Raw genomic sequence first — 101,140 nt, 5'->3', positions numbered from 1 at the left:
GTTCGACCGGAAACGGCGGTGGTGCTTTCTGCTTTTTAGGCTTCTTGGTGGTCATTGCGTCGGTCATGGAACATCCCTTTCGGTATTATTTCATGACCCCGCTTTACACAGAAATCCTGACAGGCTCTCGACGTACCATTCTTGGTCATTGACAAGCGTGCAATCTGACGAGTTAGGTCGATATCATCCCATGTAAGGCTAAGAAGTTCACCGCGACGCATCGCTGTTTCAAGGGCGAACTGGACCAGCGGCTTCAGCCAAGTGTTTTGCATACCTGAAAATGTCCCATCCAGATTTCGTGGCGTGATTGTCAACTCGTTCAGCAACAGTCTCTCTTCGTCCGGCTCAAGTCTCCTATCTCGTCCTTGATTTGAAGGTGGTCGTTTGATTGCTGTCACAGGGTTCTGGGGGAGGGCGATGTTCCACTCTCGCATTGCGACATTGATTACCGCCGAAATGATATTTAGCTCTCGGTTGACTGTTGAACCTGACACTTTTTTCAATCGACTATCGCGCCATCGTGCGATCACCGCTGAGGTGAGTGCCACCATACTGTACTGTCCGAGCGTTGATTTGATGAGGGTATCAATACGAATCGCCTCCGCCGTCATACCTCGCTTCTGAGGTGTTACTCCGTTCTTGTAGCGCAACAGAATATCAGCGAACAAAGTTCGTTCCGCTTCCGTACGGTCAATAAATAATCCACGTTCGACTTCGCTCTCAACTAATCGCGCCCATTTTTCAGCTTCCAGACGGGTCAGGAACGTTTTTTCAATTGCTGGCAATCCTTTGCGGCGTACACGTGCTTGCCATTTGTCGTTACGCTGTCTTATCGAGGCCATGTCCACTCCTTTGGGTCAGGAGTGGGTCCGAAATATAGAAATCTTGTACGTAGATGGTCGCGAACCCGCATGAGTCCTCGCCTCCCGGACAGTTAGCTCAGGGGTAGAGCACCGCCTTCACACGGCGGGGGTCACTGGTTCAATCCCAGTACTGTCCACCAGAATTCAAGACGACATCTCACCGGAAGTTCCTTGCGGAGATGACTCAAACAAAGGCCTGCATTTGCAGGCCTTTTGCTTTTCCGGCTTCAGGTGGAATTGCTTTCATCAACAGATGTCCGCAATGTTCACGAAGACACCGTTCACTCAGCCTGCATCTCCATCGCCTGGCAAAGCTTCTCGCTGAAGCCGCGCCATTCCAGAGGCTTCACGATATAGCTGCTGATGCCAAGCGCTTCCGCTGCCTGCATGTCTTTTTCTTCCGACGATGCGGAGAGCACGATCACCGGAATGGACATGAGATGAGGCGTCCGCCGTATTTTCTGCAGCACTTCCAGACCATTCACTTTGGGCAATTTCAGGTCGAGCAGAATCACCGCCGGATTCTTTCGGGGCCGGGAGGTGCGCGCGCCCGAGGCCAACAGGAAGTCGATCGCTTCTTCTCCGTCGCGGGCGATGGCCAGTTCATGCACGAACTCGCATCTTTCGATGGCGATCCGGACGAGTTCGATATCAAGCGGGTCGTCTTCGACGACAAGGATGAGATGAGACATGGAAAAATTTTAACGAAATATCCGCTGTTTCTCCTCAGGCATCATTTGAGGCGACTCAGCGGGTGCGCAGATTTTTTAGCACTCCCGCTCGGTCGCGTTTGGCGTGATTCGAATTTCCAGATTCCAATCGAACGACTCCAAACCCGGGAGCGGAAATGCGCCATCGAGACCGTTTGGATCATGCTTCACTCCAGCGGAGCCCGTGAACGGCAAGTCTGAAATCCTGACTAAGCATCAGGAGGCGATGAACCTATGAACAGTAATGAGCGCATGCCGTTCCAGAAGTTGAAATTTTTTCTACTCCATGTTTGGCGGCTCGCCATTCCGTTCTGGAAATTCAGGGATGCAGGGCGCGGCAGTGTCGAACAGCGAATCGCAAATTATCGATACAACCGGCAACAGCGCAATGTATTGCCGTTTTACATGTGGAAATGGGTAGGCATCGCAATCTGCATGATGCAGTTGATGCGGGTGCTGTCGGATGTGATGATTGGCATGCCGGCGCACAGCAGCAATTACCTGTACGCGGCCTTGTTCTGCATGAGCGCTGGCATCGGGTTTGCCTTTGCGTGCATCGTGCTGATGCTGCTGATGGCAAGTTACCTGTATCTCAGTTACGTGGAGAGGTAACTAGGCGGGGAGTGAAGGACGGGAAGACGTCCTTCATCTGGACGAATGAATGGACCGTTCTCAGAACAGCCACTGAACCGCCGCGTAGATCATGCCGATACTGACTACGGCCGACGATGCCATGCACAGTACGGCTTGCAGCTTGTTGTAGTTGAAGCTTTTTTCCGGCTGAATGACAACTGCGTCTTGATGTACGTGGTTCATGCTGTCTCCGTTGAGCTAAAGCAATCGATTGCTTTGGATCATTGTATAGATCAGCTTCTTTGAATCAATAGTCTGTTAGGCAACTTTTTAAAATATTTGATTGAGAATACGCAAATAGAGTTGACTTGCAAAAATAATTGCAAATGTGCTAATGGAAATTCGATGCTTTCTTTGCAAGAAAACGTGTTCGATGGATTTCTGTTGCATCTTTAACGATAGTCATTTCCTGCCTGTTTTGGGCGCCATACCGAATTTCCCAGCCCGGTTGCCGGAAGGTTTGGGTTTGCGATCAGGTGACACCGACATGGATGTGCCCGGCTTTCTGGCCGGGTTGAAATTTCTCGATACGGTCCTCGCAGCAGGTTTACCGCCTGAACCAACGGCCGGCGGGTTGTAACGAGGAACAAGATGTCGGTCGCTGTTGCCGATCAGGTCGGCGCGGCCCATCCGCTGCAGTGCCTCACGCAGCATCGGCCAGTTCTCCGGATCGTGATAGCGCAGGAAGGCCTTGTGCAGGCGGCGGATCTTGCCGGTGCGTACCGTCTCCACCGTTTCCGAATCTGCCGAAATCTTGTGCAGGGGGTTCTTGCGTCCGTGGTACATCGCCGTTGCCATGGCCATCGGCGTCGGCAGGAAAGTCTGTACCTGGTCGAGCTGGAAGTTGTTCTGCTTCAGCCAGAGCGCCAGCCTGAGCATGTCTTCGTCGGTCGTGCCGGGATGCGCGGCGATGAAGTAGGGGATCAGGTACTGTTCCTTGCCGGCTTCCTTCGAGAAGCGCTCGAACATTTCCTTGAACGCATAATATGAGCCCATGCCCGGCTTCATCATCTTGGAAAGCGGGCCATCCTCGGAATGCTCCGGGGCGATCTTCAGCAGGCCGCCGACATGGTGGGTCACCAGTTCCTTCACGTATTCCGGTGAACGAACGGCCAAGTCGTAGCGAAGTCCCGAGCTGACCAGGATCTTCTTGATGCCCGGGATCGCGCGCGCCTTGCGGTAGAGCTGAACCAGCTTGCTGTGATCGGTGTTGAGATTGACGCAGATGCTGGGATACACGCAGGACAGGCGCCGGCACGACTCCTCGATCTTCTTGTCCTTGCAGGCCAGACGGTACATGTTCGCCGTCGGTCCGCCCAGGTCCGAAATGGTGCCGGTAAAGCCCTTGGTCTTGTCGCGGATGAGTTCGATTTCACGCAGGATCGATGGCTCGGAGCGGCTCTGGATGATGCGGCCTTCATGCTCGGTGATCGAGCAGAAGGTGCAGCCGCCGAAGCAGCCGCGCATGATGTTGACCGAGAAGCGGATCATTTCCCATGCGGGGATGCGGGCCTTGCCATAGGAAGGATGCGGCGCGCGCGCATAGGTGAGGTCGTAGACGCCGTCCATCTCGTCCATGGCCAGCGGCAGCGGCGGCGGATTCAGCCAGACGTCGCGTTCGCCGTGAGCCTGCACCAGCGCACGCGCATTGCCTGGATTGGATTCGAGATGAAGGATGCGGGAGGTGTGCGCATAAAGCACGGGATCGTCCTTCACCGCCTCATAGGCAGGCAGCCGGACGACAGTCTTGTTGCGCTGTTCCTTGAGCGCCGCCTGCCGTTCTTCGCGGCTGAGGATCAGTACCGGCTTTTCCACTGGAGCAGACGGAGCAGCTGCATCAGTCGCGCAGCTTGACGGCTCCTTCGTCTTCATTTCATACGGATCGGCGTGCGGTTCGACGCGGCCGGGCGTGTCGTAGCGCGTCGAGTTCGCCTCGCTCCAGTCAGGAGCAGGCTTCCAGTCGCGCGACACCATGAATGCCGTGCCGCGCAGATCACGGATGGACTTGATCGGTTCGCCGGCGGCAAGGCGGTGCGTCAGTTCGACCAGCGCCCGCTCGGCATTGCCGTAGAGCAAGATATCCGCCTTGGAATCGGGAAGCACCGAGCGCCGCACCTTGTCCGACCAGTAATCGTAATGCGCAATCCGGCGCAGGCTGGCCTCAATGCTGCCAATGACGATATTGGCATCCGGAAAGGCTTCACGCGCGCGCTGCGCGTAGACGGTCACTGCGCGGTCGGGGCGCTTGTTCGGATCGCCGTTGGCGGTATAGGCGTCTTCCGAGCGGATCTTGCGGTCGGAGGTGTAGCGGTTGATCATCGAATCCATATTGCCGGCGGTGACGCCGAAATACAGATTGGGCTTGCCGAGTGCCCGGAACGCATCTGCCGACTGCCAGTCAGGCTGGCTGATGATGCCGACCCGGAATCCCTGTTTTTCCAGCAGCCGGCCGATCAGCGCCATGCCGAAACTGGGATGATCGATGTAGGCATCTCCCGTGACCAGGATGACGTCGCAGCTGTCCCAGCCGAGCATGTCCATCTCGGCGCGGGACATCGGCAGGAAGTGCGCCGGATTCGTGTAATCGGGCCGGAAACGGGGGTAGGAAAACAGGTTCTTCGGGGTATTCATGTTGGGGCGGATTGTACCGGAAATGCATGGACGCAGCGCTTCAGGCAAGCAGGCGAGGGCGGCGGGACGAACGGACTATGACCGGCATGCGGCGCACGAGTTGCAGCCACGAGCCGAGGCTGCATTCTATTTTCAGCGTATCGGCGGTGAGTTGGCAGGCCTTTCGGAATAGCCGTTGAAAAACTGGCCCATGATGCCGCCGCCGGACGGAATTCGATGGCCGTTCGCATACATGCATTGCTGATAGCTGATGTCATAGCGCTGCTGCAGCCGGCCGGCCGTGGTTTGCGCGGCATTGACTCCGGACAGTCCGCCCAGCGCGAAACCGCCGCCGGCGCCGGCTGCCGCGCCGCGCCCGCCATTGATTGCGGCACCGGCCGCCGCGCCGAGTGCCGTGCCCAGTGCGGTCGAGCCGATGCCGCTGGCACTGATCGCGTTTTCGCCGCCGGCGTTGTTCAGCTGCTCGGATGCGAACTGCCGGCAAAGCTCATTATCGGCGCGGAATTGCTGGAAGTCTTTTCCGCTTCCGGGAAGGACCATCACGCTGGGTGCATTGGGAGGAGGGGTGGTACAGGCGCTCGTCAGCAATGCCAGGCAGATCAATGCAGTCGAGGTCGCAAAGTCGGGTTTCATGATTCATCTCAGTTCCGGATACAGGCTGACGACTTCCCATCCGCCGGGGCAGTCCTGCGCATAGGGAAAGTAGGCCTGGCCGCTGCGGCAGTAGAAATGCCAGTTGTTCTGCTGCATTTCCCTTGCGTTCTGCTCCAGATAAGCCTTCGGAATGACCGGCACCGTCGTGACGGGAGGGTAAGTATAAATTCTAGGAGAAGGATAGCTGTAATGCCATGCGTTGGGTCCTGAAGTTACGGATTGAATTCCCGACGGCATGGAGGAGACAGTCTTCCAATGCGGATCATGAGCCCACGCAAGTTCGGTAAAAAGAAGACCGAGCATCATGACGACGAGGAAACGCGGACGCAGGTAGCTCATGATTGTCTCCAGCAATTGAACAGGACGTTACAGTGGTTTTGTCATGGTGACGAAGAGTGTCGAAATTTTGACAAATTGTCATCTATTGAGTTCTTTCAGGCCGACGCAAATTGCGTAGCGAAGAGCGATGGCCAGCGCTCCTTGCAAGCCCGGACTTGCTCCAATGCCATTGGAACTCGGACGGAGGGGGCTTATCCAACTAGGCCTTGTCTTAGACAATCTTCATTGAAAGGAGACGCACCATGATGCAGACCAACGAACTGCGGCAACGGTTGAGCCAAGTGGAAAGCACCATTCACGATGCCGCCCGGCGTTGCGAATCGACCAACGGTGTTCCGATGGCGGTAAAGGACAGCATGCAGCTGCTGGACCAGCGGATCATGCAGTCCAATGACATGATGCAGTCACAGGATGAAAGCCGCATCCGTCAATATATCGATGACCTGGAGCAGATCGGGGATCGGGCGAAGGACGCATGCGAGCATGCGCCGGAAGAAATGGACAGCGGCCTGCGGGATGTCGTGATGCAGGCGCATCGCGAGCTTTCCGATCTGAAGCATCAGCTGCATTGATGAGGGGGCTCGCTGGACTTCCGGCCCGCTTGGCGGTCCGGATGCCCGGCAGTGTGCCTTGCAATGCAGTAAGTCACTGCCTGACCGGTCCTGGAAGCAGGCTAGTCAGGCAGTGCCCATATTCAAAGTCACGTCGTCTTAATTGGCTGGAGGAGCATCCGGCAGCACGACGTTTACATCGAGCACTTCCAGGTTGCCCTGGCGATCGAGAGAAATCTTGATGTCGTCGGCGTTGACCTTCGCATACTTCGAGATCACCTGGATCAATTCCTTGTGCAGGGCCGGCAGGAAGTCAGGGCCGTCGCGGCCATTGCGCTCGCGCGCGATGATGACCTGCAGACGTTCCTTGGCAGCGCTCGCGGTCTTGGGCTTGCTGTTGAAGAGGAATGAGAGCAGCGCCATGTTCACCTACCTTTGAAAAGTCTCTGGAACAGGCCGGGTTTTTCGTATGCGGTGAATCGCAGCGGCACTTCATGTCCAAGGAAGCGTGCGACCACGTCCTGGTAAGCCTCGGAGACATCCGAGCCGGTTATGTGGATCGCCGGATTGCCCTGGTTGGAGGCGTGCAGCACCGATTCCGACTCGGGGATGATGCCGATCAGCGGAATGCGCAGGATTTCCTGCACGTCTGTGTAGGAGAGCATTTCGCCCGCCTCGACGCGCTTGGGCACGTAACGCGTGATCAGCAGATGCTCCTTGACCGGTTCGCCGCCCTTGAGCGCGCGGCGCGACTTGGCCTGGATGATGCCGAGGATGCGGTCCGAATCGCGCACCGACGAGACTTCGGGATTGGTCACCACGATGGCTTCGTCGGCGAAGGTCAGCGCCATCACGGCACCATGCTCGATGCCGGCGGGCGAGTCGCAGACGATGTACTCGAAATCCATCTTCGCCAGTTCGTTGAGGACGCGTTCGACGCCTGCTTCGGTCAGTGCTTCCTTGTCGCGCGTCTGGGACGCGGGCAGGACGAACAGGTTGTCGCAGTGCTTGTCCTTGATCAGCGCCTGGTTCAGCGTGGCTTCATTGTTGATCACGTTGATCAGGTCATACACGACGCGGCGTTCGCAGCCCATGATGAGATCCAGGTTGCGCAGGCCGACGTCGAAATCGATCACTGCGGTCTTGTGTCCGCGCAAGGCGAGCCCGGATGCAAAGCTGGCGCTGGAGGTGGTTTTTCCGACGCCTCCCTTGCCGGACGTTACAACAACGATTTTGGCCACAAAAAACTCCTTAATAGACAAATGACTAAGCGCGAATGGACAGAATGTCTATCCGGTCGCCTTCAAGACGGACCTGAGCCGGCTGTTTCGCCAGATCCTTGGATAAGCCGCCGTCGAACGTGCGATAAACACCTGCAATGGAAACCAGCTCGGCTTCCATGCTCAAGGTGAAAATCCGGGCACCGGCATTGCCGCTGGCACCGGCCAGCGCGCGTCCGCGCAGCGGCGCATAGACATGGATGCTGCCGTCGGCGATCAGCTCGGCGCCATTGTTGACGATGGCATTGACGATCAGGTCGCAGCCGCGGGCATAGATGCGCTGCCCGGCGCGGACCGGCACATCGACGATCATCGCCGGCATGGCGGTCGGCACTTCGACACGCTCCACGACGGGAGCCACCGTCGCGGCAGGAGCCGGGGGCGTCGGTTGCGCAACCGGTGCAGCGGGCGAGGCCGCTTCATGGATCGTGACCGCTTCAGCCTCCCGCGCTTCCTGGCGCGGCTGGGCGAGGGTATCGATGCTCAAGCCGTGAGCGACGATCTGCGGCTGCAGTTCCGAAGGTGCACCGCGAACGGCGACGAGATTGAGTTGGTAACTGCGAAAGAGCGAGGTCAGGGCAGGCCAGTCGAGAGCGCCGATGTCTTGTCCGCAGCCGCTGACGTCGACTACAACCAGGTCATGATCAAAATAATCCGGGGCGCCGCCTGTGGCCTGCTTCAACGCCGCGTCGATTGCGGCCAGCTCGGTCGTGCGCAGGATCGCCGACACGGCGACGACCGTTGAAATCTTGAGTTCGAAAGGCTTGCTGCCTTGGTTCTTTGACATAGGTGCGTATCGGTAATGGCGAAACCTGCATGAGCAAAATAGAACGTCCGGTCCGCCAAATGAATCGGGCCGCGTCGAAAGCGGCCCGAACATGAGGGGGAAAGCGAACTTCTCTGCAGCGCATTGAACAATTGCTCACCACTCGCTCTGTGCTTTGCGGCATATTATACCTGTTGCAGCCGCGCTATCCTCCTGATTTTCAATATGTTTCCATTGCTGTTCCTGCCATTGCGGCGCATGCCGCGGGCCGGGATTCGAACTACAGAGCGGTGCGCAGCGCGAAGAGTTCGGGGAAGAGAACGACTTCCAGCATTTTCTTCAGATAGCTGGCGCCTGCGGTTCCGCCGGTGCCCGTCTTGAAGCCGATGATGCGCTCGACGGTGGTCACGTGGCGGAAGCGCCAGTAGCGGAATGCGGTTTCCAAGTCGACCAGCTTTTCGGCCAGTTCATACAGCGCCCAATGCTTGGACGGATTGCGATACACCTCCAGCCAGGCGGCCTTGACCGACTCGTCGGCGGCTGTCGGCCTGGTCCAGTCGGCATTCAATCTGGCTTCGTCGATCGGCAGGCCGGCACGCGCCATGACCAGGATCGCTTCGTCGTAAATGGACGGCGCGCGCAGGGCGGCATCGAGCCGTGCATGGGCTTCCGGCGAGGTCGAGTGCACGTTAAGCATGGCCGGATTCTTGTTCCCGAGGATGAATTCGATCTCGCGGTACTGGAACGACTGGAAGCCGGAGGACTGGCCGAGGTAAGGACGGATCGCCGTGTATTCGGGCGGCGTCATGGTAGCCAGCACATCCCAGGCATGCACCAGCTGATCCATGATGCGCGCCACCCGCGCGAGCATCTTGAATGCCGGCGGCAAATCGCCCTGATGCATCTGGCGCCGCGCGCCCTGCAGTTCATGCAGCATCAGCTTCATCCACAGTTCGCTCGTCTGGTGCTGAACGATGAACAGCATCTCGTTGTGGTCCGGTGAGCGCGGATGCTGGGCGGAGAGAATCTGGTCAAGGCCGAGATAGTCGCCGTAGCTCATCGTGGTGCTGAAATCCATTCTGGCGCCGTGCCAGGATGCGGAATCCTTGTCTTTTTCCTTTTCCATTCCTGTCTCCATCAAGTGACCGCGTCGCGCTTGGCGTGCAGGTCGTATTGTTCGCGGTCGAGGATGTCGGCAAGCGTGTCGACCGCATCCCAGACATCGGCAAAGCTGGTGTAGAGGGGCGTGAAGCCGAAGCGCATGATATGCGGTTCGCGATAGTCGCCGATGACGCCGCGTTCGATCAGCGCCTGCATGACTGCATAGCCGTGCGGATGCGCGATACTGACCTGGCTGCCGCGCTGCGCATGGTCTCGTGGTGTGACCAGCTCCAGCGGGTGGCGGCTGCAGCGCGTCTCGACCAGTTCGATGAACAGGTCGGTGAGCGCCAGCGACTTCGTGCGGATCGCTCCCATTGAAGTCTGCATGAAGATCTCGAGGCCGCATTCGACCATTGCAAGCGAGACGATGGGCTGGGTGCCGCACAGTGCGCGCCGTATTCCTTCGATCGGCTCGAACGTGGACTGCATCGTGAACGGACTCGCATGTGACCACCATCCGGAGAGAGGCTGGCGGAATGCTTCCTGATGGCGTGCAGGCACCCAGATGAATGCCGGTGCGCCGGGGCCGCCGTTGAGGTATTTGTAGGTGCAGCCGACTGCAAAGTCGGCATCGGCCCCGTTCAGGTCAACAGGGACAGCGCCGGCCGAGTGCGCGAGGTCCCACAGCATCAGCGCGCCGCGCGCATGGGCCAATGCCGTGACTTCCCGCATGTCGTGCATGCGCCCGGTACGGTAATTGACATGGGTGAGCATGACGACAGCGGTTGTCTCGTCGATTGCCTGCGGCAGCTGCTCATGCGAATCGATCAGTTTGATTTCGTAGCCGCGGTCCAGCCACGAGGTAAGGCCCTGAGCGATATAGACATCGGTCGGGAAGTTGGCGCGCTCGGTAACGATGACTCTGCGTTTGTCCTGCGGACGCAATTCCTCCTGCCGATGCAGCGCCGCGGCGAGTGCCTTGAAGAGGTTAACGGAAGTGGAATCGGTCACCACCACCTCATCCGGCTTGGCGCCGATCAGCGGAGCAAGCTTCGCTCCCAGGCGCGCGGGCAGGTCGAACCATCCTGCCTTGTTCCAGCTGCGAATCAGGTCATTGCCCCATTCCGCTTCTACCACCTGCCTTGCGCGGTCGAGCGCGCTTTTCGGGCGCGCGCCCAGCGAATTGCCGTCGAGGTAGATGACGCCGGACGGCAAGGCAAACCGGTCGCGCAGGGCGCGCAGCGGGTCGCCGGCATCCATGGCGGTACAGTCGGAACGCAACATCATTCGAAATCTCCTTTCAAGCGCCTTAACACGGCGCGTACCGGGCTGGCATCCAGGCCGGCAAGTTTCAGGGGCAAGGCAATCAGTTCATAGTCGCCGGGCGCAACGTCATCCAGCACGATGCCTTCGAGTATGGCGATGCGGGCGGCGCGGACAGCGTGGTGGGCATCCATGGTTTTCGATTCCTGGGGGTCCAGCGAAGGCGTGTCTATGCCCACCAGCACCGCGGCATGGCGGGCGAGCAGTGCAATGGTCTCGGAAGCAACGCCGGCGAACCCGGAGTCCCAGCGGTCCTGCGGTGCCTTGGCGTAGGTGCGCAGCAGCACACGCGGTGGACAGTTCTCCAGAGCCCGCTCCACATGATGCGGCTCGACGCGCTTCACACCGATGCAGTCGATCACGCGGCAGGGGCCGAGATAGGGGTCCAGCGCCACCGCGTCGATGGCTTCGCCTGCCGGGTCGTAGTGGGACGGCGCATCGCAATGGGAGCCGGTATGGGTCGACATGGTGATCCGGCTGACATGGACCGGGCAGCCATGCTCGATCTTCCAGGTCGGCTCGGCGCTGTAGGCCGTATCGCCCGGCCAGACCGGTATCGCCGTGGAAAGCGTGGGACTGATGTCCCATAGCAAGGTGGAGGTGGGCATTTGCATGTTCTCGGTAGATGGTCTGTGCATTTTATGACGCTGCGAACCGATTTTTTCTTCAAAATCGACGAAGCTTTTGCTTCAAGATAGAATTAAATTTCACCAAAATAGAAATTTATGAAGAGATATTCGAATGACTCTGGACGCCATTGACATCAAGCTTCTCAATCTGCTGCAGACCGATGGGCGGATGAGCAATCTTGAGCTTGCCGAGAAGGTCTTTCTGTCGCCGTCCTCATGTTTGCGCAGGGTACGTCTGCTGGAGGAAGCAGGCATGATCAGCCGTTACAGTGCGATCCTGAATCCGGCTGCGCTGGGCTTGGAAGTCGATGCCTTTGTTCAGGTCACCATGCGCCGCGACGTCGAGCACTGGCATGAGAATTTTTCTGCATCACTGCAGGCATGGCCGGAAGTCGTCGGTTCCTTCATCATTACCGGCGAAGCCAATTACCTGCTCAGGGTGAGGGCGCGCAGCCTCAAGCATTTTTCGGCATTCGTGCTCGAAAAGCTGTACAGGACGAGCGGGGTGCTGGACATCCGGTCCAACATCGTGCTGCAGACCCTGAAGGACACGCAGACGATCGCTCCCGAACTTCTCGGCGATTAGAGTGCAAGCTGCCGAACCGAAGAGGGCGGCATGATCGGTGCGAAACCAAACACAGGACCGTCAATCCAACCTGTCTGCAAACTCTTCCGATGCAAGCCCGGCTTCGTCCGGTTTCCGATCGATCGGACCGGATCTGTCTCGTCCGGTTGACAGGTGCTGCGAGCGATGTGCGCATAACTGCACACATGCACACGGGAACGGCAAGCTGGAAGCATCGACAACACCTATACGAATGCAAGGAGACGCCATGGATACCAAGCGCGTAGCAGTTGTCACAGGTGGCATGGGCGGACTGGGAGAAGCGATCTGCAAGAAGCTTGACCGGTCCGGTTTTCAGGTGGTCGCTACCTACTCACCCTCCAATACCGACGCCAAGGCGTGGCTGAGCGAACGCAAGGGCGAAGGCTACGATTTTGCCGCGGCCTGCCTCGACGTTTCCGACATGTCTTCCTGCGAAGCCGGCGTCATGCAGATCTTGCGGGACGTTGGACGGATCGATGTTCTTGTCAACAATGCCGGTATTACACGCGATGCGACCCTGCGAAAACTGTCGCACGAGGATTGGCTCGCCGTTCGCAGGACCAATCTGGACAGCGTCTTCAACATGAGCAAGCTCGTGATGCATGGCATGCTGGAAAACCAGTGGGGCCGCATCATCAATATTGCGTCGGTCAATGCGCAGAAGGGTGCTTTCGGCCAGACCAATTATTCCGCAGCCAAGGCCGGCGTGCATGGATTCACCAAGGCGCTGGCGCTGGAAGTCGCCAACAAGGGCATTACGGTCAATACCGTTTCTCCGGGGTATCTGAGTACCAAGATGGTGATGCAGATTCCGAACGAGATCCTCCAGGAAAAAATTCTTCCGCAGATTCCTGTCGGACGCTTGGGCAAGCCGGAAGAAGTGGCCGGCCTTGTCGCTTACCTGTGTTCGGAAGAGGCCGGTTTCCTGACCGGAGCGAATATCGCGATCAACGGCGGACAGCACATGTACTGACGTATGCGGAAGCCGGCAGCCGAGCGCGAAAAGGCATCGACATGCGATTGACGTGGCTCAAGCACGGTGCATGGCCAAGTCCGTCGGCTGCGGAATCCACAGAGAATAGCGCTGACCGTAAAGGTTCTCCTTTTCTTGCTTATCTCAGGAACGACAAATGCAAAACATGGCAAATCCCTTCTTGGGCATGTATCAGACTCAAATCGAAGCTTCACGACGCTTTCTCGACACGATTTTTTCGAGCACCGAGAAGATTGACCAGGTTGTCAGAGGCGCAGCACAGCGCGCCGTCAATGAGCAACTCAATTTTGCCGAGGCATTTACCCAGGCCAAGGACCCTGCCTCGATCGGCGCGGCTTGGCAGTCCGGCATGGCGGCGCGCAACTCCGACCAGGCCGTCAATTACCAGCGCGAACTGGTCCGCATTGTCGTGGAAATGCAAAGCGAGCTTGGCAAGGGCGTGCAGGATTATGTCGAGCAAATGCGCAGTCAGACGACAAGCGGCTTCAAATCTCAGGCCGATACTTCCGTAACGCAGCCTGCTGGCGACACTGCTTTCAATCCGAATCCGGTGACGAGCCTGTTTTCGGTTTGGCAGAATGCGTTCAAGGAAGCCAGTTCTCTCGCTCAGCGTAACCTGTCGACATTCAACGATGCCGTCGGCTCGGCCGCGCAGCAGACTTCACGCTATGTCAATGGGACTGCCGGCGCTGCTCGCAATATTGCGGAAAGCGCTGAAAGCGGCATCGCATCGGCGGCCGACGCCGGTGTGAGCGCTGCCGCGCAGGCAGGTGAATCTGCGGCCGAGGCATTCGCATCGAATGCCGAGCGCAAACACGGGACAGCCCCGGGCGGCAAGAAAAAGTAAGCAGCAATTCGACCTGAAGGCCGGATTGTCCGGGCAGGGCAGTCTCCCGTGAGTGAACGAGTTCTGTATCTGCCGACAGGCAATCGTTTCTGATCCATCCGAAGCAAAAAAGCCCGTCGCAAGACGGGCTTTTTACTTTGCGGCCTGGATGCGGCGGGAAGATCAGGCGCTGGCCAACTGGGTACCCCAATCCGGATCGGACTGGTCGTTTTGCTGAGTGGCGGCTTTGGACTTCTTTGCAGCAACCTGCTTTGCCCTCGAACTCGAAGGGGGCAAACGGCGCAAGGTGCGCAATGCCTCGACATCCTTGATGCCAATGGAACGCTGGTCGACTGTGATCAGGCCGATCTCGTTGAATGCGGACAGTGTGCGGCTCACCGTTTCCAGGGTCAGGCCGAGATAACTGCCGATTTCATGGCGGGTCATGCGGAGATTGAACAGCTTGCTGGAATAGCCCATGTCGGCATAGCGCTCGGACAGATTGACGAGGAAACGCGCCACCCTGGCTTCGGCGCTGAGCGCACCGAGCATGCTGACCATTGCCTGCTCGCGCACCAGTTCGCGGCTCATGACGCTGTACATCGCGTGTTCGAACTCCACATGTGCGCGTCCAAGTGCTGTCAGCTTCTTGAACGGCAAGAGGATCAGGTCGCAATTGGACAGGGCGACGGCCTCGGAAGCATAACGCTTGGTATGGATGCCATCCACGCCGAACAGGTCGCCTTTCATCGGGAAACTCAGCACCTGCTCATTGCCGAACTCATCGATCAGCACGGTTTTCAGGAAGCCGGAATGAACGATATACAGTGTGTCGAACGGTTGGCCGATGGTGTGAATACGCTGGCCGGTCTTGAACTGTACATGCTGAAACAGCAGTTCCTCATCGGTATGAATGGCCGCAGAGGGAATGCGCAACACATCACACAGTTCCTTCAAGTTGGACCAAAGCTTGCCCTGGCGTTGCCAACCCGCTTCGACGGAAGACGAATGTAGTGCTGACGTTGTTGAGTCGGTGCGGACATCGGATGCTTGAGTTGACAACATAGCCATCTCCTAATTCAGTGATTCAGTGAATGCATGCAATACGGACAGGCATGCATAAGGTAGTCGCCGCCAATTTGTTCAATCCTTGCAATCAAGAGTTTTGATCTAGAACATCGGACCTGCGTCGATTGCTTGTTGCATTTCATATGAGGTAGCCAGTATCGCAACTGCAACAGGACTTTGGCTATCGGGAGGGGCTGAATTGAAATGTAGGAGAGATATGCCTCTTGTAGGATTATGCCTACAAATCAGCGTAACATTTTCTGAGCGGAAGCTTGACTCAAGCAAGAACCGATATGGCGATATTGATCATGCGCAGGCACATACTTGCTGTTTCACACAGCCAGGATGCAGGACGGGAACGCAAGTGTCATTGAAGACTTGGCTTGCAGAGTGGCAGGAAGGGTTATGGAAAGCTGCGTGAAGAGGCGATGTGAAAGGACCGCAAAAGCCTTCCGGAGTAAGTTTGGCCTAGTTTTTCAAGGGACCGAGAAGACGATGCTGAACGGCGTATTGGACCATCTCCGCCAACGAATTCATGTTCATCTTGGTGAGGATGCGTGTCTTGTGGGTACTGACGGTTTTTGCGCTCAAGTGAAGGAAGTCCGCGATCTCGGTAATCGACTTGCCGCTGACCAGCAGGGTAAACACCTCGAACTCACGGTTGGACAGTTGCTTGTGAGGCAAGTCCTCATTGGCAGGCATGACATCCATTGCCAGCTGCTCCGCCACCTCCAGGCTGATATAGGGACGTCCGGACGCGACTTTGCGGATTGCGCTCACCAGCTGGGTGCCGGCGCTTTCTTTCGTCAGATAGCCGCGTGCACCGGCGCGGATTGCGCGCACTGCATATTGCTCTTCTTCGTGCATCGTCAAGATCAGGATGGGAAGCTTCGGGACTTCGTCCTTGATTTGACGAATCAGCTCGACACCGCTACGGCCCGGCATGGATAGGTCCAGCATGAGCAGGTCGAATCCGCCTTTGCGTACATGTGCCAATGCTTCGAAACCGTCTACGGCTTCACCGACAACCTCAATGTCGTCAGCTCCATCGAGAATGCGTTTCAAGCCTTCACGCATAATAGTATGGTCGTCGGCGATTACGATACGAATCATAGGCTGCTTGTCGGTGGTATAGATGTCTGTTCTATGGGAAAAATAGGTTCAACAGGTATTGAAACTTGAATAATTACCCCATGTGGATCGGCATTACGTATGCTGATTGTACCTCCCAACACGAAGATTCGTTCCTGCATCGCAATCAGGCCGTAGCAACCCGGCTTATGTTCGTTTCCAGGCCTCATGCCGATACCATCATCCTGAATCATAACATCGAGTTGACAGTCTGTATGTGAAAAAGCAATTTTTGCTGTTCCTGCATGAGAATGCCTTTCAATATTCGACAGGCTTTCCTGAATCACGCGAAACAATGCGGATTCGATGGCGTCATCTAGCTTTTGCGGGCGACCCGAAGTTTCGATGATGCAATTAATACCGCTGCGCTTCTGAAAGCTGTCGACCATCCATTCCACCGCGGCGAGCAGGCCGAAATCATCCAGCAGAGGAGGGCGCAGAGCCGACGCCATGCTTTTTGTCATGGTGATCACGTTGTCCAGCAGCCCTTGCATCTGTGCAACCCGCGCCGGCAGACCGTCGTCCGTTGCAGGAAGGCTGTTCTCCAGCCAATCCAGATCGAGTTTGAGCACGCTTAGCCGTTGGCCGATGTCATCGTAGAGCTTTTTCGAAAAGCGGCGTTTTTCGACCTCCGTGGCCTGTTGGGTCGAGGCTGCCCACTTCCTCAGGTCGGCCGGTCTGACGGGACGCTGATTGAGTTCGCGAGACGGTTTCCCTGTGGCCGCGTCATGGAGAATCAGAGCAAGGTAAAGTTCGCCGTGCACGGCGACGCGGGCAATGCTGGTACTCATGACGAGCTGGTCGCCGTTGGCATGCATGCCCTTGAGTTCCACTTTGGTCCGGCGGGCAGTGAATCTCGCGGTGGAAAGGCGATCCAGCCGTCGCCGCTGTTCACCGCCGAGCCGGTGCGGCAGCAGGATGTCGAGGGATTTGTCCATCAGGCTGTCGGCACTGTATCCAAAAATGCGTTCCGCCTTTTGATTCACCAATACGATATGACGCTGGGCATCTACAACGATAACGCCGTCCATCGCCGATTCGATAATGGACAATAGCGATGGACCTACTTTGTTTGCGGGAAAGCGGGCGAGTGTGGTAATGAAATTCGGTAGTTGCCCGGTATCGGATTCCAAGTAAGTTGTCATCACAATTTCTCTATTGCCTGGTAGATGTTTGCCTAATTTCGAAGGCTGTCTGTATGCCACGCGAAATCCCTGACGACGGAAGCTGGGTGTAGCCTGTTCGACGCTTCAAAGGACCGATGCTTCTGCATAAGTTATGGCACGACAAATCGGAATATCTTTTCTGAACATGCAAGCCGATCATATCGAGCAGAAGAATCAAAGGGTTTGATGAAAACAATATCCTTGAACAGTGGTGCCTAGGATATGTCATGGTCGGACCGCGAAAAAATCGGATCGACTGATGAAAATCACATGAGATTGAGAATGCACAATTCCGCGATTGCTATATAGTAAGCGCCGCCTTCCAACGGTTCCGTGAGGTACTAAACGATTTGCGCTCGCTCAAGCACGCCCGACTGCGCGATCTCCGCCGGCACCATTTTCTCGACCAATACTATGAATATGGATATCCAGCTCGGAGAGATCAGCCACATCATTCAACTGGCTATTGCACCTGTGTTCCTTTTGACGGGGGTAGGGACGAAGCTAACCGTGCTGACGAATCGACTGGCGCGCATCATCGATCGATCAAGAATTCTCGAAGACCGAATCAACGCCACTACTGCAGCAGACCATACAGATGCTTATCTGGAACTCGAGTATCTTTACCGCCGGGCGCACCTGATCAATCGCGCCATTACCCTAAGCACTTCTTGCGGATTGCTCGTTTGTATTGTTGTCGCTTCGCTGTTTATCGGCGATGCGCTTAACCTTGGCCTGGCCGGATTTATCGGGTTTTGCTTCGTCCTGGGAATGTTTGCTCTTATCGGCAGTTTCGTTTATTTATTGCGTGAAATCTTCGTGGCAACCAAAACCATATCCATCCGAAATCCTCATATTGCAAGGCAGATTGCAGCGAAGAAGCGATCGGATACGACAAGCCGTCATTAAATCTGATGGTGCCGTTGAACCAGTGGCATACATTTGCCCCTGCTAGCCTTTCCGGGCGGGGGAGACCAGCTGCTTGAGTTCGGCAATCCAGGCAGAGCGTACATTGTAGCGCTGCGTATCCTGCAGGCATTCATCAATGGCCTCGCGCCATACTCGCGTGAGCCGGGCAAGCTTGGAGGAAGAGTCGCTCTGCAGCTCAATCCTCAACGCGCTAACCTTGATGGCTGCCAGTTGCGGAAGGACATTCAATGCATTCCATTCGTGAGAATGATCATGCTGGTATAGGTGATCGTTTATTGCCTCTTCGGGCAATGCGCAATGTCCAACGGCATCATGGAAAAGCGTGTCGGAGAGCAGTAATTCACCGAACATGTCTTCGGGCGCGGGCTGATACGGCCTGATTTGCGCAGCATCTGAATCACCTCGGGAGGTGGTAATGGCGCAGCCTTTGCCGAATCCCGCAAGTTCTACGCCGATGCCAGGGATTCTGCATACTTCCCTGATTTGAGCCGCCGAGACGACGCGCGGCAAGATGAGCCGCTTGAATGGAATAGCCTGCCTCAACCGCTTGATCGAATCTGCTTCGACTGCCGATTGCGGCATTGCATAATGAATGTCGAGACTCGGAAAGTGGGACGCCGTGTACAGCATCAGCGCCCGATCGGAAAGGGTGATCGCATCGATTCCCAAGTTCGATGCATCTCGAATCATTGCGGTCAGGTTTGACCAAGATGCAGCATTCCCATTTGATTGAGGCAAGGAAATTGCGATTTGTGCGTTGTGTTCGTGAGCATAACGGACGCCTTTTCTTAATGCGGCATCCCGAGCAAGTGCAGATTCCAAACGGGTGGACGTGTCTATAGATCGGTAAGCGATATGAATACTGTTCGCCCCATTATCAACAGCAGCTCTCAGGCCCGCCAAATTGTAGACTGGGCAGGCAAGCGTCAGGCATTGCGTTGCTGGTACGGGCGCTTTTCGGATTGAAAGCACTTGTGCAGAAGCCTTGACCATAATCTGCTCCTCTTGGGGCGTCATGTCGCAAGAGGCGCGGAGTCACCTTCGAGGCGCCTTCTGTGCGACGGGAGTAGTTCCCTGGACACCCAATCCCGTTCTGATTAGGTGTCATGCTCAAAGACGTCATGGATGCCTGACTGGCAAATAGTGCACTGCATTAACAAAAGAAAGCACCGATGAGCCATACCAAGAAGAGGCATCCAGACTTTCCTAATTGCAATGAACTCAATGTAGCAGGCGATTCTTTGCGGAAATTGATTTTGCGCAAAGAATATTGCGCGTAGGAATTATTGCAACACAGGCAAATCAGGAACTGGGAGGCATGAGGAGAATTAACGATTATGCGGAAAGCGAGCGGTCGCTTTTGATCCTGAAATTTCGGCGGGGAAGCTGATGTTTTAGTTTGAGCCGAAAAAGAAAAGGGCCACTTGACGTGGCCCTTGGAATTCTCTGGCTCCCCGACCTGGACTCGAACCAGGGACCTGCGGATTAACAGTCCGTCGCTCTACCGACTGAGCTATCAGGGAATAGATGGCTATTATAGGCCGAAATTTCTGCGGCTGTCAAAGCCTAGAGCGGGCATCCATGGCACCGGAGTCGTTAGGCTCCGAGCATTTCCACCCGCGGGTCATGCAAAATTATTACAGAACCTTTGCAATCGCATCGACAACAGCATCAATGTTTTTCGAATTGAGGGCAGCCACGCAGATGCGTCCGGTGTCTACCGCATAAATCGAATGCTCTTCACGCAAGCGTCCCACCTGTTCCTTGGTCAGGCCGGAATAGGAAAACATGCCGCGCTGCTTGATGACGAAATCGAAATCATGGCCGGGCGCCTTGCTTTTCAGCTTGTCGACCAGTGCCTGACGCATTTCACGGATACGCACGCGCATGCCGGCGAGTTCGTCTTCCCAGAGCTTGCGCAATTCGGAGCTCGACAGGGTGGATGCAACTACCTGGCCGCCATGGATGGGCGGATTGGAGTAGTTCGTCCGGACGACGCGCTTCAGCTGGGACAGAACGCGGCTGGCTTCTTCGGCGCTGACGGCGGCGATGCTCAGCGCACCGACGCGTTCCCCGTAGAGTGAGAACGACTTGGAGAAGGAGTTGGACACGAACAGCGGGCCGCCTGTTTCGGCGAAGCGGCGAACCACCTTGCCGTCTTCCTCAATGCCGTCGCCGAAGCCTTGGTATGCCATGTCGAGGAAAGGAATGAGGCCGCGCTGGGACACGACATTGATGACTTCCGTCCATTGCTCTTGTGTCAAGTCGGCGCCGGTCGGGTTGTGGCAGCATGCGTGCAGCAGCACGATGGAGCCGGAAGGCATTTCCTTGAGCGTATTGAGCATGCCGCTGAAGTTCACGCCGCGAGTGGCCGGATCATAGTAGGGATAGTTGTTGACGACGAAGCCGGCAGCCTCGAACAGCGCGCGGTGATTCTCCCAGCTCGGATCGCTGATCCAGACCTGGGAATCCGGCGAGAAGCGCTTGAGGAAATCGGCGCCGATTTTCAGCGCGCCAGTGCCGCCGAGCGCCTGCACGGTGACTGCACGTTTTTCTTGAACAACCGCGCTATCGGCCCCAAATACAAGTTCTTGCACCGCCTTGTCATAGGCGGCAAGACCGTCGATCGGCAGATAGCTGCGCGGCGTCGGTTTTTCCATCTGTTGCGCCTCTGCCTTGCGAACGCATTCGAGCAGGGGAACCTTGCCGTTGTCGTCGTAATAAACACCGACGCCAAGGTTCACCTTGTTCGGGTTCTTGTCAGCGTTGAAAGCTTCTGTAATGCCGAGAATCGGGTCGCGCGGCGCCATTACGATAGCGCTGAACAGGGAGGCGGGATGGGATTGGCTCATCGTGGTAACATGAAAAATTGGCTGCAGAAGAAAGATGATGCAGCCGGGTTGTGGTCAGTTCGGGCTTAGGCCTCGAAGCAGGGTGCAACTTATTATTCTACCAAAGGTCGAATTGAGATGGCAGATTTATCCCAGGTCCAAAGCCCGATCGACGAATCGAAAATCGTCACTTTCCCGGATTCGCCTTACAGGCTTTTTCAGCCATTTCCCCCGGCGGGCGATCAGCCAGGGGCCATCGACAAGCTGGTGGAGGGCATCGAGGACGGCCTGTCGTTTCAGACACTGCTGGGCGTGACCGGTTCTGGGAAAACCTACACGATGGCAAATACGATCGCGCGGCTTGGGCGGCCCGCCATCATCTTCGCACCCAACAAGACCCTCGCAGCGCAGCTGTACAGCGAATTCCGCGAATTCTTTCCGCAGAATGCGGTGGAATATTTCGTCAGCTATTACGATTACTATCAGCCGGAAGCCTACGTCCCGCAGCGAGACTTGTTCATCGAGAAGGATTCCTCGATCAACGAGCACATCGAGCAGATGCGATTGTCGTGCACGAAATCGCTGATGGAGCGCCGCGATGTCGTGATCGTGGCGACCGTGTCCGCAATCTACGGTATCGGTAATCCGAACGAATACCACAAGATGATTCTGACCTTGCGCGCCAAGGACAAGGTCAGCCAGCGCGATGTGATCGCACGCCTGATCCAGATGCAATATACCCGCAATGAAGTCGATTTCGGCCGCGGCACCTTCCGCGTGCGCGGCGATACGATCGATGTCTTCCCGGCCGAGCATGCCGAGCTGGCCCTGCGCATCGAAACCTTCGACGACGAGATCGACAGCCTGCAATTGTTCGATCCCCTTACCGGGCGCGTCAGGCAGAAGATTCCGCGCTTCACCATCTATCCCGGATCGCATTACGTGACGCCTCGCTCGACTGTCCTGCGCGCGATCGAAAGCATCAAGGAAGAACTCCGGGAGCGCCTCGAATTCTTCCGCAAGGAAAACAAGCTGATCGAAGAGCAGCGGCTTGAGCAGCGCACCCGCTTCGATCTGGAGATGATGCAGGAAATCGGTTTCACGAAGGGCATTGAAAATTATTCGCGTCACTTGAGCGGCGCCAAGCCCGGCGAGCCGCCGCCAACGCTGGTGGATTACCTGCCTCAGGATGCGCTCATGTTCCTCGACGAGTCTCACGTGCTGCTCGGCCAGCTGAACGGCATGTACAACGGTGACCGCGCCCGCAAGACAAATCTGGTCGACTATGGCTTCCGCCTGCCGTCCGCGCTCGACAACCGTCCGCTCAAGTTCCAGGAGTTTGAGGCGAAGATGCGCCAGACGGTCTTCGTGTCGGCGACCCCGGCAGAATATGAAGGCCAGCATTCCGGGCAGGTCGTCGAGCAGGTGGTACGGCCGACCGGTCTGGTCGATCCGCAGATTTCAGTGCGTCCTGCAAGTACCCAGGTCGACGACCTGATGTCCGAGATTTCGGATCGCATCAAGAAGAACGAACGTGTGCTGGTCACCACGCTGACCAAGCGGATGGCCGAACAGCTGACCGAATTCCTAGGGGATAACGGCGTCAAGGTTCGCTACCTGCACAGCGACATCGATACGGTCGAGCGGGTCGAGATCATCCGCGATCTGCGCCTGGGTACCTTCGATGTCCTGGTCGGCATCAATCTTCTGCGAGAAGGCCTAGATATTCCCGAAGTATCGCTGGTTGCCATTCTCGATGCGGACAAGGAAGGCTTCCTGCGTTCGGAGCGCAGCCTGATTCAGACCATCGGACGCGCAGCGCGGAACCTGAACGGCATGGCGATCCTGTACGGCGACAAGGTCACGGACTCCATGCGGCGAGCCATCGATGAAACGGAGCGCCGCCGGGCCAAGCAGATGGCCTTCAATACCGCGAACAACATCACGCCCGCCGGCGTTAAGAAGGAAATTCGCGACCTCATCGACGGCGTCTACAGCCCGCAGGAGGCACGCGGCGAGCTGCTGGTGGCGCAGGAGCAGGCCAAGTACGAATCCATGAGCGAGAAGCAGGTCAGCAAGGAAATCAAGCGGCTTGAAAAACTCATGGTGGAGCATGCCAAGAATCTGGAGTTTGAAAAGGCGGCTAGAATTCGGGATCAGCTGCATTTATTGAAAGAGCAGCTGTTTGGCGCGCCCGGCCTGGACAATGTCGTGCCGTTGATCAGCAAGTAAGGGCAAGCCTTGCATAGGCTTGTGGGGCAGCGGCATTTGCCGCTGCCTTTTCATTTTCGGAAACTGCCCGAGTTGCTGGCGCATGGTCGTACGCCGTTCCTTACGTTTAGCCTGGCCGTCATCGTTCATAACCCTGAAAATTCTTGCTTATGCCTTCATCCCTGCCAGCCTCCCTGAATAAGGCCCTGGAACTTGCGCATGCCTCGTGGCAGCCGATTCTGATTGACGGCTTGAAGGCCGTCGCCGCAGCAGATCCGGTCTATCTGCCTTCGCTCGTCGAAAGCAGCTATCTGCCGACGCAGGGACGCATATTCGCGGCATTCGCCAAGCCGCTCGATGAAGTCCGGTATGTGCTGGTGGGGGAGGGGCCTTATCCGCGAGAAGAAAGCGCAACCGGCGTATGTTTCATGGACGGTGCCGTGGAGGCGCTCTGGTCGGAAAAGGGCCTCTCGAAACAGGTCAACCGCGCCACGTCGCTAAGAAACTTCATGAAGATGCTGCTCGTGGCGGATGGATTGCTTGAGGCAGACAATACATCGGGCGAAGCCGTCGCGAAGATATCGGCGAAAGCGCGTGCCATCGGTTCCCCGTTCATCCAGACGCTCACCGAACTGCAGGGCAATCTGACACGTCATGGGTTTCTCCTTCTGAATGCGAGCCTTGTGTTCCGCCCTGATGTCCCTCCCGTGCGCGATGCGAGGGCTTGGCGGCCTTTTCTTGAAGTCGTCCTGAATGCCCTGGTTACGCATTTCAAGGAAAAGAATGCGCAGCCGCCGACGCTTGTGCTATGGGGGAAGATTGCGGAGCAGTTGGGCGCGCTGAAGGTCATGCCTCTCTTTCCAAGCGCAATTTCGGAGCACCCTTACAACCTGTCCTTCATCGATAACAAGACGATGCAGGAATTGTTCGCCCCCATGCATTTGCTGCAACAGCAAAAATAGCCGCTTCCATGCCAGTCTGCCGGCCATGAAGCCTGCATCGCGGGCATTTCCATGATTTTCCTCAGAGCCGAGCCGCGCCTAGCGCCAACGGTTGAAAAATTTTGTCCGAAATCATGGCGTTGCCTTCCTGATTTGCCAAGATGAGGTACATCACCGCGCTTGATCACCTCAGATATCAAGCGAAGCCGTGGATGGAGGCTGATAGATGGATACGACGCGCGTTCTCTTCGTTTGCATGGGCAATATCTGCCGTTCCCCGACTGCGGAAGGGGTATTGCGAAAAATGGCGTTCGAAGCCGGCTTGCATGAATATATCCTGATCGACTCTGCCGGCACCCATGGCTATCACCTCGGCGAGGCACCCGATCCGCGGGCCCAGACCGCTGCGCGCAGGCGCGGCTACGATCTGAGCCGGTTGCGGGCAAGGAAGATCGAAAGCAGCGATTTTTCCCGATTCGACCTGATTCTGGGTATGGATTTCAATAATCTGGAAATTTTGCAAAGGCAGTGCCCTCCCGAGCACCATCACAAGCTTGGACTGTTGATGTCCTATGCCGAAGACCACGCAGCCTCCATCGTCCACGACCCATATTATCGAAGCGCAAAAGACTTCGAACTGGTTCTCGACTACATCGAGGACGGCTGCCGCGGCCTGTTCAATGCCATCGCGCGTGGCGGGCTAAACAGCTCTTCAGGGCAGTTTGAGTCGAGCAGGCAGATTTCTGATCACCTTTAAAAGCTCAGGTGCATGTATTCATTGTCGAGTAGGGTGAATACATATCTAAATCATCGCACGATGCATGTAAAAATTTCAACATTAACACGGCACATTTTAGCTTTTACATAATGGGCTCTTCAGGAAACCCCTCGCGGAACGGACTGCAAGGTAGTTATCAATAAGGCAATAAGATGGTACAAAGATTGCTAGGACAAAAGTACGTTCAGCAATGACATAACATCATGAAAATCTTCTTTCCGACATTGGTTTCCATAACTTGTCTTGCCCTTAATTCCGTCACTGTTCAGGCCGCACCATCTGAACGGGAGGAGGAGTCCGGCTTGCAAGGGGCGTCAATTTCGGAGCGCGTACTGACGCCGGCGCTGCAGGACAAGTCTTCATACAAACTCGGACTGGATCGCGAGGCACCGGGGTTTTATTTCGACGCCAAAAAGCCCGGCGTTTCCGAGTTAATGAACGAACGCTCGCTGTGGAGCGATACTGCGCCGTTACGGCTTGCGACATGGCTGGACGGGATCAACGTCGGCGATCAGAGCTTCATGCTGGGATATCGCTGGAAACGGCTGAGCATCGAAGGCACGACGCTGCAGCCGGTACAGCGCGTCGGCGAGAACGCGGCGCAGCAGCAAGGCAGTGCCACGCGTTCGAATTGGCGGTCTACCCGACTGGCGTTCAACCCGTCGGAAAATTGGCAAATCAAGTTAAGCCGGGGCGCAGTCAGCAATCTGGACAATCTAGTGCCAGGAGAGCAGGTGCGCCGTACCGCGCTCGCAGCTACATACAACCTGCCATTCAACGGCGGAGATTGGGAAGCCACCTTCGCATGGGGGCGCAATGCGCGCAAGGATCGCGAAAGCCAATCAGGTTACCTGCTTGAGTCCACGGTGCGTTTGGCTGGCGTGCATTCGCTGTTCGGCCGCATCGAGCAGGTTGGAAGCGACAATCTCATGCGGGAAAACGAGTCGATGCAGCGCCAGCTGTTCAAGCTAAACCGCGTCACCTTCGGCTATTTTCAGGATCTGCGCGTCAGCGGCCCAGTCGGCATCGACGTGGGCGCCTTCGTCAGCCGCCACCTCGTACCCTCGGACATGGCCGCATCCTACGGCAGGGATCCGACGGCATACATGATGTTCCTGCGGCTGAAGCTTCAATAAACCCGGCGACTGCGTCACTGCACCAGCGCATCAATTGCGTGTTTTTCGGTATTGAGCGCCAGCGCGTGCATGCACGCGCTGGCTTGCTGTCTGCAAGGCAATGCAAATTGTGAAATAATTTCAGGCGTGTAAGTTTTTCCAAATCGTTTCCCTGCACTCCGCTTTTTCACTTCCGTCTGGTTGGTTCGTTGAAGCCGGACTGCCGCATTTCCCACTTTCCCATCCTCCTCAATACCTGACAAATTTACTCAACTTTGATATACTTGACTAAAATTTTCGGGAAATAGGTTTATTCGGTTCCGCAGGTTCGAAGTTTTGCACTGGAGTTGATGGATATGCGTCTGACTACTAAAGGCCGTTTTGCAGTCACTGCAATGATCGATCTCGCGCTGCGCGATGACAAGGGTCCGGTGACATTGTCTGCAATCAGCCAGCGGCAGGAGATTTCGCTGTCTTACCTCGAGCAGTTGTTCGGCAAACTGCGCCGTCATGAAATCGTCGAATCGGTGCGCGGTCCCGGCGGCGGTTACACGTTGGCGCGCAAGCCGGAAGACGTGACGGTGGCCGATATTATCATCGCTGTCGATGAGCCCATCGATGCAACGCAGTGTGGTGGCAAGGAGAATTGCCATAGCCCCGGTCATGAGCACGGTACCCGCTGCATGACGCATGACCTGTGGGCAACCCTCAATGCGAAGATGGTCGAATACCTGGATTCCGTGTCGCTGAAGGATCTGGTCGATCAGCAGCGACAGAAAAATGCCGAACACAACGTGGTACTGATGCCGCGCCCCCATATAGCCGCCTGATTGGAGTTAGCCAGAATGAATGCACCTTTGGAAAAAAGCCTGATCGATACCATCAAGGCACCGCATTTCCCGATTTACATGGATTATTCGGCCACAACGCCGATCGATCCCCGCGTTGCGGAAAAAATGATTCCCTATCTGCGCGAGCAATTCGGCAACCCGGCGTCGCGCAGCCATATGTACGGCTGGACAGCGGAAAAGGCGGTCGAGGAGGCGCGTGCCCACGTTGCAGCATTGGTCAATGCCGATCCGCGCGAGATCGTCTGGACTTCCGGTGCGACCGAAGGCAACAATCTCGCCCTCAAGGGCGCCGCCCATTTCTACAAGACCAAGGGCAAGCACATCATCACTGTCAAGACGGAACACAAGGCTGTTCTGGATACCGTGCGTGAACTGGAACGCCAGGGCTTCGAGGCGACCTATCTGCAACCGCAGGACAACGGTCTGATTACCCTGGAACAGCTGCAGGAAGCGATCCGTCCGGATACGATCCTCGTTTCCGTCATGCTGGTCAACAATGAAATCGGCGTAATCCAGCCCATTCCGGAAATCGGTGAACTCTGCCGCTCCAAGGGCATCATCTTCCATTGCGATGCCGCTCAGGCGACGGGCAAGGTCGAGATCGACCTCGAGAAATGGAAGGTCGACCTGATGACCTTTACGGCACACAAGACTTACGGACCAAAGGGCATCGGCGCCCTCTATGTTCGCCGCAAGCCGCGCGTGCGCATCGAGGCACAGATGCACGGCGGCGGCCATGAGCGCGGTCTGCGTTCCGGCACGCTGCCCACGCACCAGATCGTCGGCATGGGTGAGGCCTTCCGCATCGCCAAGGAAGAAATGCATGAGGAAATCGCCCGGATCAAAGCCTTGCGCGATCGCCTGGCGAAAGGACTGAGCGAAATCGAAGAGGTGTATATCAACGGCGACATGGATCACCGCGTGCCGCATAACCTCAACGTCAGCTTCAATTACGTCGAAGGCGAATCGCTGATCATGGCGATCAAGGACATCGCGGTGTCTTCCGGTTCGGCTTGTACTTCCGCCAGCCTGGAACCATCTTATGTACTGAGGGCGCTCGGCCGCAGCGATGAACTGGCGCACAGCTCGATCCGTTTCACGATCGGCCGCTTCACGACGGAAGAGGACATCGACTTCACGATCAATCTGATCAAAACCAAGGTGGCGAAACTGCGCGAGCTGTCGCCGCTGTGGGATATGTACAAGGATGGGATCGATCTCAGCACGATCCAATGGGCTGCGCACTGACCTTCAAAAGATACAAGGAGCAAGAAAATGTCTTACTCGGAAAAAGTTCTCGATCATTATGAAAACCCGCGCAATGTCGGCGCGTTCGAAAAGGGCGACGAGTCCGTCGGCACCGGCATGGTCGGCGCGCCTGCGTGCGGCGACGTCATGAAGCTTCAGATCAAGGTCGGCGCCGACGGCGTGATCGAAGATGCGAAATTCAAGACCTACGGCTGCGGCTCGGCCATCGCCTCGTCCTCCCTCGTGACGGAATGGGTCAAGGGGAAGACGCTGGATGAAGCCCTGTCGATCAAGAACACGCAGATCGCAGAAGAACTGGCGCTGCCGCCGGTGAAGATTCACTGCTCGATCCTGGCCGAGGACGCCATCAAGGCTGCGGTGCAGGACTACAAGGCCAAGCACGGCAGCGAAGCCAAGGAAGCAGCCTGATCTGAGGCTGCCGCCGCAACAACGGATGCAGGAAGGAAACTGAAGCGTTATGGCAATCACATTGACCGAAAAAGCTGCAAAGCATATCAATCGTTATATCGAACGCCGCGGCAAGGGCATTGGTTTGCGTTTCGGCGTACGCACGACCGGCTGTTCCGGTCTGGCGTACAAGCTGGAGTATGTCGATGAAAGCGTGCCGGAAGACAGCGTGTTCGAATCGCATGGCGTGAAGGTCTACGTTGATCCGAAGAGCTTGCCTTATATCGACGGTACCGAACTGGATTTCGCTCGCGAGGGTTTGAACGAAGGCTTCAAGTTCAACAATCCCAATGTGAAGGACGAGTGCGGTTGCGGTGAAAGCTTCCGCATCTGAGTGAACCGGATGACTTCTCCCGCCGAGGGAGAAGACGCCTGTCCAAGCCTGTTGAAGTACAAACAGGCTTTTCTTTTGGGTGGCCATGCAAAATCATTTCGAGCTTTTCCAGTTGCCGCAGCAGTTCGCGATCGACGGCGCGGCGCTTGATGCCGCGTATCGCGAGGTGCAGAACCGCGTGCATCCGGACAAGTACACCAATGCCAGCGGCTCAGAAAAGCGGGTAGCCATGCAATGGGCCACGCGCGCCAACGAGGCCTATCAGACGCTGAAGAATCCGTTCAAGCGCGCAGCCTACCTGTGCGAGCTGAATGGGGTGGATCTGCAGATCGAATCCAATACCGCGATGCCGCGGCAATTCCTGATGCAGCAGATGGAATGGCGCGAAGCGCTGGAAGAGGCGAAGGCGGAAAAGGATATCGACGCACTCGAACGGCTGGACCGGGAATTGCGCGCAGCGCGTAAGGAAGAGCTCGAGGATATCGGCCGCATACTGGACGAAAAAAATTTCACCGAGGCGGCGCAGCGCGTGCGGCAGTTGATGTTCCTGGAAAAGTTTGCGGAAGAAGTGCAGGCAGTTTTTGAACAACTTGAAGGCTGACGATCGACAGTGACCGCATTGCGGATGTGACCGTGCCGATACCGAAAAATTAATATGGCTTTACTTCAAATCTCCGAACCGGGCATGTCCACTGCGCCGCACCAGCACAGGTTGGCGGTAGGTATCGATCTTGGCACTACCAATTCATTGGTGGCCACGGTACGAAGCAGCATTCCCGAAGTGCTCAGCGATGAAGAAGGGCATCCGCTCCTGCCGTCGATCGTGCGTTATCTGCCCAATGGCCATGCGCATATCGGCTACAAGGCGCAGGCGGCGCAGACGACCGATCCGAAAAACACCGTCGTGTCCGTCAAGCGCTTCATGGGCCGCGGGCTCAAGGACATTGCCTACGCCGAGAACCTGCCGTACGACTTCGTCGATGCGCCGGGCATGGTGCAGCTCAAGACCATTGCGGGCGTCAAGAGCCCGGTGGAGGTGTCGGCGCAGATTCTCGCCACGTTGCGCCAGCGCGCTGAAGACGCCCTCGGCGACGAGCTTGTCGGCGCGGTGATCACGGTACCGGCCTATTTTGACGATGCCCAGCGCCAGGCAACCAAGGATGCGGCCAAGCTGGCCGGCCTGAACGTTCTGCGCCTGCTCAACGAGCCGACGGCCGCAGCCATTGCCTATGGACTCGACAATGAGTCGGAGGGCGTGTATGCCGTCTACGACCTCGGCGGCGGCACCTTCGACATTTCCATCCTGAAGCTGACCAAGGGCGTGTTCGAAGTGCTGGCCACCGGCGGCGATTCCGCGCTCGGCGGCGACGACTTCGACCATCGCATCCTCTGCTGGATGGTCGAGCACGGCAATCTTGCGCCCTTGTCCGACAAGGACATGCGCATCCTGATGGTCAAGGCGCGCGAAGCGAAGGAACTGCTGTCCACGCAGGCGGAAACGCATATCGACGCCATCCTCAACTCCGGCGAGGAAGTGCATCTCACGCTCTCCGCAGAAACCTTCTCGCAGATTACCCAGCACCTGATCGCAAAAACGATCACGCCTTGCCGCAAGGCCTTGCGTGATGCCGGCCTGACCGTTGACGATGTCGACGGCGTCGTACTGGTGGGCGGTGCGACCCGCATGCCCCATGTGCGCAGGGCGGTTGGAGAGTTTTTCCAGACCACGCCGCTGGCCAACATCGACCCCGACAAGGTGGTAGCGCTCGGCGCCGCCGTCCAGGCCAACCTGCTTGCCGGCAACCGTGCTCCTGGCGATGACTGGCTGCTACTCGACGTCATCCCGCTGTCGCTTGGCATTGAAACCATGGGCGGGCTGGTCGAAAAGGTTATCCCGCGCAACTCCACGATTCCCTGCGCGCGTGCGCAGGAGTTCACTACGTTCAAGGACGGCCAGACCGCGATGGCGATTCATGTGGTGCAGGGCGAGCGCGAACTGGTTGCCGACTGCAGATCGCTTGCGCGCTTCGAACTGCGCGGCATTCCGCCGATGGTGGCCGGTGCCGCACGTATTCGCGTCACCTACCAGGTGGATGCCGACGGATTGCTCTCGGTATCCGCCAGGGAGCAGCATGCGGGCGTGGAAGCGTCGATTACCGTGAAACCGTCCTATGGCCTCGGCGATGATGAAATCGCCCGGATGCTGCAGGACTCCTACAATGCGGCCGACGTCGACATGAAGTTGCGAGCATTGCGGGAAGAGCAGGTGGAAGCCGAACGCATTCTGCTCGCGACCCGGTCCGCGCTGGATGCGGATGCGAACCTGCTGTCCGAGCAGGAACAGTCGGATGTGGCCGCCCTGATGCAGAAGGTGCAGGAGAGCCTTCAGGGCGAAGACCATGCAGCGATCAAGGCCGCCGTCGAGGCGCTCGCCAAAGGTACGGAAGAGTTTGCTGCCCGTCGCATGGACCGCAGCGTGCGTGCCGCGCTGGCCGGCAAGAAGCTCGATCAGCTTGCCTGATACGGAATCGTTCTCACATTTTTGCAAGGAATCCCAAGTGCCTCAAATCGTTGTACTTCCTCATGCCACCCTCTGCCCGGAGGGCGCTGTCATTGAAGCGCCGGCAGGCCAGTCCATTTGCGATGCGCTGCTCGAACACGATATCGACATCGAGCATGCCTGCGAAAAATCCTGCGCCTGCACGACTTGCCATGTCGTGGTGCGCGAAGGTTTTCAGTCGCTGAACGAGCTGGAGGAAAAGGAAGAGGACCTGCTTGATCGCGCCTGGGGTCTTGAAGCGACTTCCCGCTTGTCCTGCCAGGCCGTTTTGGCGGACGAGAATGTAGTAGTCGAAATTCCGAAATACACGATCAACCACGCCAGCGAAAATCACTGAACGGAAATGCCGACATGAAGTGGACTGACACGACACGCATCGCCGAAGAGCTGTTCGACAAATTCCCTGATGTGGATCCGCTGACAGTAAGATTCACGGACCTGCATAAATGGGTGTGCGAACTGGACGGCTTCGATGACGATCCCCAGCGTTCGGGAGAGAAGATCCTGGAAGCGATCCAGATGGCCTGGATCGAGGAAGCGCAGTAATTCCGGAGCGGCGCGATCGTCGTGCCGTATCCGGCCTGGCAACGTCAAATCAGCAACAAACGAACATCAAACGGCGTTCAGCGGCAGCGACACGATCAGGGTCGTGCCGCGATCTGGCTTGCTGTCTATCGTGAGTTCGCCGCCGAGCGCATTGATTCGCTCTTCAATCCCCACAAGGCCGAAGGAATTGGCCTTTCGCCTGCAGTCCGGATAAATGCCGATGCCGTTGTCGGCAATCCGCATGACCAGCTGACCCGCCTCTTTATACAGCTCGATTTCCACCTGGCTTGCCTGCGCATGCCGTATCACGTTGTTCAATGACTCCTGCAGAATGCGGAACAGCGCCGTGGCGCGGCTGTCATCCAGATTGATATCGTCTTCCATCGCCAGCTCGCAGGCAATGCTGCTGCGCCGCTGGAAATCCTGAACCTGCCATTCGATGGCCGCCGTCAGGCCGAGATCGAGGACGGTAGGCCGGAGGTTGTTGATGGCTGCGCGTACGGCTTTCATTGTTGCATCGATATGGTTGAGCGCAATGCTCACGCGTTCATTCAGCTTGGGATGCGCGGTTCCCGTGCGCGTATGCAGCATCGCGACATCGATGCGCAAAGCGAGCAGGTTCTGGCCCAGATCGTCGTGGATCTCGCGTGCAATCCGCTTGCGTTCGTCCTCGCGTACGCGCTCCTGATAGGACACAAGGTGCCGCAGCATCTGCCGCGAGTGCTGCAGCTGTTCTTCCGTCTTCTTGCGTTCGGAAATATCGGTGCAGCTGCCGATGTAACCGAGAAAGCGCCCGGATGGAGAACAGCGCGGAACGCCGTGCGCCAGCATGCAATGATGCTGACCGTCGCGGCTTTTCAGCCGGTATTCAATGGTGAACGGACGCTGTTCGGCAAAGGCCGAAGACTGCTCCTGCATGCAGGACGGCAAATCTTCTGCATGGATGCCCTCGGTCCAGCCTTGTCCGAGTTCCTGCTCCAGCGTCCTGCCCGTGAAATCCAGCCACATCTTGTTGAACCAGACATATTGCTGGTCCGGTCCGGTAATCCAGATGAGGACCGGCGCGGAATCCGCCATCAGGCGGAATCGTTCTTCGCTTTCACTCAGGGCAAGTTCGGCCTGCTTGCGCTCGCTGATGTCGCAGAGCACGATGCGGCAGGATTTTCCATCAGCGTCCGCGTTGGCTTCCACATGCGCAAAGAAAGGACGTTTCTCAACGTCGAGGAAGGTCAGTTCGCAAGTCGTCTTTTCCCCGGTATGCGCAACCTGCCGCAAGAAATCATGGAAGACGGCATGCATGTCCAGCGAAACGAAGTCGACCAGGTTCCTGCCTCGAAGCGTATCGCGGGAAATGCCGAACAGACCGGCGCCCGTCAGGTTGACTTCCTGAATGAGGCCGCTCGGAGTCGTCAGAAAGTAGCCGACGGGAGCGAAATCGTACAAGTCCGCGACGAGGCTTCTGCGCGCATCCGTCCGCTTTTCATTGAGATAGGGCAGCTGCATGGAAGTATCGGCGATCCGGCTGATGGGCTTGGTATCGGGCATGTAACGATCCGTACGCATCTCTTCCGAGGATTTCGGTCGATCGGTTCGCCGGCGCATCAGCGCCCGTTGCATGGAATGTTTGTCGTTGCCGTGTTCCACAAGCATTTTTCTCCGCAAGTTGAAAAGCACATGGAAATGCAAAAAAGACAAGTATGCTGCCGAGTGGACTGAATGACAAGTACTAGGTCTGTATCTCGTATGTCTCCCGCACGACTCACAACAGGCCTTTTACGCGTTGCAAGGCGCATGAGCACATGCGGATTGACATGCCTGCATTCTCATCGGGAGATCGCGCACATGAGTACCTTTCCTAGATACGCGCTGTCAGATGTCCATTGACGACGCGCACCTTGTCGCCCGTCGACCATGCCGGCTGCCGATTGAATGGAAAGGAACGGACCACACCATCATTCATGCGGACCCTGACCTGATAGGTGGTAGTGGCCCGGGTGCGCTTTTCCACTTCATTACCGGCATAGCCGCCCCCGACCGCGCCTGCGACTGTCGCAATCTTGCGACCGCTGCCGCCGCCGATCTGGTTGCCCAGCACGCCGCCCAGCACCGCGCCGGCCACCATGCCGACTCCGCTGGGCTGGGCCGCTTGCTGGATCGCCTGTACGGATTCGACTCGTCCGCAACTCTTGCAGGCTGCAGGCGCCTGCGCGACCATGCCGAACTGGCGTGCGCCATGGTGCGGCGTTCCGGATTGATGAGAGGGCGATGGCTGCCTGTGCTCGACTTTGGCATCCGCATCAGCTTGGGAAATATTGCTGACCGCACGCGTGTCTGTCTGCTCGCGTTCGAGCAGGGCGGCCGGCGAAGTTGCAGCTGCCGCCGCGCCGATGGAACTGCTGACCGTGGCGCCAGGCGCGGACAAGCCGGAAGTTGGACTTGAGCTGTGGGAGTTGGGGATCATTCCCGTCATTGCCGCAACGCCGGTCAGGCTTACCAACATGACGGAAACGGCGGCACCTGCGACCAGCGGGTGAATGCGGCTTGTTGTCTTGTCGCTTTCCATGCTGTCCTCCTTTAAAGATTGCTGTCGTGTGCGTCTATGCTTCAAACGGTACCCGTGACAGCTCGAAATCATTATCGGAGTTGGGCCTTGGAAATCAAATGCATCTAATGTGTAAGCTGTAATGCTTTGTAAGCCGTTTGCGCTAGCTCAGAGGCCAAGGCGGGGCAGATAGCGGAAGAGGGCAAGATGACAGGCGTGTATGCGTCGTAGCGAAAAAAGAGCGGAAATGCAGCATCCGCTCTTTTCTGATGTGTATGTTGATTTGCCCGTTTGCAAAACTGCGAGAGCCGGAACGGATTCCGGCGCGGGCGAAAGCTCAATCTTCCTTGCGGAGATGAGGGAAGAGAATGACGTCGCGGATATTGGGAGAGTCGGTGATCAGCATCATCAGGCGGTCGATGCCGATGCCGCAGCCACCGGTGGGAGGCATGCCGTATTCCAATGCGCGGATATAGTCGGCATCGTAATACATGGCTTCTTCATCTCCCGCATCCTTGGCCGCCACCTGCGCCTGGAAGCGCGCAGCCTGGTCTTCCGGGTCATTCAGCTCCGAGAAGCCGTTGGCGATCTCGCGGCCGGTAATGAAGAGCTCGAAGCGCTCGGTGATGCCGGGTACGGTATCCGATGCACGGGCGAGCGGCGACACTTCAACCGGGTAATCGATGATGTAGGTTGGTTCCCACAGCTGCGATTCGGCAGTTTCCTCAAACAGGGCAAGCTGCAGGGCGCCCAGGCCGGACGTGGCAAGCGGCTCCACGCCGAACTTCTTCAGTTCGGCCTTGAGGAAGGTCGCATCCTGCAGCTGCGCATTCGTGTAATGCGGCGCAAATTTGTTGATCGCCTCGACGATGGTCATGCGATGGAAGGGTTTGCCAAGGTCGAGCTCCTTGCCCTGATAGGTCAGCTGCGCGGTGCCGTGCGCATCGATCGCAGCCTGGCGGATTACTGCCTCGGTGAAGTCCATCAGCCACTTGTAGTCTACATAGGCGGCGTAGAACTCCATCATGGTGAATTCCGGATTGTGCCGCGGCGACACGCCTTCGTTACGGAAGTTGCGGTTGACTTCGAACACGCGGTCGAAGCCGCCCACGACCAGACGCTTCAGGTAAAGCTCGGGCGCAATGCGCAGGAACATCTGCATGTCGAGCGCATTGTGATGGGTGATGAAAGGCTTGGCCGCAGCACCGCCCGGAATCGGATGCAGCATTGGCGTCTCGACTTCCATGAAGCCGTTATCCGACATGAAGCGGCGGATCGACGACATGGCAGCGGTACGGGCCTTGAAGGTGCGGCGCGTTTCTTCGCTGGTAATGAGGTCGACATAGCGCTGGCGGTATTTCGTTTCCTGATCCGACAGGCCGTGAAACTTGTCGGGCAGCGGCCGCAGCGACTTGGTCAGCAGGCGGAGCACGGTCACCTTGACCGACAGTTCGCCGGTCTTGGTCTTGAACAGCACGCCTTCGGCACCGAGCAGGTCGCCCATGTCGTAATGCTTGAATGCGGCGTGCGTCGCTTCGCCGGCATTGTCATTCGTGATGTAGAGCTGGATGCGGCCTTCGGCATGGCGGCCGGAACCGTCCTGGATCGTTGCGAACGAGGCCTTGCCCATGACGCGCTTGAGCATCATGCGTCCGGCCACACTCACCTTGACCGGATTGGCATCGAGCTGTTCGTTGGTCAGTTCGCCGTACTGCGCGTGCAGGTCGGCGGCCTTGTGCTCGGGGCGGAAATCGTTGGGAAATGCAACGCCTTGTTCCCGCAAGGCGGCCAGCTTGGCGCGGCGCTCGGCGATGATGAAGTTTTCATCCTGTGCCGGCGCGGCGGTTTCGATTTGATTTGTCATTTGAATTTTGCGTGTTTGGGCAAGTGGCTCTGTGCTCGGTTTGAAACGGCGTCTCACACACCCTGTTTCAGCGACGCGGCGATGAAATCGTCCAGGTCTCCGTCAAGCACGGCCTTGGTATTGCCGACTTCATGATTGGTGCGCAGATCCTTGATGCGCGACTGGTCCAGCACATAGGAGCGGATCTGATGGCCCCAGCCGATGTCGGTCTTGGCATCTTCCATCTTCTGCTGCTCGCTCATGCGCTTTCGCAGTTCGAGTTCGTACAGGCGCGACTTCAGCATGGCCCACGCTTCGGCGCGGTTGCGGTGCTGGCTGCGGTCGTTCTGGCACTGCACGACGATGCCCGAGGGCGCATGCGTCAGGCGCACCGCGGAGTCGGTCTTGTTGATGTGCTGGCCGCCAGCGCCTGACGCGCGGAAGGTGTCGATGCGCACGTCCGCCGGGTTGATGTCGATCTCGATCGATTCATCGACTTCCGGATAGACGAAGACGCTGGAGAAGGAAGTGTGGCGGCCGTTGGCCGAATCGAAGGGCGACTTGCGCACGAGGCGATGCACGCCGCTTTCGGTGCGCAGGAAGCCGTAGGCATATTCGCCTTCGACCTTGATGGTCGCAGTCTTGATGCCGGCCACTTCGCCTTCGGATTCTTCAAGGATTTCGGTCTTGAAACCCTTGCGCTCGCAGTAGCGCAGATACTGGCGCAGCAGCATCGATGCCCAATCCTGGGCTTCCGTGCCGCCGGCACCGGCCTGAATATCGATAAAGCAATTGTTGGGGTCCATCGGATTGGCAAACATCCGGCGGAATTCCATGCCTTCGACCATGGTCCGCAGTTCGGCTGCGTCCTGTTCGATGGCCAGCAGGGTATCTTCATCCTGCTCTTCCCGGGCCATGTCGAACAGATCGCGCGCATCGCCGAGATCCGCATCGATCTTGATCAGGGTGAGGACGATGGCCTCTAGGGATTTCTTTTCCTTGCCGAGATCCTGCGCGCGCTTGGGATCATTCCAGACGCTGGGATCTTCGAGTTCGGCGTTGACTTGTTCGAGTTTCTCCGACTTCACATCGAAGTCAAAGATACCTCCGAAGTTCTGCTGCGCGGGTAGACAGGTCCGCAAGCAGCGAGGAGAGGGAGTTGAGGCGTTCGGCTTCCATGGCAGTATCTCTTGCAATCAAACCTTACATTATACCCGAGGGGCAAGGCCTTCAAGACGAATGCGGCCGGAAATTTAAGAGGCGGCTCGTTTTGATCCTCTTGGCCCAGCCTGTGCGGTCGACGAATCAGGCCGGCTGGGCATGCTCCACCAGCAATTGCACCCTGGTTACGCCGTTGAATTCGTTCGCATCGAGACGATAGGCTACAAGCGCGCGCTCGGGCAGGTCATCGGTTCGCCCGAACCAGATCGCATCAAAACGCCTGCCGTCCTTTTCCAGTGTCAGTTTGAGATGTTTTTCCTTGAGGATACGCTGGCTGATGACGCGGAATTCGTCGCAAAAAACCGGCGGCGCGAATCCCTGGCCCCAGACCTGGCTGTCGATCAGTTCGATGAACTGCGGCGTGAAATACGCCTCTTCCAGCGGGCCGTCGGTTTCTACGATGCGCTCAAGCTGATGCTCGGTCAGCCATTCTCGTCCCACGGTTTCGAATGCCTCAGAAAAGGCGCCGAAGGCTTCGGCCGGAATGGTCAGGCCGGCGGCCATCGCATGCCCACCGAATTTCTGGATGAGGCTCGGCGCTTGCTTGGAGACAAGATCGAGCGCGTCGCGCAGGTGGAAACCGGCGATCGAGCGGCCGGAGCCCTTGATCAGGCCGTCGCCGCCCGGGGCGAAGGTGATGGTCGGCCGATAGAACTTGTCCTTCAGGCGAGAGGCGACGATGCCGATCACGCCCTGGTGCCAGGATTCGTCAAAGACGCTGATCGTCGTGCTGTTCGCCGGTTCGAAGGCGTCGAGCAGGCTGAGCGCAGTATCCTGCATGCCGGCTTCAATGTCGCGCCGCTCGCGGTTGATGGTGTCGAGCTGCTGGGCGATGGCCCAGGCGCGGCCTTCGTCGTCGGTGGTCAGGCATTCGATGCCGAGCGACATGTCGGCCAGGCGGCCGGCGGCATTCAGGCGCGGGCCGAGGGCGAAGCCTAGATCGAAAGGCGTGGCGCGCCGCGCTTCACGGCCGGCCGCGCGGAACAGGGCGGCAATGCCCGGCTGCATGCGGCCGGCGCGCATGCGCTTGAGGCCTTGGGCGACCAGGATGCGGTTGTTCGCATCCAGCTTGACCACATCGGCCACGGTGCCTAGCGCCACGAGGTCGAGCAAGCTGTCCAGCTTGGGTTGCGTCTGTGCATCGAACAGTCCGCGCCTGCGCATTTCGGCACGCAGCGCGAGCAGGACATAAAACATCACGCCGACGCCCGCCAGGTTCTTGCTCGGGAAGCCGCACGAAGGCTGGTTGGGATTCACGATCACGCGCGCATCCGGCAGCCTGTCGCCGGGCAGATGGTGGTCCGTGACGACGACATCGATTCCCCGGCGCTTGGCTTCCTCGACGCCTTCGATGCTGGCAATGCCATTGTCGACGGTGATGATGACGTCGGGAGAGGTTTCCCTGATAGCGAGTTCGACGATCTCCGGCGTCAGGCCGTAGCCGTATTCGAAACGGTTCGGCACGATGTAATCGATACGCGCTCCGAGGGCGCGCAAGCCGCGCAGCGCGACGGCGCATGCGGTGGCACCGTCGCAGTCATAGTCGGCAACCACAACCATTTTCTTGCCGCCGGCGATGGCGTCGGCAAGATAACCCGCTGCCGCGTCGATGTGCAGCAGGCCGGAGGGCGTGATCAGCGAAGCAAGTTCGCTCGACAGCTCGCGCGCGTCGGCGAGGCCGCGCGCCGCGTAGAGCCGCGCCAGCACGGGATGCACGCCTTGCTGGCGCAGCATTTCGGCTTGGCGGAAAGAGTAATTGCGGGCTGCGATGCGGGTCATGTGCTCAATAAGGCAAGATTGGGTTTGATCCAGAATTTTCGCAGCGACGACCGGGAGGCGGTAGAGCGGAAAAGGCGGGAGTCATTGGTGAAGATCAGGTTCAGTACATCCATTTTTCCGGATTTGAGGCCCTCGTGCAATGGCGCGAACCAGTCGCTTTCCAGCCGCTTGAAAACATCTATCCATGCCGCCCAGTCATTCGACAGTGCCGGTTCGACAAGGTCTTCCAGGGCGAGCAGGGCCGGTTCGCCCTCCGCCGCAGCCAGGTCGGCGACGGATGCCGCCTTCAAGCGTTTCGACGCCGACTCCGCAACGGCGGCCATCCAGGGGCTCAGGTTGAACGCCGCACGGTAAGGCGATGCGCCGCCGTGAGCCGCCGCCTCGGATCCGCCCCACAGCCATAGCGAATTGACAGGCTTGAGACCGCGATCTTCGCGCTCCTGGTTGAGCGAATGCTGGAACCAGTGCATCTGCACTTCGTTCTGCACCTTGCGCCATTCGCGTTCGCCGGAACCGCGCGGCATCCAGATGTCGATGTTGTGTCCGCCGGCGGCGTCGGGCGACGAGGTTTTCAAGTCGGCCCAGTCGTCGGAGCGCAGCAGCCAGGTGCTTGCGTTGCAGTAGCGCAAATCCCGGCCGCCTTCATCGAACAAAGGTTTTGCGATTTCAAACAGGTTGCGGGATTCCGTTTCCGTTAGCATTAGGTGGCGCGGGTCGGTGAGAACCAAATGGTCGCGCGCGATGTGGATATGCACCGGCTGCAGCACGAACCACACGCCTTCGTCCGCTGCGGCGCCCGTGGCGCGAAGCAGCTGGGCGCCGACCGGCGGACTGCCGCCGCGCTCGAGCTGTTGGAGCAGTCCGAAACGGCGGACGAGCCAGCTCTCGTGCGGAAGGGCGCGCGCAAACTCGTCGAAGCGTTCATGCCGGTTCGCGGCAGGTTCCGACTTGGCGCGGGAGAGAAGGGTCGCGAGGGCGGGGGCTTCGATCTCCCGAAACAGGTCGGGCGCGAGTTCGGCTGGCGGAAGGGAAAACGGAATCAGGATATCGAGATGACTCATTGCGTGATTGTATGGCAAACTGCGCTGTTTATCGGAAGTTGTCATTCCATCCACATCATGCCGGCACAACCGGGCCGTATCGCACGATGAGCAGCTTTTATTGATTCGGCCCGAAAAATGGTTCATTTTTCGGGCTGCTGATTTCACCCTCTCCCCCTGGGAGAGGGTTGGAGTGAGGGGATCCGGCTCAACCTGTTTTCGGGCCGGATCTATAACAGGGAGTGTTATTTGAGTATCGTCAAGAATCTGCCGTTCGAATGGCTGGTCGGCCTGCGCTATACGCGGGCCGGGCGCCGCAGCGGCCGCAACAGTTTCATCTCTTTCATTTCGCTGATTTCCATGGCGGGCATTGCGCTCGGTGTCGCGGCGCTCATCGTGGTCCTGTCGGTGATGAACGGCTTCCAGAAGGAAGTGCGGGACCGCATGCTGTCGGTGCTTTCGCATATCGAGGTCTACGACGCCACCGGCAGCCTGCCCGACTGGCAGGTCACGGCGAAGGAGGCGATGCAGGTTCCCGAGGTGAAGGGTGCCGCTCCTTATGTGGCGGCGCAGGCGATGATGACGCGCGACGATACGGTGCGCGGCGTCATCATTCGCGGCGTGCTTCCGCAGGAGGAGCCGAAAGTGTCGGATGTTGCCTCCCAGGTCAAGGAGGGCAGCTTCAACAATTTGCGTTCGGGCGAATTCAATATCGTGCTGGGGCGCGAGCTCGCACGCGGCCTGCATGTCAATGTCGGCGACAAGGTCACCATGATCGCGCCGCAGGGGCAGATCACGCCGGCGGGGGTGCTTCCGCGGCTCAAGCAGTTCACGGTGGGCGGCATCTTCGAAGCCGGTCATCATGAATACGATTCCGGGCTGGCTTTCATTCACATCGACGACGCAATGCGCATGTTCAAGCTGGAGGCGCCGTCCGGCCTTCGCCTGCGCGTCGAGGACATGCAGCGCGCGCCCGAGGTGGCGCTGACGCTGTCCAAGGTCCTCCACGGCAATCTGTACATCCTCGACTGGTCCAAGCAGAACCGGACCTGGTTTGCGGCGGTGCAGACCGAAAAGCGCATGATGTTCATCATCCTGACGCTGATCATTGCGGTTGCCGCCTTCAACCTGGTGTCCACGCTGGTCATGACCGTCACCGACAAGCAGGCGGATATCGCGATCCTGCGTACTCTCGGCGCCTCGCCCGCATCGATCCTGAAAATATTCATGATCCAGGGAGCGATGGTCGGCCTGCTGGGCACGGCCATCGGCGTTGGACTGGGCGTGCTGGTGGCGCTCAACATCGATGTCATCGTTCCCTTCATCGAACGCCTGCTCGGCGTGCAGTTCCTGTCCAAGGAAATCTATCTGATCACCGAGCTGCCTTCGGACTTGCGCTGGCCCGACGTCTGGACCATCGGCGGCGTCGCCGTGGTGCTGGCCTTCGTCGCCACCCTGTATCCGAGCTGGCGCGCAGCCAATGTGCGTCCGGCCGAAGCGCTGCGTTATGAATGAAGCGGAGGCAATGAAGATGGATCAAACAGTATTGACTTGCCGCGGCCTTTCCAAGACCTATACCCAGGGCAAGTATTCGGTGAGCGTGCTCCGGGACATCGACTTCAGCATATCGAAAGGCGAGCGGGTCGCCATCGTGGGCGCATCCGGCTCCGGCAAGTCGACGCTGCTGCATCTGCTGGGCGGACTGGATACGCCGAGCAGCGGCAGCGTGACGCTGCTCGGCAAGGACTTCGCCGGCATGAGCGAAAGCGCGCGCGGCGCGGTGCGCAATTCCTCGCTGGGCTTCGTTTATCAGTTTCATCATCTGCTGCCGGAATTTTCTGCGCTGGACAATGTCGGCATGCCGCTGATGATCCGGCGCACCGCCCGGGCGCAAGCGCACGAGGCGGCGGAAAAGATGCTGGCGCGCGTCGGACTGGCGGCGCGGGTGGCGCATGTGCCCGGAGAGCTGTCCGGCGGCGAGCGGCAGCGCGTGGCGCTGGCGCGCGCCCTGGTTACCCAGCCGGCCTGCGTGCTAGCCGACGAGCCGACCGGCAACCTCGACCGCGTGACCGCGCACAAGACCTTCGACCTCATGCTCGAATTGTCGCGCACGCTCGGCACCGCTTTCGTGATCGTCACCCATGACATCGAGCTTGCGCGCCATTGCGACCGCGTGCTGCACTTGTCCGAAGATGGCTTGCATCCCCATGTGGATTGACACGCATTGCCACCTCGACGCCGCCGAATTCGCCGGGGATGCGGCGGGTGTTGCGTCGAGGGCCGGACAGCAGGGCGTCTCGATGATCGTCATTCCGGCAATCGCCGTCGACAACTTCGCTACCGTGCGAAGGCTCGCGGCGGAAAACCCGAACTGCAGCTATGCGCTCGGCATCCATCCCATCTTCGTGCCGCAGGCGAAGGAAAGCGATCTCGTCGAACTGCGCAATACGGTCGAGGCGGCAATGAACGATTCCCGCCTGGTGGCGATAGGCGAGATCGGCCTGGACTTCTTTCTTCCGCAACTGACACAGAGTCCGCTGCGCGAGAAGCAGGAGCATTTCTATAGCGAGCAATTGAAAATCGCGCGCGACTTCGATCTGCCTGTGCTGCTGCATGTGCGGCGTTCACAGGACGTGGTGCTCAAGTACCTGCGGCGGATTGAAGTGCGAGGCGGCATCGCCCATGCCTTCAACGGCAGTTTCCAGCAGGCCGAAGAATTCATCCGGCGCGGCTTCAAGCTCGGTTTCGGCGGTGCCATGACCTTCACGCGCGCGCTGCAGATACGGCGGCTCGCCACCGATCTTCCGGAAGATGCGCTGGTGCTCGAAACCGACGCGCCCGATATTTCCCCCGCCTGGCTGCATCCGGCGCGCAACAGCCCGGAGCAGCTTCCCGCGATCGGCCGCGTTCTGGCGGAGCTGCGCGGCGTGGATGAGCAGCACATCGCCGGCGTGACCGCGCGCAATGCGCACGCTGTCCTGCCCAGATTGTCCGCAATCTCCTGAAGCTAGATGCGCAGCACGCTCATCGGCTTCGCGGCAGGCGCAGCGTTGCAGCAGCACCAGGCGTTTCTGCCGCAGAGGGCCTGGCTTTTCCTGGCAATCGCTATTGCGATACTTCTCCTCGTTTTCACTAGCGCGCGCATGCGTGTTTTGAGTGTTTCAAGGCTCGGCAATCCTTATGCGCGTTGCTCGCTGATGCTTGCGTGCGGTGCGGCTTTGGGTTTCGCCTGGGCCGGATTGTTTGCGCATCATTATCTTGAAGACGAACTTGGCAGGGATTGGGAGGGCAGGGATGTGACCGTGATCGGTACCATTGACAGCCTGCCCTATGCCTTTGCGCAGGGCGTGCGCTTCAACCTGTCGGTGGAGCAGGTGGTTCAGCCGGAAGCCGCGGCAGGCGCCGTGCCACGCCGCCTTGCACTCTCTTGGTACTGGACGCAGGACATGGAGAGAGGACGGCAGGCAGCCGCATTGCAGCCAGGGGAGCGCTGGCAGCTGACTGTCCGCCTTAGACGGCCTCACGGCAACGCCAATCCCTACGGCTTCGATTACGAAGCTTGGCTGCTTGAGCAGGACCTGCGTGCGACCGGCTATGTCAGGGCGGATGCGAAATCCTCCTTCAAGAACCATCGCCTGAACGATTTCGTGCCGGGTGTCGGCAATGCCGTCGAGCGCTGCAGAGCGTGGCTGCGCTCCCGCATCGAGACTGTGCTGGAAGGCAAGGAGTATGCAGGCGTGGTGGTTGCGCTGGTCATCGGAGATCAGCGCTCGGTCACGCAGGATGACTGGCAGGTATTCAATCGCACCGGCATCGGCCATCTGATCTCGATATCCGGTCTGCATATCACGATGATTTCCGGTCTGGTGGCGGCGCTGTTCGCGGCGCTCTGGCGGCGTTCCTTCTTCATCGGCACCAGTTTGCCCTTGCTCCTGCCGGCCCAGAAAGCGGCAGCGCTGGCGGGACTGTGCGCCGCCTTGCTTTATGTGGCGCTCGCCGGATTCGGCGTGCCCGCGCAGCGCACCCTGTACATGCTTGCGGTGGTTGCGCTGGCGCTGTGGTCTGGGCGCATCACCGATGTGTCGCACGTGCTCTGCCTGGCGCTGGGCGTCGTCTTGCTGCTCGATCCCTGGGCGGTACTCTGGCCGGGGTTCTGGCTGTCGTTCGGCGCCGTGGCCATCCTGCTGTTCGCTTCCACCGGGCGACTGGCCTCACATGGCGATGCAGCCAGTGCCGACTGTGGCAACAGCACCAGCCGGCGTTTGCTGAGCGGATTGAAGTCGGCGAGCCACTTGCAATATGTCGTGACCATAGGTCTGGTACCTCTCACATTGCTGCTCTTCGGCAGGATTTCCCTGGTGAGCCCGGCCGCCAACGCCGTCGCGATCCCCCTGATCAGTTTCATCGTCACGCCCTTGTCGCTGCTGGGCGCCATTCTGCCCGTCGCGCCGGGCGACTGGATGCTGATCGCCGCGCATGCATGCATTTCCTGGCTGGCTGAAGTATTGAAATGGCTTAGCGCGTCATCGTTTGCGGTATGGAGCACACCGTCGCCGCCGTGGTGGGCGTTTGCTCTCGCGCTCGCTGGTACGCTCTGGCTGCTGGCGCCGCGCGGATGGCCGATGTGCTGGATGGGAGCGATCTGCCTGTTGCCGGTACTTTTGACTGTGCCGTCACGGCCGCCGGACGGACAATTGTGGCTTACCGCATTCGATGTGGGGCAGGGCACGGCGGTGCTGATCGAAACGCCGCGCCACCGCATGCTGTACGACACCGGGCCCGCCTATTCGGCGGAATCCGATGGCGGCAACCGCGTCGTGCTTCCCTATCTGGCGGGCCGCGGCATCGGCAGCCTCGACTTGATGATCTCGCACAGCGACAACGACCACTCCGGCGGTGCGCTATCCATCCTCGATGAAATCGATGTGGCCAATGTCTCGTCTTCGCTGCCAGCCGATCATCCCATCGTGCAGAGGACAAGGCATCACCGGCGCTGCGAGCAAGGCGATGCCTGGACCTGGGACGGTATCCGCTTCGAATTGCTGCATCCCGAGACCGCCAGCTATGAATTCAGCAAGCTCAAGCCGAACGCCCGCAGCTGCACCCTCAGGATCAGCGTCGGCCGGCATGCGGTGCTGCTGCCCGGCGATATCGAGGCGGCGCAGGAACTGGCGCTGGTCAGGCATGACCCCGAGCGCCTCCGCGCTTCGGTCCTGCTGGCGCCGCATCACGGCAGCGGTACCTCCTCGACGCCGCAGTTCCTCGCCGCGGTCAATCCGGAGCTGGCCCTGTTCCAGGTGGGCTACCGCAACCGCTACCGCCATCCCAAGGCGGAAGTCTACGAGCGCTACGCGGACATGGGAGTACGGCGCCTGCGCAGCGATGAGTCCGGCGCGGTCAGGATCGTGTTCGGTGATGGCATTGAAGTGCAGGAGCACCGCCGCGAACGCGCACGCTATTGGCAGGACTTGCCGAGGCTGGATGAAGCCACCCGCACGGCCCCCGCGCAGGAAGGGGGAACGGATTGAGGCAATCGAATTACAATCGAAGTCTTTTTGACAATTCGGCGTTCGGGTATTTCCCGGCGGCGGATTCCTGATCTTGCGTTATAGACCTTCCCGATGAAACGACCTTACCTGCATTTCGCCCACGCAAACAGTTATCCGGCAGGTACCTATCGTGTCTTCTTCGAGCATCTGCAGCAGCACTACGAAGTGCAGGCGCTCGACATGCATGCCCATAATCCTGCCTACCCGGTCACCAACGGCTGGCCCAAACTGGTGGAGGAACTGATCGACGAACTCCAGTCCCGATACCGCGAGCCCGTTATCCTGGTCGGCCACTCCCTGGGCGGCATGCTCAGCCTGATGGCCGCCAAGGCGCGGCCCGACCTGGTGCGCTGCGTCGTGCTGCTCGATTCGCCCGTCGTCGCCGGATGGCGCGCCACGCTGCTGCGCGTGGCGAAGAAGATCGGCGCCGACAAGAAGTTTTCGCCTGCCAGATTTTCCGAACACCGCCGCAACCACTGGCCGGATGCGGAAGCCGCCTACCAGCATTACGCCGCCAAGCCAATGTTTGCCGCATGGCCTGAAGCGGTCCTGCGCGACTATATCGCCCATGGCATCGAGCCGCATGCCGACGGCGGCGTGACGCTCAGGTTCACCCGAGAGACCGAGACCGCGGTCTACCGCAGCCTGCCCCACCACCTCGGCCGTCTTGTCCGCCGCGGCTTTCCGGTGCCGGTCGGGTTCGTCGGAGGAAAAGAGTCGGTCGAGTGCCGGCAGGCCGGGCTGCTGGCGACGCGCCGGCTGGTGGGCCGGCATTTCCGCCAGATCCCGGGCGGACATCTGTTCCCCATGGAGTCGCCGGCGCTGGCAGCCGGCGCCCTGCACGACATGATCAAATCCCTACTTCATTCATCCTGAGAGAGCTATGCGCATCCACTACACCAGGCGGTTCATCGGATTGGCAGGACTTCTTGCGGCCGGCATCGCGCAGGCCGGCACCGTCTCGGATTTCTTCGATGAATTCCTCAAGGCCAGGGCGGAAGGGCGCACGTCGACCATCGTCGGTATCGACAACGACACCCTGCTGCTGAACCGCGACGACGGGTTCTACACGAGCGGCATGAGCCTGGGCCAGGCGTCGACCTTGCGCGGGACGGACGGCGCGGCCACTTATGGCTGGCGCATCGCGCAGGAACTCTATACCGCCTCCGACATCAAGCTCCCGCCGGCGCAGTTCGGTCCTCCCGACCATCCTTATGCCGGCTGGCTCTACGGCGGCATCTTCAAGGAAATCCATCGCAACGACGGCACTTCGCTGCGCTACGGCCTCGATCTCGGATGCCTGGGACCGTGCGCGGGCGGACGCTGGACGCAGACGAATTTCCACCGGGTGATCGACCAGCCGCTGCCGCAGGGCTGGTCAAAACAGGTCAGGAATGAAGCGGGCATCGTTTTGCATGGTGAAATTACGCCGGTCCGCTGGCGCGTAGGGAATGCCTTCGACCTGGCGCCCACGATACAGGGGCGCCTCGGCAATATCTTTACCGACCTCGGCATCGGCCTGACGGCACGGGCCGGCAACCTGAACCTGCTGCCGCAGCAGCCCGCGCTCTACGGCTTCCTGCGCACCGACGTGCGTGCGGTCGGCTACAACGCTACCCTGCAGGGAGGTCTTTTCTCGAAAGACAACCCGCACACCGTCGATCCCAAGCGCGTCGTCGGCGAGGTGGAAGCCGGGGTGGTCTGGACGGGGCAGAACTTCGGCGCCCGGCTTGGACTGGTTCGCCGGAGTAATGAAATCCGCGATCTGCCCGATTCCCAAGGGGCGCAAAACTTTTTGCGGCTGCAAATCTCGTATACGCCATGACGCCTGGTCCGGAAACACAAAATCCGGCAAAGAGAAGGATTGCAAAACCGGATTGGGGTATAATTTGAATTTCCCGCACGTGCCGTTCGGCACATCTCCAGCAATGACCAAGTTTGTATTCGTTACTGGCGGCGTTGTTTCATCCCTCGGTAAAGGGATTGCAGCCGCATCTCTCGCTGCGATCCTCGAATCGCGCGGCCTCAAAGTCACCCTGATCAAGCTCGATCCCTACATCAACGTCGATCCCGGAACGATGAGCCCGTTCCAGCATGGCGAAGTTTTCGTCACGGACGACGGTGCTGAAACCGATCTCGATCTCGGCCACTATGAGCGATTCATCACCGCGAAGATGAAAAAGCTCAACAATTTCACCACCGGCCAGATCTATGAATCCGTCATCCGCAAGGAGCGTCGCGGCGAGTATCTGGGCAAGACGGTGCAGGTGATTCCGCACATCACCAATGAAATCCAGGATTACATCCATCGCGGTTCGGAAGGCTTCGATGTGGCGCTCGTGGAAATCGGCGGCACTGTCGGCGATATCGAATCGCTGCCCTTCCTGGAAGCTGCCCGCCAGCTGAGCCTGCGCGCCGGCCGCAATGCGGCTGCCTTCGTGCATCTGACGCTGGTTCCCTACATCGCCTCCGCCGGTGAACTCAAGACCAAGCCGACCCAGCACAGCGTACAGAAGCTGCGCGAGATCGGAATTTCGCCCGATGCGCTGCTGTGCCGTGCCGACCGCCGCATTCCCGACGACGAGCGTTCCAAGATTTCCCTGTTCTCCAACGTGCAGGAAGATGCCGTCATTTCGGTGTGGGACGCAGACACCATCTACAAGATCCCGCAGATGTTGCACGACCAGGGCCTGGACCGCATCGTCTGCGAGAAGCTGGCCCTCGATCCCAAGCCGGCCGATCTCTCAGTCTGGAACAAGCTCGTCTTCGCGCTTGAGCATCCGAAGGCGGAAGTGACGATCGGCATGGTCGGCAAGTACGTGGACCTGACCGAGTCGTACAAGTCCCTGACCGAGGCGCTCCGCCACGCCGGCATCCATACCGAAAGCCGCGTCAACATCGAGTACATCGACTCGGAAGAAATCGAAGAGCGCGGCACCGCTGCACTGGAAAAGTACGATGCCATCCTGGTGCCCGGCGGCTTCGGCAAGCGCGGCGTGGAAGGAAAGATTGCAGCGGCCCGCTATGCGCGCGAGAACAAGGTGCCTTATCTCGGCATCTGCCTCGGCATGCAGGTGGCGCTGATCGAATTCGCCCGCAACAAGGCCGGTCTCGCCAACTCGAACTCGACGGAATTCGACCCGAATACCGAACATCCGGTGGTTGCACTGATCACCGAGTGGCAGAACCATGACGGCAAGGTCGAGAAGCGCGACGTTAATTCCGACCTGGGCGGCACCATGCGCCTCGGCGCGCAGACCTGCGCGGTCAAGCCCGAAACCATTGCGGCCGAAATCTACGGCAGCGAAGTGACCGAGCGTCACCGCCACCGCTACGAAGCCAATAACCATTATCTTGGCCGCGTGGAAGAGGCAGGCCTGGTGGTGTCGGCCCGTACGCCGACGGAAAATCTGTGCGAGATCATGGAATTGCCGCGCGCCGGCGAGAATGCCCATCCCTGGTATGTCGGCGTTCAGTATCACCCGGAGTTCAAGTCCACTCCGCGTGACGGCCATCCCCTGTTCATCTCCTACATCAAGGCGGCGCTGGCCCGCAAGCAGGCGGCTGCGGCGCAAAGGAAGGCAGCATGAAGCTTTGCGGATTCGAGGTCGGCCTGGACCGGCCCTTCTTTCTGATTGCCGGCCCCTGCGTGATCGAGTCGGAGCAGATGGCGCTGGATACTGCCGGCCGCCTGAAGGAATTGACGTCCGAACTGGGCATTCCTTTCATCTACAAGTCGTCCTTCGACAAGGCGAACCGGTCTTCGGGCACATCGTTCCGCGGACTCGGGATGGAGAAGGGACTGGAGATCCTGGCCAAGGTCAAGCGTGAGATCGGCGTGCCGGTGCTGACCGACATTCATGAAATCGACGAGATCAAACCGGTGGCCGCAGTGGTCGATGTCCTGCAGACGCCGGCTTTCCTCTGCCGCCAGACGGATTTCATCCGCGCCTGCGCCCAGTCGGGAAAGCCTGTCAATATCAAGAAGGGCCAGTTCCTCGCACCCGGCGACATGAAAAATGTCATCGACAAGGCGCGTGCCGCGGCCGCGGAAGCCGGTCTGGATCAAGACAGCTTCATGGCTTGCGAACGGGGCGTCTCCTTCGGCTACAACAATCTTGTTTCCGACATGCGCTCACTGGCGATCATGCGCGAAACCGGTTGCCCGGTCGTGTTCGATGCCACCCACTCGGTGCAGCTGCCGGGCGGGCAGGGCACGTCGTCCGGCGGCCAGCGCGAATTCGTTCCGGTGCTCGCACGCGCTGCGGTTGCCACCGGCATCGCCGGCCTGTTCATGGAAACCCATCCGAACCCGGCGGAAGCCAAATCCGATGGACCCAACGCGGTGCCGCTCGGCCGCATGAAGGATCTGCTGTCCACGCTGACGGAGCTCGACCGCGTGGTCAAGAAGGCCGGCTTCATCGAAACCGATTTTTCTTGATCGGAATTTGCGATATGCCCGGGCGCTTCGCGCCCAGCCATGAATAATGCTGCTATCCCGGCCAGATTGCCGGGACGCAGGTATCGCGGGATGGCTTGAAAAGCATCGCATGCAATGCAGGACCATCCCCAAAGCGCAGCCTGTGCATCCAGTCGAGCCGGGAGCCGACCCGGAAAAATTTCGAATTACAACATGCAGCAAGAAGGCGCGTAAGCCGCGCCCTGATGAATTTTCATTGATTTGGGAGAATTGAATGAGTGCCATCGTAGACATCATCGGCCGCGAAGTGATCGATTCGCGCGGCAACCCCACCGTCGAGTGCGACGTCCTGCTGGAATCCGGCGTCATGGGCCGCGCGGCCGTGCCGTCGGGCGCGTCGACCGGTTCGCGTGAAGCCATCGAGCTGCGCGACGGCGACAAGAGCCGCTACTTCGGCAAGGGCGTGCTCAAGGCCTGCGAAAACATCAATACCGAAATCTCCGAAGCCATCATGGGCCTCGACGCCAATGAGCAGGCTTTCCTCGACCGTACCCTGATCGACCTCGACGGCACCGAAAACAAGGCCCGCCTCGGCGCCAATGCCACGCTCGCCGTCTCCATGGCCGTGGCCAAGGCCGCTGCCGAAGAGTCCGGCCTGCCGCTGTACCGCTACTTCGGCGGTTCGGCTGCGATGCAGATGCCGGTACCGATGATGAACGTCATCAACGGCGGCGCGCACGCCGACAACAATCTCGACCTGCAGGAATTCATGATCATCCCGGTGGGCGCGCCTTCCTTCCGCGAAGCGATCCGCTATGGCGCCGAGGTGTTCCACACCCTCAAGAAGATCCTGCACGACAAGAACCTGACCACGGCGGTCGGCGACGAAGGCGGTTTCGCGCCGTCGGTCGACAACCATGAAGCCGCGATCAAGCTGATCCTGCAGGCCATCGAGCAGGCCGGCTACGAGCCGGGCACGCAGATCGCGCTGGGCCTGGACTGCGCCGCCTCCGAGTTCTACAAGGACGGCAAGTACCAGCTGCACGGCGAAGGCCTGTCGCTGTCGTCGGCCGACTTCACCAACCTGCTGGCGACCTGGTGCGACAAGTACCCGATCATCTCGATCGAAGACGGCATGGCCGAGAACGACTGGGAAGGCTGGGCGACGCTGACCAACGCGCTGGGCAAGAAGGTGCAGCTGGTGGGCGACGACCTGTTCGTCACCAACACCCGCATCCTGCGCGAAGGCATCCAGAAGAACATCGCCAACTCGATCCTGATCAAGATCAACCAGATCGGCACGCTGACCGAGACGTTTGCCGCCATCGAGATGGCCAAGCGCGCCGGCTATACGGCCGTGATCTCGCACCGCTCGGGCGAGACCGAAGACGCAACGATTGCCGACATTGCCGTCGGTACCAATGCGCTGCAGATCAAGACCGGCTCGATGTCGCGCTCGGACCGCATGGCCAAGTACAACCAGCTGCTGCGCATCGAGGAAGATCTCGGCGATATCGCCAGCTACCCTGGCCGTGGTGCTTTCTATAACCTGCGTTGATAATTCGACCATCAACGTAGCGGCCAAGCAGCATACGCTTGGCACCGGCGCAAAAAATTGGGGGCTCAGGCCCCCAATTTTTTAAGTACACCACTAGAATGTCGGCATGCGTCTAATAACCCTCAGTCTTGTCGCTCTGCTGTTCCTGATCCAGTTGCCTTTGTGGCTGGGGAAGGGTGGCTGGCTGCGCGTATGGGATCTCGACAAGCAGGTCGTCGCTGCGCAGAAAAAGAACGAAGAACTCAAGGCACGCAATGCCAAGCTCAGCTCCGAGGTGCAGGATCTGCGGGACGGCACGGGCGCGGTGGAAGAGCGCGCGCGCTATGAATTGGGCATGATTCGCGACGGAGAAATCTTCGTTCAGATTCTCGACCCGAACGCACAGCCTCCGGCTACGCCTGCCGATCCCAAGCTGCAGCGGCCTGATTGATTGCCTGTTGCGCTCGCGCCGGCAGGCGGACGCATTCGCAGCATCCGCAACTCGGCGATCCAGCCGGAATCTCCTTCTGACGATTCCCGGTTCATCAGGAAGGGATCCATGAGGGCATCCCTCTCAATATCTACCCCGATCTCCAGAGCCGTATAAACCGCTTAATGCCTCGCACTGCCCGCAGGCTGGATGGCGTCGCCGGTATGTTCAGTGGCAAACAGCTGCGCGCAGTCGACCTTATCGAACTCGTAATGCTGGCCGCAGAAATCGCAATTGATCGCCAGCTTGCCCAGGTCGGCGAGTGCGGAATCGATTTCTTCCTTGCCCAGCATTTTCAGCATGTTGCCCACTTTTTCGCGGTTGCAGCTGCAGTGGAAACTCGGATGCCGGGGTTCGAACACGCGGATCGTCTCTTCCCAGAACAGGCGCCGCATCAGCGTCGCGATGTCGGTCTCTAGCATTTCTTCCCGTTTCAGAGTCGATGCGAGGATCACGGTATGGTTCCAGGCTTCGGTGGCATCAACTTCCGTTCCGGTGCCGCCTTCGCCCGGCAGCTTCTGCAGCAGCAGGCCGCGGGCGACCTGCTGGTCTGCCGCCAGCCACAGCTTGGTGTCGAGCTGTTCCGAGCGCAGCATGTAGTTTTCAATGACGACCGCCACCGAATCGCCGTCCAGCGGCACGATGCCCTGGTAGGCTTGCTGGCCGGGCAGCTTGTCCTTGGGGTCGAGCGTAATGACGAAGCGGCCCTGGCCGTGCGCATTGACCAGCTCCCGCAGGCCGGCGTCATCCGGAATGCTGACGTTGTCGGCCAGCTTGGCGGTGGCGCGGATGCGCAGGTCGGAGTCGCACTCGACTACCAGGAGGGGCACCGGGCCATCGCCATGCATCTGCATGATAAGCATGCCGTTGAACTTCAGGTTCGCCGACAGCAGCGCGGCCGAAGCCATCAATTCTCCAAGCAGGTTGCTCACCGCGAGCGGATACGTTTTGCGCGCCAGCACCTGGCGCCAGGCATCGGAGATCTCGACAAGCTCGCCGCGTACCGAAGCATTCTCAAAAATAAATCGCTGCAATGTATCCATCATTAACCAATTCTCTTTAATTCTTTCTTGAAAAGCTGACCGCGCTTTACGTAGTTGCCGGTGTTTCTGTGCATGCGCGCGATGTCTTCCTCGGTCAGGGTGCGCGCCACCTTGGCAGGGGAGCCGATGATCAGGGAATTGTCCGGAAACTCTTTCCCTTCCGTAACGAGCGCGCCGGCACCGACCAGGCAATTCTTGCCAATCCTGGCGCCGTTTAGCACGACCGCCTGGATGCCGACCAGCGAACCTTCACCGATCGTGCAGCCATGCAGCATCGCCTGGTGCCCCACGGTCACGTTTTTCTCCACGGTAAGCAGATAGCCGGGGTCGGTATGGAGGATGCAGCCTTCCTGGACATTGCTGTTTTCTCCAATCGTGATCAGCTCGTTGTCGCCGCGTATCGTGACATCGAACCAGACGCTCGCGTTGGCTTCGATCTTCACTTTGCCGATTACGTTCGCGGTCTCGGCGACATAGGACGAGGAATCGATCTGCGGAGCGTGTTCGCCCAGTTGGTAGATGGCCATGGAATTTTTCGTAGAATGTGGGGTTTGGTCGAACCGACATTTTAACGCCGCTTGCATGAACCCATCATCCGCCCAGAATCTTGCCGTCCCGAAGGATTTGCGCCGCGCCGCGCTGCATTGGCTGCAGGAGACCGATGCGCATGTCAAGGCGCAGGGCGTCAGATCGCTTGCACTGGCCTGGACGGAAGGCGGCATGGCGCTCGATGCGGATAACCATCTCGACCCTGAAGGCGGCATACCGGGACGGCCGTCGAAACCGGAGCTTGTCGCGCCGCTGGCGGTAAAGCACCGCTCGATGCGCACCGTGGAAGGCAGGTCGGCGCTGATCCACGCGCTTGCCCATATCGAATTCAACGCCATCAACCTGGCGCTCGATGCCCTCTGGCGCTTTCCCGGCATGCCGGCGGACTACTATGCCGACTGGCTGCAGGTGGCATCGGAAGAGGCATTGCACTATTCGCTGCTGGCCGCGCATCTCGCCACGCTGGGTTATGCCTATGGCGATTTCTCCGCGCACAACAGCCTGTGGGACATGGCGGAGAAGACCAGTGGCGATGTGCTTGCCCGCATGGCGCTCGTGCCGAGAACGCTGGAAGCGCGCGGCCTCGATGCATCGCCGGCCGTGCGCGCAAAGCTGGCGCAGGCCGGGGATGACGCGGCCGCCGCCATTCTGGACATCATCCTGCGCGACGAGATCGGACATGTCGCCATCGGCAACAAATGGTATGCATGGCTTTGCTGCGGACGTGGCCTTGATCCGATCGCGGCATATGCAGACCTCGCATTGCAGTACAAGGCGCCGCCGCTGCGAGGGCCTTTCAATCTCGAAGCGCGCAGGGCAGCCGGATTTACCGATGCCGAACTCGCCGCGCTGAAGTTGCCGTTGGCGACCTGAGCCGGGCAACAGCACGTTCCGTTGACCGTCTCTATCCGCTTGTGTCGGCGCTGCGGTACGCCATGTCAAAAAAGGAAACTAACGCGTTGCCATGCAGTCTCTGGATATGGACGGTCGACAAGGGATGCGATGCAAGGAATTTCTGCAGCACATGACAATAAGAAAAACCATCTTCTTGCAGGCCGCATATATCTGATTTCCTTACTGCAAGGGAGTATGTCATGTTCGTTCGTTCCAGACTCACGTCCGTCGCGCTTGCCTCGATACTGGTTGCGGGCTTGTCCGCATGCCAGAAACAGGAGAATGCAGCAGATGGAAAAGGACCGGCCGAGCGCGCCGGCCAGCAGATCGACCAGGCTGCGAAACGCGCCGGCGAAGAGCTGAACAAGGTCGCCGAGAAGGCCGGCAAGGGCTTGCAGGAAGCCGGCGCCAAGCTGGAAGACAAGGCTCAGGAAGCACAGAAGAAAGAATAGCGTGTGGTTGGTCCGCACGCACGTTGCCTTTCCGGCGGCAAAGCCCGGCGCCTTGTCGCCGACACTCTTTTACGTGCAATCCTGCGGGCATGAATATCGATGGGCGGGCCGCAAAGGCGCTTTCACCACCCGCATTTCCCAGGCAATCGAGGGTGCGAACACTACGCACCCGTCCAGCCCCTGATTTCCCTTCTTGCCTGCGGAACGCGCCCACGGCGCTTTGCTGAAGGCCATGGGCCGATATGGCGGCAGCCTTACTCAAGCAGCGCTGCTGCGCTCCTGCTCCATCAGGCGCAGCACGCGGCGCTGCACCTTGCCGGTGGTGGTCATTGGCAGCTCGTTGATGAATTCGATTTCCTTCGGATATTCATACGGCGCCAGCTTGCCGCGCACATGTTCCTGCAGTTCGGCGATCAGGCGCGCGTCGTTCTCGGGCGTTCGAGACGTATCCGGCGTCAGCACGATGAAGGCCTTCACGACATTGCCCCTTTCCCTGTCCGGCTTGGGCACGACCGCCACATTGGCCACGGCGGGATGCTTGACCAGGCAATTCTCGATTTCCGAAGGGCCGATGCGGTAGCCGGCTGCCTTGAACATGTCGTCGGCGCGGCCCTGGTACCAGAGATAGCCGTCCTCGTCGACGGAGGCAAGATCGCCGGTGCGGCACCAGTCGCCGGTATATTTGTTGCGGGTCGCCTCCGGGTTCTTCCAGTAGCCGATGAAGAAGATCGGGTCGGGATCGCCATGGATATCGGTCCGGTTGAGCGCGACTTCCCCGGTCTTTCCGGCTTTCACCGGTTTCCCCTCGTCATCGATCACGGCAACCCGGTGGCCGGGGTAGGGGCGTCCCATGCTGCCCGGTTTGGCCGGCCAGCGCTGGGCGCTGTTGCCGACGATGTAGTTCATCTCGGTCTGGCCGAACATTTCATTCGGCGTGACGCCCAATGCGGACTGGCACCAGTTGAAAACCGCGTCTCCCACCGCTTCTCCGGCGCTCATGATGGCGCGCAGCTTCAGCGAATAGTGCCGGCGCGGCTCCGGGAACGCCTTCATCATCATCTTCAATGCCGTGGGAAAGAGGAAGGTGTTGGTGACGCCGTATTTCTGCAGAAGGTTAAAGGCGGTCTCCGCCGAAAACCTGCCGCGGTAGCCGACGATGGGCATGCCGAAGTAGAGGCTGGGCAGCAGGGCATCCATCAAGCCGCCGGTCCAGGCCCAGTCGGCGGGCGACCAGAAGACATCGCCCGGCTGGGGAAACCAGTTCTGCGAAGCGACGAAGCCGGTCAGGTTGCCGATGATGGCGGAATGCGGAATCAGCGCGCCCTTCGGTGCGCCGGTAGTGCCGCTGGTATAGATCAGCACCGCGGGATCGGTCGCTGCGGTTTTTTCGGGAGTAAGCCGATCGTCGGCGCCGGCCAGTTCCGTGCGCCAGTCGAGCACGCTGGAGTCGGGAAATTCGGCGCAATCGACCCCGATCACATGCTTGAGCGCTGGACAATTCCCGCGCGTTTCACGGAGGTTCTGCAAGCCCGCCTGATCCACAATCGCAACTGCGGCATCGCTGTGCTGCAGGCGGTATTCCAGCGCTTCCGGACCGAACAGGATGGAAAGCGGCATGGCGATTGCGCCGAGACGGTAGCAGGCCATGTGGGCCACCGCGGTTTCGGGGCGCTGGGGCAGCACGATGGCGACGCAGTCCCCCTTGCCGACGCCGAGTGCGCGCAGCCGGTTCGCCAGGCGGTTGGCATCGTCATGCAGCTGCCGGTAGGTCACCGTGGCGGTCTGCCCGGCGTCGTCCTCATAGTGGATCGCAATGCGCGTTTCGTCCTCCGCCCAGCGCGCGCAGCACAGCTCCGCAATGTTCAATTGCTCCGGTACGTGCCAGCGGAACTGCGTATAGAGCTCGTCGTAAAGATCAACCTGCGCTTTTTGTTGTGATTGAGCCATGAAGTCTCCGGTATAATTATCGAACGATCGTGCTTTTAATGCTGTCCTGACACATTATTATGCCTTCAACAGCCGTACTTTCCATTGATTCCACTGCAGCCGGTGCATCGCCATGAAAACTTCCCGTTCCGAATTCATCCCCGTCCGCGGTCTTCAATACCATGTCAGGCATTGGGGCGACGAGGGCGCGCCCAAGCTCTTCATGGTGCACGGCTGGATGGACGTGTCGGCATCCTTCCAGTTCGTCGTCGATTGCCTCAAGCGCGACTGGCATGTGATCGCACCCGACTGGCGCGGGTTCGGTCAGACCAGGGCGCCGGGTGCCGACTGCTACTGGTTCCCGGATTACATGGCCGATCTCGATGCCATTCTCGCGCATTACTCGCCGGACCAGCCGGTCGATCTGCTGGGCCACAGCATGGGCGGCAACGTCGTGATGCTGTATGCGGGCTCGCGGCCGGCCCGCATCCGCAGGCTGATCAATCTGGAAGGCTTCGGGCTCCCGTCTACCAAGCCGGAGCAGGCGCCGGGGCGCTATTCCAAATGGCTGGACGAACTGCGCGAGCCGCCGCGCATGCGCAGCTATCCGTCCAGAGCCGAGGTGGCGGCGCGCCTGCAGAAGACCAATGCCCGTCTGAGCGATGATCGTGCCGAATTCCTGTCGCGCCACTGGGCGGAGCAGAATGCGAGCGGCGAGTGGGAGATTCTCGGCGATCCGGCGCACAAGCTGGTCAGCCCCATCCTGTACCGGGTGGAAGAAGTCCTTGCATGCTGGCAGGCGATTTCCGCGCAGGTGCTCTGGGTCGAAGCCGACGACACGGAAGCATGGCGCTGGATGGGGCCGAAGGAAACCGCGCGTCTCGAAATCGACCGCCGCATCAAGTTCATTCCCCAAGTAACGACGGCGACCATCAGGGATGCCGGGCATATGCTGCATCATGACCAGCCCGAGGAACTTGCTGCGCTGATTGAAGGATTCTTGCAAGAGTGACAGCGGTTCGTGCCAGGATTCTGGCCGGATTCTTCTTGTCTTCTGCGTTATGTCGGCGCAGCGGCGGCCTGCTTCGGCGTACAATGATTCCAGTCCAGCGCATACTTAACGATTCCCATGCTTAACGTCGATCTCCATTGCCATTCCAACGTCTCCGACGGTGCCCTGAGGCCGGCCGAAGTTGCAGCGCGTGCGCGCGCAAACGGCGTCGATGTCTGGGCCCTGACCGATCATGACGAAATAGACGGCATCCCGGAGGCAAGGGAGGCGGCGCATGCGCTCGGCATGCATTACGTGACCGGCGTCGAGATTTCGGTCACCTGGGCGGCGCAGACGATTCACATCGTCGGCCTGCAGTTCGACGAGAACAACGAGGAGTTGAAGCAGGGTCTGATCCGCACCCGTTCCGGACGCGAGCATCGTGCCCGCGAGATGGCGGAGCAGCTTGCCCAGGTCGGCATTCCGAACGCTTTCGAAGGTGCGCTCAAGCACGTCGGCAATCCCGACCTGATTTCGCGTACGCATTTCGCACGCTATATCATCGAACTCGGCGTCTGCAAGGACGTGAGTGAAGTCTTCAGCAATTATCTGATCGAAGGCAAGCCGGGATACGTGCCGCATCGCTGGGCGACGCTCAAGGATGCCGTCAGCTGGATCCGCGGCGCGGGCGGCATCGCCGTCGTGGCCCACCCCGGCCGCTACGATCTGGGCGACCTCGCGCTCGACGCTTTCCTCGGCGAATTCAAGCGTTACGGCGGTGCAGGCGTGGAAGTCGTGACGGGCAGCCATACGCCCGACGAATTTGGCCAGTACGCCGTCGTGGCGAAGCAGTACGGCCTGCTGGCCTCGCGCGGTTCGGATTTCCACGCCCCGGGAGAGTCCCATACCGAACTCGGCGGACTGCCGCCGCTGCCGCCGTCGCTCACGCCGGTATGGCACGACTGGCGCCTGGGATAATCCAGGCACCTCCCGGACAATTCCCCGCAAAGCGCCTGACGCAGCATTCTTCCGCGCAGAACTTTCCCGCCTGCATGAGTCGGGAATGACTTTATGGCATCATGTCGCCTCTTGATTTTCGAGGGCAGGTACCTACATAGTTCCCGCGTCTTCGCGTCTATCTGGAGCAGTCTAATGAAAAGAATATTCCTGTTCATCGCAACCAATCTCGCCGTCATGCTGGTCATGTCGGTCGTGCTGTCGCTGCTCGGGGTGAACCGCTACCTCACCGGCAGCGGCCTGAATCTGGGCAGCCTGATGGCGTACTCGCTGGTCGTTGGCTTTACCGGCGCCATCATCTCGCTGCTGATGAGCAAGCCGATGGCGAAATGGTCGACCGGTGCGCATGTGATCGAGTCGCCGTCGTCGTCGACGGAACTGTGGCTGGTGGATACCGTCAAGCGCCTGTCGGACCGCGCCGGCATCGCCATGCCGGAAGTGGCCATCTACGAGGGCGAGCCCAATGCATTCGCAACCGGCGCCTTCAAGAATTCGGCTCTGGTCGCGGTATCGACCGGTTTGCTGGAAGGCATGACCAAGGATGAAGTCGAGGCGGTTCTCGGTCACGAGATCGCCCACGTTGCCAACGGCGACATGGTGACCCTGACTTTGATCCAGGGCGTCGTGAATACCTTCGTGGTGTTCCTGGCGCGGGTGGTCGGCTACTTGATCGACAAGGCCGTGTTCCGCAACAGCGACGACCGCGGTCCGGGCATCGGCTACATGGTCACGGTTTTCGTCTGCGAAATTCTGTTCGGCATTCTGGCTTCGATCATTGTCGCCTGGTTCTCGCGCTACCGCGAATTTCGTGCCGACGCCGGATCGGCAAAGCTGCTCGGCTCGCCGCAGCCCATGGTCAAGGCACTTGCCCGCCTCGGCGGACTCGAACCCGCAGACACCCTGCCGCAGAATTTCCGTTCCTTCGGCATCAATGGCGGCGGTTCCAGCTTTGCAGCGCTGTTCTCGAGCCATCCGCCCATCGAGCAGCGCATTGCCGCGTTACGCAGCGCGCAGTAACCACTTCAATTACGGTAACGGCGGTCCGATAGACCGCCGTTGTTTTTTATGAGCCAATTTTTTCAGATCCATCCCGAAAACCCCCAGCTCCGCCTGATCAAGCAGGCGGTGCAGATCATCCATGGCGGCGGCATCGTGGCGCTGCCTACCGACTCCTGTTATGCGCTGGTCTGCCAGCTCGACAACAAGGCGGCGGTGGACCGCCTGCGGCGCATTCGCGGCGTTGACGACAAACATCACCTGACGCTGCTGTGCCGCGACCTGAGCGAGATCGCGCAGTACGCCCGGGTCGACAACCGCCAGTATCGAATGCTCAAGTCGGCGACGCCGGGGCCGTTCACCGTCATCCTCGAAGCGACCAAGGAAGTGCCGCGACGCCTCAGCCATCCTTCGCGCAAGACCATCGGCCTGCGCGTGCCGGAAAATGCGATTGCTTGTGCAGTCCTGGAAGAGCTGGGGCAGCCCCTGCTGGGCACGACCCTGATCCTGCCCGACGACGAACACCCTCTCACAGATCCCGAAGAAGTGCGCGATCGTCTCGAGCGCCAGATCGAACTCGTCATCGATGGCGGCGCATGTAGCCTCGAACCCACTACCGTGATCGACCTGACGGAAGAAGAGCCGCAGCTGATCCGCCAGGGAAGGGGAGATCCGGCTGTTTTCGGTTTGTAAAATTTCATGCGTTGCGCGAACGGCCGACGGCGGCTTGCCGTCGGATGAACGAACGTGTCTCGCTCCAGGCAATGCAAGACAGACGAAGGCTGTTCTTTCCGGTCTTCATCGACCCCTCTGTTAAAATCCCTCCATGGAAGACCTTATTCAGACAATTGCCGTTTATGCATTGCCGGTGCTGTTTGCCATTACGCTGCATGAAGCCGCGCATGCCTACGCCGCCCGCTATCTCGGCGATTCGACCGCCTACATGCAGGGGCGCATGAGCCTGAATCCGATCAGGCACATCGATCCCTTCGGCACCATCATCATCCCCATCCTGCTCTATGTGGGAACCTCCGGCAATTTTCTGTTCGGCTATGCAAAGCCGGTGCCGGTGGACTACGGCAATCTGCGCAAACCCAAGCGCGACATGGCATGGGTCGCGCTCGCCGGTCCTGCCTCCAACTTCTTCATGGCTTTCCTGTGGCTCGTTTTCGCGATTATTCTCAGCGTGGCGGGGATCGGCGAAGAGTTTTTCATGCGCATGGCGCAGGCGGGCATTCTCACCAACCTGGTGATGTTTGCATTCAATCTGTTCCCCATACCGCCGCTGGACGGGGGCAGGGTGCTTACCAGCCTCTTGCCGAACAAGTATGCTTACAGGTTCGCGCAGATCGAGCCTTACGGCTTCTTCATCGTCATGGCGCTTGTTCTGTTCAAGGTCCTGTATTTCTGGATGGTGCCGGTAATGACTGCGGCCCATTCGCTGCTGCAACTGATCGCTACTCCTCTTAAATTCCTTCTTTAAGCTCAACACTATGTATCCCGACCGCGTTGTTTCCGGCATGCGTCCGACTGGGGCGATGCACCTTGGCCATTATCACGGTGCCCTAAAGAACTGGGTCAAGATGCAATCCGAGTTGCCTTGCCTGTTCTTTGTCGCCGACTGGCATGCGCTGACAACCCATTACGACGATCCGAGCATCATCGAAACCAGTACCTGGGACATGCTGATCGACTGGCTGGCGGCGGGAGTCGATCCGGCGCAGGCCACGTTGTTCATCCAGTCGAAAGTGCCGGAACACGCCGAGCTGCACCTGCTGCTGTCGATGGCGACGCCGCTCGGCTGGCTCGAGCGCGTGCCGACCTACAAGGACCAGCAGGAAAAACTGGCGGACCGCGACCTCGCGACCTATGGCTTCCTCGGCTATCCGCTGCTGCAGGCGGCCGATGTGCTGATTTACCGCGCGAGCCTGGTTCCGGTCGGCGAAGACCAGGTGCCGCACATTGAAATGATGCGCGAGCTGGCACGCCGCTTCAATCATCTCTATGGCAAGGAAAAGGGCTTCGAGGAAAAGGCGCAGGAAGCCATCAAGAAGCTCGGCAGCAAGCGCGCGCGCATCTACACCGAGCTGCGCACCGACTACCAGCAGCAGGGCAATGCGGATGCGCTGGAGCAGGCCAAGGCCATGCTGGATGAAGCCCAGAATCTGTCGATGATTGATCGCGAGCGTCTGTTCGGCTATCTTGAAGGCAGCCGCAAGCTCATCCTGGTCGAACCCCAGGCGCGTCTCACCGAGGATTCGCGGCTACCCGGCCTGGACGGCCAGAAAATGTCCAAGAGCTACGGCAACTCCATCACGCTGCGCGAGGACAAGGAATCCGTTACCAAGAAGATCCGCACCATGCCGACCGATCCCGCGCGCGTACGCCGCACCGATCCGGGCGAGCCGGAAAAGTGCCCGGTGTGGCAATTGCACAAGGTCTATTCCGACGAAGAAACCAAGGATTGGGTCGTCAAGGGTTGCCGTTCCGCAGGCATCGGCTGCATCGAGTGCAAGCAGCCCGTCGTCGACGGCGTGCTGAAGGAGCAGGAGCCCATGCGCGAGCGCGCGCAGAAGTATCTCGACGATCCGTCGCTGGTCCGCGCCATCGTCGCCGATGGCTGCGACAAGGCACGCAAGCTCGCGCAGGAAACCATGCGCGATGTGCGCGAAGCCATGGGTCTGGGCTACAACTCGCTCTGAGAGCGGCATTGAGCGGTCACCCGTACGCAAGCATGAAACCACATCTGCCGACGGCTCTCGCTTCCCCATGGGTGGAGCGGTTTGCGCCGCTGATTCCTCCGGGTGAAATACTCGATCTCGCCTGCGGAAGCGGCCGGCATGCGCGGCGGTTGGCAGGAGAAGGGCATCCGGTTCTGGCAGTGGACAGGGACCCCGAATCGCTGTCCGCTGCGGCGGGCCCCTTCATTACCACCCTGCAGATGGACCTGGAGGCGCATGCTCCGGACGAACCGCCGCATTGGACGTTCGATGAAAACCGCTTTGCCGGCATCGTGGTAACCAACTACCTGCACCGTCCGCTGCTCCCTTGTCTCTTCGCAAGTCTTGCACCTTCCGGAGTGCTGCTCTACGAGACCTTCTCTCAAGGAAATGGGCAGTTCGGCAAGCCTTCCAATCCCGCGTTCCTGCTGCAGCCGGGTGAATTGCTGCAGTTCGCAATGCGCTTTGCCGACCGCGGCGCGCGTGTCGTGGCGTACGAGGACGGTTATGCCGGCACGCCCAAGCCCGCGATGATTCAGCGGCTTTGCCTGATCAAGGGCAATGCCGCATCCGGACCCCAAGGACTACGGCTCTTTTGAGTTGCCGTCCCGCGAGATTGACCACAGGAGCGGGCTATCCGCTACAATCAGCTTTTTTCTATTCTTACCGAATAACATCATGATCCAGGGCAGCGTAGTCGCAATCGTCACCCCCATGCACGCAGACGGCAGTATTGATATGCCGGGCCTGCGGAAACTGATCGACTGGCATATCGCCGAAGGCACAGACGGCATCGTCATCGTGGGCACCACGGGTGAGTCTCCAACCGTATCGGTGGAAGAGCACTGCGAACTGATCAAGGTCGCTGTCGAACATGCGGCGAAGCGCATCCCCATCATCGCCGGCACCGGCGGCAATTCCACCACCGAAGCGATCGAACTGACCCAGTATGCGAAGTCCGTCGGCGCCGATGCATCGCTGCTGGTTGTCCCCTATTACAACCGTCCGACGCAGGAAGGCATGTACCGGCATTTCAGGAAGATCGCCGAGTCGGTCGACCTGCCGGCAATCCTCTACAACGTCCCCGGCCGCACGGTGGCGGATATGTCCAACGACACCATCCTGCGCCTCGCCCAAGTTCCGGGCATCATCGGCGTCAAGGACGCGACGGGCAACATCGGCCGCGGCTCCGACCTGATCCGCCTCGCACCCGAATCCTTCGCCGTCTATTCCGGCGACGATCCGACCGCGATGGCATTGATGTTCTGCGGCGGTAAGGGCAATATCTCGGTAACGGCCAACGTCGCGCCGAAGGCAATGCACGAACTCTGCGTCGCCGCAATGAGCGGACGCGTCAAGGAAGCAGTGGCCATCAATAACCGCATGCTTCCCCTGCACAACAAGCTCTTTGTCGAGCCCAATCCGGTTCCGGTCAAATGGGCGCTGGCACAGATGGGCATGATGCCCGACGGCATCCGTTTGCCTCTCGCTCCACTTGCTTCCGAATATCATGAAGTCGTGAAAGCTGCGCTGCGCGAGGCCGGTGTATTACAATAAGCGCCGCTTGTTGCCTCGCAGATAAACACATCACCTTTCCAGCATCGACATGACTATTCGCAAGCACTCTTACATGGCCCAACGCGGACTCCTCTATGCATTGGCACTGACCGGCATGGTGGGTTGCAGTTCGATCGGCAATCTCCTCGAACCCGACCGTGTGGAGTACAAGAGCGCGGGAAAGGCTCCTTCTCTCGAAATTCCGCCTGACCTGACCCAGCTCCAGCGCGAGAATCGTTATTCGATCCCGGAAGCAAACCGCGGCACGGCGACGGCGTCTGGCTATACGATGCAGCAGACCGCCCGTCCGACCACGACGACAACGGTAGCGCCGACGCCTTCGGCAGACATGCGCATCGAGCGGGCCGGAAGCCAGCGCTGGCTCGTCGTCAAGCAGTCGCCGGAAGTGCTGTGGCCGCAGATCAAGGACTTCTGGCAGGACTCCGGCTTCCTGCTGGTGCAGGAAACGCCGCAGGCCGGCATCATGGAAACCGACTGGGCGGAAAACCGCGCGAAGATTCCGCAGGACTTCATCCGCAATGCCTTGGGCAAGGCGCTGGATTCGCTGTATTCCACCGGCGAGCGTGACAAGTTCCGTACGCGTCTGGAACGCGCTCCGGACGGCTCCACCGAAATCTACATCAGCCACCGCGGCATGCAGGAAGTGCTGGTAGGGACGCAGAAGGAATCGACCACATGGACACCGCGTCCGGCCGATCCGGAACTGGAAGCCGAATTCCTGTCGCGTCTGATGTCGCGTATCGGTTCCGAAGAAGTAAAGGCCAAGGCAGTCGTTGCCAACGCCATTGCCCAACCGTCGCGCGCCAAGCTGGTCAAGGGAACGAACGGCGGCTATGTCGAGGTGGACGAGAGCTTCGACCGCGCCTGGCGCCGCGTCGGCCTGGCGCTGGACCGCGTCGGTTTCACCGTCGAAGACCGCGACCGTACCCAGGGCCTGTATTTCGTGCGCTATGTCGATCCCGATGCCGACCAGAAGCAGAATGACAAGAGCTTCTTCTCGAAACTGTTCACCTTCGGATCGAGCAGCGATAAAGCCAAGACGGCACCGCGCTACCGCGTGTCGGTCAAGGGTGCCGGCACCAGCAGCCAGGTGGCCGTGCTGAACAACGAAGGAAAGCCGGAAACTTCCCAGACCGCCGACCGCATCCTGTCGCTGCTGAATGAGCAACTGAAGTAATCAACCAAGTTTTGTCTTTTGAAGTTTGCAAGTCTAGGTAGTGGCAGTGAAGGCAATGCACTGCTGATCTCAACCACAGCCGGCATGACGAATACCACGGTCATGCTGGACTGTGGCTTCAATATCAAGGAAACCGAGCGAAGGCTGCTTCGCCTCGGCTTGTCGCCAAGTCATCTCTCCGGCATCGTGGTGACCCACGAGCATCAGGATCATGTCGGGGGCGCCCTCAAGTTTGCACGCCGTCATCGCCTTCCGGTCTGGATGTCCTACGGAACCTATCAGGCGGTTCGCAAGGATTGCGATGGTGTCGCCTTCCATTTTTGCCGGGACGGCGAGCCTCTTAATATCGGCCAGCTCGAACTGACACCCTACACGGTGCCCCATGACGCACGCGAGCCGGTGCAATACGTGATCAGGGACGACCGTTTCAAGCTGGGTGTGCTCACCGACGCAGGGCAGTCGACCCCACATCTCACGCGCAGCCTGAGCGGCTGCGACGCCTTGGTCCTGGAGTGCAATCATGATCGCGAGATGCTCGCGAATTCAGCTTATCCGCCATCGCTGCGAAGCAGGATAGGCGGCGCCTACGGCCATCTTTCCAACGATACGACTGCGGAGATTCTGGCATCTCTCGACCGGTCGCGGTTGAAGGTCGTCATCGGCGCGCATCTCAGCCAGCAGAACAATACTCCGGAACTGGCGCGGGCTGCCTTGAGCAGCGTCGTTCAGCATGAAGCTGCACGCGTATTGATTGCCTGCCAGGCCGAGGGATTCGACTGGATAACGATCGAGGGGTAGGTTTCAATGCGGTGATGGCAGCCATGCCATCATGGAGCGGAAATTAATTTCAGCGCATGAAATAAAAAAGCCGACCAGAGGTCGGCTTTTTTGCAAGCAATCAGAGATTACTTGGAAGCGGCAGCGCCAGCAGCTGCGGAGTCGCCGGAAGCGGCGGGAGCAGCGGCAGCCGGAGCAGCAGCGGAATCAGTAGCAGCAGGAGCGGCCGGAGCAGCAGCTGTGGAGTCAGTAGCAGCGGGAGCAGCCGGTGCAGCAGCAGGAGCTTCAGCAGCGGGAGCAGCCGGTGCAGCAGCAGGAGCTTCAGCAGCCGGTGCTGCGGGAGCAGCAGCTTCTTCTTTCTTACCGCAAGCAGCCAGAGCAACAGCCAGCAGGGAGGCGATCAGCAGAGTCTTTTTCATGAAAATTTCCCTTAAAAAATAAATTTATTATCAAACTATATTGCGATGAATAATTACCGGTAATTATCGCTCGGTAGGTGTTTTCCACCGTGCCGCACAATTGTTGCATTGCACCGTTTGAAAACTTCCTAACTCGCAATTATAGCGTTTTTTGCGCACCACAGCAGAGCCGAATTACCTTTTAGTAAGTCTGTTGTAAGCAAATGTAATGCTTGCGAAGAGGCATCATGCCGGCAGAAGCCAACCATCGATGTACCAGACATGGAGTGCTTCCCTCATGTCGTCGGAGGCGTTCTTTATGCTCTCTCCATCGAGCATGCGGGTATCAGCCAGCAGCGCAAGCAGTTTGCGGTCTGACGCTCCTGCAGCAAAGGATTCCCCGTTGATGAAGACATGTTTGCCCTTGTAAAGCATGCGTGTCTTGCGCGACAGTTTGATGCCCCGTTTTTCGGCGCTGGCGATGAAGCGCGTGAGGTTCGCCGGTCGTTCGACCGTGTCGAAAAACACGTTCGGTTTGGGCTCCGAGAGGTACTCGCCAAGAAAAACCGCAACGTCCTCCCTGGTAAACCGAACCTTGTCGAGTTCGGTTGCAATGCGGTCGAGCATGGCATTTCCGATTTCCGCCGGCTTGCGTGTCGGAGCAAGTTCAGGGTCGGCGTAGCGGCCTGGCAAATCGATGGTATCGGCCATGAACTGCAGGAAGGCTTCCCCCAGCTCCTGGTATGACGGGGCACGGAAACCGATGGAATACGTCATGCATTCGCCCTCGGCAACGCCGTCATGCGCATAATGCGGCGGCAGGTAGAGCATGTCGCCCGGTTCGAGGACATACTCCTCCTCTACCTGAAAATTCTTCAGGATCTTGAGCGGCATGCCTTCCTGCAGAGTCAGGTCTTTTTGCGAGCTGATGCTCCAGCGCCTGCGTCCGTGAGCCTGCAACAAAAAGACATCGTAGGAATCGAAGTGAGGACCGACGCCGCCGCCGTCGGTCGCATAGCTGATCATCAGATCATCGAGACGGGCATCGGGGATGAAACGGAATTTCTGCAGCAATGCATCGGCGGCATCGTCATGCAGATTGACGCCTTGCACCAGCATGGTCCATGCCTTCTGGCTGAACGAGGGAAGTGCTTTTGCGGGTCCGTTCTGCATCTGCCATTTGCCCTTGGCGCGCGTGATCAGACGCGATTCCACGTCGTCGTTGGCGGCGAGGGTGCAAAGGGCGTCGCGTGAGAGAAGGGGCTGGAAACCGGGAATCGCCTGGCGTATCAGAAGCGGCTTCTTGTGCCAGTAGTCACGCAGAAATGCTTGCGGTGTCAGTCCACCGAGAATGCTTTGGGTCTTCATGTCCGTATTATATAGGCATGGCAATTGCTAACCGGCGGTTATAATCCGCCCACCATTTCAATGAAAGGAAGCGTCATGAAGATTGCCAAGGATACGGTAGTGACCGTGCACTACACACTTTCAGATGCGCAAGGCAATCTGATTGAAGAAAGCCAGGAGCCGATGGTGTACCTGCATGGCGGCTACGAGAATACGCTTCCCAAGATCGAAGAAGCCCTGGACGGCAAGGACCCGGGTTATGAAACGACGATACAGGTCGAGCCGGAAGATGCCTTCGGCGATTACGATCCCAACCTGATCAAGATCGAGCCCCGCAACCGCTTGCCGGAACCGGTTGAAGTCGGCATGCAGTTCGAAGGCTCGCCGGACAGTGCAGGCGAGGGCGACGAGTCGCTGATCTTCACCGTGACCGATATCGCCGAAGACAAGGTGGTGTTGGACGGCAATCATCCTCTGGCGGGCATTGCGCTGCGCTTCGCCCTGCGCGTCGCGGAAGTGCGCGCCGCCAGTGCGGAAGAAGTGTCGCATGGCCATGTGCACGGACCTCACGGTCACGGCGAGGGACACGATAACGACGATTTCGAAGGCGACGAGGGAGACCACTTCCGCAGCCACCCCATCCATTGATGACGGCATCAGGGCGTTCTACTGCAGAGCGCCCGATCCTTCGGCGATTCCCCTCAGCCGTGAATCGCCGGCGCGCAACATCACCGCGTTTCCGACGACAGGGTGACGGGACTGCGCCGCGGCGCGGCATCCACGGTGAAGACTTCACTGCCGGATTGCCCGACCGTGAGCTTGATCCATCCCGACGTCACGCTCAATTCTCCAAGATTGCCCTGCCAGCGTATCGATCCCGGTCCCTGTGCCGACTGTCCGGCGGCCTGGCCATGAATCAGTAGAACCCTGCCTGCAAACTTCTCTGACAGGCTTTGAATGAGTTTTCTGGTCTCCATGTATCCGTCGCGCCTGACGGCTTTCGATACCGGCGGCGCAAGAGGATTGCCGTCGCTGAACAGCACGATGCCGTCGAGCCGGCGGCGCGTCGCATAACTGAATATCCGGTGAATCCAATCCCGATTCGCTACGAGCCGGTCTTCGAATTCGCTGTTGCGTCCGGCATCGATCACATAATGATTGTTGTTGCGGGGCAGATTCAAGGTGGCGAACATGATGTCGCCGACCTCCCAGCGGGCGTTTTCCGAGAAATCGCGGAACTTGGCGATGGTCGATTGCCTCACGAGAGGAATCTTCGTGGCGCCCGCCGAAAACTCATCCGCAAAGAACAGGTCGCGCAGGAAGTTCAGCTTGATGACTGCGGATGACTTGCCGCCGGCGTTGCGGCATTCGGCCCAATCGCTTGCGGTCAGCGATACGATGAGGCCGTTCTTCGATTCCTCGAGCAAGGCCTTTCTGCGCTTGTAGACCGCATCCGTGCACGGCTCGTTGCCGGCCTTGACACCGTTGGCGACCACGAATGCAAGACTGTCGGCATCGGTCATCTCGATGGCCTCGCGCAAGGCGGGATCGTCGCCCCGGCCTTTGAGAACGTTGGCGATCACGCCGAAGCTGAATTCCTGGTCGTCGGCCGCGCATACGCCGCTGCAAAGCAGCAGGCAAAGCGCAAGCCAGCAGGTCGCTTTCCTTGTCATTTGCCTTCGGCCAGACTTTTCAGGCGATACAGCGCGTCGAGCGCTTCGCGCGGCGTCATGGCGTCGGGGTCGGTGGCGGCAAGCGCCTCCAGGAGCGCCTCGGCCGCGGCTGATTGCTGCGGCTCATCGTCGGGTTCCTCCGGTGTCGTCATTGCATTCGCAAACAGGTCAAACTGCGGCGTGGGCTGGATGGAATGCGCTTCGAGCGCGGCCAGATGCTTTCGCGCAGCCTTGATGACCGCCTGCGGCACGCCGGCAAGCTGCGCCACCTGAAGACCGTAGCTTTGCGACGCCGGCCCCGCCTGCACCGCATGAAGGAAGACAATGCTGTCCTTGTGCTCTACCGCCGACAGGTGGACATTGGCCGCGGCAGGATAGCTCTCGGGCAGCTGGGTCAGCTCGAAGTAATGCGTGGCGAACAGGGTAAAGCTGCGCGTCGTCTCGATCAGGTGGCGCGCGATCGCCCATGCCAATGCAAGGCCGTCGAAGGTCGATGTGCCGCGTCCCACTTCGTCCATCAGCACCAGGGAGTGTTCGGTAGCATTGTTCAGTATCGCCGCCGACTCCGTCATCTCCACCATGAAGGTGGAGCGGCCGCCGGCGAGATCGTCGGCCGCGCCGATGCGGGTGAAGATGCGGTCGATGGGTCCGATTACTGCCTGAGTCGCCGGGACGAAACTGCCGACGTAAGCCAGCAGGGTGATCAGCGCCACCTGCCGCATGAACGTGGACTTGCCGCCCATGTTGGGGCCGGTGATCAGCAGCAGCTTGCGTTCATTGCCGAGTTCGCAGTCGTTGGCGATGAAGCGCTCGATCTGGTTTTCGACAACCGGATGCCGTCCCTGCTCGATGAAGATGCGCGGCTCGGCGACGAGCTGCGGTGCGCACCAGTTGTTGCGCATCGCGTGATCGGCGAGGGCGACCAGCGTGTCCAGCTGTGCCAGGGACTGCGCAATCGATTGCAGCGTGCCGATGAACGGCGTCAGGCCGTTGAGCACCTGTTCGTAGAGATATTTCTCGCGGCCGAGCGCGCGTTCCTGCGCGGACAGCGCCTTGTCTTCGAACGCCTTCAGTTCCGGCGTGATGTAGCGCTCCGCATTTTTCAAGGTCTGGCGGCGGCGGTAGTCGTCCGGCACCTTGTCGGTCTGTCCGTGCGTGACCTCGATGTAGAAGCCGTGCACCTTGTTGTATTCGACCCGCAGATTGGCAATGCCGGTGCGGGCGCGCTCGCGCGTTTCCAGGTCGACCAGGAACTGGCCTGCGTTTTCAGAGAGTGCGCGCAGCTCGTCGAGCTCTCCGTCGAAGCCGCGCGCGATCACGCCGCCGTCGCGCACCAGCGCAGCAGGTTCGAGGGCGATGGCGCGCTCTAGCAGATCGAGGCATTCCGCCGGCGTGGCCAGCGCTTCGTGGATTTGCTGCAGCAGCGGCGCGTCGGCATCGCGGTTGCACATGGCGACATAGGCGCGCAGCGACGGCAGCTGCTGCAAGCCGCTGCGCAGGCCGGCCAGGTCGCGCGGACGGGCTGAAAACAGCGCAACCCGCGTGGTGATGCGTTCGATGTCGGGCACGGCCGCCAGCGTGGCCGAGAGGCCGGAAGACGCATCGGCGCGCATCAGCGCATTGATGGCCGCATGCCTTGCACGCGCGATGTCCTGATTGCGCCGGGCATGATGCAGCCAGTGGCGCAGCATGCGTGATCCCATCGCGGTGCGGCAGTGGTCCAGCAGGGAAAAGAGGGTGGGAGAGGAGGACTCGTCCTGGCCGCGAAGAGTTTCCGTAAGTTCCAGGTTCCTGCGCGTTGCGGCATCGAGGCCGATGTACTCGTTCTCGGCTTCGACGGCGAGCATGCGTACATGCTGCAGACCCTTGCCCTGAGTCGATTGCGCATAGCGAAGCAGCGCACCTGCGGCGCCGACGGCAGCGCCGAGATTTTCCGCGCCGAAGCCGGTCAGCGTGGAGACGCCGAGTTGTTCCAGCAAGGCCGTCTTTCCGCTGGCTGCATCGAAGTGCCATTGCGGTACGGACGTGAATTTGCCGGTGCCGAATTGCAGCTGCATCAATTCCGACTGATCCGCAATCAGGATTTCTGCCGGGGCGATGCGTTCCAGCTCCTGCTTGAGCCTGGCGTCGAAGGCCCGCGTATCTCCTGAAAACTCCATCAGCTTCAATGCACCGCTGGCCATCGAGAGCCAGGCAAGCCCGATCGTGACGGTCTTGCGCTGGCTCTGCACGCACAAGGCAAGAAGGGGCCGTTCGGATTTTTCCGGCAGCAGATCGGAGTCGGTCAGCGTGCCTGGGGTGATGACGCGCACGACCTTGCGCTCCACTGGTCCCTTGCTGGTCGCCGGATCGCCGATCTGTTCGCAGATGGCAACCGATTCACCGAGCTTGATCAGTTTGGCGAGATACTGCTCCATCGAGTGGAAGGGTACGCCTGCCATCTTGACCGGATTGCCGTTGGAGGAGCCGCGCTGTGTGAGCGTGATGCCCAGCATGCGCGCGGATTTTTCCGCATCGTCGAAAAACAGCTCGTAGAAATCCCCCATGCGGTAGAACACGAGGGTGTCCGGATAGTCCGCCTTGATGCGCAGGTACTGCTGCATCATCGGAGTATGTTTTTCCAGCATTTGATCGATTCGGACGGGTGATCCGGCATCTGCGGCGGGAGCAGAAACAAAAGCCATTCCAGTCTTTCTTTTCAGGCAAACAATAGTCTGCCATTTTAATGCCGGGAGCGGGCCTGGATCAAAGGGACGTCAAAGAGAGGTTCGAGCGGAAGGCTGTTCGCTCGCCTTTCGTTCGCAGTTCAATATGGACGACGTTGTTTCCGATTGCCGGCCCTGTACCCCAGACAAGGCTGCAGGGCCGGCATGCATCAGCGTCCGCGACCGGCGCTGCGTTGCGGCGCCTGGGCTTTTGTTGCGGGCGGTTTTGCTGCAGGGCGCTTCGCCGTCGATGCCGCAGCCGGCAGCGGTCCGGCTTTGCCAGGATTCTTGTGGGGCGCTTTTGCGGCACCCGGCTGCGGCGCCGCGTGCTGGCGCTCCTGTTTTCCGGCAGGATTGCCCTGGCGTCTGCCGTTGCGTGCCGGAGGCATATTGCTGCGCAGCTGGATAGGCTGCGGACGCGCATTCGGATCCGGCTCGAACCCGGGGACGACTTCCTGGGGCAGCGAGCGCTTGATCAGCTTCTCGATGCCCTTGAGCATGTCATGTTCGTCCACGCACACCAGCGACACCGCCTCGCCGGTTGCACCGGCGCGGCCGGTACGGCCGATGCGATGCACGTAATCTTCCGGCACGTTGGGCAGGTCGTAATTGACCACATGCGGCAGTTGGTCGATGTCGATGCCGCGGGCTGCGATATCGGTCGCAACCAGCACCTGCAGGCTTCCATCCTTGAATTCGCTCAGGGCGCGCGTACGGGCCGACTGGCTCTTGTTGCCGTGGATCGCCATCGCAGTGATGCCGTCCTTGCCGAGCTGCTCGACGAGCTTGTTCGCGCCGTGCTTGGTGCGGGTGAAGACCAGGACCTGCGTCCAGTTCTGCGACTTGATCAGATGCGCCAGCAGCGGATGCTTTCGGTTGCGGTCCACGGGGTGGATCTTCTGGTCGATGACCTCGACGGTGGAGTTGCGACGCGCGACCTCGATCATTGCCGGCGAATTCAGCAGGCCGTCGGCCAGTGCCTTGATCTCGTCCGAGAAGGTTGCCGAGAACAGCAGGTTCTGGCGCTGCTTCGGCAGGATGGCCAGGATGCGGCGAATGTCGCGGATGAAGCCCATGTCGAGCATGCGGTCGGCCTCGTCGAGGACCAGGATTTCCACATGCGAAAGATTGATCGTGCCTTGCTGCAAGTGGTCCAGCAGGCGGCCGGGCGTGGCAACCAGGATGTCGACGCCGGAAGCGAGCAGCTTGATCTGCGGATTGATGTTGACCCCGCCGAAGATCACTGCCGACTTCAGCTTGAGGTATTTGCCGTAGGTGCGCACGCTGTCCTCCACCTGCGCGGCAAGCTCGCGCGTCGGGGTAAGGACGAGGGCACGGACGGGTCGCGCACCGCCGGCAGCCGGGGACTTCGCGGAGAGCCGCTGCAGCAGGGGCAGCGTAAAGCCGGCTGTCTTGCCGGTGCCGGTCTGTGCGCCGGCGAGAAGGTCGCCGCCGCACAGGACGGCGGGAATGGCCTGGGCCTGAATCGGCGTCGGAGCGCTGTAGCCCTGTTCGGTAACGGCGCGGACGATTTCATTGGCAAGGCCAAGTTCGGAAAAAGACATTGAATCTCACAAAAAGGTGCCTCGTCGGGATTGGGGCCCGACGACAGGCAATCGGTGGAAAGGCGTAGGTCCTGTGCGGACGGCATGGCGGAACCGGACCCGGTTCGCCGGCGCACGCACCTTGCGGTGCGCCGGCCGTCCAGCTTTGATTTCAGGAGGGAAAGACTATTTGGCGAACGGCGACAGCAGGTTCACCATTTGCGCAAAGATCTTGGGGCTGCCGGCGATGACATTCCCCTTGTACAGATAGTCGGAGTCTCCCGAGAAATTGCCGACGATGCCGCCGGCTTCGGTCACCAGCAGGGAGCCGGCCGCCATGTCCCAAGTCTGCAAACCCTTCTCGAAGAAGCCGTCAAGACGTCCTGCGGCGACATAGGCCAGATCCAGCGCAGCGGCGCCGGGGCGGCGCAGCCCTGCGGTTTTTTCAGTCATGACCTTGAACATCTGCAGATATTCGTCCAGACCTGCCATGTCGCGGAACGGGAAGCCGGTGCCGATCAGGGCATCCGCCATCCTGTCGCGGCGTCCGACGCGGATGCGCTTTTCATTCAGATAGGCGCCCGCACCCTTGGTGGCGGTAAACAGATCGTTGCGCGTCGGATCATAGATGACGGCCTGAGTGATCTGGCCGCGCTGCTGCAGGGCGATCGAGACGCAGTACTGCGGGAAGCCGTGAATGAAGTTGGTCGTGCCGTCGAGAGGGTCGATGATCCAGACGTTTTCATTCTCGTCATGCAGATTCGAGGATGCGCCGGATTCTTCGGCGAGAATGGCGTGGTCGGGATAGGCTGTTTTCAGAACCTCGATGATCGCCTGCTCGGCGGCCTGGTCCACTTCGGTCACAAAGTCGTTATGCCTTTTTTCAGTGACTTGAATGCGATCGAGATCGAACGTTGCGCGATTGATAATCGAGGCGGCACGACGGGCGGCCTTGACCGCCGTATTGAGCATGGGATGCATAGGGGTTCCGTTAAAATTGCGGTTCCCTCGCAACCGCGTCGGGAACCGCTTCAAATAGATTAATGAGCAATGCGGCATCTGAGAGATCGCTTTGTGCCGCGCAATCCCGCTATTTTAAATGAACCAGCCACAAACCAATACCTCTGTTTTCTCTCGGCTTCGCTTCGTGCTTGTCGAAACCAGCCACCCTGGCAACATCGGCGCCGTCGCACGTGCAATGAAAACCATGGGTTTTTCGGAGTTGGTGCTCCTGAATCCGCGATTTCCCGATGCCACCACTCAGGAAGAAGCATTGGCATTCGCCAGTGGCGCGCAAGATGTGCTGGAACGGGCGCGAGTCGTCGGCACCTTCGAGGAAGCCATCGCCGGCTGCAACTTTGCGGCTGCGCTGAGCGCCCGCCTGCGGGAATTTTCTCCGCCGGTAGCGACGCCGAGGTCGCTTGCTGCAAGCCTGGCCGCCGATCCGCAGCTCAACGCTGCCCTGGTTTTCGGCAGCGAGCGCTATGGCCTGCCTAACGAAATCATCGAACGATGCAATGTGCTGATCAATATCCCGGCGAATCCGGAATATTCTTCGTTGAATCTCGCACAAGCGGTCCAGCTCCTTGCCTATGAGGCTCGACTGGCCCAGACTGGTGATGGAGTTGGTGCTTCCGTGATCGGATTTCAAGGGGAAGCGGCGAGCGTAGCCCAGATAGATGGTATGTACACCCATCTCGAAGAGGCCTTGGTAGCAATCGACTTTCTCGATCCCGATAACCCGAAGAAACTCATGCCGAGATTGCGCCGCCTGTTTTCACGTACCCAACTGGAAACCGAGGAGGTCAATATCCTGCGGGGAATTGCCCGTCAGATTCTGGCCCAGAGAAAGACAAAGCGCTGAACATGTCGCGTTTGGCAACGTGTTCAGCGCTAGGCATTGACTGACGCCGGGCGTATCAGTGCCAGGAACGCAGAAGACCAACGGCCAAGCCTTCAAGGGCAAAGCTTTCATCGCCCGAGTCGACGCGTATCGGTTCGAAATCCGGATTTTCCGGCAGCAATTCGATGAGTGAACCGGTTTTCTTGTAACGCTTGACCGTCACTTCGTCGCCAAGGCGCGCAACGACGATCTGTCCGTTCTTCGCCGTGTCGGATTTCTTTACTGCAAGCAAGTCGCCGTCGAGGATGCCGATGTCACGCATGGACAGACCCCTGACCTTGAGCAGGTAATCGGGTTTTGCAGAGAACAGCGAAGGATCGACGCGATAGTTCGCTTCCACATGCTCGTTCGCAAGAATCGGCGAACCGGCTGCAACCCGGCCGATGAGGGGCAGGCTCAGCTGCATGATGGAAGGGTGGGGCAGGGACATCTGATGCCCGCCGAAGCGGACGCTGCCGTTATTACCATTGCCGCTCATGTCTAGCAGGCGAATGCCGCGGGACGTGCCCGGCGAAATTTCGATGGCGCCTTTGCGTGCTAGTGCCTGCAGATGTTCCTCCGCGGCATTGGCAGACCTGAAGCCGAGTTCGCTGGCGATTTCTGCGCGGGTGGGAGGGAAGCCGGTATTTTCGATTGCTTCCCTGATGAGGTTCAGGATCTGCTCCTGACGTGCTGTGAGTTTAAGCATGGTTATGGTCCAGGGAATGGACGCATCTCGCGAGAGAAGGGCGCTGTTGATATAGACAGGCTGTATTTTTATACAGCTTTTGTCCGTTTGCAAGCGGCTTTTGCGCATTACCGCGGATAAATCAGATAGGCATGAATAAGTGTCTGAAAGTATTGAGCTTTCGCAGGCGTCGAGTTATCATAGCGGACTTTACCTCTTCCCACACCCGTCTTGACGCCGGGGTGGGCGATTGTTTTAATCCGTCCAAAAGGAGATTACATGCGTCATTATGAAATCGTTTTTATCGTCCATCCGGATCAGAGCGAGCAAGTGCCCGCAATGATCGAGCGCTACAAAGGTATCGTGACTGCCCGCAACGGCAAGGTGCATCGCGTTGAAGACTGGGGCCGCCGTCAGATGGCTTACATGATCGAGAAGCTGGCCAAGGCGCACTATGTTTGCATGAACATCGAGTGCGACGGCGAAACTTTGGCCGAGATCGAAACCGGCTTCAAGTTCAATGATGCAGTCCTGCGTCATCTGACCGTCAAGATGAAGAAGGCCGAGACTTCCCCGTCGCCGATGATGAAGGCCGTGCAGAAGGAAGATGCTGCCAAGACCCAGCGTTCCGAGGCATCTGCTGCGTAATTGCATCAGCAGAGGAGTGTGAACCAGTTTCATCTGATTGCCTCGATTGCCGAACGCGATGTCATGCGTTATACCCCGGCAGGCATACCGATCGTCTCAGCCACGCTGAGGCATGTTTCGGAGCAGATTGAGGCCGGCATCCCGCGCCAGATTGAATTCGAGATGATCGCCGTCGCGGCCGGAGAGATTTCCGGCCGGTTCAATCAGGCTGAATTGGGCGTCATGTTCGCGTTCACCGGTTTCCTCGCTCGCAAGAACCGCAACAGCAAGAGCCTTGTTTTCCATGTGACGGATTTCGGGGCTTATTCACCAGATCACTAGATACAGTACAGGAGCCAACCATGGCATTCGGTAAAAAATTCGACAAGAGCAAACTCAAGCAAAAGCGCCAGCAGCAGAATCCGCTGTTCAAGCGCAAGAAATTCTGCCGCTTCACCGCCGCCGGCGTTGAACAGGTGGACTACAAGGACATCGACACCCTGAAGGACTTCGTTCAGGAAAACGGCAAGATCATGCCGGCACGTCTGACCGGCACAAAGGCGCACTACCAGCGCCAGGTCGACACCGCAATCAAGCGCGCACGTTATCTGGCCCTGCTGCCGTACACCGACCTGCACAACGCTTAATTGACGACTGAGAATAGGAGAAAGAAATGCAAGTTATTCTGTTGGAAAAAGTCGTTAATCTTGGCGACCTCGGTGAAGTGGTAAAGGTCAAGGACGGTTACGCACGTAACTTCCTGATCCCCCAGCGCAAGGCACGCCGTGCCACATCGACTGCAATCGCCGAGTTCGAAACAAAGCGTGCAGACCTCGAGAAAGCAGCCGCCGAGCGCCTGGCCGCTGCTCAGGCACAAGGCGAAAAACTGAACGGCACTACCGTTCAGATCTCCCAGAAAGCCGGCGTTGACGGCCGTCTGTTCGGTTCCGTGACAAACGCCGATATCGCAGCTGCTGTCACCAAGCAGGGCTTCCCGGTCGAGAAGGCACAGATCCGCATGCCGCAGGGCCCGCTGAAGGTCGTGGGCGAGCACCCGATCTCGGTCGCACTGCACACGGACGTTGTCGTTGAAGTCACTGTTGCAGTGGTCGGCGAGCAGCAAGTCTAAGCTGTCATCAAATTGTTGATGAACGAAAAAGCCAGCGCAAGCTGGCTTTTTTATTGCCCTTTATTTTTAGACGTCCTCGACGTCCTGCGGTCATATTGTGTTCCCGCATTGCCTTGCGTGGACGGGGATTCATATACATCAGCCGACACGGCAGACACCGCGCAGGCAGCGTTGCGGCCAAATTATCAAGAGTTGAATGCTCTTCGCATCGGTACCTCTGAAATACCAGGGCGCTCTCAAGTTGCCTGTATTGTCGATCCCGGGCGCTTTGCCAGCGGCACTGCGTTGTGTGGAGGGCGCCGAGCTCGCCGTGTCGCGTCACCACGCCTTCGCCCGCAGACAAATCGCCTCGACCTCGCCTGGCCGAATCAATCCGAAAGCACTCTGAACAGCAAGCCATGATTCGGCTCGGACACGCCCCGGCAAAGCGTGCCCGAGCCGATGCGTCATCAATGGGCCATCGGCGCCGAAGCCATTTTCTTTGGCTTGGTCAGCCACACGATGCCGGTGAGCGCAAAGAAGGCAACCGCGCAGTAAAGGAAGAACTCGTTTGTGGCGAGCATGTAGCTTTGCGCGTTGATCGTGCGCTCGACCACCGCATACGCCTGTTCGAGCGACATGCCGCCGGCCTGCAGGCTGCGCAGATAGTCGTTGCTCAAGGGCGAGTAGGCGGAGACGTTCTCCGTCAGGCGCGCATGGTGATTGGTTGACAGATGCTCCCACATGGTGACGCTGATCGCAGTGCCCATTGCCGCACCAAGCGTACGCAGGAAGTTGGACAGGCCGGATGCGGCCGCCATGAGATCCGGCGTGATGTTGGACAGCATCAGGGACTGTACCGGCAGGAAGAAGCATGCCATGCCGATGCCCTGCACCAGTCTTGGATTGACGATGTCCCAGAAACCGACATCGAGCGACATGTGCGTATTCCACAGAGACACGGCACCCATGACAATGAAGGCAAAGGTCGCCAGCACCCGCAGGTTGAGCCTGGTGATGTTGCGTCCGATGATCGGCGACAGGATCAGCGTGAAAATGCCGATCGGCGCCATCGCCGCGCCTGACTGGGCGGCGGTGTAGCCCATGACCATCTGCAGCCACAGCGGGAATACCACCACGGAACCGAAGTAAGTCATGAAGCCGACCGACAGCAGGACCACGCCGAAGCGGTAGTTCCGGTCCCGGAACAGGCTCAGGTCGACAATCGGATGGTTTGAGGTCAGAACCCACGCGATGAAGAAGGTCAGTGCCACGACGGCGATCACGCCAAGGGCCGTGATGAACGGAGAGGCAAACCAGTCGTAATCCTTGCCGATCTCAAGCATCAGCTGCAGGCTGCCGATGCCGACGACCATCAGCGCCAGTCCGGTGATGTCCAGCGGCGCCTTGACGGTGGCCGACTCGCGGTTGCGCATCAGGGTCCAGACGGTGATGCCGCCGAACAGGCCGATGGGAATGTTGATCAGGAAAATCCAGGACCAGTGATAGTTGTCGCTGATGTAGCCGCCGAGCAGGGGGCCTGCGATCGGCGCGAGAATGACCGTCATTGCCCAGAGACCCATTGCCGCTCCGCGCTTCTCCGGCGGGAAATTGCGCACCAGGAGCGTTTGCGACAGCGGCACCATCGGACCGGATACCAGCCCCTGCAGCAGCCGGCAGACCACCAGCATCGGCAGGTTGACCGAGAAGGCGGCAATCGCCGACATCAGGGTAAAGGCAAGGACCGAGATCACGAACAGCTTGATCTCGCCGACCCGCTTGGCGAGCCAGCCTGTCAGGGGGACGGCGATTGCGGCCGCGACCGAATAGGCGCTGATGATCCAGGTACCCTGGCTGGTCGATACGCCCAGGGCGCCGGCAATCGTGGGAATCGAGACGTTTGCAATCGTGATGTCGAGGATCTCCATGAAAGTCGACAGCGCGGCGGCAAACGTCAGCAGGGCGAGGGCCGGACCTTTCAGCGCCGGAGGCGCTGCGGCTGCGGCCGGCCCTGCTGCGGTGTTTTGCTCTTGCATGAATCTTCCTACTTCAGGTTGGCGGCAACGATCGTGTCGATGCGCTGCCTGGTCCTGGCATCGACGAAATCGGCGGCGCCGTAGGCTGTCAGCGCGACTGCGGGAGCGGTCGCTTCTCCGAGCGGCTTGCCGTCCTGATTGTGGAGGTCGACCTCGGCGCGCATCGACAGGCCGATGCGCAGCGGATGTTCGGCCAGCTGCTTCGGATCGAGCGAGATGCGAACCGGCACGCGCTGCACCACCTTGATCCAGTTGCCTGTCGCATTCTGCGCCGGCAGCAATGCAAATGCCGATCCGGTGCCTGCAGCCAGCCCCACGATCTTGCCTTCATATTTCACGTTGCTGCCGTAGACGTCCGAGGTCAGCGTGACCGGCTGCCCGATCCGCATTTCGCGCAGCTGCGACTCCTTGAAGTTGGCATCCACCCACAGCTGGTCGAGCGGGACGATCGCCATCAGCGGAGCACCCGGATCGATGCGCTGGCCGACCTGCACGTTACGCTTCGCAACTTCGCCCGATACCGGGGCATACAGCGTGGAGCGGGATTGCGCCAGCAGGACCTCCTGCAGACGCGCCGCCGCGCGCTGGACATTCGGATGCTTCTCGATGCTCGTGCCTTCGGTAAGCGCCTTGCCGGAAGCCAGCTGTTCCCTGGCTGCCTCAAGGGCCGCTTGGGCTGCGGTCACGGCGCTTTCGGCATGGCGGATTTCTTCGCCCGAAATTGCGCCGGTACCGGCAAGTGCCTTGCGCCGTGCGAGGTCATCCCTGGCGCGCGCAAGTTCCGCCTGCCGCACCGAGACGTTCGCGCCGGATTGCGCCTGGGAGGCATACAGCGTACGCACTTCGCGCACCGTCTGCGCTAGCTGGGCTTCGGCTTGCGCCACTGCGACGTCGGCATCGGCGGTATCGAGGGCGACCAGCGGCTGTCCCGCCTTTACAAGGTTGGTGTCGTCGGCAAATATCTTGGTCACCGTGCCGGCGAGCTGAGGGGTGACCTGCACCACATTGCCCTGGACATAGGCATTGTCCGTTTCTTCGCTGAAGCGGGAGAACACTGCCCAGTACGCGCCCCAGCCGATGGCGGCGACGGAAAACACGGCGCCGATGGACATGAGAATCTTCTTGCGCTTGGGCGAGCCGCTGCCTGCGGCTTGGGGATTCGGCTGAATCTGCGAAGCATTGCTTGTTTGAGTAGAGGTGCTCATCGCTGGTCCTGCAGTGTTGTTTGTCTGTGTCGTCATGATTCGATATCGGAATGTTCAGTGCCGTGCATTCGACGCGGTGGCCGGAACGCCGCGGTCTTCCTGAAAGCCGCCGCCGAGGGCGCGGGCAAGGGAAACGTGCAGGTCTTCACGCCTTGCGTTCAGGCTCGCGATGACGCGGCGCTGGGAAAGCAGCTGGTTTTCCACGGTAAGAACCGTCAGGTAGGGAGCCAACCCGCCGCGATAGCGAAGCGTGGCGAGCCGGTGCGCCTCCTCGGCGGCGTTGAGCGCTTCGCGGGCAGCCGCCTCTTCGCGGCCCAGGTCGCTGATGCGGACCAGCTGTTCGGCGACATCCTGCGCGGCGCTCAGCACCGACTGGTTGTACTGTGCGATCGCGGCATCGATGTCGCTGGCCTTGCCGGCGTAGTTCGCCCGCAGGCGGCCGGCATCGAAGATGGGCAGGCGGATCGCCGGACCGACGCTGTTGGTAAAGCTCCCGGCGTTCAGAAGATTGCCTATGCCGATCGCCTGTAAGCCGACCAAGGCATTCAGATTGACGTTCGGATAAAACTGCGCCTTGGCCGCATCGGCCTCCGCGTAGGCGGACGCAATGCGGGCGCGCTGGGCAGCAAGTTCGGGGCGGCGGCCGAGCAGATCGAGGGGCAGGGTGCCGGGAACGGCAAATTCGCCGGGAGACATCGCCGGCCGGGCGATGGACTGAGCTGCGGTCGGCATGTCGCCCGCAAGCGCCGCCAACTGCAGCTTCAAAACCTTGATGGCGGTGGCGGTCTGCTCCAGCTCGACCCGCAATGAGGCTTCATTGGTCTGCGCCTGCTGGACTTCCACCCGCGTGTCTAGACCGCTGGCTACCCGCTGGTCGATCAGCGTCCGGATCGTGCGGCGCTGCTGCAATGTAGCTTGCAGGATGTCCTGCATGTCGTACTGGGCCGACAATTGGGCATAGGTGCGCACCAGCGAGGAGGCCAGCGTCAGCCGCGCCGCGTCGCGCTCGAAGACAGCGCTCTTGAGCTGAGCATCGGCGGCGCGGATCAGCGCCGCATTGCGTCCCCACAGATCCAGGTCGAGACTGAAGTTGAGGCTGGCCTGCCCCTGGCTCACGTACTCTCCGCCCTTGCCGAGCGGAGGACGGGGCACGAGGTAATTCTCGGACTGGCGGCCATAGCTGAGGTCGGTGCCGGCACTGACCTGCGGCCCGGTGCCTGCATTGCTCAGGTCGGAAGCGGCGCGCGCACGCGCGATTCTTGCCTCGGCGGCGGCCATGTTGGGATTGGCCGACAGTGCTCTTTCCATCATTGCGTCAAGCTGGGCATCGTGATAAACGGTCCACCAGCGCTCCAGCGGCCATGCGCCTTCCTTTTGCTGCAGCTCGGCTGGCACCGCCAGGGAAACCCGCGCTGAAGGTTCATGGGCGGGAGCGATCGGCTGGAAGCCGACGCAGCCGGCAAGGAAGAGCAGCAGCAGGCTGGCCGCCGGAATCTGGAAGAGCCGCCTGAATGGAAGGGCGGGTTTCGAAGCGTTCATAAAGTCGTTATGGAGATTTTTATGGAGGAGAGAGATGCGCGCCGATCAGGTGTTCGAAATCATGCGTCGCAGGAAATCCTTGAACTGGTCGACTTCGGACGGGGTGAAGCCGCGCAGGTGGTGATTGAGCGCGTCCACTACGACCTGGATCATCTGGTCGGCGATCTGCTTCCCCTTGTCGCTGAGGGCCACTTCGACGATGCGGCGGTCGGTATTGCTGCGCGTGCGCCGGATGAATTCCTTTTCCTCGAGGCGGTCGAGCATGCGGGTCATTGCGCCGGCATCGGTCATCAGTTCGCGCGCGAGGTCGGCGGCGGTATTGGCCTGGCCGTGATGCAGTTTCAGAAAGATTGCCAGTTGGGCATGCGTCATGTCGAACTTGGCCAGTTCACGGTCCAGCGTCAGGGTCAGTTGACCACCCGCCCGCTTGAGCAGGTAGCCGATGCTTTCCTGGGGAGAGTAATTGTCTAAGGTGTAAATGGTCACGGTAGTTTGCCTTCGCTGAGATCGATTTGAATATAGTTGCCTAGGCAGTGATTGTCAAGGCAGAATTTGTTTGAGCAGAGGATTGTCGTTTTGCAACAGAATGCGCGTCGACACGTCGAAATTCCCGAGGCATCGACATTGCCCCAATGGACGAGAAGGTATAATGCGCGCCATGAATACCCGCACTGACCCCCAGCTGGATGCACTCCGCATTCCTCCTCATTCCATCGAAGCAGAACAGTCCGTCCTGGGCGGTTTATTGCTCGACAATGCTGCCTGGGACCGTATTGCGGACTTTGTCAGCGAAGACGATTTCTATCGCTATGACCATCGCGTCATCTTTCAGCACATCGTCAAGCTGATCAATGCGACCCGGCCGGCGGACGTCATCACCGTCTATGAAGCGCTGAGCAACAGCGGCAAGGCCGAGGAAGTCGGCGGCCTGACCTATCTGAATGCGCTGGCGCAGAACACGCCGTCGGCGGCCAATATCCGCCGCTATGCCGAAATCGTTCGCGACCGCGGCGTGCTGCGCAAGCTGATCACGGTATCGGACGAAATCTCCGGCCAGGCCTTCAATCCGCAGGGCAAGGAAGTCAAGCAGCTGCTCGACGAAGCCGAATCCAAGATCTTCGCCATCGCCGAAGAGGGCGCGCGAGGCGCCCAGGGCTTCCTGGAAATCCAGCCCCTGCTTACCCAGGTCGTCGAGCGTATCGATGAGCTGTATAACCGCGACAACCAGAACGACATCACCGGCGTGCCCACCGGATTCGTCGATCTCGACCGCATGACCTCCGGCCTGCAGCCGGGCGACCTGATCATCGTCGCCGGTCGTCCGTCCATGGGTAAGACCGCGTTTTCCATCAACATCGGCGAGAACGTCGCCATCGACAGCGGTTTGCCGGTGGCCGTGTTTTCCATGGAAATGGGCGGCGCCCAGCTGGCGATGCGTATGCTCGGCTCGGTGGGGCGCCTCGATCAGCATCGCCTGCGCACCGGCCGCCTGAACGACGAAGACTGGCCGCGCCTGACGCATGCGATCCAGAAAATGAACGAGGTGCAGATCTACATCGACGAAACGCCTGCGCTGAGCTCCATCGAATTGCGCGCCCGCTCGCGCCGGCTGGCCCGCCAGTGCGGCAGGCTCGGACTGATCATCATCGACTATATTCAGCTCATGTCGGCCAGTTCGCCGGGAGAAAACCGCGCCACCGAGATTTCCGAGATTTCCCGAAACCTAAAGGGATTGGCCAAGGAACTCAACTGTCCGGTCATCGCGCTGTCCCAGCTGAACCGCTCGCTCGAGCAGCGTCCGAACAAGCGCCCCGTGATGTCCGACCTGCGGGAATCCGGCGCCATCGAACAGGATGCCGACGTCATTCTGTTTATCTACCGTGACCAGGTCTACAACCCTGACTCGCCGGACAAGGGTACTGCGGAAATTATCGTTGGCAAGCAGCGTAACGGTCCCATCGGCACCGTGCGCCTGACATTCCTCGGGGAGTACACCAAGTTCGACAATTACACCGGCGGCAACGCGGTGTTCGACAACGAATAAGCTATTAACGATTCGCGGCGGGCCTCGCAGGAGGACCGTCAACACCAATTCAACGAACGATTTTTGAGAGTGCAAACATGTTTGGACGACTGATGCCCAATGAGGGCAAATTTTTTGATCTCTTCATCCAGCACGGCGAACTGTGCGTCAAGGGCGCGAAGGAAATGGTTGCGCTGATGACCAACTTCGATGACCTGGAAAACCGCGTGCACGCCATCGAGAGCGTTGAAAAACAGGCCGATAAGGTGACTCACCAGACATTGGATCTGCTGCACAAGACCTTCATCACGCCGCTCGACCGCGACGACATCCACAAGCTGATTACCCGCATGGACGATATTCTCGACCTGCTCGAGGATGCGGGCCAGACCATTTCGCTGTACGACATCAAGGCAATCACGCCGGAAGCCAAGCGGCTCGCCGAGCTCTGCCTGGCCTGTACGGAAAAGGTCAAGGCTGCCGTCGGCCTGCTGCACAACATGGACAATTCCACGCAGATTCTCGGTATCTGCGAAGAGATCGACCGTCTCGAATCCGATGCCGATCACGTAATGCGCGCGGCCATGTCCAAGCTGTTCCGCGACGAACCCGACGTGCGCAATCTCATCAAGCTCAAGGCGATCTACGAGATTCTGGAAACGGTGACCGACCGCTGCGAAGACGTGGCCAACATTATCGAAGGCATCATCGTCGAGAACGCCTGAGCGGCGTGCCGCCGCGTGCGACGGCGCCTGCGACGCCGCGCAAGTGCAGCGAACATGCAAGGAAAGGCATCGTCGCTGTGCACCCGTAAGGGATGCGCAGCGTCTGTTACCGAATAATAAAAGAACTCCATGAATACCCTTCAAATCAGTATCTACACACTTGCGTTCCTGATTGCGCTGGCATTGCTGTTCGATTTCATGAACGGCTTCCATGACGCCGCCAATGCGATTGCGACCGTGGTGTCGACCGGCGTGCTGAAACCCCAGCATGCGGTTGCAATGGCCGCCCTTTTCAATGTGGTCGCCATCTTTTTCTTTCAGCTCAAGGTGGCCACTACAGTCGGGAAGGGCACGATCGAGCCGTCGGTGGTTGATCACTATGTGGTCTTCGGCGCGCTGGTCGGTGCCATTTTCTGGAATGTGCTGACCTGGTACTACGGTATCCCGTCGTCGTCGTCCCATGCGCTGATCGGCGGTCTGGTCGGAGCGGCAGTGGCCAAGGCGGGCACCGGTTCCCTCATTTCGTCGGGCCTTATCAAGACCATTGCCTTCATCGTGCTGTCGCCGCTGCTTGGTTTTGTTTTCGGCTCCATCATGATGGTGCTGGTGTCCTGGCTCTTCGTGCGGTCGACCCCGCAGCGCGTGGACAAATGGTTCCGCCGCATGCAGCTGATCTCGGCCTCGATGTACAGCCTCGGCCACGGCGGCAATGACGCGCAGAAAACCATGGGCATCATCTGGATGCTGCTCATCGCCGCCGGCTACTCGACGACGCATGACACATTGCCGATGTGGGTCGTCCTCAGCTGCTACGGCGCGATCGGTTTGGGTACGCTGTTCGGCGGATGGCGCATCGTGAAGACCATGGGCCAGAAGATCACCAAGCTCAAGCCGGTCGGCGGTTTCTGCGCCGAGACCGGCGGCGCCATTACGCTCTTCCTCGCCACCGCGCTCGGCGTACCGGTGTCGACAACCCATACCATCACCGGCGCCATCGTCGGCGTGGGTTCGTCGCGCAAGATGTCCGCAGTGCGCTGGGGCGTCGCCGGCAATATCGTCTGGGCCTGGATCTTCACGATTCCCGCATCGGCCTTCGTCGCTGCGATCGCTTGGTGGATCGGTACCAAGATCCTGTAACGCACCCGTCAAGCAAACAAAAAAGCCTGCATTGATATGCAGGCTTTTTTATTGGACGAAAACTAACCGGCGTATCCGGCCTTACAGCACGTCGCTCGCATGATCGGCAAGGCGGGAGCGTTCGCCGCGCGCCAGAGTGACATGTCCGCTGTGCGACCATCCCTTGAAGCGGTCCACCACGTAGGTCAGGCCGCTCGATCCCTCGGTGAGATAGGGCGTGTCGATCTGCGCGATGTTGCCGAGGCAGATGATCTTGGTCCCTGGGCCGGCGCGCGTGACGAGCGTCTTCATCTGTTTGGGCGTCAGGTTCTGCGCTTCGTCGATGATCAGGAACTTGTTGACGAAGGTCCGGCCGCGCATGAAATTGAGCGACTTGATCTTGATGCGCGAGCGAATCAGGTCCTGCGTCGCGGCACGTCCCCATTCGCCGGCATCGTTGTCGGACTTGTTCAGCACTTCCAGGTTGTCGTCGAAGGCGCCCATCCACGGCGACATCTTCTCTTCTTCGGTACCCGGCAGGAAGCCGATATCCTCGCCGACCGGCACGGTGACGCGGGTGACGATGATCTCGTTGTAGAGCTTGGTTTCCAGGACCTGAGCCAGGCCCGCTGCCAGGGCGAGCAGTGTCTTGCCGGTGCCCGCCTGGCCGAGCAGGGTGACGAAATCGCACTCCGGATTCATCAGCAGGTTCAGCGCGAAATTCTGCTCGCGGTTGCGTGCGGTGACGCCCCAGACGCCGTTCTTGCCGTGGGTGTAATCGCGCAGCGTCTGCAGGACGGCGGTCTTGCCGTTGATCTGCCTGACCTGCCCGTAGAAGGAGGCTTCGCCGTTGTTCGGCTCCAGGAAGACGAACTGGTTGACCAGCAGCGAGGGCACGACCGGACCGGTGACCCGATAGAAGGTGTAGCCGGTGCCGTGCTTGTTTTCCTGCCAGGATTCCATGCCCTTGGCATGCTTGTTCCAGAAATCGTCCGGCAGCTGCACGATGCCGGAATAGAGCAGGTCGGTATCCTCGAGAACGTGATCGTTCAGGTATTCTTCCGCCGGCAAGCCCATCGCACGCGCCTTGATGCGCATGTTGATGTCCTTCGACACCAGTACGACGGAGCGGCCGGGATACTGCGCTTCGAGCGCGCGCACCACGCCCAGGATCTGGTTGTCCGCCTTGCCCTGCGGCAGACCCTCGGGCAGCTCGATGTTCTGCAAGGTCGTCTGGAAGAACAGGCGGCCCTTGGCATCCTTGTTGCCGAGCTTGGAGAGCGGGATGCCTGTTTCTATTTCATGTTCCGCCACTCCGGCCACCAGCGCATCCAATGAACGCGATACCTGGCGCGCATTGCGCGCGACCTCGGACATCCCCTTCTTGTGGTTGTCGAGTTCCTCCAGCGTCATCATGGGCAGGTAGACATCGTGCTCCTCGAAGCGGAACAGCGAAGTCGGATCGTGCATCAGCACGTTGGTATCCAGCACGAACAGCTTGGTCAGGCTCTGCTTGTCGGCCGTGCGGCCGGTGCCTGACTTGATCAGCGTTTCGACTGCCTTGGGCTTGGTGGTACGGGTCTTGGCTGCCGGTGCCTTCTCGGTAGTGCGGGCACGTGCCTGAGGTGGTATTTCTTCGGTAGCTTGGGGAAGGGATTCAACCAGCGTCATCACAGGTTTTACCGATTTGCCTTTCTCTGCCTTCGGATAGTCTTGCGGAGAGAGTAATGTTCCTGGTTTGGTCGGTAATTTGGGCAGTGGCATCAGGACCTCAGTCTAGAAAATGTTGAATTGACGGGTTGTCGGAGGTTAAACAACTGCTGCAGGCTTCTACTGCGGGTTGAGGTTGAGAAGGGAAGAAGACGGAAACCGCAAAGCAAAAAGGCCGTTTGAGGGGGAGGCTCGATGCCTCTTCCACAAACGGCCTTCTGAGAGAAAAAGCTTTTAGATTCAATGTGTTCTGTATATGTTCTCTACGCAAGCGCCTTCACAAACTCGAGGACTTCGTCCACGTGCCCGGGCACTTTTACTCCACGCCATTCTTTCACCAACTTCCCGCTGCCGTCAATGATAAATGTCGTACGTTCAACCCCGCGTACCTGTTTACCGTACATGTTTTTCATCTTCATGACATCGAACAAATTGCAGACCTTTTCGTCCGGGTCGGAGATGAGTTCGAAGGGCAGGTCGAGCTTGGCCTTGAAGCCTTCGTGCGAACGGATGCTGTCCCTGCTGATGCCGAAGATCTCGGCATTGGCAGCCTGGAACTGCGGGTAGAGATCGCGGAACTGCAGGCCTTCCGTCGTGCAGCCCGGCGTATTGTCCTTGGGATAGAAGTAAAGCACGACGGTCTTGCCCTTGTAATCGGACAAGCTGAAGGTCTTGTTGCTTGTCATCGGGGCTGAAAAATCGGGTACGGTCAAATTCAATGCAGATGGGCTTTCGGCCACGTTGGTCTCCTGATCCGGTATGTGGTCGCTGGTGGCGACGGTTGAGCGTCGGCGTTGCCGCCGGTAGCAGCAGCGCAACCCCGGATGTTAGCGAACTTTCATTCGCTTTGAAAAGGTTTGCAGTGCTGCCGGGACGCTCTTGATATGCAGTCGAATTCCTTTGTCTTTTGCGCAGGCCAACTGTTCCGCCTCGTTTTCCTGATTCGCTTGCCTGGGAATGTTCAAGCGACATGGGGGTGGATTGCAATATTTCAAGCTGTCATGCAAGAGACGCAGAAACGGCGTCCCGTTGCACTTGCGATGCCGGAACGGTCAGCGGGGAGGGCAGGTGCAAGCGTCTACTCGAAAATGAGCGCCAGTGCGACCTTGCGGCCTTCACCCATCAGGATGTTGTAGGTGCGGCAGGCGGCCGCGTTGTCCATGCACTCGACGCCGATCCGCTTGCCTGTCAGGGAAGCCACGAGGCGCGGGTGGATGAAGCGCTGGCGCTTCCCTGTGCCGAGGATGACCACGTCGGGATGGATAGCTTCGATCTGGGCGAAATTGTCCTGCGTCAAGGCGTCGAAGGAAGTCACCGGCCATTGCACGGGTGGCACTTCGGGTAGAACGATCAGGCTGTAATTGAAACTGACCGCATTGATCTCCACGGCGTTGTCTTCGTAGCGTGTGACGGTTTGATAATGCTGGGTCGGCGTAGTGTGAAGTTTCATGGTGCAATAGACAAGCGAATCGGCTTGAATTTCCGGCAACGAATGGAAAAAACTTCGGGCATTGTAGCCTTTCGCGGTTTGCGGAGCCGGGAACACATTGATAAAACGGGTTGCTTTGGGCAAAATGGACGTTTTTGGCGGTGCACCATTGCATCCCAAGTCTTGCATTAACTACAAGGGATTGCTCGAGTGCGACCGATTCAAAAATCCAGAAAGCTGGCAGACGTCTGTTACGACATCCGTGGTCCTGTCTTGGAAAAAGCCAAGCAGATGGAAGAAGAAGGCCACAAGATCATCAAGCTCAACATCGGCAACCTGGCCGTCTTCGGCTTCGATGCGCCCGATGAAATCGTGCATGACATGATCATCAACATGGGCAACGCCGCCGGCTATACCGATTCCAAAGGCATGTTCGCGCCGCGCAAGGCCATCATGCACTACACGCAGGAAAAGAAGATTTCCGGCGTGACGATCGAGGATATCTATATCGGCAACGGCGCCTCGGAGCTGATCGTCATGGGCATGAACGCGCTGCTCAACAGCGGTGACGAAGTGCTGGTGCCGGCCCCCGATTACCCGCTGTGGACGGCGGCGGTCAGCCTGTCGGGCGGCAAGCCCGTGCATTACGTCTGCGACGAACAGTCCGGCTGGCTGCCCGACATCGAGGACATCAAGAAGAAAATCACGCCGAATACCAAGGCGATCGTCGTCATCAACCCCAACAACCCGACCGGCGCGCTGTATCCGGTGGAGGTGCTGCAGCAGATCGTCGATGTCGCCCGCCAGCATCATCTGATCGTCTTCGCCGACGAAATCTACGACAAGACCCTGTACGACGGCGAGACCCATACCTCGATCGCGTCTCTTGCCGACGATGTGCTCTTCCTTACCCTGAACGGCCTGTCGAAGAATTATCGCTCCTGCGGCTACCGCGCCGGCTGGATGGTGGTCTCCGGCGACAAGAAACCGGCCAAGGACTATATCGAAGGCCTGAACATGCTGGCGTCGATGCGCCTGTGCGCCAATGCGCCGGGGCAGTATGCGATCCAGACGGCGCTCGGCGGCTACCAGAGCATCAATGACCTCGTCGGCCCCGGCGGGCGCCTGCTGAAGCAGCGCGACCTCGCCCACAAGCTGCTGACCGAGATTCCGGGCGTCACCTGCGTCAAGCCCAAGTCGGCGCTCTACATGTTTCCCAAGCTCGATCCGAAAATTTATCCGATCGACGACGACCAGAAGTTCGCCTACGAGCTGCTGGCGGAAGAAAAGGTGCTGATCGTGCAGGGGACCGGCTTCAACTGGATCAGTCCCGATCACTTCCGCGTCGTGTTCCTGCCGAATTCCGATGATCTGACGGAAGCTGTCGGCCGCATCTCCCGCTTCCTCGAAGGCTATCGCCGCCGCCACGGAACGGCTTGAGTATTCTGTTCGCCGGCCGATACCCAGCGCCACGGCCGGCGTCGAACGGGGCGGCATGCACCGTCATGCCGCCAACCGCGTAGTATCCAGGGAGCTGTCGCAAGCCGGCGCTCTGTCCCGCAATTCATCCAATATCAAACGCTATGAAACCCATCAAAGTTGGTCTGTTAGGCATCGGTACCGTAGGTTCCGGCACATTCAATGTCCTGAAGCGCAATCAGGAAGAAATTACGCGCCGCGCCGGCCGCAGCATTCAGATTACGATGGTGGCGGACCTCAACACCGAGCGTGCGAAGGAACTGACCAACGGCGAATGCGAAGTCGTCAATGACGCCAACCTGGTGGTCAATCATCCCGACATCGATATCGTGATCGAACTGATCGGTGGCTACGGCATCGCCCGCGACCTGGTCATGAAGGCCATTGCCAACGGCAAGCATGTGGTCACGGCCAACAAGGCGCTGCTGGCCACGCACGGCACCGAAATCTTCCGAGCCGCGCAGGAGAAGGGCGTGATGGTCGCGTTCGAAGCGGCGGTTGCCGGCGGCATTCCCATCATCAAGGCGCTGCGCGAAGGCCTGACCGCCAATCGCATCCAGTGGCTCGCCGGCATCATCAACGGCACCACCAATTTCATCCTGTCCGAAATGCGCGACAAGGGCCTGGACTTCGACATCGTGCTCAAGGAAGCGCAGCGTCTCGGTTACGCCGAGGCCGACCCGACTTTCGATATCGAAGGCGTGGATGCCGCCCACAAGGCGACGATCATGTCCGCGATCGCGTTCGGCATTCCGGTGCAGTTCGACAAGGCGCACGTGGAAGGCATCACCAAGCTGCAGGCGACCGATATTCGCTACGCCGAACAGCTCGGCTACCGCATCAAGCTGCTCGGCATTGCAAAGCGTACGCCGAAGGGCATCGAATTGCGCGTCCATCCGACGCTGATCCCCGCCAAGCGCCTGATCGCCAACGTCGAAGGCGCAATGAACGCGGTGCTGGTGCACGGCGATGCGGTCGGCGCAACGCTGTATTACGGCAAGGGCGCGGGCTCGGAGCCGACGGCATCGGCGGTGATCGCCGATCTGGTCGACATCACCCGCCTGGCAACCGCCGATCCGGAACACCGCGTGCCTCACCTCGCGTTCCAGCCGGATTCGATGAACGACACGCCCATCCTGCCGATGTCGGAAGTCACCACCAGCTACTACCTGCGCATGCAGGTCGATGACCAGACGGGCGTGCTGGCCGACATCACGCGCATTCTTGCCGACTCGACCATTTCCATCGATGCGATGCTGCAGAAGGAGCCCGAGGAGGGCGATACCCGCGCCGACATCATCATCCTGACCCACCAGACACAGGAAAAGAATGTGGAAGCGGCGATTGCCAAGATCGAAGCCTTGTCTACGGTCGTCGGCCAGGTCACGAAGATCCGCCTCGAACAGCTGAGCTGATTTCTTTTTACCTGCTAGGATGAAAAAAGCGCCCGCTTGCCGGGCGCTTTTTCTTTGGGAAATACGGAAACTTGCGATGTTCAGCGGTGTATCACCACGAGCATCGCCCTCGCTTCATTTTCCCCGCAGTTGCGGATGACATGCGGCCGGTCTGCCGCATAGCGTGCCGTGCCTCCTGTCTTCAGCATTCTGGCGGTGTCGTCCACCTCGACTTCCAGGCTGCCGCTGATCAGCGTCAGGTGCTCCATGGTGCCGGGGTCGTGCGGATTCGACTTGAGCATGCCGTTCGGCGCCAGTGTCAGTTCATACCATTCGAACTTCCCCGCCAAGTCCATCGGCCCGAGGATGCGCAACACATAACCCGAATGGTGGCCGGGTAACGTCGGCGTTTCATGCGGCTCCAGCACATGCACAGCCTCCGGTGTTTCCGAATTGGCTGACAGCAATTCGCCGATGCCGATTCCCAAGGCATTGGCCAGACGCCATGCGACCGCGATGGTCGGATTGGCTTTCTCGCGCTCGATCTGCGACAGCATCGATTTCGAAACGCCGGCGGCACGCGACAAGTCGTCCAGTGTCAAACCTTTTTTCAGCCGCAGTTTTTGCAGCATCGCACCGACTTCAGGTGGCGAACCAGGTGCAGCGATATTTTTCATTAGGCGTCTTGCAATGTTCAAGAGGGCTCGTTAATATTCAATATATTAAACAAGAGTTCTGTATATCGAATTATTTTCGATTTATTGAACACGATCGTAGCAGATGGCCGCCGGCTTGGATAGCCAAACCGGCATGCCAAATCGACAGCGGCAGGAGGAATGATGGCTTTGGATACGCGACGGGAAACATTCTACGAGCAGCTTGCCCAGGGATTGGACGGCTTGCGAGAGCAGGGGCTGTTCAAGCCGGAGCGCGTCATTGCTTCACGGCAGGGCGCCGAAGTGGTCTGCGACGACTGCCGCACGCTGATCAATCTGTGCGCCAACAACTATCTCGGCCTGTCGGGCGACGAGGCCATGGTGAGCGCCGCCGTCGATGCCACCGAAAAATACGGCTACGGACTGTCCTCGGTTCGCTTCATCTGCGGCACGCAGACGGTGCACAAGGAACTGGAACGCGCCTTGTCCGACTTTCTCGGCACGGAAGACACCATCCTGTACGCGGCGGCCTTCGATGCCAACGGCGGCGTGTTCGAACCGCTGTTCGACGAGCAGGATGCGATCATTTCCGATGCGCTCAACCATGCGTCCATCATCGACGGCATACGCCTGTGCAAGGCGGCCCGCTACCGTTACCAGCACAATGACATGGCCGACCTCGAGGCGCAATTGCAGGCGGCGGCCGACAAGCGCCACAAGATCATCGTCACCGACGGCGTCTTCTCCATGGACGGCACCATTGCCCAGCTCGACAAGATCTGCGACCTCGCCGACCGCTACGGCGCCCTGGTCATGATCGACGAATGCCATGCGTCCGGCTTCATGGGCAAGACCGGACGCGGCACGCATGAACATCACGGCGTGATGGGGCGCATCGACATCATCACCGGCACGCTGGGCAAGGCGCTCGGCGGCGCCATGGGCGGCTTCACTTCCGGCCGCAAGGCGGTGATCCAGACCCTGCGCCAGAAGTCGCGGCCCTACCTGTTTTCCAATTCGCTGGCGCCCGCCATTGCCGGGGCATCGCTCGACGTGCTGCGGCGCCTGTCCTCGTCGACCGAACTGCGCGACCGGCTGCATGCCAATACCGCCTATTTCCGCGCCGCCATCAGCGAAATCGGCTTCACCATCAAGCCGGGCACGCATCCGGTGGTGCCGGTGATGCTGTTCGATGCGCCGCTGGCACAGAAATTCGCGCAGCGGCTGTATGAGCTGGGTGTGCTGGTGACCGGCTTCTTCTACCCGGTCGTGCCGATGGGGCAGGCCAGGGTGCGCGTGCAACTGTCGGCGGCGCATACCCGCGAACAGCTCGACAAGGCCTTGGCCGCCTTCCGCCAGGCCGGGCAGGAACTTGGACTCTTGAAGAACTGAGAATCGAGGAGCAGGGCTATGGAAAGAATTCTGGTCATCGGCGCCAACGGACAGATCGGCAGCGAACTGGTGGAGGCGCTGGTACTGCAGCATGGCGCCGACAACGTGATCGCGGCGGACATCGCACCGCGCAGCCTGTTCGGCGCGGCGCGCTACGAGACGCTGGACGTGCTCGACGCGGCGCGCCTTGCGCAAGTCATCGAAGCCGGCCGGATTACCCAGGTGTACCAGCTGGCCGCGCTGTTGTCGGTGACCGGCGAGCAGGCGCCGCTCAAGGCCTGGACGCTCAACATGAACGGCCTGCTGAACATTCTTGAACTGGCGCGCGAGCGGACCGCCGCCGGCAAGCCGCTGAAAGTGTTCTGGCCGTCGTCGATCGCCGCCTTCGGCCCGCACACGCCGGCGGTCGACACGCCGCAGCTCGCGGTCATGGACCCGACCACGATCTATGGCATCAGCAAGCAGGCCGGCGAGCGCCTGTGCGAATACTACTTCAGCAAATTCGGCGTCGACGTGCGCAGCATCCGCTATCCGGGCATCATCAGCCACAAGTCGCCTCCCGGCGGCGGTACCACCGATTATGCAATCGCCATCTTTCATGCCGCCAAGCGAGGCGAATGCTATTCCTGCTATCTCGGCCCGGAAACCACGCTGCCGATGATCTACATGCCGGACGCCATCCGCGCCACCATCGAACTCATGGATGCCCCGGCGGAACAGATTCGCGTGCGCTCCGCCTACAACGTGGCCGGACTGAGCTTTTCGCCGCGCGAACTGGCCGAGGAAATCCGCCGCCAGCTGCCCGGATTCGAGATCCGTTATCAGCCCGACCACCGGCAAGCCATCGCCGATACCTGGCCGCACAGCCTCGACGATACCTATGCGCGGGCCGACTGGGGATGGAAGGCCCGCATTGGCTTGCAGCAACTCGTGGCTGACATGCTGCAGCATGTGCCGGCGCGGGCGCTGCATCACGCTGCGTAAATCGCCACGCTGTGAAAGCCGGGGCGACTGCGGAGGGGACGGCAGTTATAATGGCGGGCGAACGGCAATGCAGCGCAGCAAGCCACCCGATTACCAATCTTTCAATAGCTTATGCAATACGTCTCCACCCGCGGCCAATCGCCGGCCCAGTCCTTTTCCCAGATCCTCCTCGGCGGCCTCGCCCCTGACGGCGGCCTCTACCTGCCGGTCGAATATCCGCGGATCAGCGGCGCCGAACTCGACGCCTGGCGCAAGCTGTCCTATGCCGACCTGGCATTCGAGGTGCTGAAGAAGTTTGCCACCGACATTCCGGAAGCCGATCTCAAGGCGCTGGCCCACAAGACCTATACCGCCGACGTCTACCGCAACGTCCGCCAGGGCGAGGAGGCCTCGCAGATCACGCCGCTGCGCACGCTGGAAGACAAGGACGGCAGGAAGCTCGTCCTGCAGGCGCTGTCCAACGGCCCGACGCTGGCCTTCAAGGACATGGCGATGCAGTTGCTGGGCAACCTGTTCGAATATGCGCTGGCCAAGCAGAACGCCGAACTCAATATTTTCGGCGCGACATCGGGCGACACCGGCAGCGCGGCCGAATACGCGATGCGCGGCAAGAAGGGCATCCGCGTCTTCATGCTGTCGCCGCACAAGAAGATGAGCGCCTTCCAGACGGCGCAGATGTTCAGCCTGCAGGATCCGAACATCTTCAACATCGCCGTCGAAGGCGTGTTCGACGATTGCCAGGACATGGTCAAGGCCGTCTCCAACGACCTCGAATTCAAGACCCGCCAGAAGATCGGCACTGTCAATTCCATCAACTGGGCGCGCGTGGTGGCGCAGGTGGTGTATTACGTGCGCGGCTACCTGAGCGCGACCACCAGCAACGACCAGAAAGTCTCGTTCACCGTCCCGTCCGGCAACTTCGGCAATATCTGCGCCGGCCATATCGCGCGCATGATGGGCGTGCCGATCGACACCCTGGTTGCGGCCACGAATGAAAACGACGTGCTCGACGAATTCTTCCGCACCGGCGTCTACCGGGTGCGCAAGTCGTCCGAAACCTACCACACCACCAGCCCGAGCATGGACATCAGCAAGGCGTCCAATTTCGAGCGCTTCATTTACGACCTGCTGGGCCGCGATGCGGAGCGGGTAAGGGCATTGTTCAAGCGGGTCGATTCCCACGGCGGCTTCGACCTGTCGGGCAAGCCGGGCAGCGACGGCGACGAATTCGCCAAGGTCGGCGCTTACGGCTTCGTTTCCGGCAAGTCGGTGCATGCCGACCGCGTGGCGACCATCCGCGACGTGCAGCAGAAATACGGCGTGACCGTCGACACCCATACCGCCGATGGCATCAAGGTGGCGCGCGAGTATGTGAAGCCGGGCATACCGATGATCGTGCTGGAGACAGCCTTGCCGGCCAAGTTCAATGAGACAATCCGCGAGGCGCTGGGGCGCGACGCCGAGCGTCCGGCTGGTTTCGAGAACATCGAGGCGCTGCCGCAGCGTTATGAAGTAATGGGCCCGGATGTGGAAAAGATGAAGGCATTCATCGCCAAGCATACCGGCTTGTGATTCGTGATTCATGGCCTGCGGGGCACGCATCGCCGCAGGCCATCAACCTTGTCCGAACATGACTGAAAAGAAAGCCATGTTGAGCGCCGCCGAGGCGCTCGACATCCTGCTCTCCGCCGCACGGCCGATCACGGAGTCGGAAATCGTCTCCACGCTTGACGCCAACGGCCGCATCCTCGCGCAGGCGCAAAGCTCGACCATCAACGTGCCGCCGATGGACAACACCCAGATGGACGGCTACGCGGTACGTTCCGCCGAATGCGCGGGCGGAGCGGCAAGCTTCAAGGTCTCACAGCGCATTCCCGCCGGCGTCGTCGGCGAGCCGCTGAAGCCTCGCACGATTGCCCGCATCTTCACCGGCGCGATGATTCCCGAGGGCGCCGACGCGGTGGTCATGCAGGAGCAGTGCGAGGCCGATTCCGCGACCGGCGTGGTGACGGTGAAGCACGCGCCGCAGCCGGGAGAGTGGATACGCCTGACGGGCGAAGATATCCGTGCCGGCAGCGTGATTCTCGAAGCCGGTACCCGCCTGCGCGCGCAGGAACTGGGCCTGGCTGCCTCGGTCGGTCTGGCGGCGCTGCCGGTCTTGCGCAAGCCGCGCGTGGCGGTCTTCTTCACCGGCGACGAACTGGCTATGCCGGGCGAGCCGCTGAAGCCGGGCGCGATCTACAACTCCAACCGTTTCACGCTGCGCGGCCTGCTGGAAAACCTCGGCTGCGAATTCACCGATTTCGGCATCGTGCCCGACACGCTTGATGCCACCCGGGAGACGCTGCGCAAGGCGGCGGCCGGGCATGACCTGATCATCACCTCCGGCGGCGTGTCGGTCGGCGAGGAAGATCACATCAAGCCGGCGGTCGAGGCGGAAGGGCGCCTGAACATGTGGCAGATCGCCATCAAGCCGGGCAAGCCGCTCGCCTTCGGCGAGGTCAACCGTTCCGGCGGCACGGCCTTCTTCCTTGGCCTGCCGGGCAATCCGGTATCGAGCCTCATTACCTTCATGCTCTTCGTCAGGCCGTTCATCCTGCGCCTGCAGGGGGTAGCCAACGTCGCGCCCAGGGCCTATGCGATGCGCGCCGATTTCGCATGGCCCAAAGCCGACCGCCGCAATGAATTCCTGCGCGCGCGCATCAATGCCGACGGCGGCCTCGACCTGTTCCCGAACCAGAGCTCGGCGGTGCTGACCTCGACCGTCTGGGGCGACGGCGTCATCGACAACCCGCCCGGGCAGACGATTGCGCCGGGCAACACCGTGCGCTTCATTCCCTTCAACGAATTGCTTTATTAAGCTCCAGCCATGCAGATCCAGCTTCGTTTCTTTGCCAGCGTCAGGGAAGCCGTAGGCACCGGCCAGGAATCGGTATCGCTTCCCGGTGAAGTCCGTACCGTCGGCGATGTGCGTTCATTCCTGCGCAGCCGCGGCGGTGCCTGGGCCGAGGCGCTGGCCGAAGGGAGGGCGCTGCGCATGGCCTGCAACCAGCAGATGACCGATGCGGCGACGCCGATCAGCGAAGGCTGCGAAGTGGCATTCTTCCCGCCGGTCACTGGAGGCTGACCATGCCGATCCGCGTCCAGACCGAAGATTTCGACCTCAGCACGGAAGTCGCCAGGCTGCGTGCCGGTCAGCCGCAGGTGGGCGCGGTGGCAAGCTTCATCGGCACCGTGCGCGACATCAACGACGGCGCTGGCGTCAGCGAGATGGAACTGGAGCATTATCCGGGCATGACGGAAAAGGCACTGGAAGACATCGTCGCCCAGGCCAAAAGCCGGTGGAACATCATCGATGCGCTGGTGATCCACCGCGTCGGCCCGCTCAAGCCGCTGGACCAGATCGTATTGGTGGCGGTGACTTCCTCGCACCGCGGCGAGGCATTTGCCTCCTGCGAATTCATCATGGATTTCCTCAAGACCCAGGCGCCGTTCTGGAAGAAGGAACAGACACCGAGCGGCGCGCGCTGGGTCGATGCCCGCGTTACCGACGACAAGGCGCTTGCCAAGTGGGGCGTGGATTCGGATAACGCCGGTCCGGCTGCATGAGCTGGCTTGCCGTCGGCCTGGGCGCAGCGATCGGCGCATGGCTGCGCTGGGGGCTTGGGCTCTGGCTCAACGGCGCACTGGCCGCATTGCCGCTTGGGACGCTCGTCGCCAATCTGGGCGGCGGTTACCTGATCGGGCTGGCGGTCGGATTCTTTGCAGGCCATCCCGGCCTGGCGCCGGAATGGCGTCTGCTCGCGGTGACCGGCTTTCTCGGCGGGCTGACCACGTTTTCTACTTTCTCCGCCGAATCCATGGCCCTGCTGCAACGCGGTGATTACGCCTGGGCCTTCGGGCATTCCGCGCTGCACCTGATCGGGTCGATCGGCTGCTGCATCGCAGGCTTTGCTACCTACCGGACCCTGGCTAGTTGAGCCGGCGTGAGCCTGACGCGGGCGAACCGATCGCGCCCGGCATTTCCAGCGGGATATCCCATTCCGCCGTCTTTGCGGCGTCCCTGAGCAGGGAGCAGAAGCCGTGCAGCACCACCATCGTGAACGCCAGTTCGAAGCCGTCGCCGCTGGCCGGCGCAAGATTGATGCGAACCGGCTGATCGGGATTCTGTGCAAAGTTGACCGAGGTGATCAGCAGCGGCGCTTCACCCAGCGGAAAGTGGCTGATCTCGCTTTCATACTGCGTATTGAAATTGCCGGTATCGCGGATGTGCTCGACCGAAGCATGATGTTCCATGCCGACGATATCGGCGCTGGCATGGGCGGCCTGCGGCTTGTCCAGCCTGACCTGGGTTTCGAGAGACTGCAGGATGGCCGGCCACAAGGCCTTGAGCAGGCGCCGGGTGATCCAGGCGCGCAGCTCCTGCAGCATGCCGTCTTCCGCCTTGAAGGAGGCGCGGAACAACAGCCGGTCTTCCTCGGCCTGATAACTGACTTGAAGTTGATGCAGCTCCATGATGTCGGGAGCCCGGGACTGGCGAGCTCAAGCATCCTTTCTTGAAATGTGGTTACTCGTCCCTACTTTGTTGGCAGATTGATTTTTCACGGAGAACATTCCCATGCGTCTCGACAAACTGACAACAAAATTGCAAGAGGCACTGTCCGACGCCCAAAGCCAGGCGGTCGGCAATGATAACCAATACATTGAGCCGGTGCATATCCTCAACGCCTTGATCAACCAGGACGACGGCGGCGCGCGCTCGCTGCTGCAGCGCGCCGGCGTCAACGTCAACGGCCTGTCGTCCGGACTGAAAACCGCGCTGGAACGCCTGCCCAAGGTCTCCGGCAACGGCGG

At 59.6% G+C, this 101,140-nt stretch carries 102 protein-coding genes and 2 tRNA genes (1 of these 104 only partly in view); 60 read left to right on the top strand and 44 right to left on the bottom strand.

The window, feature by feature from the left end; genetic code table 11:
• Nucleotides 1–35: 35 nt before the first annotated feature.
• The gene (locus tag IGW03_RS06450) at nucleotides 36–842 is read right to left on the bottom strand and encodes a tyrosine-type recombinase/integrase (RefSeq protein ID WP_194721667.1); all 807 of its coding nucleotides are present in this window, start codon (nucleotides 840–842) and stop codon (nucleotides 36–38) included.
• A gap of 86 nt (nucleotides 843–928) precedes the next feature.
• Between IGW03_RS06450 and IGW03_RS06445 the strand changes: the two genes are divergently transcribed.
• Nucleotides 929–1,003: transfer RNA gene (locus tag IGW03_RS06445), tRNA-Val, on the top strand.
• Between the two features lie 141 nt (nucleotides 1,004–1,144).
• On the opposite strand, the gene IGW03_RS06440 is transcribed toward IGW03_RS06445, so the two are convergent.
• A complete protein-coding gene (locus IGW03_RS06440; protein WP_194721666.1) occupies nucleotides 1,145–1,555 on the bottom strand; it encodes a response regulator in 411 nt (136 codons plus the stop codon).
• Nucleotides 1,556–1,807: 252 nt separating this feature from the next.
• Between IGW03_RS06440 and IGW03_RS06435 the strand changes: the two genes are divergently transcribed.
• On the top strand, nucleotides 1,808–2,185 hold the full coding sequence (locus IGW03_RS06435) for a hypothetical protein (RefSeq protein WP_194721665.1): 378 nt from the start codon (nucleotides 1,808–1,810) through the stop codon (nucleotides 2,183–2,185).
• A 60-nt stretch (nucleotides 2,186–2,245) separates the two neighbouring features.
• On the opposite strand, the gene IGW03_RS06430 is transcribed toward IGW03_RS06435, so the two are convergent.
• From IGW03_RS06430 to IGW03_RS06415, 4 genes are all read right to left on the bottom strand, one after another.
• Nucleotides 2,246–2,389: a hypothetical protein gene (locus tag IGW03_RS06430; RefSeq protein WP_194721664.1), complete on the bottom strand. Its 144-nt coding sequence runs from the start codon at nucleotides 2,387–2,389 to the stop codon at nucleotides 2,246–2,248.
• A gap of 219 nt (nucleotides 2,390–2,608) precedes the next feature.
• Nucleotides 2,609–4,837, bottom strand: a complete 2,229-nt coding sequence (locus tag IGW03_RS06425) for a YgiQ family radical SAM protein (RefSeq protein WP_194721663.1) — start codon at nucleotides 4,835–4,837, stop codon at nucleotides 2,609–2,611.
• A gap of 132 nt (nucleotides 4,838–4,969) precedes the next feature.
• The gene (locus IGW03_RS06420; protein ID WP_194721662.1) at nucleotides 4,970–5,470 is read right to left on the bottom strand and encodes a hypothetical protein; all 501 of its coding nucleotides are present in this window, start codon (nucleotides 5,468–5,470) and stop codon (nucleotides 4,970–4,972) included.
• 3 nt (nucleotides 5,471–5,473) lie between these two features.
• Nucleotides 5,474–5,830: a hypothetical protein gene (locus IGW03_RS06415; protein WP_194721661.1), complete on the bottom strand. Its 357-nt coding sequence runs from the start codon at nucleotides 5,828–5,830 to the stop codon at nucleotides 5,474–5,476.
• 242 nt (nucleotides 5,831–6,072) lie between these two features.
• On the opposite strand from IGW03_RS06415, the gene IGW03_RS06410 reads away from it, so the two are divergent.
• Nucleotides 6,073–6,402: a hypothetical protein gene (locus IGW03_RS06410; protein ID WP_194721660.1), complete on the top strand. Its 330-nt coding sequence runs from the start codon at nucleotides 6,073–6,075 to the stop codon at nucleotides 6,400–6,402.
• Nucleotides 6,403–6,540: 138 nt separating this feature from the next.
• Here IGW03_RS06410 and minE read toward each other — a convergent pair whose 3' ends face one another.
• From minE to kynB, 6 genes are all read right to left on the bottom strand, one after another.
• Nucleotides 6,541–6,804, bottom strand: coding sequence for a cell division topological specificity factor MinE (gene minE / locus IGW03_RS06405; RefSeq protein ID WP_194721659.1), 264 nt, complete (start codon nucleotides 6,802–6,804; stop codon nucleotides 6,541–6,543).
• Nucleotides 6,805–6,806: 2 nt separating this feature from the next.
• Nucleotides 6,807–7,622 (bottom strand): septum site-determining protein MinD, encoded by an 816-nt coding sequence (minD, locus tag IGW03_RS06400; RefSeq protein WP_194721658.1) that lies wholly within the window; start codon nucleotides 7,620–7,622, stop codon nucleotides 6,807–6,809.
• A 25-nt stretch (nucleotides 7,623–7,647) separates the two neighbouring features.
• Nucleotides 7,648–8,448 carry a septum site-determining protein MinC gene (gene minC, locus IGW03_RS06395; protein ID WP_194721657.1) on the bottom strand — a complete coding sequence of 267 codons (801 nt, stop codon included), beginning with the start codon at nucleotides 8,446–8,448 and terminating at the stop codon, nucleotides 7,648–7,650.
• A 259-nt stretch (nucleotides 8,449–8,707) separates the two neighbouring features.
• Nucleotides 8,708–9,553 (bottom strand): tryptophan 2,3-dioxygenase, encoded by an 846-nt coding sequence (gene kynA / locus IGW03_RS06390; RefSeq protein WP_194721656.1) that lies wholly within the window; start codon nucleotides 9,551–9,553, stop codon nucleotides 8,708–8,710.
• An 11-nt stretch (nucleotides 9,554–9,564) separates the two neighbouring features.
• Nucleotides 9,565–10,815, bottom strand: a complete 1,251-nt coding sequence (gene kynU, locus IGW03_RS06385; protein ID WP_194721655.1) for a kynureninase — start codon at nucleotides 10,813–10,815, stop codon at nucleotides 9,565–9,567.
• Nucleotides 10,812–11,459, bottom strand: coding sequence for an arylformamidase (kynB, locus tag IGW03_RS06380; protein WP_228535093.1), 648 nt, complete (start codon nucleotides 11,457–11,459; stop codon nucleotides 10,812–10,814). Before kynB ends, kynU begins: the two co-directional genes overlap by 4 nt.
• A gap of 133 nt (nucleotides 11,460–11,592) precedes the next feature.
• On the opposite strand from kynB, the gene IGW03_RS06375 reads away from it, so the two are divergent.
• From IGW03_RS06375 to IGW03_RS06365, 3 genes are all read left to right on the top strand, one after another.
• The gene (locus IGW03_RS06375) at nucleotides 11,593–12,066 is read left to right on the top strand and encodes an Lrp/AsnC family transcriptional regulator (protein WP_194721653.1); all 474 of its coding nucleotides are present in this window, start codon (nucleotides 11,593–11,595) and stop codon (nucleotides 12,064–12,066) included.
• Nucleotides 12,067–12,313: 247 nt separating this feature from the next.
• The gene (gene phbB / locus IGW03_RS06370; protein WP_194721652.1) at nucleotides 12,314–13,060 is read left to right on the top strand and encodes an acetoacetyl-CoA reductase; all 747 of its coding nucleotides are present in this window, start codon (nucleotides 12,314–12,316) and stop codon (nucleotides 13,058–13,060) included.
• Nucleotides 13,061–13,217: 157 nt separating this feature from the next.
• Complete coding sequence (locus IGW03_RS06365; RefSeq protein ID WP_194721651.1) at nucleotides 13,218–13,928, top strand: phasin family protein; 711 nt, start codon at nucleotides 13,218–13,220, stop codon at nucleotides 13,926–13,928.
• A gap of 162 nt (nucleotides 13,929–14,090) precedes the next feature.
• On the opposite strand, the gene IGW03_RS06360 is transcribed toward IGW03_RS06365, so the two are convergent.
• The 3 genes from IGW03_RS06360 to IGW03_RS06350 form a co-directional block, all read right to left on the bottom strand.
• Nucleotides 14,091–14,972, bottom strand: coding sequence for a Crp/Fnr family transcriptional regulator (locus IGW03_RS06360; protein ID WP_228535091.1), 882 nt, complete (start codon nucleotides 14,970–14,972; stop codon nucleotides 14,091–14,093).
• Nucleotides 14,973–15,443: 471 nt separating this feature from the next.
• The gene (locus IGW03_RS06355; RefSeq protein ID WP_151637254.1) at nucleotides 15,444–16,088 is read right to left on the bottom strand and encodes a response regulator; all 645 of its coding nucleotides are present in this window, start codon (nucleotides 16,086–16,088) and stop codon (nucleotides 15,444–15,446) included.
• Nucleotides 16,085–17,239: a sensor histidine kinase gene (locus IGW03_RS06350; RefSeq protein WP_194721650.1), complete on the bottom strand. Its 1,155-nt coding sequence runs from the start codon at nucleotides 17,237–17,239 to the stop codon at nucleotides 16,085–16,087. Before IGW03_RS06350 ends, IGW03_RS06355 begins: the two co-directional genes overlap by 4 nt.
• A gap of 453 nt (nucleotides 17,240–17,692) precedes the next feature.
• On the opposite strand from IGW03_RS06350, the gene IGW03_RS06345 reads away from it, so the two are divergent.
• Nucleotides 17,693–18,181: a DUF2721 domain-containing protein gene (locus IGW03_RS06345; protein ID WP_194721715.1), complete on the top strand. Its 489-nt coding sequence runs from the start codon at nucleotides 17,693–17,695 to the stop codon at nucleotides 18,179–18,181.
• Between the two features lie 42 nt (nucleotides 18,182–18,223).
• On the opposite strand, the gene IGW03_RS06340 is transcribed toward IGW03_RS06345, so the two are convergent.
• The 3 genes from IGW03_RS06340 to IGW03_RS06330 all read right to left on the bottom strand — a co-directional run bounded on the left by IGW03_RS06340 (nucleotide 18,224) and on the right by IGW03_RS06330 (nucleotide 21,054).
• Nucleotides 18,224–19,195 carry a peptidase U32 family protein gene (locus tag IGW03_RS06340; protein ID WP_194721649.1) on the bottom strand — a complete coding sequence of 324 codons (972 nt, stop codon included), beginning with the start codon at nucleotides 19,193–19,195 and terminating at the stop codon, nucleotides 18,224–18,226.
• Between the two features lie 454 nt (nucleotides 19,196–19,649).
• A tRNA-Asn gene (locus IGW03_RS06335) sits at nucleotides 19,650–19,725 on the bottom strand.
• Between the two features lie 114 nt (nucleotides 19,726–19,839).
• Nucleotides 19,840–21,054, bottom strand: coding sequence for an amino acid aminotransferase (locus IGW03_RS06330; RefSeq protein WP_194721648.1), 1,215 nt, complete (start codon nucleotides 21,052–21,054; stop codon nucleotides 19,840–19,842).
• Nucleotides 21,055–21,171: 117 nt separating this feature from the next.
• Here IGW03_RS06330 and uvrB point away from each other — a divergent pair, with 117 nt between their 5' ends.
• The 4 genes from uvrB to IGW03_RS06310 all read left to right on the top strand — a co-directional run bounded on the left by uvrB (nucleotide 21,172) and on the right by IGW03_RS06310 (nucleotide 26,099).
• Nucleotides 21,172–23,265 carry an excinuclease ABC subunit UvrB gene (gene uvrB, locus IGW03_RS06325; protein WP_194721647.1) on the top strand — a complete coding sequence of 698 codons (2,094 nt, stop codon included), beginning with the start codon at nucleotides 21,172–21,174 and terminating at the stop codon, nucleotides 23,263–23,265.
• 149 nt (nucleotides 23,266–23,414) lie between these two features.
• Nucleotides 23,415–24,206 carry a uracil-DNA glycosylase family protein gene (locus IGW03_RS06320; protein WP_194721646.1) on the top strand — a complete coding sequence of 264 codons (792 nt, stop codon included), beginning with the start codon at nucleotides 23,415–23,417 and terminating at the stop codon, nucleotides 24,204–24,206.
• 205 nt (nucleotides 24,207–24,411) lie between these two features.
• A complete protein-coding gene (locus IGW03_RS06315) occupies nucleotides 24,412–24,942 on the top strand; it encodes a low molecular weight protein-tyrosine-phosphatase (RefSeq protein WP_194721645.1) in 531 nt (176 codons plus the stop codon).
• 224 nt (nucleotides 24,943–25,166) lie between these two features.
• On the top strand, nucleotides 25,167–26,099 hold the full coding sequence (locus IGW03_RS06310) for a hypothetical protein (protein ID WP_194721644.1): 933 nt from the start codon (nucleotides 25,167–25,169) through the stop codon (nucleotides 26,097–26,099).
• 14 nt (nucleotides 26,100–26,113) lie between these two features.
• Here the strand turns inward: IGW03_RS06310 and IGW03_RS06305 are convergent, their stop codons facing one another.
• A complete protein-coding gene (locus IGW03_RS06305) occupies nucleotides 26,114–26,341 on the bottom strand; it encodes a hypothetical protein (RefSeq protein WP_194721643.1) in 228 nt (75 codons plus the stop codon).
• 93 nt (nucleotides 26,342–26,434) lie between these two features.
• Here IGW03_RS06305 and iscR point away from each other — a divergent pair, with 93 nt between their 5' ends.
• The 8 genes from iscR (at nucleotide 26,435) to iscX (ending at nucleotide 32,085) form a co-directional block, all read left to right on the top strand.
• Complete coding sequence (gene iscR, locus IGW03_RS06300) at nucleotides 26,435–26,908, top strand: Fe-S cluster assembly transcriptional regulator IscR (RefSeq protein WP_194721642.1); 474 nt, start codon at nucleotides 26,435–26,437, stop codon at nucleotides 26,906–26,908.
• 15 nt (nucleotides 26,909–26,923) lie between these two features.
• On the top strand, nucleotides 26,924–28,177 hold the full coding sequence (locus tag IGW03_RS06295; RefSeq protein ID WP_194721641.1) for an IscS subfamily cysteine desulfurase: 1,254 nt from the start codon (nucleotides 26,924–26,926) through the stop codon (nucleotides 28,175–28,177).
• A gap of 27 nt (nucleotides 28,178–28,204) precedes the next feature.
• Nucleotides 28,205–28,606, top strand: coding sequence for a Fe-S cluster assembly scaffold IscU (iscU, locus tag IGW03_RS06290; RefSeq protein WP_194721640.1), 402 nt, complete (start codon nucleotides 28,205–28,207; stop codon nucleotides 28,604–28,606).
• Between the two features lie 49 nt (nucleotides 28,607–28,655).
• Entirely contained in the window at nucleotides 28,656–28,979 is a 324-nt protein-coding gene (gene iscA / locus IGW03_RS06285; RefSeq protein ID WP_194721639.1) for an iron-sulfur cluster assembly protein IscA, read from the top strand.
• Nucleotides 28,980–29,064: 85 nt separating this feature from the next.
• Nucleotides 29,065–29,580, top strand: a complete 516-nt coding sequence (gene hscB / locus IGW03_RS06280) for a Fe-S protein assembly co-chaperone HscB (protein ID WP_194721638.1) — start codon at nucleotides 29,065–29,067, stop codon at nucleotides 29,578–29,580.
• Nucleotides 29,581–29,634: 54 nt separating this feature from the next.
• Nucleotides 29,635–31,500 carry a Fe-S protein assembly chaperone HscA gene (gene hscA, locus IGW03_RS06275; protein WP_194721637.1) on the top strand — a complete coding sequence of 622 codons (1,866 nt, stop codon included), beginning with the start codon at nucleotides 29,635–29,637 and terminating at the stop codon, nucleotides 31,498–31,500.
• 37 nt (nucleotides 31,501–31,537) lie between these two features.
• A complete protein-coding gene (gene fdx / locus IGW03_RS06270; RefSeq protein WP_194721714.1) occupies nucleotides 31,538–31,876 on the top strand; it encodes an ISC system 2Fe-2S type ferredoxin in 339 nt (112 codons plus the stop codon).
• Nucleotides 31,877–31,890: 14 nt separating this feature from the next.
• Nucleotides 31,891–32,085 carry a Fe-S cluster assembly protein IscX gene (gene iscX, locus IGW03_RS06265; protein ID WP_151637239.1) on the top strand — a complete coding sequence of 65 codons (195 nt, stop codon included), beginning with the start codon at nucleotides 31,891–31,893 and terminating at the stop codon, nucleotides 32,083–32,085.
• Nucleotides 32,086–32,151: 66 nt separating this feature from the next.
• Here iscX and IGW03_RS06260 read toward each other — a convergent pair whose 3' ends face one another.
• The 6 genes from IGW03_RS06260 to IGW03_RS06235 all read right to left on the bottom strand — a co-directional run bounded on the left by IGW03_RS06260 (nucleotide 32,152) and on the right by IGW03_RS06235 (nucleotide 40,531).
• Nucleotides 32,152–33,630, bottom strand: a complete 1,479-nt coding sequence (locus IGW03_RS06260; RefSeq protein ID WP_194721636.1) for a PAS domain-containing sensor histidine kinase — start codon at nucleotides 33,628–33,630, stop codon at nucleotides 32,152–32,154.
• 310 nt (nucleotides 33,631–33,940) lie between these two features.
• Entirely contained in the window at nucleotides 33,941–34,648 is a 708-nt protein-coding gene (locus IGW03_RS06255) for an outer membrane lipoprotein (protein ID WP_194721635.1), read from the bottom strand.
• Nucleotides 34,649–34,964: 316 nt separating this feature from the next.
• Nucleotides 34,965–36,491 (bottom strand): lysine--tRNA ligase, encoded by a 1,527-nt coding sequence (gene lysS / locus IGW03_RS06250; RefSeq protein ID WP_194721634.1) that lies wholly within the window; start codon nucleotides 36,489–36,491, stop codon nucleotides 34,965–34,967.
• A gap of 53 nt (nucleotides 36,492–36,544) precedes the next feature.
• Nucleotides 36,545–37,649, bottom strand: a protein-coding gene (prfB, locus tag IGW03_RS06245) for a peptide chain release factor 2 (protein WP_194721633.1) whose coding sequence is annotated in 2 segments (ribosomal slippage) — nucleotides 36,545–37,567 and nucleotides 37,569–37,649 — 1,104 coding nt in all. Because the reading frame shifts where the segments join, the coding sequence is not laid out codon by codon here.
• 126 nt (nucleotides 37,650–37,775) lie between these two features.
• Complete coding sequence (recJ, locus tag IGW03_RS06240) at nucleotides 37,776–39,470, bottom strand: single-stranded-DNA-specific exonuclease RecJ (protein WP_194721632.1); 1,695 nt, start codon at nucleotides 39,468–39,470, stop codon at nucleotides 37,776–37,778.
• Entirely contained in the window at nucleotides 39,467–40,531 is a 1,065-nt protein-coding gene (locus tag IGW03_RS06235; protein ID WP_194721631.1) for a hypothetical protein, read from the bottom strand. Before IGW03_RS06235 ends, recJ begins: the two co-directional genes overlap by 4 nt.
• A 228-nt stretch (nucleotides 40,532–40,759) precedes the next feature.
• On the opposite strand from IGW03_RS06235, the gene IGW03_RS06230 reads away from it, so the two are divergent.
• From IGW03_RS06230 to ftsB, 10 genes are all read left to right on the top strand, one after another.
• The gene (locus IGW03_RS06230) at nucleotides 40,760–42,025 is read left to right on the top strand and encodes a lipoprotein-releasing ABC transporter permease subunit (RefSeq protein ID WP_194721630.1); all 1,266 of its coding nucleotides are present in this window, start codon (nucleotides 40,760–40,762) and stop codon (nucleotides 42,023–42,025) included.
• A 16-nt stretch (nucleotides 42,026–42,041) separates the two neighbouring features.
• Nucleotides 42,042–42,728 carry a lipoprotein-releasing ABC transporter ATP-binding protein LolD gene (gene lolD, locus IGW03_RS06225; RefSeq protein ID WP_194721629.1) on the top strand — a complete coding sequence of 229 codons (687 nt, stop codon included), beginning with the start codon at nucleotides 42,042–42,044 and terminating at the stop codon, nucleotides 42,726–42,728.
• The gene (locus tag IGW03_RS06220; protein WP_194721628.1) at nucleotides 42,718–43,515 is read left to right on the top strand and encodes a TatD family hydrolase; all 798 of its coding nucleotides are present in this window, start codon (nucleotides 42,718–42,720) and stop codon (nucleotides 43,513–43,515) included. The genes lolD and IGW03_RS06220 overlap by 11 nt, the downstream gene beginning before the upstream one ends.
• A 6-nt stretch (nucleotides 43,516–43,521) precedes the next feature.
• Nucleotides 43,522–46,038, top strand: coding sequence for a DNA internalization-related competence protein ComEC/Rec2 (locus IGW03_RS06215; protein WP_194721627.1), 2,517 nt, complete (start codon nucleotides 43,522–43,524; stop codon nucleotides 46,036–46,038).
• 93 nt (nucleotides 46,039–46,131) lie between these two features.
• On the top strand, nucleotides 46,132–46,935 hold the full coding sequence (locus IGW03_RS06210; RefSeq protein ID WP_194721626.1) for an alpha/beta fold hydrolase: 804 nt from the start codon (nucleotides 46,132–46,134) through the stop codon (nucleotides 46,933–46,935).
• Between the two features lie 7 nt (nucleotides 46,936–46,942).
• On the top strand, nucleotides 46,943–47,884 hold the full coding sequence (locus tag IGW03_RS06205; RefSeq protein WP_194721625.1) for a lipid A deacylase LpxR family protein: 942 nt from the start codon (nucleotides 46,943–46,945) through the stop codon (nucleotides 47,882–47,884).
• A 103-nt stretch (nucleotides 47,885–47,987) separates the two neighbouring features.
• Nucleotides 47,988–49,649: a CTP synthase gene (gene pyrG / locus IGW03_RS06200; protein ID WP_194721624.1), complete on the top strand. Its 1,662-nt coding sequence runs from the start codon at nucleotides 47,988–47,990 to the stop codon at nucleotides 49,647–49,649.
• The gene (gene kdsA, locus IGW03_RS06195; RefSeq protein WP_194721623.1) at nucleotides 49,646–50,500 is read left to right on the top strand and encodes a 3-deoxy-8-phosphooctulonate synthase; all 855 of its coding nucleotides are present in this window, start codon (nucleotides 49,646–49,648) and stop codon (nucleotides 50,498–50,500) included. The genes pyrG and kdsA overlap by 4 nt, the downstream gene beginning before the upstream one ends.
• 253 nt (nucleotides 50,501–50,753) lie before the next feature.
• Nucleotides 50,754–52,037, top strand: coding sequence for a phosphopyruvate hydratase (gene eno, locus IGW03_RS06190; RefSeq protein WP_194721622.1), 1,284 nt, complete (start codon nucleotides 50,754–50,756; stop codon nucleotides 52,035–52,037).
• A 106-nt stretch (nucleotides 52,038–52,143) separates the two neighbouring features.
• Nucleotides 52,144–52,467, top strand: coding sequence for a cell division protein FtsB (gene ftsB / locus IGW03_RS06185; protein WP_194721621.1), 324 nt, complete (start codon nucleotides 52,144–52,146; stop codon nucleotides 52,465–52,467).
• A gap of 161 nt (nucleotides 52,468–52,628) precedes the next feature.
• On the opposite strand, the gene hslO is transcribed toward ftsB, so the two are convergent.
• Nucleotides 52,629–53,552: an Hsp33 family molecular chaperone HslO gene (gene hslO, locus IGW03_RS06180; protein WP_194721620.1), complete on the bottom strand. Its 924-nt coding sequence runs from the start codon at nucleotides 53,550–53,552 to the stop codon at nucleotides 52,629–52,631.
• On the bottom strand, nucleotides 53,552–54,076 hold the full coding sequence (locus IGW03_RS06175) for a gamma carbonic anhydrase family protein (protein WP_194721619.1): 525 nt from the start codon (nucleotides 54,074–54,076) through the stop codon (nucleotides 53,552–53,554). Before IGW03_RS06175 ends, hslO begins: the two co-directional genes overlap by 1 nt.
• A gap of 55 nt (nucleotides 54,077–54,131) precedes the next feature.
• Here IGW03_RS06175 and IGW03_RS06170 point away from each other — a divergent pair, with 55 nt between their 5' ends.
• The gene (locus IGW03_RS06170) at nucleotides 54,132–54,971 is read left to right on the top strand and encodes a ferritin-like domain-containing protein (RefSeq protein ID WP_194721618.1); all 840 of its coding nucleotides are present in this window, start codon (nucleotides 54,132–54,134) and stop codon (nucleotides 54,969–54,971) included.
• Between the two features lie 221 nt (nucleotides 54,972–55,192).
• On the top strand, nucleotides 55,193–55,444 hold the full coding sequence (locus IGW03_RS06165; RefSeq protein ID WP_194721617.1) for a hypothetical protein: 252 nt from the start codon (nucleotides 55,193–55,195) through the stop codon (nucleotides 55,442–55,444).
• Nucleotides 55,445–55,702: 258 nt separating this feature from the next.
• On the opposite strand, the gene IGW03_RS06160 is transcribed toward IGW03_RS06165, so the two are convergent.
• Nucleotides 55,703–57,391 (bottom strand): acetate--CoA ligase, encoded by a 1,689-nt coding sequence (locus IGW03_RS06160; protein ID WP_194721616.1) that lies wholly within the window; start codon nucleotides 57,389–57,391, stop codon nucleotides 55,703–55,705.
• 112 nt (nucleotides 57,392–57,503) lie between these two features.
• On the opposite strand from IGW03_RS06160, the gene IGW03_RS06155 reads away from it, so the two are divergent.
• From IGW03_RS06155 to IGW03_RS06110, 10 genes are all read left to right on the top strand, one after another.
• Entirely contained in the window at nucleotides 57,504–58,382 is an 879-nt protein-coding gene (locus IGW03_RS06155; protein WP_194721615.1) for an alpha/beta fold hydrolase, read from the top strand.
• Between the two features lie 117 nt (nucleotides 58,383–58,499).
• Entirely contained in the window at nucleotides 58,500–59,339 is an 840-nt protein-coding gene (locus IGW03_RS06150) for a 3',5'-nucleoside bisphosphate phosphatase (RefSeq protein WP_194721614.1), read from the top strand.
• A gap of 174 nt (nucleotides 59,340–59,513) precedes the next feature.
• Nucleotides 59,514–60,395: a protease HtpX gene (htpX, locus tag IGW03_RS06145; RefSeq protein ID WP_194721613.1), complete on the top strand. Its 882-nt coding sequence runs from the start codon at nucleotides 59,514–59,516 to the stop codon at nucleotides 60,393–60,395.
• A gap of 48 nt (nucleotides 60,396–60,443) precedes the next feature.
• A complete protein-coding gene (locus IGW03_RS06140; protein ID WP_194721612.1) occupies nucleotides 60,444–61,067 on the top strand; it encodes an L-threonylcarbamoyladenylate synthase in 624 nt (207 codons plus the stop codon).
• Between the two features lie 133 nt (nucleotides 61,068–61,200).
• On the top strand, nucleotides 61,201–61,857 hold the full coding sequence (locus IGW03_RS06135) for a site-2 protease family protein (protein ID WP_194721611.1): 657 nt from the start codon (nucleotides 61,201–61,203) through the stop codon (nucleotides 61,855–61,857).
• A gap of 10 nt (nucleotides 61,858–61,867) precedes the next feature.
• Complete coding sequence (locus IGW03_RS06130) at nucleotides 61,868–63,076, top strand: tryptophan--tRNA ligase (protein ID WP_194721610.1); 1,209 nt, start codon at nucleotides 61,868–61,870, stop codon at nucleotides 63,074–63,076.
• A 32-nt stretch (nucleotides 63,077–63,108) separates the two neighbouring features.
• Nucleotides 63,109–63,693: a class I SAM-dependent methyltransferase gene (locus IGW03_RS06125; RefSeq protein WP_194721609.1), complete on the top strand. Its 585-nt coding sequence runs from the start codon at nucleotides 63,109–63,111 to the stop codon at nucleotides 63,691–63,693.
• A 79-nt stretch (nucleotides 63,694–63,772) separates the two neighbouring features.
• A complete protein-coding gene (gene dapA / locus IGW03_RS06120) occupies nucleotides 63,773–64,651 on the top strand; it encodes a 4-hydroxy-tetrahydrodipicolinate synthase (protein ID WP_194721608.1) in 879 nt (292 codons plus the stop codon).
• A gap of 73 nt (nucleotides 64,652–64,724) precedes the next feature.
• Nucleotides 64,725–65,849 carry an NlpB/DapX family lipoprotein gene (gene bamC, locus IGW03_RS06115; RefSeq protein WP_228535087.1) on the top strand — a complete coding sequence of 375 codons (1,125 nt, stop codon included), beginning with the start codon at nucleotides 64,725–64,727 and terminating at the stop codon, nucleotides 65,847–65,849.
• Between the two features lie 18 nt (nucleotides 65,850–65,867).
• Nucleotides 65,868–66,647, top strand: coding sequence for an MBL fold metallo-hydrolase (locus tag IGW03_RS06110; RefSeq protein ID WP_194721606.1), 780 nt, complete (start codon nucleotides 65,868–65,870; stop codon nucleotides 66,645–66,647).
• A 100-nt stretch (nucleotides 66,648–66,747) separates the two neighbouring features.
• Here IGW03_RS06110 and IGW03_RS06105 read toward each other — a convergent pair whose 3' ends face one another.
• Together IGW03_RS06105 and IGW03_RS06100 are read right to left on the bottom strand one after the other, a co-directional pair.
• The gene (locus tag IGW03_RS06105; RefSeq protein WP_194721605.1) at nucleotides 66,748–67,008 is read right to left on the bottom strand and encodes a hypothetical protein; all 261 of its coding nucleotides are present in this window, start codon (nucleotides 67,006–67,008) and stop codon (nucleotides 66,748–66,750) included.
• Nucleotides 67,009–67,270: 262 nt separating this feature from the next.
• Nucleotides 67,271–68,392: a cupin domain-containing protein gene (locus IGW03_RS06100; protein ID WP_194721604.1), complete on the bottom strand. Its 1,122-nt coding sequence runs from the start codon at nucleotides 68,390–68,392 to the stop codon at nucleotides 67,271–67,273.
• Between the two features lie 75 nt (nucleotides 68,393–68,467).
• On the opposite strand from IGW03_RS06100, the gene IGW03_RS06095 reads away from it, so the two are divergent.
• The gene (locus IGW03_RS06095) at nucleotides 68,468–69,019 is read left to right on the top strand and encodes an FKBP-type peptidyl-prolyl cis-trans isomerase (RefSeq protein ID WP_194721603.1); all 552 of its coding nucleotides are present in this window, start codon (nucleotides 68,468–68,470) and stop codon (nucleotides 69,017–69,019) included.
• Nucleotides 69,020–69,099: 80 nt separating this feature from the next.
• Here the strand turns inward: IGW03_RS06095 and IGW03_RS06090 are convergent, their stop codons facing one another.
• From IGW03_RS06090 to IGW03_RS06075, 4 genes are all read right to left on the bottom strand, one after another.
• Entirely contained in the window at nucleotides 69,100–70,044 is a 945-nt protein-coding gene (locus IGW03_RS06090) for a hypothetical protein (RefSeq protein ID WP_194721602.1), read from the bottom strand.
• The gene (gene mutS, locus IGW03_RS06085; protein WP_194721601.1) at nucleotides 70,041–72,650 is read right to left on the bottom strand and encodes a DNA mismatch repair protein MutS; all 2,610 of its coding nucleotides are present in this window, start codon (nucleotides 72,648–72,650) and stop codon (nucleotides 70,041–70,043) included. Before mutS ends, IGW03_RS06090 begins: the two co-directional genes overlap by 4 nt.
• Before the next feature lie 269 nt (nucleotides 72,651–72,919).
• Nucleotides 72,920–74,314, bottom strand: a complete 1,395-nt coding sequence (locus IGW03_RS06080; RefSeq protein WP_194721600.1) for a DEAD/DEAH box helicase — start codon at nucleotides 74,312–74,314, stop codon at nucleotides 72,920–72,922.
• 165 nt (nucleotides 74,315–74,479) lie between these two features.
• The gene (locus IGW03_RS06075; protein WP_194721599.1) at nucleotides 74,480–75,274 is read right to left on the bottom strand and encodes an inositol monophosphatase family protein; all 795 of its coding nucleotides are present in this window, start codon (nucleotides 75,272–75,274) and stop codon (nucleotides 74,480–74,482) included.
• A 118-nt stretch (nucleotides 75,275–75,392) separates the two neighbouring features.
• On the opposite strand from IGW03_RS06075, the gene IGW03_RS06070 reads away from it, so the two are divergent.
• A complete protein-coding gene (locus IGW03_RS06070) occupies nucleotides 75,393–76,157 on the top strand; it encodes an RNA methyltransferase (RefSeq protein ID WP_194721598.1) in 765 nt (254 codons plus the stop codon).
• 55 nt (nucleotides 76,158–76,212) lie between these two features.
• Here the strand turns inward: IGW03_RS06070 and lexA are convergent, their stop codons facing one another.
• The gene (gene lexA / locus IGW03_RS06065; RefSeq protein WP_194721597.1) at nucleotides 76,213–76,884 is read right to left on the bottom strand and encodes a transcriptional repressor LexA; all 672 of its coding nucleotides are present in this window, start codon (nucleotides 76,882–76,884) and stop codon (nucleotides 76,213–76,215) included.
• A gap of 258 nt (nucleotides 76,885–77,142) precedes the next feature.
• Between lexA and rpsF the strand changes: the two genes are divergently transcribed.
• Genes rpsF through rplI form a run of 4 tightly spaced genes read left to right on the top strand, consistent with a single transcriptional unit; the run spans nucleotide 77,143 to nucleotide 78,619 of the window.
• Nucleotides 77,143–77,511 carry a 30S ribosomal protein S6 gene (gene rpsF / locus IGW03_RS06060; RefSeq protein WP_194721596.1) on the top strand — a complete coding sequence of 123 codons (369 nt, stop codon included), beginning with the start codon at nucleotides 77,143–77,145 and terminating at the stop codon, nucleotides 77,509–77,511.
• Between the two features lie 18 nt (nucleotides 77,512–77,529).
• A complete protein-coding gene (gene priB / locus IGW03_RS06055; RefSeq protein ID WP_194721595.1) occupies nucleotides 77,530–77,832 on the top strand; it encodes a primosomal replication protein N in 303 nt (100 codons plus the stop codon).
• Between the two features lie 20 nt (nucleotides 77,833–77,852).
• The gene (gene rpsR / locus IGW03_RS06050; protein WP_089397949.1) at nucleotides 77,853–78,137 is read left to right on the top strand and encodes a 30S ribosomal protein S18; all 285 of its coding nucleotides are present in this window, start codon (nucleotides 77,853–77,855) and stop codon (nucleotides 78,135–78,137) included.
• Between the two features lie 26 nt (nucleotides 78,138–78,163).
• Nucleotides 78,164–78,619: a 50S ribosomal protein L9 gene (gene rplI, locus IGW03_RS06045; RefSeq protein ID WP_194721594.1), complete on the top strand. Its 456-nt coding sequence runs from the start codon at nucleotides 78,164–78,166 to the stop codon at nucleotides 78,617–78,619.
• 449 nt (nucleotides 78,620–79,068) lie between these two features.
• On the opposite strand, the gene IGW03_RS06040 is transcribed toward rplI, so the two are convergent.
• The 4 genes from IGW03_RS06040 to IGW03_RS06025 are packed head-to-tail and all read right to left on the bottom strand — an operon-like array spanning nucleotide 79,069 to nucleotide 83,864.
• Complete coding sequence (locus tag IGW03_RS06040; RefSeq protein WP_194721593.1) at nucleotides 79,069–80,634, bottom strand: DHA2 family efflux MFS transporter permease subunit; 1,566 nt, start codon at nucleotides 80,632–80,634, stop codon at nucleotides 79,069–79,071.
• Between the two features lie 8 nt (nucleotides 80,635–80,642).
• Complete coding sequence (locus IGW03_RS06035; RefSeq protein ID WP_194721592.1) at nucleotides 80,643–81,839, bottom strand: HlyD family secretion protein; 1,197 nt, start codon at nucleotides 81,837–81,839, stop codon at nucleotides 80,643–80,645.
• Nucleotides 81,840–81,893: 54 nt separating this feature from the next.
• Nucleotides 81,894–83,378 carry an efflux transporter outer membrane subunit gene (locus IGW03_RS06030; protein ID WP_194721591.1) on the bottom strand — a complete coding sequence of 495 codons (1,485 nt, stop codon included), beginning with the start codon at nucleotides 83,376–83,378 and terminating at the stop codon, nucleotides 81,894–81,896.
• Nucleotides 83,379–83,423: 45 nt separating this feature from the next.
• Nucleotides 83,424–83,864, bottom strand: coding sequence for a MarR family winged helix-turn-helix transcriptional regulator (locus tag IGW03_RS06025; RefSeq protein WP_194721590.1), 441 nt, complete (start codon nucleotides 83,862–83,864; stop codon nucleotides 83,424–83,426).
• A 172-nt stretch (nucleotides 83,865–84,036) separates the two neighbouring features.
• On the opposite strand from IGW03_RS06025, the gene IGW03_RS06020 reads away from it, so the two are divergent.
• From IGW03_RS06020 to IGW03_RS06010, 3 genes are all read left to right on the top strand, one after another.
• Entirely contained in the window at nucleotides 84,037–85,422 is a 1,386-nt protein-coding gene (locus IGW03_RS06020; RefSeq protein ID WP_194721589.1) for a replicative DNA helicase, read from the top strand.
• A 77-nt stretch (nucleotides 85,423–85,499) separates the two neighbouring features.
• Entirely contained in the window at nucleotides 85,500–86,126 is a 627-nt protein-coding gene (locus IGW03_RS06015) for a DUF47 domain-containing protein (RefSeq protein WP_151638342.1), read from the top strand.
• 129 nt (nucleotides 86,127–86,255) lie between these two features.
• The gene (locus IGW03_RS06010; RefSeq protein ID WP_194721588.1) at nucleotides 86,256–87,263 is read left to right on the top strand and encodes an inorganic phosphate transporter; all 1,008 of its coding nucleotides are present in this window, start codon (nucleotides 86,256–86,258) and stop codon (nucleotides 87,261–87,263) included.
• 81 nt (nucleotides 87,264–87,344) lie between these two features.
• Here IGW03_RS06010 and IGW03_RS06005 read toward each other — a convergent pair whose 3' ends face one another.
• The 3 genes from IGW03_RS06005 to IGW03_RS05995 all read right to left on the bottom strand — a co-directional run bounded on the left by IGW03_RS06005 (nucleotide 87,345) and on the right by IGW03_RS05995 (nucleotide 90,402).
• Nucleotides 87,345–89,006, bottom strand: coding sequence for a PhoH family protein (locus IGW03_RS06005; RefSeq protein ID WP_194721587.1), 1,662 nt, complete (start codon nucleotides 89,004–89,006; stop codon nucleotides 87,345–87,347).
• Between the two features lie 209 nt (nucleotides 89,007–89,215).
• Nucleotides 89,216–89,692 carry a peroxiredoxin gene (locus IGW03_RS06000; protein ID WP_194721713.1) on the bottom strand — a complete coding sequence of 159 codons (477 nt, stop codon included), beginning with the start codon at nucleotides 89,690–89,692 and terminating at the stop codon, nucleotides 89,216–89,218.
• Between the two features lie 338 nt (nucleotides 89,693–90,030).
• The gene (locus tag IGW03_RS05995) at nucleotides 90,031–90,402 is read right to left on the bottom strand and encodes an Mth938-like domain-containing protein (RefSeq protein WP_194721586.1); all 372 of its coding nucleotides are present in this window, start codon (nucleotides 90,400–90,402) and stop codon (nucleotides 90,031–90,033) included.
• 189 nt (nucleotides 90,403–90,591) lie between these two features.
• On the opposite strand from IGW03_RS05995, the gene IGW03_RS05990 reads away from it, so the two are divergent.
• Together IGW03_RS05990 and IGW03_RS05985 are read left to right on the top strand one after the other, a co-directional pair.
• A complete protein-coding gene (locus tag IGW03_RS05990; protein WP_194721585.1) occupies nucleotides 90,592–91,821 on the top strand; it encodes a pyridoxal phosphate-dependent aminotransferase in 1,230 nt (409 codons plus the stop codon).
• Nucleotides 91,822–91,964: 143 nt separating this feature from the next.
• On the top strand, nucleotides 91,965–93,275 hold the full coding sequence (locus IGW03_RS05985) for a homoserine dehydrogenase (RefSeq protein WP_194721584.1): 1,311 nt from the start codon (nucleotides 91,965–91,967) through the stop codon (nucleotides 93,273–93,275).
• An 80-nt stretch (nucleotides 93,276–93,355) separates the two neighbouring features.
• Here IGW03_RS05985 and IGW03_RS05980 read toward each other — a convergent pair whose 3' ends face one another.
• A complete protein-coding gene (locus IGW03_RS05980; RefSeq protein ID WP_194721583.1) occupies nucleotides 93,356–93,931 on the bottom strand; it encodes a helix-turn-helix domain-containing protein in 576 nt (191 codons plus the stop codon).
• Nucleotides 93,932–94,090: 159 nt separating this feature from the next.
• Between IGW03_RS05980 and kbl the strand changes: the two genes are divergently transcribed.
• From kbl to crcB, 7 genes are all read left to right on the top strand, one after another.
• On the top strand, nucleotides 94,091–95,302 hold the full coding sequence (kbl, locus tag IGW03_RS05975) for a glycine C-acetyltransferase (protein ID WP_438943619.1): 1,212 nt from the start codon (nucleotides 94,091–94,093) through the stop codon (nucleotides 95,300–95,302).
• An 18-nt stretch (nucleotides 95,303–95,320) separates the two neighbouring features.
• Entirely contained in the window at nucleotides 95,321–96,286 is a 966-nt protein-coding gene (locus IGW03_RS05970) for an NAD-dependent epimerase/dehydratase family protein (RefSeq protein ID WP_194721582.1), read from the top strand.
• 111 nt (nucleotides 96,287–96,397) lie between these two features.
• Complete coding sequence (gene thrC, locus IGW03_RS05965; protein WP_194721581.1) at nucleotides 96,398–97,858, top strand: threonine synthase; 1,461 nt, start codon at nucleotides 96,398–96,400, stop codon at nucleotides 97,856–97,858.
• Between the two features lie 58 nt (nucleotides 97,859–97,916).
• Nucleotides 97,917–99,146, top strand: coding sequence for a molybdopterin molybdotransferase MoeA (locus tag IGW03_RS05960; protein ID WP_194721580.1), 1,230 nt, complete (start codon nucleotides 97,917–97,919; stop codon nucleotides 99,144–99,146).
• A 9-nt stretch (nucleotides 99,147–99,155) separates the two neighbouring features.
• Entirely contained in the window at nucleotides 99,156–99,413 is a 258-nt protein-coding gene (gene moaD, locus IGW03_RS05955; RefSeq protein WP_194721579.1) for a molybdopterin converting factor subunit 1, read from the top strand.
• Between the two features lie 2 nt (nucleotides 99,414–99,415).
• Nucleotides 99,416–99,895, top strand: coding sequence for a molybdenum cofactor biosynthesis protein MoaE (locus IGW03_RS05950; protein ID WP_194721578.1), 480 nt, complete (start codon nucleotides 99,416–99,418; stop codon nucleotides 99,893–99,895).
• Nucleotides 99,892–100,266 carry a fluoride efflux transporter CrcB gene (gene crcB, locus IGW03_RS05945; RefSeq protein WP_194721577.1) on the top strand — a complete coding sequence of 125 codons (375 nt, stop codon included), beginning with the start codon at nucleotides 99,892–99,894 and terminating at the stop codon, nucleotides 100,264–100,266. Before IGW03_RS05950 ends, crcB begins: the two co-directional genes overlap by 4 nt.
• Here the strand turns inward: crcB and IGW03_RS05940 are convergent.
• Entirely contained in the window at nucleotides 100,259–100,801 is a 543-nt protein-coding gene (locus tag IGW03_RS05940; protein WP_194721576.1) for a hypothetical protein, read from the bottom strand. The genes crcB and IGW03_RS05940 overlap by 8 nt on opposite strands.
• A 103-nt stretch (nucleotides 100,802–100,904) precedes the next feature.
• Between IGW03_RS05940 and clpB the strand changes: the two genes are divergently transcribed.
• Nucleotides 100,905–101,140, top strand: partial view of an ATP-dependent chaperone ClpB gene (gene clpB / locus IGW03_RS05935; RefSeq protein WP_194721575.1) — the 5' portion only. The gene runs 2,359 nt beyond the window's last position; only the first 236 of its 2,595 coding nucleotides appear in the window; its start codon is at nucleotides 100,905–100,907; its stop codon lies beyond the right edge, outside the window.

This window comes from Noviherbaspirillum malthae (genome assembly GCF_015352985.1).
Classification (GTDB): domain Bacteria; phylum Pseudomonadota; class Gammaproteobacteria; order Burkholderiales; family Burkholderiaceae_D; genus Noviherbaspirillum; species Noviherbaspirillum malthae.
This window is presented reverse-complemented; position numbering and strand designations above follow the sequence as displayed.

Bases quoted from the DNA above. Each gene is read 5' to 3' on its own strand.
- IGW03_RS06450 (WP_194721667.1), bottom strand. From the start codon at position 842: ATGGCCTCGATAAGACAGCGTAACGACAAATGGCAAGCACGTGTACGC.
- IGW03_RS06440 (WP_194721666.1), bottom strand. From the start codon at position 1,555: ATGTCTCATCTCATCCTTGTCGTCGAAGACGACCCGCTTGATATCGAA.
- IGW03_RS06435 (WP_194721665.1), top strand. From the start codon at position 1,808: ATGAACAGTAATGAGCGCATGCCGTTCCAGAAGTTGAAATTTTTTCTA.
- IGW03_RS06430 (WP_194721664.1), bottom strand. From the start codon at position 2,389: ATGAACCACGTACATCAAGACGCAGTTGTCATTCAGCCGGAAAAAAGC.
- IGW03_RS06425 (WP_194721663.1), bottom strand. From the start codon at position 4,837: ATGAATACCCCGAAGAACCTGTTTTCCTACCCCCGTTTCCGGCCCGAT.
- IGW03_RS06420 (WP_194721662.1), bottom strand. From the start codon at position 5,470: ATGAAACCCGACTTTGCGACCTCGACTGCATTGATCTGCCTGGCATTG.
- IGW03_RS06415 (WP_194721661.1), bottom strand. From the start codon at position 5,830: ATGAGCTACCTGCGTCCGCGTTTCCTCGTCGTCATGATGCTCGGTCTT.
- IGW03_RS06410 (WP_194721660.1), top strand. From the start codon at position 6,073: ATGATGCAGACCAACGAACTGCGGCAACGGTTGAGCCAAGTGGAAAGC.
- minE (WP_194721659.1), bottom strand. From the start codon at position 6,804: ATGGCGCTGCTCTCATTCCTCTTCAACAGCAAGCCCAAGACCGCGAGC.
- minC (WP_194721657.1), bottom strand. From the start codon at position 8,448: ATGTCAAAGAACCAAGGCAGCAAGCCTTTCGAACTCAAGATTTCAACG.
- kynA (WP_194721656.1), bottom strand. From the start codon at position 9,553: ATGGAAAAGGAAAAAGACAAGGATTCCGCATCCTGGCACGGCGCCAGA.
- kynU (WP_194721655.1), bottom strand. From the start codon at position 10,815: ATGATGTTGCGTTCCGACTGTACCGCCATGGATGCCGGCGACCCGCTG.
- kynB (WP_228535093.1), bottom strand. From the start codon at position 11,459: ATGCCCACCTCCACCTTGCTATGGGACATCAGTCCCACGCTTTCCACG.
- IGW03_RS06375 (WP_194721653.1), top strand. From the start codon at position 11,593: ATGACTCTGGACGCCATTGACATCAAGCTTCTCAATCTGCTGCAGACC.
- phbB (WP_194721652.1), top strand. From the start codon at position 12,314: ATGGATACCAAGCGCGTAGCAGTTGTCACAGGTGGCATGGGCGGACTG.
- IGW03_RS06365 (WP_194721651.1), top strand. From the start codon at position 13,218: ATGCAAAACATGGCAAATCCCTTCTTGGGCATGTATCAGACTCAAATC.
- IGW03_RS06360 (WP_228535091.1), bottom strand. From the start codon at position 14,972: ATGTTGTCAACTCAAGCATCCGATGTCCGCACCGACTCAACAACGTCA.
- IGW03_RS06355 (WP_151637254.1), bottom strand. From the start codon at position 16,088: ATGATTCGTATCGTAATCGCCGACGACCATACTATTATGCGTGAAGGC.
- IGW03_RS06345 (WP_194721715.1), top strand. From the start codon at position 17,693: ATGGATATCCAGCTCGGAGAGATCAGCCACATCATTCAACTGGCTATT.
- IGW03_RS06340 (WP_194721649.1), bottom strand. From the start codon at position 19,195: ATGGTCAAGGCTTCTGCACAAGTGCTTTCAATCCGAAAAGCGCCCGTA.
- IGW03_RS06330 (WP_194721648.1), bottom strand. From the start codon at position 21,054: ATGAGCCAATCCCATCCCGCCTCCCTGTTCAGCGCTATCGTAATGGCG.
- uvrB (WP_194721647.1), top strand. From the start codon at position 21,172: ATGGCAGATTTATCCCAGGTCCAAAGCCCGATCGACGAATCGAAAATC.
- IGW03_RS06320 (WP_194721646.1), top strand. From the start codon at position 23,415: ATGCCTTCATCCCTGCCAGCCTCCCTGAATAAGGCCCTGGAACTTGCG.
- IGW03_RS06315 (WP_194721645.1), top strand. From the start codon at position 24,412: ATGGATACGACGCGCGTTCTCTTCGTTTGCATGGGCAATATCTGCCGT.
- IGW03_RS06310 (WP_194721644.1), top strand. From the start codon at position 25,167: ATGAAAATCTTCTTTCCGACATTGGTTTCCATAACTTGTCTTGCCCTT.
- iscR (WP_194721642.1), top strand. From the start codon at position 26,435: ATGCGTCTGACTACTAAAGGCCGTTTTGCAGTCACTGCAATGATCGAT.
- IGW03_RS06295 (WP_194721641.1), top strand. From the start codon at position 26,924: ATGAATGCACCTTTGGAAAAAAGCCTGATCGATACCATCAAGGCACCG.
- iscU (WP_194721640.1), top strand. From the start codon at position 28,205: ATGTCTTACTCGGAAAAAGTTCTCGATCATTATGAAAACCCGCGCAAT.
- iscA (WP_194721639.1), top strand. From the start codon at position 28,656: ATGGCAATCACATTGACCGAAAAAGCTGCAAAGCATATCAATCGTTAT.
- hscB (WP_194721638.1), top strand. From the start codon at position 29,065: ATGCAAAATCATTTCGAGCTTTTCCAGTTGCCGCAGCAGTTCGCGATC.
- hscA (WP_194721637.1), top strand. From the start codon at position 29,635: ATGGCTTTACTTCAAATCTCCGAACCGGGCATGTCCACTGCGCCGCAC.
- iscX (WP_151637239.1), top strand. From the start codon at position 31,891: ATGAAGTGGACTGACACGACACGCATCGCCGAAGAGCTGTTCGACAAA.
- IGW03_RS06260 (WP_194721636.1), bottom strand. From the start codon at position 33,630: ATGCCCGATACCAAGCCCATCAGCCGGATCGCCGATACTTCCATGCAG.
- IGW03_RS06255 (WP_194721635.1), bottom strand. From the start codon at position 34,648: ATGGAAAGCGACAAGACAACAAGCCGCATTCACCCGCTGGTCGCAGGT.
- lysS (WP_194721634.1), bottom strand. From the start codon at position 36,491: ATGACAAATCAAATCGAAACCGCCGCGCCGGCACAGGATGAAAACTTC.
- recJ (WP_194721632.1), bottom strand. From the start codon at position 39,470: ATGACCCGCATCGCAGCCCGCAATTACTCTTTCCGCCAAGCCGAAATG.
- IGW03_RS06235 (WP_194721631.1), bottom strand. From the start codon at position 40,531: ATGAGTCATCTCGATATCCTGATTCCGTTTTCCCTTCCGCCAGCCGAA.
- lolD (WP_194721629.1), top strand. From the start codon at position 42,042: ATGGATCAAACAGTATTGACTTGCCGCGGCCTTTCCAAGACCTATACC.
- IGW03_RS06220 (WP_194721628.1), top strand. From the start codon at position 42,718: ATGTGGATTGACACGCATTGCCACCTCGACGCCGCCGAATTCGCCGGG.
- IGW03_RS06215 (WP_194721627.1), top strand. From the start codon at position 43,522: ATGCGCAGCACGCTCATCGGCTTCGCGGCAGGCGCAGCGTTGCAGCAG.
- IGW03_RS06210 (WP_194721626.1), top strand. From the start codon at position 46,132: ATGAAACGACCTTACCTGCATTTCGCCCACGCAAACAGTTATCCGGCA.
- IGW03_RS06205 (WP_194721625.1), top strand. From the start codon at position 46,943: ATGCGCATCCACTACACCAGGCGGTTCATCGGATTGGCAGGACTTCTT.
- pyrG (WP_194721624.1), top strand. From the start codon at position 47,988: ATGACCAAGTTTGTATTCGTTACTGGCGGCGTTGTTTCATCCCTCGGT.
- kdsA (WP_194721623.1), top strand. From the start codon at position 49,646: ATGAAGCTTTGCGGATTCGAGGTCGGCCTGGACCGGCCCTTCTTTCTG.
- eno (WP_194721622.1), top strand. From the start codon at position 50,754: ATGAGTGCCATCGTAGACATCATCGGCCGCGAAGTGATCGATTCGCGC.
- ftsB (WP_194721621.1), top strand. From the start codon at position 52,144: ATGCGTCTAATAACCCTCAGTCTTGTCGCTCTGCTGTTCCTGATCCAG.
- hslO (WP_194721620.1), bottom strand. From the start codon at position 53,552: ATGATGGATACATTGCAGCGATTTATTTTTGAGAATGCTTCGGTACGC.
- IGW03_RS06175 (WP_194721619.1), bottom strand. From the start codon at position 54,076: ATGGCCATCTACCAACTGGGCGAACACGCTCCGCAGATCGATTCCTCG.
- IGW03_RS06170 (WP_194721618.1), top strand. From the start codon at position 54,132: ATGAACCCATCATCCGCCCAGAATCTTGCCGTCCCGAAGGATTTGCGC.
- IGW03_RS06165 (WP_194721617.1), top strand. From the start codon at position 55,193: ATGTTCGTTCGTTCCAGACTCACGTCCGTCGCGCTTGCCTCGATACTG.
- IGW03_RS06160 (WP_194721616.1), bottom strand. From the start codon at position 57,391: ATGGCTCAATCACAACAAAAAGCGCAGGTTGATCTTTACGACGAGCTC.
- IGW03_RS06155 (WP_194721615.1), top strand. From the start codon at position 57,504: ATGAAAACTTCCCGTTCCGAATTCATCCCCGTCCGCGGTCTTCAATAC.
- IGW03_RS06150 (WP_194721614.1), top strand. From the start codon at position 58,500: ATGCTTAACGTCGATCTCCATTGCCATTCCAACGTCTCCGACGGTGCC.
- htpX (WP_194721613.1), top strand. From the start codon at position 59,514: ATGAAAAGAATATTCCTGTTCATCGCAACCAATCTCGCCGTCATGCTG.
- IGW03_RS06140 (WP_194721612.1), top strand. From the start codon at position 60,444: ATGAGCCAATTTTTTCAGATCCATCCCGAAAACCCCCAGCTCCGCCTG.
- IGW03_RS06135 (WP_194721611.1), top strand. From the start codon at position 61,201: ATGGAAGACCTTATTCAGACAATTGCCGTTTATGCATTGCCGGTGCTG.
- IGW03_RS06130 (WP_194721610.1), top strand. From the start codon at position 61,868: ATGTATCCCGACCGCGTTGTTTCCGGCATGCGTCCGACTGGGGCGATG.
- IGW03_RS06125 (WP_194721609.1), top strand. From the start codon at position 63,109: ATGAAACCACATCTGCCGACGGCTCTCGCTTCCCCATGGGTGGAGCGG.
- dapA (WP_194721608.1), top strand. From the start codon at position 63,773: ATGATCCAGGGCAGCGTAGTCGCAATCGTCACCCCCATGCACGCAGAC.
- bamC (WP_228535087.1), top strand. From the start codon at position 64,725: ATGGCCCAACGCGGACTCCTCTATGCATTGGCACTGACCGGCATGGTG.
- IGW03_RS06100 (WP_194721604.1), bottom strand. From the start codon at position 68,392: ATGAAGACCCAAAGCATTCTCGGTGGACTGACACCGCAAGCATTTCTG.
- IGW03_RS06095 (WP_194721603.1), top strand. From the start codon at position 68,468: ATGAAGATTGCCAAGGATACGGTAGTGACCGTGCACTACACACTTTCA.
- IGW03_RS06090 (WP_194721602.1), bottom strand. From the start codon at position 70,044: ATGACAAGGAAAGCGACCTGCTGGCTTGCGCTTTGCCTGCTGCTTTGC.
- mutS (WP_194721601.1), bottom strand. From the start codon at position 72,650: ATGATGCAGCAGTACCTGCGCATCAAGGCGGACTATCCGGACACCCTC.
- IGW03_RS06080 (WP_194721600.1), bottom strand. From the start codon at position 74,314: ATGTCTTTTTCCGAACTTGGCCTTGCCAATGAAATCGTCCGCGCCGTT.
- IGW03_RS06075 (WP_194721599.1), bottom strand. From the start codon at position 75,274: ATGCATCCCATGCTCAATACGGCGGTCAAGGCCGCCCGTCGTGCCGCC.
- IGW03_RS06070 (WP_194721598.1), top strand. From the start codon at position 75,393: ATGAACCAGCCACAAACCAATACCTCTGTTTTCTCTCGGCTTCGCTTC.
- lexA (WP_194721597.1), bottom strand. From the start codon at position 76,884: ATGCTTAAACTCACAGCACGTCAGGAGCAGATCCTGAACCTCATCAGG.
- rpsF (WP_194721596.1), top strand. From the start codon at position 77,143: ATGCGTCATTATGAAATCGTTTTTATCGTCCATCCGGATCAGAGCGAG.
- rpsR (WP_089397949.1), top strand. From the start codon at position 77,853: ATGGCATTCGGTAAAAAATTCGACAAGAGCAAACTCAAGCAAAAGCGC.
- rplI (WP_194721594.1), top strand. From the start codon at position 78,164: ATGCAAGTTATTCTGTTGGAAAAAGTCGTTAATCTTGGCGACCTCGGT.
- IGW03_RS06040 (WP_194721593.1), bottom strand. From the start codon at position 80,634: ATGCAAGAGCAAAACACCGCAGCAGGGCCGGCCGCAGCCGCAGCGCCT.
- IGW03_RS06035 (WP_194721592.1), bottom strand. From the start codon at position 81,839: ATGAGCACCTCTACTCAAACAAGCAATGCTTCGCAGATTCAGCCGAAT.
- IGW03_RS06030 (WP_194721591.1), bottom strand. From the start codon at position 83,378: ATGAACGCTTCGAAACCCGCCCTTCCATTCAGGCGGCTCTTCCAGATT.
- IGW03_RS06020 (WP_194721589.1), top strand. From the start codon at position 84,037: ATGAATACCCGCACTGACCCCCAGCTGGATGCACTCCGCATTCCTCCT.
- IGW03_RS06015 (WP_151638342.1), top strand. From the start codon at position 85,500: ATGTTTGGACGACTGATGCCCAATGAGGGCAAATTTTTTGATCTCTTC.
- IGW03_RS06010 (WP_194721588.1), top strand. From the start codon at position 86,256: ATGAATACCCTTCAAATCAGTATCTACACACTTGCGTTCCTGATTGCG.
- IGW03_RS06005 (WP_194721587.1), bottom strand. From the start codon at position 89,006: ATGCCACTGCCCAAATTACCGACCAAACCAGGAACATTACTCTCTCCG.
- IGW03_RS05995 (WP_194721586.1), bottom strand. From the start codon at position 90,402: ATGAAACTTCACACTACGCCGACCCAGCATTATCAAACCGTCACACGC.
- IGW03_RS05985 (WP_194721584.1), top strand. From the start codon at position 91,965: ATGAAACCCATCAAAGTTGGTCTGTTAGGCATCGGTACCGTAGGTTCC.
- IGW03_RS05980 (WP_194721583.1), bottom strand. From the start codon at position 93,931: ATGAAAAATATCGCTGCACCTGGTTCGCCACCTGAAGTCGGTGCGATG.
- kbl (WP_438943619.1), top strand. From the start codon at position 94,091: ATGATGGCTTTGGATACGCGACGGGAAACATTCTACGAGCAGCTTGCC.
- IGW03_RS05970 (WP_194721582.1), top strand. From the start codon at position 95,321: ATGGAAAGAATTCTGGTCATCGGCGCCAACGGACAGATCGGCAGCGAA.
- thrC (WP_194721581.1), top strand. From the start codon at position 96,398: ATGCAATACGTCTCCACCCGCGGCCAATCGCCGGCCCAGTCCTTTTCC.
- IGW03_RS05960 (WP_194721580.1), top strand. From the start codon at position 97,917: ATGACTGAAAAGAAAGCCATGTTGAGCGCCGCCGAGGCGCTCGACATC.
- moaD (WP_194721579.1), top strand. From the start codon at position 99,156: ATGCAGATCCAGCTTCGTTTCTTTGCCAGCGTCAGGGAAGCCGTAGGC.
- IGW03_RS05950 (WP_194721578.1), top strand. From the start codon at position 99,416: ATGCCGATCCGCGTCCAGACCGAAGATTTCGACCTCAGCACGGAAGTC.
- crcB (WP_194721577.1), top strand. From the start codon at position 99,892: ATGAGCTGGCTTGCCGTCGGCCTGGGCGCAGCGATCGGCGCATGGCTG.
- IGW03_RS05940 (WP_194721576.1), bottom strand. From the start codon at position 100,801: ATGGAGCTGCATCAACTTCAAGTCAGTTATCAGGCCGAGGAAGACCGG.